The organism is Actinoplanes regularis (assembly GCF_900188005.1).
GTDB lineage: Bacteria > Actinomycetota > Actinomycetes > Mycobacteriales > Micromonosporaceae > Actinoplanes > Actinoplanes regularis.
Window position 1 is genome coordinate 168,408 of sequence record NZ_FZNR01000009.1, and the last position, 115,343, is coordinate 283,750.

General features: G+C 70.3%; 99 protein-coding genes, 4 tRNA genes and 1 pseudogene (2 of these 104 cut by a window edge). 47 read left to right on the forward strand and 57 right to left on the reverse strand.

Translation table 11 applies throughout. From position 1 onward, the window contains the following. A protein-coding gene (locus CHC09_RS23910; RefSeq protein ID WP_239138476.1) for an MFS transporter crosses the window boundary here: on the reverse strand, positions 1–903 show its 5' portion. It extends 354 nt beyond the left edge of the window; the window shows 903 of its 1,257 coding nt (coding positions 1–903); the start codon lies at positions 901–903; its stop codon lies beyond the left edge, outside the window. 71 nt (positions 904–974) lie between these two features. Next, positions 975–1,895, reverse strand: a complete 921-nt coding sequence (locus CHC09_RS47765; RefSeq protein WP_239138477.1) for a hypothetical protein — start codon at positions 1,893–1,895, stop codon at positions 975–977. Between the two features lie 455 nt (positions 1,896–2,350). On the opposite strand from CHC09_RS47765, the gene CHC09_RS23920 reads away from it, so the two are divergent. The 3 genes from CHC09_RS23920 (at position 2,351) to CHC09_RS23930 (ending at position 6,680) form a co-directional block, all read left to right on the forward strand. Further along, a complete protein-coding gene (locus tag CHC09_RS23920; protein ID WP_089295414.1) occupies positions 2,351–3,667 on the forward strand; it encodes a phenylacetate--CoA ligase family protein in 1,317 nt (438 codons plus the stop codon). An 89-nt stretch (positions 3,668–3,756) separates the two neighbouring features. After that, positions 3,757–5,004 carry an aminotransferase class I/II-fold pyridoxal phosphate-dependent enzyme gene (locus CHC09_RS23925; RefSeq protein WP_089295415.1) on the forward strand — a complete coding sequence of 416 codons (1,248 nt, stop codon included), beginning with the start codon at positions 3,757–3,759 and terminating at the stop codon, positions 5,002–5,004. Between the two features lie 5 nt (positions 5,005–5,009). After that, positions 5,010–6,680, forward strand: coding sequence for a class I adenylate-forming enzyme family protein (locus CHC09_RS23930; RefSeq protein WP_143232497.1), 1,671 nt, complete (start codon positions 5,010–5,012; stop codon positions 6,678–6,680). Positions 6,681–6,858: 178 nt separating this feature from the next. Here the strand turns inward: CHC09_RS23930 and CHC09_RS23935 are convergent, their stop codons facing one another. Beyond that, positions 6,859–7,833, reverse strand: a complete 975-nt coding sequence (locus tag CHC09_RS23935) for a helix-turn-helix transcriptional regulator (protein ID WP_239138478.1) — start codon at positions 7,831–7,833, stop codon at positions 6,859–6,861. Positions 7,834–7,981: 148 nt separating this feature from the next. On the opposite strand from CHC09_RS23935, the gene CHC09_RS23940 reads away from it, so the two are divergent. Continuing rightward, the gene (locus tag CHC09_RS23940; RefSeq protein ID WP_089295558.1) at positions 7,982–9,193 is read left to right on the forward strand and encodes a magnesium and cobalt transport protein CorA; all 1,212 of its coding nucleotides are present in this window, start codon (positions 7,982–7,984) and stop codon (positions 9,191–9,193) included. A 339-nt stretch (positions 9,194–9,532) separates the two neighbouring features. Beyond that, the gene (locus CHC09_RS23945) at positions 9,533–9,862 is read left to right on the forward strand and encodes a hypothetical protein (protein WP_089295417.1); all 330 of its coding nucleotides are present in this window, start codon (positions 9,533–9,535) and stop codon (positions 9,860–9,862) included. A gap of 14 nt (positions 9,863–9,876) precedes the next feature. Here the strand turns inward: CHC09_RS23945 and CHC09_RS23950 are convergent, their stop codons facing one another. Together CHC09_RS23950 and CHC09_RS23955 are read right to left on the reverse strand one after the other, a co-directional pair. Next, positions 9,877–10,743, reverse strand: coding sequence for an MHYT domain-containing protein (locus tag CHC09_RS23950; protein ID WP_089295418.1), 867 nt, complete (start codon positions 10,741–10,743; stop codon positions 9,877–9,879). A 279-nt stretch (positions 10,744–11,022) separates the two neighbouring features. Further along, positions 11,023–11,577 (reverse strand): PadR family transcriptional regulator, encoded by a 555-nt coding sequence (locus CHC09_RS23955; protein WP_089295419.1) that lies wholly within the window; start codon positions 11,575–11,577, stop codon positions 11,023–11,025. Positions 11,578–11,681: 104 nt separating this feature from the next. Here CHC09_RS23955 and CHC09_RS23960 point away from each other — a divergent pair, with 104 nt between their 5' ends. Further along, positions 11,682–12,911 carry an FAD-binding protein gene (locus tag CHC09_RS23960; protein ID WP_275407886.1) on the forward strand — a complete coding sequence of 410 codons (1,230 nt, stop codon included), beginning with the start codon at positions 11,682–11,684 and terminating at the stop codon, positions 12,909–12,911. Continuing rightward, positions 12,908–13,543 carry a maleylpyruvate isomerase N-terminal domain-containing protein gene (locus CHC09_RS23965; RefSeq protein ID WP_089295421.1) on the forward strand — a complete coding sequence of 212 codons (636 nt, stop codon included), beginning with the start codon at positions 12,908–12,910 and terminating at the stop codon, positions 13,541–13,543. The genes CHC09_RS23960 and CHC09_RS23965 overlap by 4 nt, the downstream gene beginning before the upstream one ends. A gap of 1 nt (position 13,544) precedes the next feature. Here CHC09_RS23965 and CHC09_RS23970 read toward each other — a convergent pair whose 3' ends face one another. Next, on the reverse strand, positions 13,545–13,967 hold the full coding sequence (locus CHC09_RS23970; protein ID WP_239138479.1) for a rhodanese-like domain-containing protein: 423 nt from the start codon (positions 13,965–13,967) through the stop codon (positions 13,545–13,547). 71 nt (positions 13,968–14,038) lie between these two features. Here CHC09_RS23970 and ftrA point away from each other — a divergent pair, with 71 nt between their 5' ends. After that, a complete protein-coding gene (gene ftrA / locus CHC09_RS23975) occupies positions 14,039–15,088 on the forward strand; it encodes a transcriptional regulator FtrA (RefSeq protein ID WP_089295423.1) in 1,050 nt (349 codons plus the stop codon). Here the strand turns inward: ftrA and CHC09_RS23980 are convergent. Beyond that, the gene (locus CHC09_RS23980) at positions 15,018–16,991 is read right to left on the reverse strand and encodes a beta-galactosidase (protein WP_089295424.1); all 1,974 of its coding nucleotides are present in this window, start codon (positions 16,989–16,991) and stop codon (positions 15,018–15,020) included. The genes ftrA and CHC09_RS23980 overlap by 71 nt on opposite strands. Positions 16,992–17,036: 45 nt before the next feature. Here CHC09_RS23980 and CHC09_RS45385 point away from each other — a divergent pair, with 45 nt between their 5' ends. Both CHC09_RS45385 and CHC09_RS23990 read left to right on the forward strand, forming a co-directional pair. Next, complete coding sequence (locus CHC09_RS45385) at positions 17,037–19,172, forward strand: glycosyl hydrolase family 95 catalytic domain-containing protein (protein ID WP_179277254.1); 2,136 nt, start codon at positions 17,037–17,039, stop codon at positions 19,170–19,172. 53 nt (positions 19,173–19,225) lie between these two features. Further along, entirely contained in the window at positions 19,226–20,203 is a 978-nt protein-coding gene (locus tag CHC09_RS23990) for a TY-Chap domain-containing protein (RefSeq protein WP_373871946.1), read from the forward strand. A 298-nt stretch (positions 20,204–20,501) separates the two neighbouring features. Here CHC09_RS23990 and CHC09_RS23995 read toward each other — a convergent pair whose 3' ends face one another. Genes CHC09_RS23995 through CHC09_RS24005 form a run of 3 tightly spaced genes read right to left on the reverse strand, consistent with a single transcriptional unit; the run spans position 20,502 to position 24,069 of the window. Then, positions 20,502–21,443, reverse strand: coding sequence for a carbohydrate ABC transporter permease (locus CHC09_RS23995; protein WP_089295426.1), 942 nt, complete (start codon positions 21,441–21,443; stop codon positions 20,502–20,504). Then, a complete protein-coding gene (locus tag CHC09_RS24000; RefSeq protein WP_244911613.1) occupies positions 21,440–22,396 on the reverse strand; it encodes an ABC transporter permease in 957 nt (318 codons plus the stop codon). The genes CHC09_RS23995 and CHC09_RS24000 overlap by 4 nt, the downstream gene beginning before the upstream one ends. Positions 22,397–22,425: 29 nt before the next feature. Then, positions 22,426–24,069, reverse strand: coding sequence for an extracellular solute-binding protein (locus CHC09_RS24005; protein WP_239138480.1), 1,644 nt, complete (start codon positions 24,067–24,069; stop codon positions 22,426–22,428). A gap of 188 nt (positions 24,070–24,257) precedes the next feature. Between CHC09_RS24005 and CHC09_RS24010 the strand changes: the two genes are divergently transcribed. From CHC09_RS24010 to CHC09_RS24020, 3 genes are all read left to right on the forward strand, one after another. Then, the gene (locus CHC09_RS24010) at positions 24,258–25,352 is read left to right on the forward strand and encodes an ROK family transcriptional regulator (protein WP_089295428.1); all 1,095 of its coding nucleotides are present in this window, start codon (positions 24,258–24,260) and stop codon (positions 25,350–25,352) included. 181 nt (positions 25,353–25,533) lie between these two features. Beyond that, entirely contained in the window at positions 25,534–28,821 is a 3,288-nt protein-coding gene (locus CHC09_RS47770) for a glycoside hydrolase family 3 C-terminal domain-containing protein (protein ID WP_089295429.1), read from the forward strand. A 76-nt stretch (positions 28,822–28,897) separates the two neighbouring features. Continuing rightward, positions 28,898–29,317, forward strand: a complete 420-nt coding sequence (locus CHC09_RS24020) for a hypothetical protein (protein WP_089295430.1) — start codon at positions 28,898–28,900, stop codon at positions 29,315–29,317. Positions 29,318–29,383: 66 nt separating this feature from the next. Here the strand turns inward: CHC09_RS24020 and CHC09_RS24025 are convergent, their stop codons facing one another. Next, a complete protein-coding gene (locus CHC09_RS24025) occupies positions 29,384–31,063 on the reverse strand; it encodes a cellulase family glycosylhydrolase (RefSeq protein WP_143232501.1) in 1,680 nt (559 codons plus the stop codon). A 482-nt stretch (positions 31,064–31,545) separates the two neighbouring features. Here CHC09_RS24025 and CHC09_RS24030 point away from each other — a divergent pair, with 482 nt between their 5' ends. Next, positions 31,546–32,133 carry a hypothetical protein gene (locus CHC09_RS24030; RefSeq protein WP_089295431.1) on the forward strand — a complete coding sequence of 196 codons (588 nt, stop codon included), beginning with the start codon at positions 31,546–31,548 and terminating at the stop codon, positions 32,131–32,133. 3 nt (positions 32,134–32,136) lie between these two features. Here the strand turns inward: CHC09_RS24030 and CHC09_RS24035 are convergent, their stop codons facing one another. Genes CHC09_RS24035 through CHC09_RS24045 form a run of 3 tightly spaced genes read right to left on the reverse strand, consistent with a single transcriptional unit; the run spans position 32,137 to position 35,027 of the window. Then, entirely contained in the window at positions 32,137–32,751 is a 615-nt protein-coding gene (locus tag CHC09_RS24035; RefSeq protein ID WP_089295432.1) for a GNAT family N-acetyltransferase, read from the reverse strand. 24 nt (positions 32,752–32,775) lie between these two features. Next, positions 32,776–34,380, reverse strand: coding sequence for an APC family permease (locus tag CHC09_RS24040; protein WP_089295433.1), 1,605 nt, complete (start codon positions 34,378–34,380; stop codon positions 32,776–32,778). Next, entirely contained in the window at positions 34,377–35,027 is a 651-nt protein-coding gene (locus CHC09_RS24045) for a GOLPH3/VPS74 family protein (protein ID WP_239138486.1), read from the reverse strand. The genes CHC09_RS24040 and CHC09_RS24045 overlap by 4 nt, the downstream gene beginning before the upstream one ends. Before the next feature lie 241 nt (positions 35,028–35,268). Here CHC09_RS24045 and CHC09_RS24050 point away from each other — a divergent pair, with 241 nt between their 5' ends. The 3 genes from CHC09_RS24050 (at position 35,269) to CHC09_RS24060 (ending at position 37,436) form a co-directional block, all read left to right on the forward strand. Continuing rightward, a complete protein-coding gene (locus CHC09_RS24050; protein WP_089295435.1) occupies positions 35,269–36,117 on the forward strand; it encodes a helix-turn-helix domain-containing protein in 849 nt (282 codons plus the stop codon). Between the two features lie 41 nt (positions 36,118–36,158). Further along, on the forward strand, positions 36,159–36,371 hold the full coding sequence (locus CHC09_RS24055) for a DUF397 domain-containing protein (RefSeq protein ID WP_089295561.1): 213 nt from the start codon (positions 36,159–36,161) through the stop codon (positions 36,369–36,371). Positions 36,372–36,611: 240 nt separating this feature from the next. Next, positions 36,612–37,436, forward strand: coding sequence for a S1 family peptidase (locus tag CHC09_RS24060; RefSeq protein WP_089295436.1), 825 nt, complete (start codon positions 36,612–36,614; stop codon positions 37,434–37,436). Positions 37,437–37,506: 70 nt separating this feature from the next. On the opposite strand, the gene CHC09_RS24065 is transcribed toward CHC09_RS24060, so the two are convergent. Next, on the reverse strand, positions 37,507–38,514 hold the full coding sequence (locus CHC09_RS24065; RefSeq protein WP_143232503.1) for a hypothetical protein: 1,008 nt from the start codon (positions 38,512–38,514) through the stop codon (positions 37,507–37,509). A gap of 92 nt (positions 38,515–38,606) precedes the next feature. After that, complete coding sequence (locus tag CHC09_RS24070) at positions 38,607–38,987, reverse strand: hypothetical protein (RefSeq protein WP_089295438.1); 381 nt, start codon at positions 38,985–38,987, stop codon at positions 38,607–38,609. Positions 38,988–39,338: 351 nt separating this feature from the next. On the opposite strand from CHC09_RS24070, the gene CHC09_RS24075 reads away from it, so the two are divergent. Further along, on the forward strand, positions 39,339–40,487 hold the full coding sequence (locus CHC09_RS24075; RefSeq protein WP_089295439.1) for an RsbRD N-terminal domain-containing protein: 1,149 nt from the start codon (positions 39,339–39,341) through the stop codon (positions 40,485–40,487). 12 nt (positions 40,488–40,499) lie between these two features. Here CHC09_RS24075 and CHC09_RS24080 read toward each other — a convergent pair whose 3' ends face one another. Next, a complete protein-coding gene (locus CHC09_RS24080; protein WP_089295440.1) occupies positions 40,500–41,909 on the reverse strand; it encodes an LVIVD repeat-containing protein in 1,410 nt (469 codons plus the stop codon). A gap of 105 nt (positions 41,910–42,014) precedes the next feature. On the opposite strand from CHC09_RS24080, the gene CHC09_RS24085 reads away from it, so the two are divergent. From CHC09_RS24085 to CHC09_RS24100, 4 genes are read left to right on the forward strand one after another with little or no spacing between them, the layout of a single operon-like run. Next, positions 42,015–42,674, forward strand: a complete 660-nt coding sequence (locus tag CHC09_RS24085) for a DUF305 domain-containing protein (RefSeq protein WP_089295441.1) — start codon at positions 42,015–42,017, stop codon at positions 42,672–42,674. A gap of 58 nt (positions 42,675–42,732) precedes the next feature. After that, positions 42,733–43,296, forward strand: coding sequence for an OB-fold-containig protein (locus CHC09_RS24090; protein WP_089295442.1), 564 nt, complete (start codon positions 42,733–42,735; stop codon positions 43,294–43,296). Beyond that, on the forward strand, positions 43,296–45,251 hold the full coding sequence (locus CHC09_RS24095; RefSeq protein ID WP_089295443.1) for a flotillin family protein: 1,956 nt from the start codon (positions 43,296–43,298) through the stop codon (positions 45,249–45,251). Before CHC09_RS24090 ends, CHC09_RS24095 begins: the two co-directional genes overlap by 1 nt. Next, positions 45,248–50,122 carry a DNA repair ATPase gene (locus CHC09_RS24100; protein ID WP_089295444.1) on the forward strand — a complete coding sequence of 1,625 codons (4,875 nt, stop codon included), beginning with the start codon at positions 45,248–45,250 and terminating at the stop codon, positions 50,120–50,122. Before CHC09_RS24095 ends, CHC09_RS24100 begins: the two co-directional genes overlap by 4 nt. 1 nt (position 50,123) lies before the next feature. On the opposite strand, the gene CHC09_RS24105 is transcribed toward CHC09_RS24100, so the two are convergent. The 7 genes from CHC09_RS24105 to CHC09_RS48470 all read right to left on the reverse strand — a co-directional run bounded on the left by CHC09_RS24105 (position 50,124) and on the right by CHC09_RS48470 (position 56,614). Then, a complete protein-coding gene (locus tag CHC09_RS24105; protein WP_373871950.1) occupies positions 50,124–50,720 on the reverse strand; it encodes an FIMAH domain-containing protein in 597 nt (198 codons plus the stop codon). A gap of 63 nt (positions 50,721–50,783) precedes the next feature. Beyond that, positions 50,784–52,016, reverse strand: a complete 1,233-nt coding sequence (locus tag CHC09_RS24110; protein WP_179277255.1) for a cytochrome P450 family protein — start codon at positions 52,014–52,016, stop codon at positions 50,784–50,786. Positions 52,017–52,112: 96 nt separating this feature from the next. Next, positions 52,113–52,967: an ABC transporter permease gene (locus CHC09_RS24115; protein WP_089295446.1), complete on the reverse strand. Its 855-nt coding sequence runs from the start codon at positions 52,965–52,967 to the stop codon at positions 52,113–52,115. Next, positions 52,964–53,722, reverse strand: coding sequence for an ABC transporter permease (locus CHC09_RS24120; RefSeq protein WP_089295447.1), 759 nt, complete (start codon positions 53,720–53,722; stop codon positions 52,964–52,966). Before CHC09_RS24120 ends, CHC09_RS24115 begins: the two co-directional genes overlap by 4 nt. Continuing rightward, the gene (locus CHC09_RS24125; RefSeq protein WP_089295448.1) at positions 53,722–54,486 is read right to left on the reverse strand and encodes an ABC transporter ATP-binding protein; all 765 of its coding nucleotides are present in this window, start codon (positions 54,484–54,486) and stop codon (positions 53,722–53,724) included. Before CHC09_RS24125 ends, CHC09_RS24120 begins: the two co-directional genes overlap by 1 nt. 23 nt (positions 54,487–54,509) lie before the next feature. Next, a complete protein-coding gene (locus tag CHC09_RS24130) occupies positions 54,510–55,565 on the reverse strand; it encodes an ABC transporter substrate-binding protein (protein ID WP_089295449.1) in 1,056 nt (351 codons plus the stop codon). A gap of 407 nt (positions 55,566–55,972) precedes the next feature. Further along, the gene (locus CHC09_RS48470) at positions 55,973–56,614 is read right to left on the reverse strand and encodes an NADPH-dependent FMN reductase (protein WP_089295450.1); all 642 of its coding nucleotides are present in this window, start codon (positions 56,612–56,614) and stop codon (positions 55,973–55,975) included. A 112-nt stretch (positions 56,615–56,726) separates the two neighbouring features. Between CHC09_RS48470 and CHC09_RS24140 the strand changes: the two genes are divergently transcribed. Together CHC09_RS24140 and CHC09_RS24145 are read left to right on the forward strand one after the other, a co-directional pair. After that, entirely contained in the window at positions 56,727–58,547 is a 1,821-nt protein-coding gene (locus CHC09_RS24140; protein WP_203833188.1) for a glycoside hydrolase family 9 protein, read from the forward strand. A gap of 160 nt (positions 58,548–58,707) precedes the next feature. Beyond that, on the forward strand, positions 58,708–58,914 hold the full coding sequence (locus CHC09_RS24145) for a hypothetical protein (protein ID WP_089295451.1): 207 nt from the start codon (positions 58,708–58,710) through the stop codon (positions 58,912–58,914). A 64-nt stretch (positions 58,915–58,978) separates the two neighbouring features. Here CHC09_RS24145 and CHC09_RS24150 read toward each other — a convergent pair. The 3 genes from CHC09_RS24150 to CHC09_RS24160 all read right to left on the reverse strand — a co-directional run bounded on the left by CHC09_RS24150 (position 58,979) and on the right by CHC09_RS24160 (position 60,242). Beyond that, positions 58,979–59,051, reverse strand: a tRNA-Lys gene (locus CHC09_RS24150). Between the two features lie 66 nt (positions 59,052–59,117). Beyond that, entirely contained in the window at positions 59,118–60,098 is a 981-nt protein-coding gene (locus CHC09_RS24155) for an SEC-C metal-binding domain-containing protein (protein WP_089295452.1), read from the reverse strand. A 68-nt stretch (positions 60,099–60,166) separates the two neighbouring features. After that, positions 60,167–60,242, reverse strand: a tRNA-Lys gene (locus CHC09_RS24160). A 135-nt stretch (positions 60,243–60,377) separates the two neighbouring features. Here CHC09_RS24160 and CHC09_RS24165 point away from each other — a divergent pair. From CHC09_RS24165 to CHC09_RS24175, 3 genes are all read left to right on the forward strand, one after another. Next, complete coding sequence (locus CHC09_RS24165; protein WP_089295453.1) at positions 60,378–61,610, forward strand: L,D-transpeptidase; 1,233 nt, start codon at positions 60,378–60,380, stop codon at positions 61,608–61,610. Between the two features lie 153 nt (positions 61,611–61,763). Continuing rightward, on the forward strand, positions 61,764–63,014 hold the full coding sequence (locus CHC09_RS24170) for a L,D-transpeptidase (RefSeq protein ID WP_089295454.1): 1,251 nt from the start codon (positions 61,764–61,766) through the stop codon (positions 63,012–63,014). 138 nt (positions 63,015–63,152) lie between these two features. Beyond that, on the forward strand, positions 63,153–63,551 hold the full coding sequence (locus tag CHC09_RS24175) for a hypothetical protein (protein ID WP_089295455.1): 399 nt from the start codon (positions 63,153–63,155) through the stop codon (positions 63,549–63,551). A gap of 50 nt (positions 63,552–63,601) precedes the next feature. Here the strand turns inward: CHC09_RS24175 and CHC09_RS24180 are convergent, their stop codons facing one another. After that, positions 63,602–63,922, reverse strand: coding sequence for a putative quinol monooxygenase (locus CHC09_RS24180; protein WP_089295456.1), 321 nt, complete (start codon positions 63,920–63,922; stop codon positions 63,602–63,604). 122 nt (positions 63,923–64,044) lie between these two features. Between CHC09_RS24180 and CHC09_RS24185 the strand changes: the two genes are divergently transcribed. Further along, positions 64,045–64,293, forward strand: coding sequence for a hypothetical protein (locus CHC09_RS24185; RefSeq protein ID WP_089295457.1), 249 nt, complete (start codon positions 64,045–64,047; stop codon positions 64,291–64,293). Between the two features lie 123 nt (positions 64,294–64,416). Here CHC09_RS24185 and CHC09_RS24190 read toward each other — a convergent pair whose 3' ends face one another. The 6 genes from CHC09_RS24190 to CHC09_RS24215 all read right to left on the reverse strand — a co-directional run bounded on the left by CHC09_RS24190 (position 64,417) and on the right by CHC09_RS24215 (position 72,558). Then, entirely contained in the window at positions 64,417–65,502 is a 1,086-nt protein-coding gene (locus CHC09_RS24190) for a hypothetical protein (protein WP_089295458.1), read from the reverse strand. 314 nt (positions 65,503–65,816) lie between these two features. Next, a tRNA-His gene (locus CHC09_RS24195) sits at positions 65,817–65,892 on the reverse strand. A gap of 87 nt (positions 65,893–65,979) precedes the next feature. Then, the gene (gene orn, locus CHC09_RS24200) at positions 65,980–66,570 is read right to left on the reverse strand and encodes an oligoribonuclease (protein WP_089295459.1); all 591 of its coding nucleotides are present in this window, start codon (positions 66,568–66,570) and stop codon (positions 65,980–65,982) included. A 219-nt stretch (positions 66,571–66,789) separates the two neighbouring features. Next, complete coding sequence (locus CHC09_RS24205; RefSeq protein ID WP_089295460.1) at positions 66,790–67,869, reverse strand: winged helix DNA-binding domain-containing protein; 1,080 nt, start codon at positions 67,867–67,869, stop codon at positions 66,790–66,792. Between the two features lie 120 nt (positions 67,870–67,989). After that, entirely contained in the window at positions 67,990–70,755 is a 2,766-nt protein-coding gene (locus CHC09_RS24210; protein WP_089295461.1) for a hypothetical protein, read from the reverse strand. 141 nt (positions 70,756–70,896) lie between these two features. Then, a complete protein-coding gene (locus CHC09_RS24215) occupies positions 70,897–72,558 on the reverse strand; it encodes a copper resistance CopC/CopD family protein (RefSeq protein ID WP_089295462.1) in 1,662 nt (553 codons plus the stop codon). A gap of 95 nt (positions 72,559–72,653) precedes the next feature. Between CHC09_RS24215 and CHC09_RS24220 the strand changes: the two genes are divergently transcribed. The 4 genes from CHC09_RS24220 (at position 72,654) to CHC09_RS24235 (ending at position 75,564) form a co-directional block, all read left to right on the forward strand. Next, a complete protein-coding gene (locus CHC09_RS24220; protein ID WP_089295463.1) occupies positions 72,654–73,202 on the forward strand; it encodes a sigma-70 family RNA polymerase sigma factor in 549 nt (182 codons plus the stop codon). 144 nt (positions 73,203–73,346) lie between these two features. Continuing rightward, positions 73,347–73,832, forward strand: a complete 486-nt coding sequence (locus CHC09_RS24225; protein WP_089295564.1) for a MauE/DoxX family redox-associated membrane protein — start codon at positions 73,347–73,349, stop codon at positions 73,830–73,832. Then, positions 73,829–74,569 carry a DsbA family protein gene (locus CHC09_RS24230; protein WP_089295464.1) on the forward strand — a complete coding sequence of 247 codons (741 nt, stop codon included), beginning with the start codon at positions 73,829–73,831 and terminating at the stop codon, positions 74,567–74,569. Before CHC09_RS24225 ends, CHC09_RS24230 begins: the two co-directional genes overlap by 4 nt. Then, positions 74,566–75,564, forward strand: coding sequence for a hypothetical protein (locus tag CHC09_RS24235; RefSeq protein WP_089295465.1), 999 nt, complete (start codon positions 74,566–74,568; stop codon positions 75,562–75,564). The genes CHC09_RS24230 and CHC09_RS24235 overlap by 4 nt, the downstream gene beginning before the upstream one ends. Before the next feature lie 11 nt (positions 75,565–75,575). On the opposite strand, the gene CHC09_RS24240 is transcribed toward CHC09_RS24235, so the two are convergent. Beyond that, complete coding sequence (locus CHC09_RS24240) at positions 75,576–75,950, reverse strand: Asp23/Gls24 family envelope stress response protein (protein WP_089295565.1); 375 nt, start codon at positions 75,948–75,950, stop codon at positions 75,576–75,578. Between the two features lie 255 nt (positions 75,951–76,205). Here CHC09_RS24240 and CHC09_RS24245 point away from each other — a divergent pair, with 255 nt between their 5' ends. The 3 genes from CHC09_RS24245 (at position 76,206) to CHC09_RS24255 (ending at position 77,488) form a co-directional block, all read left to right on the forward strand. Further along, positions 76,206–76,643, forward strand: coding sequence for an S-adenosylmethionine decarboxylase family protein (locus tag CHC09_RS24245; RefSeq protein ID WP_089295466.1), 438 nt, complete (start codon positions 76,206–76,208; stop codon positions 76,641–76,643). Positions 76,644–76,664: 21 nt separating this feature from the next. Further along, positions 76,665–77,141 carry a thioredoxin-dependent thiol peroxidase gene (gene bcp, locus CHC09_RS24250; RefSeq protein ID WP_089295467.1) on the forward strand — a complete coding sequence of 159 codons (477 nt, stop codon included), beginning with the start codon at positions 76,665–76,667 and terminating at the stop codon, positions 77,139–77,141. Between the two features lie 260 nt (positions 77,142–77,401). After that, positions 77,402–77,488 (forward strand) — tRNA-Leu (locus CHC09_RS24255). Between the two features lie 175 nt (positions 77,489–77,663). Here the strand turns inward: CHC09_RS24255 and CHC09_RS24260 are convergent. The 3 genes from CHC09_RS24260 to CHC09_RS24270 form a co-directional block, all read right to left on the reverse strand. Next, positions 77,664–78,587, reverse strand: a complete 924-nt coding sequence (locus CHC09_RS24260) for an expansin EXLX1 family cellulose-binding protein (protein ID WP_089295468.1) — start codon at positions 78,585–78,587, stop codon at positions 77,664–77,666. Between the two features lie 85 nt (positions 78,588–78,672). Beyond that, complete coding sequence (locus CHC09_RS24265; RefSeq protein WP_089295469.1) at positions 78,673–79,479, reverse strand: MOSC domain-containing protein; 807 nt, start codon at positions 79,477–79,479, stop codon at positions 78,673–78,675. A 47-nt stretch (positions 79,480–79,526) separates the two neighbouring features. Then, positions 79,527–80,153: a hypothetical protein gene (locus CHC09_RS24270; protein WP_089295470.1), complete on the reverse strand. Its 627-nt coding sequence runs from the start codon at positions 80,151–80,153 to the stop codon at positions 79,527–79,529. Between the two features lie 118 nt (positions 80,154–80,271). Between CHC09_RS24270 and CHC09_RS24275 the strand changes: the two genes are divergently transcribed. The 6 genes from CHC09_RS24275 to hutH all read left to right on the forward strand — a co-directional run bounded on the left by CHC09_RS24275 (position 80,272) and on the right by hutH (position 88,025). Next, a complete protein-coding gene (locus CHC09_RS24275) occupies positions 80,272–81,117 on the forward strand; it encodes a MurR/RpiR family transcriptional regulator (protein ID WP_089295471.1) in 846 nt (281 codons plus the stop codon). A gap of 21 nt (positions 81,118–81,138) precedes the next feature. Continuing rightward, positions 81,139–82,776 carry a urocanate hydratase gene (gene hutU, locus CHC09_RS24280; RefSeq protein WP_089295566.1) on the forward strand — a complete coding sequence of 546 codons (1,638 nt, stop codon included), beginning with the start codon at positions 81,139–81,141 and terminating at the stop codon, positions 82,774–82,776. After that, positions 82,769–83,923 carry an allantoate amidohydrolase gene (locus CHC09_RS24285; RefSeq protein ID WP_089295472.1) on the forward strand — a complete coding sequence of 385 codons (1,155 nt, stop codon included), beginning with the start codon at positions 82,769–82,771 and terminating at the stop codon, positions 83,921–83,923. The genes hutU and CHC09_RS24285 overlap by 8 nt, the downstream gene beginning before the upstream one ends. Beyond that, positions 83,920–85,221, forward strand: a complete 1,302-nt coding sequence (locus CHC09_RS24290) for a formimidoylglutamate deiminase (RefSeq protein WP_089295473.1) — start codon at positions 83,920–83,922, stop codon at positions 85,219–85,221. The genes CHC09_RS24285 and CHC09_RS24290 overlap by 4 nt, the downstream gene beginning before the upstream one ends. Positions 85,222–85,344: 123 nt before the next feature. Next, complete coding sequence (gene hutI, locus CHC09_RS24295; RefSeq protein WP_089295474.1) at positions 85,345–86,493, forward strand: imidazolonepropionase; 1,149 nt, start codon at positions 85,345–85,347, stop codon at positions 86,491–86,493. Next, the gene (gene hutH, locus CHC09_RS24300; RefSeq protein WP_089295475.1) at positions 86,490–88,025 is read left to right on the forward strand and encodes a histidine ammonia-lyase; all 1,536 of its coding nucleotides are present in this window, start codon (positions 86,490–86,492) and stop codon (positions 88,023–88,025) included. Before hutI ends, hutH begins: the two co-directional genes overlap by 4 nt. Positions 88,026–88,069: 44 nt before the next feature. Here hutH and rdgB read toward each other — a convergent pair whose 3' ends face one another. The 4 genes from rdgB to CHC09_RS24320 all read right to left on the reverse strand — a co-directional run bounded on the left by rdgB (position 88,070) and on the right by CHC09_RS24320 (position 91,431). Beyond that, positions 88,070–88,684, reverse strand: coding sequence for an RdgB/HAM1 family non-canonical purine NTP pyrophosphatase (gene rdgB / locus CHC09_RS24305; protein ID WP_089295476.1), 615 nt, complete (start codon positions 88,682–88,684; stop codon positions 88,070–88,072). Continuing rightward, entirely contained in the window at positions 88,681–89,409 is a 729-nt protein-coding gene (gene rph, locus CHC09_RS24310) for a ribonuclease PH (RefSeq protein WP_089295477.1), read from the reverse strand. Before rph ends, rdgB begins: the two co-directional genes overlap by 4 nt. A 9-nt stretch (positions 89,410–89,418) precedes the next feature. Beyond that, entirely contained in the window at positions 89,419–90,621 is a 1,203-nt protein-coding gene (locus CHC09_RS24315) for a glycosyltransferase (RefSeq protein ID WP_089295478.1), read from the reverse strand. Between the two features lie 63 nt (positions 90,622–90,684). After that, a complete protein-coding gene (locus CHC09_RS24320; protein WP_089295479.1) occupies positions 90,685–91,431 on the reverse strand; it encodes an MBL fold metallo-hydrolase in 747 nt (248 codons plus the stop codon). A gap of 417 nt (positions 91,432–91,848) precedes the next feature. Between CHC09_RS24320 and CHC09_RS47780 the strand changes: the two genes are divergently transcribed. Beyond that, on the forward strand, positions 91,849–92,091 hold the full coding sequence (locus CHC09_RS47780) for a hypothetical protein (RefSeq protein WP_239138490.1): 243 nt from the start codon (positions 91,849–91,851) through the stop codon (positions 92,089–92,091). Between the two features lie 9 nt (positions 92,092–92,100). On the opposite strand, the gene CHC09_RS24330 is transcribed toward CHC09_RS47780, so the two are convergent. The 5 genes and pseudogenes from CHC09_RS24330 to clpS all read right to left on the reverse strand — a co-directional run bounded on the left by CHC09_RS24330 (position 92,101) and on the right by clpS (position 94,833). After that, positions 92,101–93,066: a PLP-dependent cysteine synthase family protein gene (locus CHC09_RS24330; protein WP_089295481.1), complete on the reverse strand. Its 966-nt coding sequence runs from the start codon at positions 93,064–93,066 to the stop codon at positions 92,101–92,103. Between the two features lie 23 nt (positions 93,067–93,089). After that, a complete protein-coding gene (locus tag CHC09_RS24335) occupies positions 93,090–93,404 on the reverse strand; it encodes a MoaD family protein (RefSeq protein ID WP_089295482.1) in 315 nt (104 codons plus the stop codon). Positions 93,405–93,467: 63 nt separating this feature from the next. After that, positions 93,468–93,958 (reverse strand): annotated as a pseudogene (locus CHC09_RS24340) (M67 family metallopeptidase). Between the two features lie 63 nt (positions 93,959–94,021). Continuing rightward, the gene (locus tag CHC09_RS24345) at positions 94,022–94,522 is read right to left on the reverse strand and encodes a DUF2017 domain-containing protein (RefSeq protein WP_089295483.1); all 501 of its coding nucleotides are present in this window, start codon (positions 94,520–94,522) and stop codon (positions 94,022–94,024) included. Positions 94,523–94,542: 20 nt separating this feature from the next. After that, positions 94,543–94,833, reverse strand: coding sequence for an ATP-dependent Clp protease adapter ClpS (clpS, locus tag CHC09_RS24350; protein WP_089295568.1), 291 nt, complete (start codon positions 94,831–94,833; stop codon positions 94,543–94,545). 152 nt (positions 94,834–94,985) lie between these two features. Here clpS and CHC09_RS24355 point away from each other — a divergent pair, with 152 nt between their 5' ends. The 3 genes from CHC09_RS24355 to CHC09_RS24365 are packed head-to-tail and all read left to right on the forward strand — an operon-like array spanning position 94,986 to position 97,401. Beyond that, positions 94,986–96,272 (forward strand): nicotinate phosphoribosyltransferase, encoded by a 1,287-nt coding sequence (locus CHC09_RS24355; RefSeq protein ID WP_089295484.1) that lies wholly within the window; start codon positions 94,986–94,988, stop codon positions 96,270–96,272. Positions 96,273–96,281: 9 nt separating this feature from the next. Next, complete coding sequence (locus CHC09_RS24360; protein ID WP_089295485.1) at positions 96,282–96,863, forward strand: isochorismatase family protein; 582 nt, start codon at positions 96,282–96,284, stop codon at positions 96,861–96,863. After that, positions 96,847–97,401 (forward strand): GNAT family N-acetyltransferase, encoded by a 555-nt coding sequence (locus CHC09_RS24365; RefSeq protein ID WP_373871952.1) that lies wholly within the window; start codon positions 96,847–96,849, stop codon positions 97,399–97,401. Before CHC09_RS24360 ends, CHC09_RS24365 begins: the two co-directional genes overlap by 17 nt. Positions 97,402–97,830: 429 nt before the next feature. Here the strand turns inward: CHC09_RS24365 and CHC09_RS47785 are convergent, their stop codons facing one another. The 4 genes from CHC09_RS47785 to CHC09_RS24385 form a co-directional block, all read right to left on the reverse strand. Then, positions 97,831–98,958 carry an LLM class flavin-dependent oxidoreductase gene (locus tag CHC09_RS47785; protein WP_089295486.1) on the reverse strand — a complete coding sequence of 376 codons (1,128 nt, stop codon included), beginning with the start codon at positions 98,956–98,958 and terminating at the stop codon, positions 97,831–97,833. Positions 98,959–99,504: 546 nt separating this feature from the next. Then, positions 99,505–100,824: an MFS transporter gene (locus tag CHC09_RS24375; protein ID WP_089295487.1), complete on the reverse strand. Its 1,320-nt coding sequence runs from the start codon at positions 100,822–100,824 to the stop codon at positions 99,505–99,507. A gap of 215 nt (positions 100,825–101,039) precedes the next feature. After that, on the reverse strand, positions 101,040–102,797 hold the full coding sequence (ctaD, locus tag CHC09_RS24380; protein WP_089295488.1) for an aa3-type cytochrome oxidase subunit I: 1,758 nt from the start codon (positions 102,795–102,797) through the stop codon (positions 101,040–101,042). A gap of 137 nt (positions 102,798–102,934) precedes the next feature. After that, on the reverse strand, positions 102,935–104,041 hold the full coding sequence (locus tag CHC09_RS24385) for an FAD-dependent monooxygenase (protein ID WP_089295489.1): 1,107 nt from the start codon (positions 104,039–104,041) through the stop codon (positions 102,935–102,937). A gap of 497 nt (positions 104,042–104,538) precedes the next feature. Here CHC09_RS24385 and CHC09_RS24390 point away from each other — a divergent pair, with 497 nt between their 5' ends. Continuing rightward, the gene (locus CHC09_RS24390; protein ID WP_089295490.1) at positions 104,539–105,912 is read left to right on the forward strand and encodes an MGH1-like glycoside hydrolase domain-containing protein; all 1,374 of its coding nucleotides are present in this window, start codon (positions 104,539–104,541) and stop codon (positions 105,910–105,912) included. Here CHC09_RS24390 and CHC09_RS24395 read toward each other — a convergent pair. From CHC09_RS24395 to CHC09_RS24420, 6 genes are all read right to left on the reverse strand, one after another. Beyond that, positions 105,909–106,994: an S-(hydroxymethyl)mycothiol dehydrogenase gene (locus CHC09_RS24395; RefSeq protein ID WP_089295570.1), complete on the reverse strand. Its 1,086-nt coding sequence runs from the start codon at positions 106,992–106,994 to the stop codon at positions 105,909–105,911. The two genes, CHC09_RS24390 and CHC09_RS24395, sit on opposite strands and share 4 nt — an antisense overlap. A gap of 31 nt (positions 106,995–107,025) precedes the next feature. Further along, positions 107,026–107,481: a MarR family winged helix-turn-helix transcriptional regulator gene (locus CHC09_RS24400; protein WP_089295491.1), complete on the reverse strand. Its 456-nt coding sequence runs from the start codon at positions 107,479–107,481 to the stop codon at positions 107,026–107,028. A gap of 190 nt (positions 107,482–107,671) precedes the next feature. Continuing rightward, on the reverse strand, positions 107,672–108,061 hold the full coding sequence (locus tag CHC09_RS24405) for a cupin domain-containing protein (protein ID WP_089295492.1): 390 nt from the start codon (positions 108,059–108,061) through the stop codon (positions 107,672–107,674). Between the two features lie 19 nt (positions 108,062–108,080). Then, complete coding sequence (locus CHC09_RS24410; protein WP_089295493.1) at positions 108,081–109,766, reverse strand: EAL domain-containing protein; 1,686 nt, start codon at positions 109,764–109,766, stop codon at positions 108,081–108,083. Between the two features lie 338 nt (positions 109,767–110,104). Further along, complete coding sequence (locus CHC09_RS48475) at positions 110,105–114,361, reverse strand: AAA domain-containing protein (protein WP_089295494.1); 4,257 nt, start codon at positions 114,359–114,361, stop codon at positions 110,105–110,107. A gap of 108 nt (positions 114,362–114,469) precedes the next feature. After that, on the reverse strand, positions 114,470–115,138 hold the full coding sequence (locus CHC09_RS24420; RefSeq protein ID WP_089295495.1) for a hypothetical protein: 669 nt from the start codon (positions 115,136–115,138) through the stop codon (positions 114,470–114,472). Between the two features lie 103 nt (positions 115,139–115,241). On the opposite strand from CHC09_RS24420, the gene CHC09_RS45395 reads away from it, so the two are divergent. Then, a protein-coding gene (locus tag CHC09_RS45395) for a hypothetical protein (RefSeq protein ID WP_143232507.1) crosses the window boundary here: on the forward strand, positions 115,242–115,343 show its 5' portion. The gene runs 99 nt beyond the window's last position; only the first 102 of its 201 coding nucleotides appear in the window; it begins with the start codon at positions 115,242–115,244; the stop codon falls past the right edge of the window.

Sequence of the window (115,343 nt, forward strand, 5' to 3'; positions counted from 1 at the left end):
CAGCGGCACCGTGCCCACGCCCAGCACGGCCGAGGTGATCAGCAGCCGGCGGATCAGCGGCAGCTTCCACGCGATACCGCCGTAGAGCAGCCCGGCGATCATGCCACCGAGAATGGTCAGGCCGATCAGGATACCGCCGACACTCCGGTTGCCCTCCTCGTCGGCGAAGGCGACCAGGGACACGTTGCTGCTGCCGAACCAGGCACCGAGCGCCACGCAGACCAGCAGCAGAGCGCGCAGTCCGGGCTCCGCGATCGCACCGCGCCGCGGACCCTGCCCGGGTGCCGCGACCGGTGGCTGCGTCGATTTCTGCAGGGCCAGGCCGCCCCAGCCGGCGACCACCATGACGAGGATGATCATCATTGCGGCGACCGGTGCGACGTACCCGGCCAGCAGCGTGACGATCACCGGACCGCTCAGGTAGATGATGTCGTCGATGAAGGCCTCCAGCGCGTACGCCGTCGCTTGTCGCGGCGTGCCGCCGACCAGCGTCGCCCAGCGTGCCCGCACCAGGGAGCCGATGGGCATACCGGAGCCACCGAAAGCGGCGGCGGCGACGAACAGCGTCCACAGCGGCGCGTCCCACTCCGTCAACGCGACCATGGCGATCAGGCTGCCGGTGTGCACCACCAGCGTGGTGAGAATCAGCCAGCGCTGGCCGCGCCGGTCGGAGAGTCTGCCCAGCGCCGGAACGGTCGCCGCGTTGGCGAGCGTGACGACGGAGCTGACCGCGCCCGCGATGGCGTACGAGCCGGTTGTGGCCAGGGCCATCAGCATGGCGGCCAGCGCGCGCATCGAGATGGGGAAGCGACCGATCAGGCCCGCTATGACGAATCCGGGCGCCCCCGGTGTCCGCAACAGGTCTCGATAGGCGCGTAGGGACTTACCGATGCCGCTCTGCACTGATCTTGCTCCGTTCCTTGCCGCGTGCACCGCACGCGCGCTGACTCTCTTCCGTGGCTGTGTCGCACGCTCTAGTCGGTGACCGGCTGCCTCAGCGCGGCCACCGCCGCGTGAGCCGCCTCTTCCAGGACCTCGCCGGTACGCGCCTCGATACCGGCCACCGTCGCATCCCACAGCTTGCCCGGACGCTCGTGCGCACTGTCCGATCCGGTCGGGTAGAGGCCGTTGACGCGCAGGTCCCGGCGAATCGCCCGGACACGTAGCAGCAGTTGCTCGACGACCCGCTGCCGGGACGTCACCTCGCGGGCCGTGCTGTAGAAGGCGTCGTAGAGAGCCACGTTCTCCCGGGTGGTCTTGCCGAGCGCGAGCCCGTCGTTCGCTCGCAGCAGCGAGTCGTCGCTGGGCACCAGCTTCGCCGCGACGGCGACATGCACTCGCTGGTTGACCCGGCTGGCCTCGATCACCCGGGCGACGTCCGCGGGCGCGGTCCGCCCCCGGTAGGCGCCTCGCAGCGCGTGCAGCTTCGCCATCACCGGCACGTAGTCCACCGCCCACCGGCCGGAGAACGACCGGTGCTGCATCGCCATCACCGGGCGGATCAGCCGGGCATACGCCTCGCGCGTCGGCACCCCGGCGTAGATCAGCAGCGCCGAGTAGCCGTCGAGCAGCGCGGCGGCGTTGCGAGCCGCGGTCGGCAACGCCTCGCTGAGCACCAGCCCGAGTTCGTCGTCGAGCACCTGCCAGAGCGCGGACGCGGCCTGATTGCCGATGATCCAGCGGAACCACAGCAGCTGGTCGATCGAGTCGGGCTCCGGGTCCGCCGACACTTCGGCGTCGGCGCTCAGCAGGGCACGCTGGCGAAGCACTCCAGCCAGGTCCCCGTCGAGCCATCGCATGCCCGGCTCCGGGAGGGTGAGCGGCATCAGACCGTAGGGGTAGCCGCCGAATTCCCAGTCGGGCAGCCGTCGTTCGGTGGTGTCGGACAGCGTCACGGCGATCGTTCCTCTTTGGCGGGCGACAGTCTTACATTCACGGCACTTCGATTATCGACAACCGGATGGCATTAACGACAGACGATAGATCGACGCACGGAGATTATCATGCCACGAGACCGTGCAATTGACTCACGCCACCATCAGAGGTCCACGATATGGACCAGCAAGATCCATCTCTGGCGATTGATGTAGCCGGCAGTCGCACAAGAAGTGCTGGCCAGGCGCTTGAGCGTGCGCGACCGTTTGATTGTCCGAAAACCAATCAACTGCGTTTTCGCTGGCACCAACCCGGCCATCCTGACAACGGGTTGACCAGCTGCCAACGGCCCGCTATACAAACATCGGCCCGCCCATGGCGTCATTTCGCCTGTGTACCGACACGCAAACAGGCCGGGCGACCATCGATCTGATGAATTCATCGGACACCGAACCAGAAATTGCGGGGAGACTGCATGAGCCGGACGACGCACCGGGCCGGGCCCGACCTGGCGGCCGATCTTGACGCGCTGCCGGCAGCGGAGATCGCCGCCCTGCGCACCGCCAACTTCGCCCGCACCGTGGCTGCCGCCCGCTCGATCGAGGCGGTGAACGCGCGCTACCCCGGACTCGCCGACGTGTACACCCCGGACGATCTCCGCGCGCTGCCGATCCTCACCCCTGCGGCACTGGCGGCCGGCTCCCCACCGCGCTCGGCGGAGTTCGTCCTCGGCCCGTCCGGCGGCCTGGTGCTGCGCTCCAGCGGCACGTCCGGTGAGGCGAAGACCATGTTCCACTCGTGGGAGTTCAAACAGCAGGTCGACGCACTCGGCGCCCGCGGGCTGCGAGCGCTGTTGCCGGATCCGCCGCGGCGGATCGCCGACTGCATGTTCCCGGGTGGCCTGAACGGCGCGTTCCTTTTCGTGCTGGGCCTCGCCGAGAATCTGGGCGCACTCGCGTTCCCGCTGGGCAGCACCACGCCGGTGGCCGAGACCGCCGCCGCGATCGCCGCGCACGACATCGACACGATCATCGCGGGTCCGGCGTACGGCACCGAGCTGATCACGGAGACCCCGGCTGAGCAGCTGCGCTCACTACGGCACTTCCTCTACCTCGGCGAGGCGATCGGCGCGGAGCGAGAGCGGCTGGTCACCGAGGCTCTGCCGGGGGTGTCGGTCCGTTCCATCGCATATTCCACCAACGAGACCGGCCCGATCGGCTACCAGTGCACGCACCAGTCCGGCGGCACCCATCATCTGCACGACGACGTCATGATCGTCGAGGTCGTGGACCAGGAGACCGGCGACCCGGTCCCGCCCGGCACCGAAGGTGAGCTGCTGGTCACGCCGCTGAAGGACACCGGTATGGCGCTGTTCCGCTACCGGATCGGCGACCGGGGGCGGATCGAGACCACGCCGTGCCCGTGCGGCAGCTCCGCCCAGGTCCTGACCCTGCTCGGCAGGGCCGGGGAGTCGATGACGGTGGACGTCTGGACCACCTCCGCCGACCAGCTGCTCGCCACGCTGCGCCCGTTCGGGGTCAGCGACGTCACGCAGTGCCAGTTGCAGGTGCTGTGGGACTTTCCCCAGTACACCGTCCGGGTCCTGCTCGCACCGTCCGTGCCGGACGCTCCGTCGGCGGAGGCCCTGCTGCGCGAGGCCAAGGCGCAGTGGCAGCTTCACACGATCCTGACCAGCCGGCGGTGCGCCGAGATCACCGTCGAGCGCGCGCCCCTCGGGTCGTTCGCGCAGAACGAGCGGGGCAAGGTCCCCACCCTCTACCAACGGTTCTGACAGGCCCATCCGCACAGGCGGACGGTTTCCCTGGGTTCCCCGGGTCTCCTCCACGGCTGAAGCCGTAGATCTCCACAGAAGGAAATGTGATGACGCAGAAAACGGTGGCCCCGCCGAGCAACTGGGTGGCCGCGCGCATCAGCAAGACGTCCGACATGCTGGACCGGGCCTTCGATCGAGGGCTCACCGGCCACGTGATCACCGAGCGCAACGGCAAGCAGGTCCGGCTCGCCGACGACAGCACCGCGATCGAGTTCGTCTCCTGCTCCTACCTCGGGCTGGAGCAGCACCCGGAGCTGGTCGAGGCGGCGCACGACGCGCTGCGCCGGTTCGGCGTGCACTTCTCGATCGCACGCAACCGCGCGCGTCCGGCATACCTGCCGGAGCTGGAGGATCTGCTCGGAGAGATCTACCCCGGGACCCGGGCGGTCGTCTTCGGCACCGTCAGCAGCGCCCACCTCGGAACGTTGCCGCTGCTCGGCGCGGGTGCCCTCCCCAGCTACCCGATCGCGGCGGGGGGTGTGACATTCCTGGTGGAGAAGACCGCGCACGCCTCCATGCAGGTTCTGCGGGGTGTGCTCGAACAGCTCGGTCCGGTACGCCGCTTCGAGCTCAACAACCCGGACGGGCTGACCGCCGAGCTGCGCGCGGCGGCAGCGGCGAACCGGACGCCGGTGTTGCTGGTCGACGGTGTCGGGTCGATGGGCGGGCTGGTCGACGTGCGCGCGCTGCACGACACCGTCACCCCGTACGGCGGACTGCTCTACGTGGATGACGCGCACGGCACCTCGATCACCGGCAAGCACGGCGCCGGATACGCGTTCGAGGCCTTCGGTGGCGAGTTGCCACCCGGTGTACTCATCACCGGCTCGCTCTCCAAGGCGTTCGGCGGCATCGGCGGCGTGGCCCTGGTCCGCGACGAGGCCGATCTGCTCGTGCTGCGCAAGTTCGCCAACCCCCTGGTCTTCGGCCAGTCCGTGCCGGTGCCGATGCTCGCGGCGACAGTCGCCGCCGCTCGGCTGCACCTCAACGGCGAGGTCGCGCGCCGGCAGGAACTGCTGTGGAGCAACGCCGCCGTTTTCGACGAGCTGACCAACGGCGCGCTGGTCAACGCCGATCTGCGCTGCCCGATCCGGGGCGCCCACTTCGACGACGAGGAACGGGCGTTCGCCGCCGGTGAGCGGCTGCGTGACGCCGGCGTCCTCATCCTCCCGGCGTTCTACCCGACCGTCGCCGAGGGCACCGGACTACTGCGCTTCGCACTCTCCTCCCTGCACACCCGCGACCAGTTGGCGGCTGCGGCCGCGGCCCTGGCGCCCGCCCTCGACGGGAAGTGAGCACCATGTCGGCGCTCGACAAAGCCCTTCTCCCAACCGACCTGCGTCTGATGCTGGCCCGCGACGACCGTCTCGGCGGCGGCAATGTCCTGCCCACCGCCATGGCCACGCATCCCGACCCCGACGTGCCGTTCCTGTTGCTCGGCCGGCCGGTGACCGATGTCACCGGCGAGCCGCTGCACGAGCTGAGCCTGCGCACCCTCGACCGGCTGGCCCAGAGCTGGTCAGCCTGGTACCTGGCCAAGGGCGTGGGCCCTCGGGACCGGGTCGCCGTCTTCATCGCCGACACCTACGCCTACTCGGTGCATTTCTTCGCGCTCTCGCAGATCGGTGCCATTCCGGTTCTGCTCAACAGCCGGATGGCCGGCCCGGTCGCCGTCGAGCACCTGCGCCGCACCGGCCCGGTCGGCCTCTACACCGACGCGTCCCGTGCCGCCCGGATCGGCGAGGCGCTGACCGAGCTGCCCGGCCTCGACTGGGTACAGCTCGCCGACGAGCTGCCCGCCCCGCCCGAGGCCTGGCTGAAGCAGGAGGACTACTTCACGCACGCGCCGGACGACCCGGTGGTCATCCTGCACTCCTCCGGCACCACCGGGCAGCCGAAACCTGTCATCCAGTCGCACGCGGGCAGCTTCGCCGGACCGCGCTACCGGCTGGAGCACTTCACCGAGAAGCCGGGCTCGCTGATGATGGCCGCGCAGCCGCAGTCGCACACCGGGTGCATCGGCTACGGCATGTACGCGGTGCTGGCCGGCACTCCGATGGTCCCGCTGTTCGACCCGACCGGTCCTGAGCTGACCGCCGCGATCGCCGAGTTCCAGCCCACCCTGGTGCTGGCCTTCGCGCACGTCTACGCGGATCTGGTCGCCGAGCACCTCGCGCCCGGCTCCGTCGACTCGGTCGAGGGCTGGATCAGCATGGCCGACGCCGTGCACGACGCGCACATGCGCCACATCCTCAGCCTGCGCGACCCGGCCCTGCCGGCGGCCGCGTTCTACGACCGGTTCGGCAGCACCGAGCTGGGCTGGGGCCTGATGGTCCAGGTCCGCACGCTGGACACCCCGCGCCGCGACCGGTGCATCGGCCGGCCCGACCCGCTCGCGGAGTTCGCGGTCCTGCGCCCCGACGGCACCCGGGCCGACCTCGGCGAGTACGGACGTCTCGGCGTACGCAGCCCGAGCCTGACACCCGGCTACTGGAACGATTCGGATACCACCGTCCGCAGCTGGCTCGGCGGTTACTGGTTGACCGGCGACATCGCCATGCAGGACGAGGAGGGTCTCTTCTACCAGGTCGACCGTTTGGTCGACGTGGTGCCGACCGGGACCGGCACCGGCTATTCGGTGCTGATGGAGGAGATCATCCTCGCGGGCCTGCCCGAGATCTCGGAGTGTGCGGTGGTGGCCGCCCGGTTCGACGGCCGGCCGGTCGGCGTCGCCGTCGTCCGCCTCGACGACCCGGATGCCGAGGTGCCGGCGAGCGCGCTGCTGGAGCGGGTCAACGGTGCCTTGGCCGACGCCGGACAGCCGGTGGTGACCCTGCTGGAGATCGCTCGCACGGATGACGCCCTGCCGGTCGGCTACACCGGCAAGGTGCTCAAGCGGCGGCTGCGGGAGAAGTACGCCGAGCCGGCCGCCTGGCAGGGCGAGAACAACCACCTCGCGCTCACGTCCTGATCCGCCCTCGGTGGGTTCCGTCCCGGCGGGGCCCACCGAGGACCACTTATGCCCCCATCGGGCCCGAATCTCACAAAACTTATATAAGCCAACTCTTATAAGGCCCCCGAAAATGTCGCACCCGATCGATACCTTTATCGACACGGACCGACGCCACGGGGGCGTCGGTCCGTCCATTTCAGACGATCATCTCGCGCAGCAGGTTCTCGCCCGTGGTGCGGACACGTTCACGCAACTCGGCCGGTGCTTCGATGGTGAACCTCGCGCCCAGCACGCCCAGCACCATCACCGGCCAGCCGAGGTCTTCGACGTTCATCCGCAACCGGCAGACTCCGTCACCCACCACCTCGCAGCTTCCCCAGTGGCCGACCGTCGCGCGGACCGGCTCGGGATCGCTCTCGATCAGCACCGAGACGTCGTAACGGTTGGGTATGGCGCGGATCCGCGACCGCAACCAGGCCACCGGATCCCCGCCCGGTATCTCCCGGGGCCGGAACCGCGCGCCGGTCAGTGCCGGACCGGCGATCCGGTCCACCCGGAAGCTGCGCCAGTCGGCCCGGTCCAGATCCCACGCCAGCAGATACCACCTCCGGCCGAGCGGGACCAGGCGGTGCGGCTCCACGTGCCGCCGGGAGACCGCACCCTCGCGCGGGACGTAGTCGGAGCGTGGGGTGTAGTCGAAGCGCAGCCGCTCCTCGGCCCGGGTCGCCAGCGCGATCGTGGTCAGCACCCCGGCGTCCAGCACCGGGCCACCGCCGAAGAAGCCCGGGCTGGTCACCGCCTGCAGCGCGTCGATGCGCCGGCGCAGGCGCGGCGGGAGCAGCTGGATCACCTTGGCCAGCGCCCGCACCGAGGTCTCCTCGAAACCGGCGACCGCCCCGGCGGCGGCGCTGCGCAGCCCGACCGCGATGGCCACCGCCTCCTCGTCGTCGAGCAGCAGCGGCGGCACGGCCGCGCCGGCCTGCAACTGGTAGCCACCGGCCACGCCACGCGCGGCGTCCACCGGATAGCCCAGCTCGCGCAGCCGGTCCACGTCCCGTCGCAGGGTGCGCGGGGAGACCTCGAGGCGGTCGGCCAGCTCGGCACCGGGCCAGTAGCGATGGGTCTGCAGCAGCGACAGCAGCCGCAGCATCCGCGCACTCGTGTTCGCCATGACTTCAGGGTCCCTCATATTGCGGCCAGGAACTGACCGCGACGAACCCGCGCCGGCACCATCTCGCTGTTCTGGACCGTGCCCCTGCCCGCTACCTTCTACCTCGCGACTTCAACGACGCGTGGACGGGAAGGTGGCGGGCGGACGGATGCTCGGTCGAGAGCTTGGGGAGGAGTTCCGGCCACCCGACTTCGAGGACGAGGCGGCGCCGGGCTGGCATCGCGAATCACCGGACGACCCCGGCCGGGTCGGATTCCGCCGGCGGGCGCGACGCCGGAGCGGGGCGTTCCGCCAGCTGCTGGAGGGGCTGCTCCGGCCACCGGCGGCCATCCCGGCCCCGCGCCGCGGTAACCCGGACGCGGTGGTGGACTGCGCTGTCTACACCGGTGGCGCGCGGCGCTCCGATCCGGGGCAGCCGCGCCAGCTGCCGTACCAGGAGGCTGCCCGGCTCGCCAGACGCCGCCGCAACGCGTTCGTCTGGCTCGGCCTGCACGAGCCGGACCAGGCCACCATGAATCAGATCGCCGAGGTCTTCGGCCTGCACGAGCTGATCGCCGAACGGGCCGTCAGCAGTGGGCACCGGCCCGGCGTGGAGACCGTCGGCGAGGTGACCCGGCTGGTGCTGCGGGCCGCGCGCTACGTCGAGCACGACCGGCTCACCGACACCTCCGAGGTGGTGGAGACCGGCGACATCACCGTGCTGGTCGGCCCCTGGTTCGCGATCACGGTCCGGCACGGCGCGGTCGGGCCGCTCTGGGCGGTCCGCCAGGAGCTGGAGAAGCGGCCGGACGTGCTGCGGCACGGCCCGTGGGCGGTGGCGTACGCGGTCGGCAGCCGCCTGGTCGACAGTTACCTGGACGTGGCGGGCCACGTCGAGCGCGACCTGGAGCGCTTGGAGGAGGAGTCCTTCGCCGTCACGCGGAGCACCGGGATCGCCCACATCTATCAGTTGAAGCGGGAGATGGTGGAGTTCAAGCGGGCGGTGCTGCCGCTGGCCGACCCGCTGGCCCGACTGCTGGAGGGCCGGGAGTTACCGGCCGCGCTGCGCCCCTACCTGGTCGATGTGCGCGGGCGGTTGAGCCGGGCGGTGGACCGGGTGGCCGGCTTCGACGACCTGCTCAACTCGATCCTGCAGGCCCGGCTGGCACAGATCTCCATCGACCAGAACGACGACATGCGCAAGATCGCCGCGTGGGCCGCGATCGCCGCGGTGCCCACGGTGATCGCCGGTATCTACGGGATGAACTTCGCGGTGATTCCGGGGCTGGATTCGCCGTACGGCTTCCCCGGCGCGGTCGCCGCCATGTTCCTGATCGGCGGCGGCCTCTACTGGCGACTCAAACGGTCCGGCTGGCTCTGAGGGAGCGCCGGTCGGCCCCGCCGGGGTGGTCGGCCCCGGGATCGCCCGGACCACGTTGACCTCCCCGGCGAGGTGCGCACCACCGGCAGCAGAGCGCCGTGGTGAGCGTCTGGGCGCGAGCGCCCAGCCCCGCACTCGTCGTACGAGACGGTGGCCCGGAGCTTCGCCATGCCGCCGGCCACGTAGAGGGACAATATGGGAATTGAGTAGTGCGCTGTCCAGATTTCACGGCTTTTTACGGACAGGAAGCGCAATTTAGACAAGACGGCAATATGTAGTCATACGAAAAGACGATGCCGCACACGACTGAAACTCGGCCAACCGGGGTAACGCGCAAGCATGACGGAGAAGGCGGAAGACCTCGGCGAACCGGTCGCCTACCTGGTCCTTCGGGAAGGGGTACCGGTCTACGCACCCAGCGGAGACCCGGTCGGCACGGTGGAACACGTCCTCGCCGACGAGCATCAGGACGTCTTCCACGGACTGTTGATCAACACGCCGGACGGGCACCGCTTCGCCGCCGGCGCGCAGGTCGCGGGCCTCTACGAGCGCGGCGTGATCCTCACCGAACCGGCCGAGGCCCTGGCCCGGCCGAGCACCGAACTGCCCGGCCGCCGCCAGGAAAGCGGCCTGAAACGGGCGTGGGACTGGTTGGTCCAGCCCCGCTGACCTGTTCGGAAGCGTTACCGGGAGGCGCGGTCCCGGTAGCTCCAGGAGCCGTTGCCGAGGGTGCCGCGGCCGGTCGGATCCGGCTGTGACTGCGGCTGCCGCTCGGTCCGGGCCTGCAGACGCGAGTCGAGGTACTCCGCGGCCGCGCGATCCTCCTCGTTCGGGGCGGAGATCAGCGCGTACACCATGCCGAGAAGCCCGAACACCACAGCGAGGCCGATCGGGACGAGCAGCGATCCGGCGGTGGCGCCCTCGATCGGGTCGGACCCGTGCTTGCTCAGCACCGACATCGCGGACATGCCGGTGAAGTGCATGCCGTTCACCGCGATCCCCATCACCAGGGCGGAGGCGAAGATGACCGCCGGCTTCCGGACCACCAGGGTGAGCCAGAGCGCGACCGAGGCGGCGACCACGGCGATCACCACCGAGAGCGCGACCCGCGAGGCGGAGTAGTGGATGTCGCCGTTCAGCCGCATCGCGGCCATGCCCGTGTAGTGCATCGCGGCCACACCGAGACCGGCCAGGACACCGCCGAGGACGATCCGGATCTGCCGGGCACCGTTGCCGAGCAGCGCGATGGCCAGACCCGCCCCGACCGCCACGAACGCGATCAGGACGCTGGCCGCGGTGAGGCCGACGTCGTAACGGATCTGCGTACCGACCACCTCGAAGCCGAGCATCGCCACGAAGTGCATGCTCCAGATGCCGGTGGCGCCGATCGCCAGTGCCGCGAGCACCAGCCACCAGTTCCGCTCGGTACCGGTCCGGGCCGTACGCAGGCGCACCGCGCACGTGAGCCCGAGCAACGAGCCGAGGACGGACAGCAGATAGCTGAAGGCTGGTGTCACCCATCCGTAGTCGAAGTGATGGATTTCCGCCATGCCACCGCGCTCCCTGTTCCCAAGAGTCTTGCCGCGATGAATACTGCCGCAACCCTCAGCGTGGCCGTCACTGATTGTGATCCACGTTTCGTCATGGGCACACGAGAAGATGAGCGCCATTGGGGTCGCGGTTGACGGCGGGTCGGCTGAACGGCTACCCGTTTGTCCTTGTAGACGGGACATTCGCTAAATAAGTGAGCAAGCGATTCCCAATAGGGCGAGCAATCCCGGCATTGTGGCGCCGATAACTTTCTGTAACTCGACGGAAATGCGCGGCGCTCAGGCGGCGACCGCCCAGGCCAGCTCGGCCGAACGGATCCGCACCACCAGGGTGGCGATCCAGGCCAGCTCGGCCACCACCAGCCCGTGCCGGTAATCGCGTTCCAGGGTGTGCAGCTCGGCCGTCCCGGCGGGGTCGGCCGCCAGCGCGGCCAGCTCGCCGGTCAGTCGCTCGGCCCGGGCGGAGAGCAGGGCCACCGCCCGATCGGCGGGCAGATGTCCCAGGAAAGCCACCGCGAGAGCGAAGTCCATCGAGGCGACCGGGGTGTCCCGCAGGCCGGACTCGATCTTCGCCCGGAGGCGTGTGATGCCCGCCTCGGTCAGCTCGTACTCCGTGCGCAGCGGCCGGTTGCCGACCCGGCCCGGCTCGCGCGCCTCCATCAGGCCGGCCCGGTGCATCGACTTGACCAGGGTCGTTACCGTGCTGCGGGTCGCCGTGAGGTGCGCATACCGCTTCCGGAGACGGGTCGCCAGATCGTATGCGTGCGCCGGCCGCTCCTCGAGGAGTCCGAGGAGCGGCAGCACCAGACTGTTCCGTGAGGCATCCAGCGGCATGAGCCAACGGTATGGGCGTATACACCTAGCGACAACCCAATATCGACCTTGATCTCCCGAACACCTGGTCAGTGCCCTAGATGTACACCCGTAGGGTGGCTGAGGTGGAACCACTGACGAACTGGGCCGGCAACATCGCCTTCCGGGCACGGCAGGTGCTCCGGCCACACTCGATCGACGAGGTACGCGACCTGGTCGCGAAAGCCCCGAAGCTGCGCGTGCTGGGCAGCGGGCACTCGTTCAACCGGCTCGCCGACACCGAGGGCGACCTGCTGTCCCTGGCCGGCCTGCCGCGCATCGTGGAGATCGGACCGGACCGGCGCACGGTCCGGGTCGACGGCGGCATCCGGTACGGCGAACTCGCCGCCCGCCTGCACGCCGAGGGCCTGGCCCTGCACAACATGGCGTCGCTGCCGCACATCTCGGTGGCCGGCGCGGTCGCCACCGCCACCCACGGGTCCGGGGTCCGGCACGGCAACCTGGCCACCGCGGTCGCCGGCGTCGAGCTCGTCCGCGCCGACGGTGAGCTGGTCAGCCTGGCCCGCGGCGACGCCGGCTTCCCCGGCTCGGTGGCCGCGCTCGGCGCGCTGGGCGCGGTGGTCGCCCTGACCCTGGACGTCCAGCCGACGTTCGAGCTGCGGCAGTACGTCTACGAGAACCTGCCCGCCACCTCGGTCCGGGACCACCTCGACGAGCTGCTCGCCGACGGCTACAGCGTCAGTCTCTTCACCCGCTGGACAAGTGCGGACGTCGACCAGGTCTGGCTGAAGCGGACCGAGCCGAGGACGGGCGCCACCCTCTTCGGCGCGACGCTCGCCGACGGGCCGCGCCACCCGGTGCCCGGGATGCCCGCCGAGAACTGCACCCGGCAGGGCGGCGTCCCCGGCCCGTGGCACGAGCGGCTGCCGCACTTCCGGATGGAGTTCACCCCGAGCAGCGGCGAGGAGTTGCAGTCCGAGTGGCACGTGCCGCGGGTGCACGCACGGGACGCGCTGGCGGCGGTGGCCAAGATCCGCGAGCGCGTCGCGGCCGTGTTGCAGGTCTGCGAGGTACGTACGATCGCCGCCGACGACCTGTGGCTCTCCCCCAACTTCGAGCGGGACAGCCTGGCCCTGCACTTCACCTGGATCGCCGACACCGAGGCGGTGCTGCCGGTCGTCGCCGACCTGGAGCAGCTGCTCGGGCCGTTCGGCGCCCGCCCGCACCTCGGCAAGATCTTCACTACCGCGCCGGTCGACGGCTACCCCCGCCTCGCCGACTTCACGGCACTGGTCGACCGCTTCGACCCGGCCGGAAAGTTCCGCAACGAGTTCCTCGATCGGCTCCTGGGATGACGGCTCTGCACGCCTTCCGCGACGAGGCGGACGTTCTCGGGCACGTCGCCTCCCGCTGGACCGAGGAGCAGTGGACCCGCCCGACGCGGTGCGCGCCCTGGTCCGTGCGGGAACTGTTCGCCCACGTCCGGGTCGCGCTCGCCTGGCTGCCGGGAATGCTCGACGCCCCGGCACCGGCGGTGGCGGACATCTCCGCCGCCGCGTACTACCGCCCGGACCACCGATTCTCCCCCGCGGCCGACGTCGCCCGGATCCGGCGCGCCCAGGAGCACGCGCGGGGCCTGGACGTCCGGGACTTCCGAGGTTTCACCGCCGGGCTGGCCGACCGGTGCGCGGCGGAGCCGCCGGGCCGGATGGTCCGCACCCGGCACGGCGACGCCATGCTGCTCGACGATTTCCTCGCCACCCGGGTGGTCGAGTTGGCGGTGCACGGTCTTGACCTGGCCGACGCGGTGGACCAGCCGGCCTGGCTCACCCCGTCGGCCGCCGACGTGGTGCTGCGCCTGCTCTTCGGCAGGCCGGCGGCCGAGCTGCCCGGCCCACCCGATCAGCTGCTGCGCCAGGCCACCGGTCGCGCCCCGCGCGGCACCGAACTGGACCGTCTCGGGTTGACCCCGTTGACGCTCAGCTGACTCAGCAGCCGCAGGCGGCGCCCGCCGGGGCGGTCAGCTCGTCGGCCGGGCGGGACCACTCGCCCTTCTCGTCGCGGACCGGGAAGCCCTCGCGGACCCAGTACTCGTATCCGCCGATCATCTCCTTGACCTCGTAGCCGAGCTTGGCGAACTCCAGCGCCGCCCGGGTGGCCCCGTTGCACCCCGGCCCCCAGCAGTAGGTGACCACCCTGCTGCCGGCCGGGATCAGCTCGGCCGCGCGGGCGGCGATCTCCCGGGTGGGCAGGTGCACCGCGGCGGGCAGGTGGCCCTGCCGCCACGACTCGTCGTTGCGGGAGTCGACCACCACCAGGCCGGGCGTGCCGGCCTCCACGTCACTGTGGACGTCGCTCACGTCGGTCTCGAAGCGGAGCCGGTTGCTGAAGTGTTCGATCGCGCTTGTCATGTTGTTGATCATGCCGGGGCCCGGACGGCCGGCCCAGTGGCGCTGATGACACCGACCGCTAATATTCCGCCATGCTTCAGGTGCACAGCCGCGGTCCGTCGGTCACGGTGCTGGCGTTCGACGGGATGGCCATCTTCGAGCTCGGCATCGTCACCGAGATCTTCGGCCTGCCGCGCCCGGAGTTCGACCGCCCCTGGTACGACCTGACCATCTGCGCCGAGACCCCCGGCCCGGTCCGGGTGATCGGTGGCGCGTCCCTGCACACCGGACACGGCCTGGACACCTTCGCGGCCGGCGAGACGGTGATCGTCCCCGGGGTTCCGGACGTCCGCGCCGACCCGTCCCCCGCCCTGATCGCCGCGCTGCGCTCGGCCCACGCCCGGGGCGCCCGGCTGATGTCCATCTGCTCGGGCGCGTTCGCGCTGGCCGGAGCCGGGCTGCTGGACGGCCGCCGGGTCACCACCCACTGGCGGTACGCGGAGATCCTGCGCGCCCGCTACCCGGCCGTGCACGTCGACGCGGACGTCCTCTACCTCGACGACGGCGACGTGCTGACCAGCGCGGGCAGCGCCGCCGGCCTGGATCTCTGCCTGCACGTGGTGCGCCGCGACCACGGCCCGGCGATCGCGAACGCGGTGGCCCGCCGCCTGGTCGTGCAGCCGCACCGGGACGGCGGACAGGCGCAGTTCATCGAGGCCCCGGTGACCGAGGACCCGGAGGACGACCGGCTGGCCGGGAGCATGGCGTGGGCGCTCGGCCACCTGGCCGAACCGATCACCGTCGAGGTGCTGGCCCGGCGGGCGCACATGTCGGCCCGCACCTACCTGCGGCACTTCGCCCGGGCCACCGGCACCACGCCGATCCGCTGGCTGATCGACCAGCGGGTGCACGCCAGCCTGGCCCTGCTGGAGCGGACCGGGTCACCGGTCGAGGAGGTGGCGGCCGCGGTCGGCTTCGACTCGGCGGTCACCTTCCGGCACCACTTCTCCCGGGCGATGCGGACGTCGCCGTCGGCCTACCGCAAGGCGTTCTCCTCCTCGGCCGCCGATGTCACTCGAGCCGGATCGCCGTCGCGCCCCCCGGTTGCACCGTCAGCGAGCCGGACACCTCACGGCCGCTGACCACCACCCGGGCCGGGCCGGGCAGCGGGACCGTGCCGGGCACGTCGCCGTGGTTGAAGAGGAACAGCAGCTCACCCCGGCGAACCGCCTCGAACCGCGGTGGCAGGCCGGGCAGCACCGGCGCCACCCCGGCCTCGGCGGCCACCCGGTCCAGCAGCCGGCGCAGGGCGTCGTCGTCCAGGCCGGGTGAGACGTACCAGGCGGATCCGGACCCGTACCGGTTGCGGGTGATCGCGGGCGCGCCGGCCAGCACGTCCCCGGCGTACCGGACCAGGGTCGCAGCACCCGCCGTCTCCACCCGCTCGCTCCAGCGGACGCCCTGCTCGCCGTCGTCGAGGGCGATGGTCGCACCGGGGGCGAGGGGTCGCCACTCGACCACCCGGACGCCGAGGAGATCCCGGAAGGCGCCGGGATATCCGCCGAGCCGGATCCGGCCCGCCGGGTCGGCGATGCCGCTGAGATGACCGACCACCAGGTGGCCGCCGCCCGCGACGAAGTCGCGGAGCGCTGCCGCGCTCGCATCCGAGACCAGGTAGAGAAAGGGCAGCACCACGATTCGGTACGACCTGAGCCGCGCGCCGATCTCGTCGAGCCCCGGGAACACGAAGTCCGTCGCGAACCCCGATCGGTACAGCGCCCGGTGCACCTGCCGAACCCCCGCCAGGTAGTCGATCTCCGCCGCCGGCAACCCGCCGGCCTGCAACGCCCACCACGACGGTGCGTCCCACCCCACCGCGACGTCCGCGACGACCGGCCCGGCCACCTTCCCGGTCAGCGCCTTCAACGTCCGCCCGAGCCCGATCGCCTCCCGGAACACCGGACTGTCCGGCCCGGCGTGCGGCACCAGCGCCGAGTGGAACAGTTCGGCCCCGCCGCGCGGCTGCCGCCACTGGAAGTACATCGCCCCGCGCGAACCCCGGGCCAGGTAGTTCAGGCTGTGCCGGGTGAGCCGCCCGGGCTCCTTGGCGTGCATCCGCCCGGGCGTGTAGATCAGGTTCGGCGCGGTCTCCATCAGCAGCCACTCGCCGCCGTCCCGATGGGCCCAGCCGCGTGCCAGGTCCCCGCCGAACGCGGTCTCCGCCTCGGCCTCGTCATCAGCCGCCGCCGGATAGTGATCGACCGCGACCACGTCCAGCTCGGCCGCCCAGCGCGCGTGATCGACGCTGACCCAGCCGCCCTGCACGAAGTTCGTGGTGATCGGGACGTCCGGGTTGGCGGCGCGGAGCAGGTCCCGCTGCTCGACGAAGGCGCCCAGCAGCTCGTCCGAGAGGAACCGGCGGAAGTCCAGCACGTGCGCCGGGTTCGGCAGGTACTGGGTGGCGCGCGGCGGCGTGATCTGCGCCCAGTCCGAGTAGCGCTGGCTCCAGAACGTCGTGGTCCAGGCCTCGTTCAAGGCGTCGAGGCTGCCGTGCCTCTTCTCCAGCCAGCCCCGGAAGGACGCGGCGGTCAGGTCGCAGCGGCAGTCGGTGCCGTACTCGTTGTGCACGTGCCAGAGCGCCAGCGCCGGGTGCCGGGCGTAGCGTCCGGCCAGTTCGGCGGCGATGCGCCGGGCGGCGGCGCGGTAGGCCGGCGCGGAGACGCAGTACGTGTCCCGGCTTCCGTGGGTGAGCCGCACCCCGTCCGTGGTGACCGGCAGTCCCTCGGGGTGCGCGAGGGTGAACCAGGGCGGCGGCGAGGCGGTCGGGGTGGCCAGCACGACCTTGATTCCGCCGGCGTGCAGCCGGTCCATGATCCGGTCGAGCCAGCCGAACTCGAAGCGCCCCTCCTCCGGCTCCAGCTGGGACCAGGCGAAGACGCCGAGCGAGACGGCCGTGACGCCGGCCTGCCTCATCAGGGCGACGTCCTCGACCCAGACCTCCTCCGGCCACTGCTCTGGGTTGTAGTCGCCGCCGAAGAACAGCATCACACCACCTTGACTTTAGTTTGGACGATAAACAAAGTAGGTGGCGTGAACAGCTCCGTCAATCCGGCCTTCCGCTCGGCGATCACCACCGGGGACTGGGAGCACGCCCTGATCACCGGGAACGGGCGGCAGGGCGCGCTCTGCTACGGCTCGCCCGCGGCGCTGCACTTCACGCTCGCGCACGAGGACGTCTTCCAGCCGGTCACCGAACCGTTGCCGGCTCCGGGGACGGCCGCGGCGCTGCCCCGCCTGCGGGAACTGCTCGCGGCGGGACGGTTCGCCGACGCCGCCGGCGAGGTCTGTGACCTCGCGGTCGCGGAACATCCCGGGTACGCCGAGGCGCGCTGGATCGATCCGCTGATCGGGACGGCGACGCTGACGTTCGTCGCGGACCGTCCGGGCGGCGGGTGGTCGCGCGGGACCGATTTCCGGACCGGGGTGGTGGTCCAGGAGTGGGACGGCGTTACCTGCGAGGCGTTCGTCTCGCGGCCGGCCGACGCCCTGATCGTGCGGATCACCGGGTGCGGCGGGACGCTGTCGCTCGGTCCGGTCGACGGTGATCCGGAGCGTCCGATCGACTACACCGTCGACGACCTGGTGCTGACCGCGCGATTCCCGGGCGCCGACTGGCCCGGGGCGCTCGCCGGCTACACCGTCACGGCGCTCACCCGGCGTACCGGAGACGAGATCCTGATCCTGGTCCGCACCACGCCCGGACCGCGCCCATCGGATTTCGACGCCCCGCCCGGACTTCGCCTTTCGGAGCTCGGCGACCCGCCGGATTTCGATGCTCTGCTCGCCGAGCACGTCGCGGTGCACGGGGAGCTGTTCGATCGCACCCGGCTGTCCCTTCCCGACCCGCGCACGCGGCAACTGTTCGACGCCGGCCGGTACGCGATCATCAGCAGCACCGGCGCCCGGCCGCCGACGCTGCAAGGCGTCTGGAGCGGGACCTACGCACCGCCGTGGCGCAGCGGCTGGACCATCGACGGCAATCTGCAGGCCGCGCTGCTCGCGGTGCACACCACCGGCACGCCCGAGCTGATGCCGCCCCTCTTCGACCTGCTCGACTCGCTCCGCGACGACCTGCGCGAGAACGCCCGCCGGCTCTACGGGGTGCCCGGCCTCTACGCCCCCGCCCACCTCGGCACACACGGCCGGCAGAACCACTTCGGGCCGGTCTGGTGCCTGACCTTCTGGACCGCCGGTGCCGCCTGGCTCGGGCGGCTCTACCTGGAGCACTGGCAGCACACCGGCGATGCGCGGTTCCTCACCGAACGGGCCCTGCCCTACCTGCGTGAGGTCGCCGACTTCCACCTGGCGTTCGCCGAGATCAGCGACGGCCGGGCCCGGTTCAGCCCGTCGTACTCGCCGGAGAACCGGCCGTCGAACACGAACTCGCAGGCCACCGTGGACGCGGCACTCGACGTGCAGGCGGTCGGGGACGTGTTGCGCGCCCTTCTCCTGCACCTGCCCGGCGATCCGGCCGCGCCGCGCTGGCGGGAACTGCTGGACACGTTGCCGCCCTATCGCATCGCCGCGAGCGGCGAACTGGCCGAGTGGCTGGATCCGCGCTTCGACGACAACCATGGGCATCGGCACTGCAGCCACCTCTATCCGTTCTACTACTCCGGCGATCCGGTGGTCCTCGAGGATCCGGCGCTGCGTGCGGCGGCGGTCAAGGCGGTCGAGGAGCGGTTGCGGTGGTGGCTGAGCGAGGCTTCCGACGAGATGGGGTACGGCCTGGCCCTGCTCGGGGTGGCCGCCACCCGCCTCGGGCTGGCGTCCGCGGCGTACGCGGCGCTGACCCGCTTGTCGTCCGCCTACTGGCGGCCCAATCTGGTCCCGACCCACAACCGGGACCACATGTTCAACGTGGACCTGGCCGGCGCCTACCCGGCCCTGGTCGCGGCGATGCTTCTGGCCAGCAGGGACGTCGATCTCGACGGGGTGGCCCGGGTGCACCTGCTCCCCGCGCTCCCGGAGCAGTGGCCGACGGGCAGTGTGCACGGCCTGATCGCCCGTGGTCCGGTTCGGGTCGACCTCTCCTGGCGTCCGGGCCACCTCGACGCGACGCTGACGTCGGTGATCGGGCGCTGTGTCATCGTCGACTGGCCGAGAGGCAGCGTCTCGCTCTCGCTGGCTGCGGGCACGCCGCACGAGCTGCACCTGCCGCTGTGACCCCGGTCGATCTCAGCCGCCCGGCGATCTCGGCCTCGTGAAAAGATCAAGATATGGAAATTGCGAGCCGCTCGCCGAGTTGGGAAACGTTCAGGCGAGGCCTCGCCGCCGGGATCGGTCGAGGTTGCATCGACGATGCGGTGATCCTCGCCTGGGACGAGCTGGGCTTCGTGCAGTTCATTCAGGGCGATGACACGATCGACATCCAGGTGAGCGACAACAAGGCCCTCCCGCTGGACGCGCGCCAACGTGCGGCCCTGGTCGCCGCCGGGTGGGACCCGCCCGGCGGAGGCTTCGGTCCGCTGTGGAGCCGAGAGGTCCGCTGGCGGCCGGATCACCAGATGTTCGACGAGGTCGCCCAGCTGATCACCGCGACGTTGCAGGAGGCGATCGGCCTGCGATCCCCGGCCGATCTCGACATCAAGGCGTTCAGCACCTACAGCGGCGATGACTTCGAACTGCCGGTCACCCCTGGGGAATACGAACGAGCGGCCTCCGATGTCGAACTGCGCCTGGCTGATGTGCGCCTTCACGACGCGACCGCCGCCTTCCTGATCGACAAGGAAGGTCTGTCCGCCCGTACAGTCGCGGTGCCGGCCCGAGCCGCCGACCGCAGGCCGACTCACGCCGACGCCGGCGAGTACTTCCTCGACCGGGTGCTCTACGTCGACGGCGACGATCCACACATTCTCGTCTTGTCGCATGTCGGGCCGAGCGGGCTCACCGGCAGTCGTCTCGTGCCGCCGCGTCCGGGGGTCGACGGGCCGTTCATCCGCGCCGAACAGGGTAGTGCCCCGTATTTGCGTTACCTGCTGCAGCGGAACGTGACCGTCGCCGCCGCGCTGGCCGCAGACCCTGAGCTGTGTGAACGGATGAGCGCGCTGCTCCGCACCGGCCGCGCCGACGTGATACGGGCGCGACGTGTCGCGGTCGATTCCTCAGGCAGCGTCACCGTCACCACCATGCGGCTCGCTCCGCAGGACGTGGACGTGCCCACGCTCCGGCTGCCGGTATCAAGCGTTCCGTCGTAGCCACCGCCGAATGGGAGACAGGTATGACCTTCGCCGCGCGGATCCCCGTCCTCGGGTGATCTCGTGCATACCGGTGAGCGCTGTGACCGCGCCGGCGCCGAGATGGTGGGGTCCGGGGGCGCGTTGCGGTCCGGGGTCTCACGGGCATCGCGGCCGGTGGACGCGGGGCTTGGGCCGGGAGGCCTGGAGACTGGAGGCGTAGGTCGTACCGGCGGATGGTTTGGGGTTGAGAACCGCCGAGCGGGACCGGAGCTGGGATCCGGGCCCACCCGGCGGTGGTCTTCGGCGCCGAGAGTGGTCAGCCCTTGACGGCGCCGACGATGACGCCCTTGGTGAAGTGGCGTTGGATGAACGGGTAGACGATCAGGGCCGGGACCAGGGTGACCACCACGACGGCCATCTTGATCGCCAGGTTGGGTGGGGCGGTGTAGCCGATGCCCGGGAGGTGCACCACCGAGCCGGCGCCGGCGTTCGTCGGAGACTGGCCGGCCAGGATGAACATCTGCAGGACGCGCTGGACCGGCTGGAGATCGTTGCGGTCCAGGTAGAGGACCGCGTTGAAGAACGTGTTCCAGTAGCCGACCGCGTAGAAGAGGCCGACCACCGCGGTGACCGCCCGGGAGAGCGGCAGCACGATCCGGAACAGGATGCGGAACTCGCCGGCGCCGTCGATCCGGGCGCTGTCCAGCAGTTCGGACGGGATGCCCATGAAGAACGCCCGGAGCACCACCAGGTTGAACGCGCTCACCGCGGCCGGCACGACCAGCGCCAGCAGGTTGTCCTTCAGGCCGAGGCCGGTGACCACCAGGTAGCTCGGGATCATGCCCGGATAGATCAGGAAGGTGAGCAGGAAGTAGAAGAGGATCGGGCGGTGCAGCACGGTGCCGGGGCGGGACAGGCCGTACGCCGCGAGCACCGTGACGGTCAGGCTGAGCGCCGTGCCGATCACCGTGACCAGCGTGCTGACCAGCACCGCGTCGGTGACCTGACCACCCGAGAAGATCACCACGTACGCGGACGGGTTGAACTCGCGCGGCAGGAAGACGTAGCCGCCGGCCGCGTCGATCGTCTCGGTCGACGAGAGGCTGGTGACCACGACGACCCAGAGCGGCACCAGCACGAGCAGGACGACCAGGGTGAGGATCGTGCCCTTGCCGAACCGGCCGAGCAGGGTCGGCTTCTCCTCCCACACCGGTCTGCCATCGGGGCGGCGTGGCTTGAGAGCAGCGAGTGTGGTCATGACTTCGAATAGATCCCTTGCTCGCCGAGCCGGTGGGCGATCTTGTTGGCACCGAGGATGAGCAGCAGCCCGACCAGGGCCTTGAACAGGCCGGCCGCGGCGCCGACGCCCCACTGCTGGACCCCGATGCCCTGGAAGTAGACGTACGTGTCGAGCACCTCGGCGGCGTCCCGCCCGACCGCCTCGCGTTGCAGGTAGAACTGCTCGAAGCCGACGTTGAGCGCGTCACCCAGGCGCAGGATCAGCAGCAGCACGATCACCGGGCGCAGGCCGGGCAGGGTGATGTGCCAGAACCGCCGCATGCGGCCGGCGCCGTCGGCCGCGGCCGCCTCGTAGAGGTTCGGGTCGATCGCGGCCAGCGCGGCCAGGAAGACGATCATGCCCCAGCCGGCGTCCTTCCAGATCGCCTGCGAGGTGATCAGGAAGTAGAAGGTGTCCGGGTTGGTCATGAAGTCGGGCGCGGTGAACCCGGCGTCGCGCGCGGTCTGCGCGATCAGGCCGGCACCGCCGAGCATCATCTGGAACAGCGAGACCACCAGCACCCAGCTGAAGAAGTGCGGCAGGTAGACGACGCTCTGCACGAACGATCGCAGCCGGGGCGACATGATGCTGTTGAGCAGCAACGCCAGCGCGATCGGGACGGGGAAGTAGAAGATCAGCTGGAACGCGGTGATGCCGAGCGTGTTGCGCACCGACTCCCAGAACGCCGGGGTCTCGAACAGGTACTGGAAGTTGCCGAACCCGATCCACTCGCTCTGCAGGAACGCCTGCAACGGGCTGTCCCCGGCGAACGGGTTGTAGTCCTGGAACGCGATGACGTTGCCGAGCGCCGGCAGGTAGTGGAAGACCGCCAGCAGCAGCATCGCCGGGACGCACATCAGGATCAGCGGCCAGTCCCGCCGCAGGCGCGCCCCGAACGTCAGCGGTTTGGCCGGAGACCGTGTGACGGGCACGGCCTCCGGCTTCACCAGGGATGGAGCACTCATCGGCCGTTGTCCGCCAGGACCTTGGCATAGAAGTCGCGAGCCTGGTCACCGCCGCCGGCCCGCCACTCCTGGACCACCTTGTCGAAGTCGGAGAGCGGACGCCGGCCCCGCAGGATGTCGGTCACCTTGTCGTCGGTCGGCTGCTGGATCGCCGCCTGCGAGCTGGGCGTCTCGACCTTGATGCCGGCCCACGGGTCCTTCTCCAGGTACTTGGTGGCGTCGTTGCCCCAGCCGACCAGGTCCTGGGCGTAGGTCGGCAGGTCCGGGTCGCTGACCACCACGGCGGGGCGGCCGCCGAGGAAGATGAACTGGTTGGCGAATTCCTTGGTGAAGGTCTCGTTCGTCTTCGGAGCGCCGTTCGCGTCCCGGGTGAAGTGGGTGCCCTCGACGCCGTAGTTCTGCAGCTCGTACTCCTTGGTGCCGAACGGCGCCGCGGTGTAGTTGAGCACCCGGAGCAGTTCCTGGGTCCGGTCCTGGCCGAGCCCCTTCTTCACGAAGGTCCACATGATCGACGGGGTGCCGCCCCAGCGCACCGGCGGCGTGCTCGCGTCCGCCCCGAAGACCTTGACGGCCTGCATGTTGAAGCCCTTGCCCTCCCGGGTCTTCTCCCGCTGGGTCTCCTTCCAGGAGCCCAGACCGGTGGCGTACGAGAAGATCTTCCCGCCCTTGAACAGCGTCGTGACGTCCCCGCCCTTGCTGCTCGCCAGGTCGGGGTGGATCAGCTTCTCCTTGTAGACGCGCGCCATCCACTCCAGGGCACGCTTGTACTGCTCGGTCTCGTACCGGTGGATGACCTTGCCGTCGGCCGCCTTGGTCCAGCCGTTCTGCGAGCCGGGAGCGCCGCAGATCTGCAGCACCTCGAGGAAGATGTCGCCGAAGGCCCACTCGCCCTTGTCCGGGTTGGTGAACTTCTTGCCGAACTCGTAGAGCGAGTCGAGCGAGGTGGGCGTGGCGATGCCGCGCTGATCGGCGACGTCCTTGCGGATGAAGAGCGCGGTCGGGTACGGCGAGTCGGTCGGGAACGGGACGCCCATCAGCTTGCCGCCCCAGACCGAGTCCTTCCAGGCGGCGGTGTCCAGCCCGGCCAGCAGCGGGTACGCACTCGCCTTGTCCCCGGCCAGGTACGGCGTCAGGTCCTCGAAGAGCACGTGCACGCCGTCGGAGAAGCGCGCCAGCTTGTTGATCTCCCAGCCCGGGATGCAGGTCAGCTCCGGCACGTCCCGGGCGCCCAGCATGGTGTTGAGCTTGTCGCCGTAGGTGTTGCCGTCCTGGACGCTGAAGGTGATCGTGCCGCCCATGTCGGCGCCGACCGCCTCGACGTACTTGTTCGAGGTCGGCGGTGCCGGGCCCCACCACGGCGTGGTCGCGGTGACCGGCTTGCCGCTGGTGATCGCCTTCTCGGTGATCGCGTCGACGAGGTTGGCCGGGTACTTCACGTAGCCGTCGGCCATCGGGCGGATGCCCTTGACGTCCGGTGTGATCAGGTTGGAGTCCTTGAACGTCGGCACGACACCGGCGGCCTGCTCCGCATTGGTGGCGGTCCCGGTGGAGCCGGGCTTCTTGCTGCAACCCATGGCGACGGAGGCCACACCGAGGCCGGCCAGGCCCAGGAAAGTACGCCTGCTCGTAGACGCGCTCACGGCGCACCCGCCTTTCTATGTGACTTGGTAGTGTTTCTAGGCTTTAGTTTGTCTAGGCTCTAAACTAAGTGCATCGATGACAAGCTAACTGAAGCCGCGCTACCCGACAAGACCGCATGGGAGCGCGCCCAACCGGTGATGCGGCAAGATGACCCACAGATACGGCCGGGCGAGAGCGGAGCTTGACGGTGACCACCACACGGGCCGAACCCCAACCGGCCGACTTCGCCGACGTGCGCACCACGAACCTCGCCGTGGTGCTGCGCCACCTGCGCGCGCACGGCCCCAGCTCGCGGGCCGCGATCGCGGCGTCCACCGGGCTGACCAAGGCGACCGTCTCCAGCCTCACCGCCGACCTGATCGACCATCGGCTGCTCCGCGAGAGCGGGCCGAGCGGCAACCGGATCGGGCGGCCGGCGACCGTGCTGGCACTGGACGGGTCGGCGTACGCGTCGATCGGCCTCCAGATCTTCGCCGGCCAGGTCACCGCGCTGGCCGTCGACTACTCCGGCGACCAGTTGCTGCTCTGGCACCGCGCCCTCTCCGCGAAGCGGCCGACGAGCGAGATCATCTCGCTGGCCCAGCGGGCCGCCTCGCGCGTGCGCCAGCAGGGGCGGCACGTCCTCGGCCTGACCGTCGCCCTGCCCAACACCTTCCCCCGGACCGGCCTGCGGGAGCAGGTGAGCGGTTCGCTCCGGCAGAAGGACCTGGTCGTCTCGGTGGCCGAGCACGCCGCGCTGGCCGCCGTCGCCGAGCAGCGGCACGGCGGGCACGCCGGAGCGGACCTGGCCTACGTCTCCGGGGCCGCCGGACTCGAAGCGGGCCTGATCATCGACGGGCACCTGCTGCGCGGCGGGCGGCTCGGGCGCTTCAAGCTCGGCCCGGCCGGCACCCCGACGCTGGAGGACCAGGCCGGCATCGAACCGCTGCTCCGACGGGCGCTACCCGATTTCGATCCGGAGGCGCTGGCCGACGCGGGCCCAGCCGTCGAGCAGGTCGCCATCCGGGCGCGAGTTGGTGACACGGTGACCCTTGCCGCGCTGAAGCACACCGGCGGCTATCTCGGCCAGGGCCTGGCGGTGCTGACAGATCTGGTCGGACCCGAGGTGATCGTGCTCGGCGACCACTTCGCGACGCTCGCCCCCTGGCTGATCCCGGCCCTGAACCTCAGCGGTCCCCCGGTGACAGCGTCCACACTGGGCCTTCACGCGGCCGCTCTCGGTGGCGCGCTGTCACATCTCGATCAGGTCGACACCGGCCGGATCCCCCGGCCGGTCGGGTAGTTCATCGATATCGAAACATGTCGCTCGCACCTTGACCTAGCTGCGACGAGGGTGCGAGCCTCATTGGACTCCGTCCGAAACATTCGCGAAACCACTCGCGTGGATTTCTTCGCCCGTTAGTCGAAGCGCTTCGACAGGCCATTCGACCCCGACGGGCTCGGCCCCGAAGGAACACGTTGTGATGACCGAATCCCCCTCTCGCGTCGTCTTTCGCGACCCGCGGCAGAAGCTCGCCACCCGTGTCTCCGACCTGCTCGCCCGGCTCAGCCCGGCCGAGAAGATCGCCCTGCTCCACCAGCACCAGGCGCCCGTGCCCGCGCTCGGCCTGGCCGGCTTCCGGACCGGCACCGAGGCCCTGCACGGCGTCGCCTGGCTCGGCACCGCCACCGTCTTCCCCCAGGTGGTCGGCCTCGCCAGCAGCTGGAACCCGGACCTGCTGCGCCGCGTCGGCGAGGCGGTCGGCGCCGAAGTGCGCGCCATGCATCACGCGAACCCCGAACAGGTCGGCCTGAACGTCTGGGCACCGGTGGTGAACCTGCTGCGCGACCCGCGGTGGGGACGCAACGAGGAGGGCTACTCCGAGGACCCTTGGCTGACCGGAGTGCTGAGCACCGCGTACGCCACCGGCCTGCGCGGCGACCACCCTCAGTGGCTGCGCACCGCGCCCACGCTCAAGCACTTCCTGGCCTACAACAACGAGACCGACCGCTGCCTGACCAGCAGCAACCTGCCGCCGAGGGTGCTGCACGAGTACGAACTGCCGGCGTTCCGCCCGGCGATCGAGGCCGGTGCCGCGGTCGCGGTGATGGCGTCCTACAACCTGATCAACGGACGGCCCACGCACGTCAGCCCGCTGATCAACGAGGTGCTGCGCGGCTGGTCGGTCGAGGACGTCATGGTCGTCGGCGATGCGTACGCCGTCCACAACATCGCCGGTGACCAGCACTGGGAGGACGACCACGTGGCCGGTTTCGCGGCCGCGCTGCGGGCCGGCGTCGACTGCGTCACCGAGGAGGGCGACGATCCCGCGCCGACGATCGCCCGGTTCACCTCGGCGCTGGAACGCGGCCTGATCACCGAGTCCGACGTGGACGCCGCGGTGCGGCACATCCTGTCGGTGCGGATCCGGCTCGGCGAGTTCAACCCCGCGGAGGACCCGTACCGGACGGCCCCTCCCGAGGTGATCGACCGCGTGGCCCACCGGGAGCTGGCCCGGGAGGCGGCGCGCGCCTCGATCGTCCTGCTCAGCAACGACGGGATCCTGCCCCTGAACCGGTCGGCGGCCGAGCGGGTCGCGGTGATCGGCCCGCTCGCCGACGCGGTCTTCGAGGACTGGTACAGCGGAACCCCGCCGTATCGCCGAACCCTGCGCTCCGCTCTGGACGACGCCGTCTTCCACGAGGGCGTCGACCGGGTGTCGCTGCGCGGCGCGGGCGGCACGCTCGCCGTCGTCGACGGCATTCTGCAGATCAGAAGCCTCTCCGGTACGCCGGACAACGCCCTCTTCGACATCCTCGACTGGGGCCAGGAGACGATCTCGCTGCGCGCCGTGACGAACGGCCTGTTCGTCGGCTTCGACGGAAGGCTGCTGCGCAACGACCAGCCCGGGCCGAACGGGTGGGAGGTCAAGGAGACGTTCGAACTCGTGCCGTCCGGGGACGGGACGGCGCTGCGACACCCGCAGTCCGGGTTCTTCCTGCGGGCCGGTGCGGACGGGCTGGTCCGGCCCGACGCCCCGGATCTCACCGACGCCACCGTCTTCACCGTCGACGTGCTGGTGGACGGAGTCGCGGCGGCCGCGGCGGTGGCCGCGGACGCCGACGTCGTGGTGCTGGCGCTGGGCAACCACCCGATGGTCTGCGGACGGGAGACGATCGACCGGCGGGACCTGGACCTGCCGGGCACGCAGGACGAACTGATGCGGGCGGTACGGGCGGTCAACCCCCGTACCGTCCTCGCGTTGACCAGCAGTTACCCCTACGCGATCGGCTGGGCGAAGGAGCACCTGCCGGCCGTGCTGTGGTCCGCGCACGGCGGCCAGGAGCACGGCACGGCCCTCGCCGACGTACTCTTCGGCGCCGAACCGTCGGGCCGGCTGACCCAGACCTGGTACACCGACGACAGCGAACTGCCGGACCTGCTCGACTACGACATCATCGCCACGGACGCGACCTATCAGTACTACCGCGGGACGCCACTCTTCCCGTTCGGTCACGGGCTCGGCTACACCCGCTTCCGGTACGACGACCTCCGCCTCACACTCTCTTCCAACGCCGAGACGCCCTCCAGCGACCGCCTCGCGCCCTCGCCCAACCGCGAGACGCCCTTTTCCAGCGGCCGCATCGCGCCCACTTCCAACAGCGAGACGCCCTCTCCCAGCAGCCGCACCGCGCCCACTTCCAACAGCGAGACGCCCACTCCCAGCAGCCACATCGCGCCCACTTCCAACAGCGAGACGCCCTCTCCCAGCGGTGAGACGCCCAGTTCCAGCAGCCGCACCGCGCCCACTTCCAGCGGCCAGGTTCGCGCCGACAGCGTGCTCGCCGTCGGTCCCTCCGGCACGGTCACGGTCAGCGTCGACGTGACGAACGTCGGCGACCGCCCGGGCGACGAGGTCGTCCAGTTCTACACCCGGCAGCAGCGCTCCCGGGTCAAGCAGCCGCTCCGCCGCCTGCGTGGTCACCAGCGGGTACGCCTCGCCCCCGGCGAGCGGGCCCGTGTCGCCTTCGTCCTGGACGTCGCCGAGCTTGCGTTCTGGGACGTCACCCGATCCCGCTGGGTGGTCGAGCAGTCCATGCACACCATCGCGGTGGGCAGCTCCAGCCTCGACTGGGCGCTGACCGCGACGCTGCGCGTCCGCGGCGAGGTGATCCCGCCCCGCGCCGCCCGCTCCGGCCTGCGAATGATCGACAACGACGGCTACGCCGGCACGACGCCCGTGGCAATCACCGCCGACCCCGGCGAGGCGCTGCGCAGCGTCGCCCCCGACGCCTGGACCGTCTTCGCCGACGTCGACCTGAACGGCGGCCTCCAACACCTCTCCATGCTCGCTTCCAGCAGCCTTCCCTCCTCCTCCGCCTCCTCCGTCGCCTCGCTCGAGATCGCCACTTCCGCCGACACGTCTGCTTTCCCCGGCGACGCCGGCACGTCCATCTCCCCCGGCGACGCCGGCAGGCCCGCTTCCTCCGGCGACGCCGGCAGGCCCGCTTCCTCCGGCGACGCCGGCAGGCCCGCTTCCTCCGGCAACGCCGATACTTCCGGCGCCTCCGGCGACGTCGGCACCGTCATCGTGCGCCTGGACGACCCGTTCATCGGTCCTGTCCTGGCCACCCTCACGGTCCCGCCGGCCACCGGCCGTCTCGACGTCGCTTCCGTGCAGGCGATGATCGGCCCGGTGAGCGGCCTGCACGATGTCTTCGTCTGCTTCGATCGGCCCGGCATCGTGGTAGCCAATCTAGCCTTTTCCTGACCCGTCGCCGGAGTTGTCCACAGCCCCGAACCGGCGGTCTTCGACTCATCCGCATCGTGACCCTAAGGTCTCGTTCATGAGCGGATCCCGGGCATCACTCCAGATCGGCGGCACGATCACGGTCGCCGTCCTCGCGGCACTCAGCTGGTTCGGCTGGATGGGCTGGGACAACGAGTACACGACGGATCCGGTCACCGGGGCCACCAGCGGTCCGTACGCGGCCTGGCAGGTGATCGGCTGCGCGCTGACCCTGCTGACGGTCTTCGCCGGCGCGGTGACGGTCGGCGTCCGGCCGGTGTTCGTCTCGCTCGCCATCACCCTGGCCTTCACCGCCGCGTGGACCCTGACCGCGTCCGGCGACGACAGCACCGGGCTCTACCTCGTCGGCACCGTCCTGGTGTTCGGCGGCCTCGCTGTGGCCACGCTCCTCGCGTCCGTGGTCGCCACAGCGATCCAGCACCGCCGTGGCCACGCCGGGGTCGGTGGCCACCAGTGATCCGGATGGGACCCAGCCGTGGCCGCACCGGCCCCGATGCCGCCACGGCTGGGCGTTCCACCCCGGTCAGCCGGCCGTGCCGGTGACCGCGTTCCCGGCGCGGGTCACCTGGTAGGTGACCGTGGCGCCGCTCCAGAAGATGAAGGTCAAGGTAACCGGGGAACCGTCGTTGACCTCGGCGAAGAAGCCCGGGGTGAGTTTGATGCCGTTCGCGGCGTAGTCCGGCGAGAAGGCGGCGTCGTACTCCTTGTAGGGCGTCCAGCCGTGGGGACCGGCGTTCGACCCGTCGGCGTAGGTGGCCGTCATCGTGGCCAGGCGGTCACCGTTGAAGGCGGCCGGCAGGCTGAACGCGTCCGTGGTGCCGGTGGCGGCGGAGAGCACGGGCGTGTCGTAGCTGATGACGTCCAGGCGCCACGGCACACCACGGTTGAAGCGGACGGACAGGGTGCTCTTCACCCCGTACGCCCGGTCCTTGAGCAATCGGGTCAGCAACCCACCGGTGAGCGTGAGTTGATCGCCCGACAGTGAGTAGTCGACGCCTCGCCGCAGCGCGGCGCGGCCGAGGTACAGGCCGGCGAAGCCGGTGCCGTTGAGGTTCAGCGTGATCGTCTTGGCGGTGACCGGCGCGGCGGCGGCGTTGAAGACCAGGTCACTCGCCGCAGTGCCGGAACGGGTTCGCCAACCGGAGCTGAGCTGGCCGTAAAGCTCCGGATCGCGCCAGGTCAACGCGGTGCGGTCGAGGTGCTGGCCGTTGTCCCAGAGCATGGTGGTGACCCGGTTGAGCCGGGCCTGGTAGCCGAACAGTTCGAAGAACTTGAGCTTCTCCCCCTGTTCGATGGTGCCGGTGCTGCGGTCGAAGCCGAGCAGGCCGTACTCCCCGATGATCACCGGGATGCCGCGCGCGACGAACGTGTCGCGCACCCGCTGGAACGTGCCGAGCAGATCCTGCTGCGCGGTGGCGTCGAAGCGGTAACCGCCGGCGACGTTCACGCTGAACGGCCAGTAGCCGTAGTAGTGCACGGTGGCGATCAGGTTCGGGTCGCTCAGCGCGGTGAAGGTGCCGGAGAGCTGGTCGAGGTACGCCTGGTCGGCCGAGGTATGCAGGGTGGGGAGCACGAGGAGGCGCTTGGCGTTGCCGCCACCGCTGCCGCGCACGATGCCGTGGAACGACGTGTTCAGCTCGTTCAGCAGAGCCGCGTCGTCCCCGCCGGCCGCGAACTGCGGCTCGTTGACGCTTTCGAGGACCAGTCGCGGCGAGGCGGCGCGGAACTTCGCGGCGACCTGTCGCCAGATCGCGTTGTACCTGGCCAGCACGGTGTCGTGGTCGGCCGGCATGGAGTTGATCCACAGCCAGGAGTCGTGATGAATATTGATCATCACATAGAGGCCGTCATCGAGCGCCCAGCCGACCACCTCCGCGAGCCGGGCCAGCGCCGCCGGGTCGATGGTGTAGTCCGGCGCGGGGCCCAGGTGCTGACTCCAGGTCACCGGGATCCGGATACTGCGGAAACCCTGGGCGCGCAGGCCGGCGAGCAGCTCCGGGGTCACCCGCGGGTTACCCCAGGAGGTCTCGTCGGCGCCGGTGGCGTCGAAGGTGTTGCCGAGGTTCCAGCCGGGCTGCATGGCGGCCACGGCCGCTTCCGCGCTTTTCGGGGCGGCCTGGCTTTTCGGGGCGGCTTGGACACCAGCGGGCACGGCCAGCGCGAAAGCGGCGGCCAGGGCCAGGCTTAGTAACCTGCCGAGCATGGCGCTCCTTCGAGGGGATGGAGGCTTGGTCTCGGAAGATTATGTTCGGTCGCTGAACTATGTCAATCGGCAGACATGGATGCGGGCCACCTCCGGGGGCGGGGGGACAATCGCCTCACCGAGATGGCCCGCAGTGTCCGGCCACATCGCACCCGCTCCGTCGTCGAAGGGATCCCGCCAGCTCGCACATAGGCGAACACTCCGTGTTCAACGCACGGAGTCCAGTACTCGGTGCATTCCGCAAAAAGGCCGACTCGTGGAATGCTGCACCTTTCCCGGAAGCAATTCCGGCGGGCCTCGAGCAGGTCCGGCATGGCTCACTACCTGCAACTTTGCAAGTTGCATGCAGTTTCGCTAACGACCCTCCTTTCTGGAATTGGCACACCGAAATCCCGGGTACGCATTGTCCCGGAGCTATTACAGTTCGTACTCTGTTGGTCAACTGTCATCGATCGACTTGAGTGCGATGAAGCGGGGCAGCCATGCTGATCAAAGTCACTGGCCAGATCACCGACGCGGAGATGCTGGAGGCCGCCTGGGGTCTTTACCTCGAGGCATTCGAGGAGCTCAACTCCCGCGCGGTGCAGCGGCACCTGATGTACCGCTCAGAGTTCGACGAGGTTATGCAGGACCCCCGGGTCGACAAGTACCTGGCCCTGGAGATCGACGGCACACTCGTCGGGCTCTCCTGCTACACCAACAACCTGGACGCCATCCCGTTGATCGCGCCGGCGTACTTTGAACGGCACTATCCCGAGCACTACCACGCCAAACGGATCTGGTACATCGTCTTCGTCGCGGTGAAGCCAGCAGCTCAGGGCCGGGATGCGTTCGCGCAGATGTCCGAGCAGATGTACCTCGTCGCGGCCACCCAGAACGGTCTGGTCGGCCTGGATGTCTGCTCCTACAACGACGACGTACGGCACATGTCCCGGGTGTTCCGGCTGCTGATCGGCCGGCTTTGCAATTTCAACATGACCTTCGAACAGATCGACCAGCAGTCGTTCTGGCTCTACAACTTCCCGGCGGTCGGCGCGGAACATGCCGCCGACCTACCGCGCGCGGCCTGACGCTCAGACCATAGGCATCCTCCACATAGACCACAGCGGAGGCCCGTCGGGCAGATTGATGACGGTGCGGATCCGGTAGCCGTGGCGCAGGTAAAGGTCTCGGTTACGCGGATCGTTGGCCTCCAGGTAAGCCGGGAGACCGGCTTGATCGAGCCGGGCATGGTGGCGCTCGAGCAGAGCGCTGCCGATGCCGCGGTTCTGCGACTCCGGGCGGACCGCCAGGAACGCAAGATAGTGGTGCGGCTCGATCGGATGGTTCTCGTCCAGCGCTAGGTCGAGCTGGCAGGCCCGGTCGAACGCGTCGCCGGCCGCTTCCTTGAGCCGTCGTTCGTAATCCACCGGCGGCGGGATCAGCGACGTGAGCGGGAACCAGAGCGCCACACCATCCAGCCGGCCGGTGTCCGGATCCGCGGTGGCGTAGACCTCGCCGTGTCGGGTCGCGTGCTCCACGAAGATCTCGAAGTATCGGGGAGCCTCCTGACGGCGCACCTCCGGGTCGGCGTGCAGCCAGGTAGCCACCGGGCCGTTACGCATCGCCTCAGCGACAAGATCCGTGATCTCGTCGGTGTCAACCGGGGTGACGTCCCGGATGACCAGTTCCTGGATGGCGTACGTCATCAGATTCCTTTCTCGGTCAAACCCTCACCAGGAGGGGTAGCCACGCGACCCCACCGGTGCCGGCGGCAGCGCGTGCGTAGGGAAGTCGCTCTCGATGGGCTGGAAGTTGACCCGAGTGTCGGCGCCACGGCCGATCGCCGCGTACACCTCGGGACGGATCTTGCGCATGATCAACGCCCAGCAGAAGCCGATCACCGCGATGGCCGCATAGGCCACCGGGACGATCCAGTTGAATATCGATCCGCTGGACACCTGCAGCAGTTGACCGAAACCGATGATGGTCGCGGCCAGCACGATGGAGAGCAGGAGGAAGGCGATGAACGGCGCGACGTATGCCCGCCAGTAGCTCTCCCCCTTCCGCCCACGCTGGAAGAACGCGATGACCGCGGCCGAGGCGGCCCACATCAGGATCAGCACGCCCAGGCCGCCGATGGTGGTCAGCCAGGCGAACAGGTACAGCAGGGGCTCGAGTTTGAGGACGGCGTACACACTGATCACGACGAGCGCGAGCAGGCTCTGGGTGATCGAGCCGAGCAGCGGAGCGCCGGTGCGCGGGTGGGTGTAGCCCCAGGCCGACGGCAGCACACCCTCACGGCCAAGAGCGAACTGGTATCGGGCCACCGCCGCGTGGAACGCCAGCAACGCGGCGAACACGCTGGTCATGAAGAGCACGTAGCCGATGTCCACCAGGGCGCCCGGCAGATGCGGCGCGACGAGCCGGAAGACGAGATCGGTCTGGTGCTCGGCGGCTACCGCGGTGATCCGGTCCGGCCCGGTGCTCACCGACATGGCCCAGGCGGAAAGGCCGCACAGCAGGCCGGCGAGCAACACGGCCAGGTGGGTGGCCCGGGCGATGGTTCGCTTCGGGTCCTTCGCCTCCTCGGAGAGAACCACGGTCGCCTCGAAGCCGACGAACCCGGCGATCGCCAGCACCAGCAGTGAGCCCACCACCGGGGTGAGCATCGGCGCGGGTGACAGCGTCGCGAAGCTGACGTGACCATCGGCCGGATGCGACACCATAACCAGGTCGTAGAGGAGCACGATGGTGATCTCGGCGACCAGTAGCGCGGCCAGCACCTTGCCGCTCAGGTCGACCCAGAGCATGCCGAGCACGGTCACCAGCACCCAGGCGCCGATCGCGCAGGCGTACCAGGACAGGTTGAGCCCGAGTTCGGCGAAGATGCCCGAGGCCGCGGTACCGAAGAGCCCGAACAGACCGATCTGCATCAGCGAGTACGCCGGCAGGGCCACGAACGCGGCGCCGACGCCGACCACTCGCCCCAGCCCATGGCTGATGTACGAGTAGAACGCGCCGGAGTTGACAATGTGCCGGCTCATGGCCACGAATCCGACCGTGAACAGGGCGAGGATGCCGGCCACCACCAGGTAGGCCACCGGAACCGCGGTGCTGCCCTGGATCGCGTAGATCGCCGAGATGGAACCGATGATCACGGTGAGCGGCGCTGCTCCGGCGACTCCGAAGAAGACCACCGAAGCGGTGCCGAGCCGGTTCTGCGCCAGCGCCCGGCTGATGATGTCCGGCTCGCTGGCAGCTTTGCGTTGGATCAGCAACCGGCCGGCCCACTGGTCGGTGTTGTTGTGCCTGAGTTGGTGCCGCCCGACGCTCATCGGCGGCCCACGGTCAGCACCGAGCCGATCGAGGCCTCGGTGTACTCGATGATCTCCCGCAGGTCGCTCGGCAGGCCGAAAGCGGCGTTCGGCAGATACTGGAACGCGTGCGGGTACTGCTCGAAGCCGTAGAGCACATGCCGGGTCAGGCCGGTCGCCGAAACCAGGCTCACCAGTAGTTGATCCACGACGCTCAGCTCCATGCCCCGGACCAGTAGGTTGGCCAGTCGGGTGGAGGCCCAGGCGGCGGCATTGCGTTGCTGCGCGCTGTTCGGCATGTAGGTGATCTGCGGCGAGCTCAGCATCCGGCGGCGCACGATCGGTTCGACCGCGCCGAGGCGCATCAGCCGCTCCCCCACTCGCAATCCCGCGTCCTGGGAGAGAAAAGCAAGCCAGGTACGCACATCACGATGCTGTGGCTGGGCGATAAGAAGATCAAGAATGTCATGTTCGAGCGCGTCCGCCGGCGGGTGGCGATCAAGAACGAATAGGTCGCCGTCGGTTACGCCGATGCGGCCCTCGAGCACCAGTTCTGACAGTAAGGCGGCGGCCAACCCGAGGCCGGTCGCACGAGGATGGAGCCTGGACCGTCCGGTGCGGTCCTCGTGTGCGATCAGGTAGTACTGGTCAGCCAACACTTGCGCCACGCCCCTTAGACGCCAGTTCCAATGATCATTTCGCCTATGTAGCAAACAAGACAGAACTCGATGTCCGTCGCATCATGTCCCCTACATCAAGGTCAATGCAAGAAGTACTAGACTTCTTATTCAGGCCCCGCCGCTCACACCCCTCTTGAGAGATCATCAATTGTCGATCATGAATGGGGGTACCTTGATCATGAGGAACACTCGTAATATCAGCCTCCTCAGCACCTTTAGGGAGTCTTAGGTGTCCGATATCGAGGGTCCGACACTGCGCCGCCGCCGGCTCGGGGTGGAACTCAAACGCTGCCGCGAGGCGGCCCATTTGACCCAGCAGGACGTGTCGCGGCATTTCGAGTGGCACTCCGCGAAGGTGACCCGGATCGAGACGGCGCGGGTGGCCGTGACGCCGCGCGATGTCCGAGATCTACTGACCCTCTACCTGGTCGAGGACGAGGAGTACCGGGAGGCTCTGATAGAGCTGGCCCGCTCCTCGCGTGAGCGCAGCTGGTGGACCGACTACAAGGACATCATGCGGCCGGGGAACTTCGTCGGGATGGAGGCCGCCGCGACGTCCATGCGGTGCTGGGAGCCGATCCTCATTCCCGGCCTGCTCCAGACCGAGGCGTACATGCGAGCTCTGATCAGTACCGGACGATCAGCCGATCCGCCGCAGCGCATCGACCGGCGTATCTCGCTTCGGCTGACCCGGCAGAGCCGGCTGCAGGGCGAGCACCCGCTGGAGCTCGCCCTGATCGTCGACGAATCGGCGATCCGCCGCAGGATCGGTGGCGAGGACGTGATGACAGCGCAGCTCGAGCATTTGATTGAAACAGCTAAATTGCCAAATATTTCGCTGCAGGTCTTGCCGTTCAGCGCTGGTGAACATTCGTTCCTGGGCGGCCCTTGCACCCTTTTGGAATACCGGGATACCACCCATTTGGATGTTGTCTATCTCGAAGGTCTTGCGGGAGACTACTACGAGGAGCAGCCGACTGAGGTTGCCCGGTACAGGCAGGAGTTCGAGCGATTGAGCACGAGGGCGCTCGACCATCGCACCACCATAAAGATGATCGAGAGTCTGCTCGGCGCTTAGCGACTCCCGAAACAATCTCATGATGGAGGGAGGTGCACGAGTTGCTCGCGCACCAGCTCAACGGTGCCGTCTGGAGAAAAGGCAGTCGCAGCAACGGCAACGGTGGTAACAACTGCGTCGAGGTCGCGTTCATCGACGAGGGAATCGCCGTCCGTGACAGCAAGAACCAGACAGGCCCAGCTCTATTGTTCACGTCGGCGGAGTGGACCGCCTTCGTGGACTCTGCCAAGGACGGCGAGTTCGATATCGCTTAGTGAGCCTACCGACAGGCTCGCACCGATGGGAAGAGCCCGATTGAACTTCTTCGGCTCTTAATCCAGGGAAGCCGCAGCACCCGAGGGGTGTTGCGGCTTTCTGCATGGTCGTTACCAGTCACGATCAGGCGCCGTTGACATAGAAGTTGGCCGATGCGAGGGTACGTGCACCGTAGATCGATCGGTGACGATCCCGCCCATCCGCCGGGCTCCGTCGCCCGACAGAAGGGACGACCCCCCATGCGCCTACGTCGCGTAGTCGCCGCCGTGGCCACCACCCTCGCGGCCACCACCGCAGTCCTCGCCGGCCCCACCCCCGCACAGGCGGTCGCCGCGGTGACGCTGGCCAACACCATCTCCCTGAGCAACTGCTCCGCCTCGCTGGTCCGCTACCCGACCTCGGTCAGCACCGACCGCGCGATGATGCTCACCAACGGACACTGCTACGAGGGCGGCCTGATCCCCGCCGGCACCGTCTTGCAGAACCGCACCAGCAGCCGTACCGGCTCCCTGTTGAACAGCAGCGGCCGGGCCGTCGCCACGGTCCGCGCGGACCGGATCCTGTACGCCACGATGACCCGCACCGACGTCACCCTGTACCGGCTCACCAGCACGTACGCGACCCTCTCCAGCAACTACGGCGCGACCGCGCTGACCATCTCGGCCAGTCACCCCACCGCGGGCTCGAGCATCACCATCCCGTCCAGCTACTGGAAGCGGATCTGGAACTGCAAGATCGACAGCTTCGTCTCCACCCTCCGCGAGGACGAGTGGACCTGGCGTGACTCGATCCGGTACGACACGAACTGCGACACCATCCACGGCACCTCCGGCTCCCCGATCGTCGACGCCACCAGTGGTCAGATCGTCGGCATCAACAACACCGGTAACGACGACGGCGAGATGTGCACCCTGAACAACCCGTGCGAGGTCGACGCCAACGGCACCACGCACGCATACCAGGGGCAGAGCTACGGCGAGCAGACGTACTGGTTCAACACCTGCCTGACCAGCACCCGGACCATCGACCTGACCATCTCCGGCTGCCTGCTGGCCAAGCCGTAGCCGTCCGCGCCCGGCCGGCGGTCCCCCGGCCGGGCGCGGCCAGGTCGTCCCCCGATCGCCGCCGGACGGATCAGGCGACCCGGGCGACGGGATGAGCCGCCTGGGCGAGCTTGACCGGCTCGGCGGGGAGCAGGTGCCGGACAGCGGTGGCGTAGGCGGACGCGAGGATCGCCTCCTGGCAGAGGCGTTGCCAGTCCCGGCGGGCGACCTGGGCGTCCCGCCAGGCGAGCTTCTCGGCCTCGAGCGCTTGCTTCCAGACGGCCTCCAGATGGGCGGCGGCCGCGCCCTGGATGACCAGCTCCTGGTCGACCGGGTGCAGCCGGGCGTCCCAGCCGCCGCGCCCGGTGAGGGCATCCGCGACAGCGCTGGTCGGCAGCTCGCCGCGCTCGGCGGCGGCGCGGACCGCGAGGTGCAGGAAGCGCTCGCGGTCGGCGTACTCGGCGGGGCTCTGCCCGGTCGCCGGGGTACCGAAGACCGCCGCCGCCCGGCTGCGCCGCATCCGCGAGTCGGCCGCCTGCCAGGCCCGGAACGTGGCATCGACGCGAACGCCCGCCGCCTCCCAGTGCTCCTGCCAGTGATCCGCGACGTACCCGGCCTGATCCGCGGCGACCCGTACCTCCTCGGCGTAACGGACTCCTCGTACCGCCTCGATCTCGCGCCGGAGGCGCTCTTCGCGCCGCTTCGCGGCCCGGCGGAAGAAACGGCCGGGTGCGGAGCCGGCAGCCGGACCCATCGGCGCGGAAACCCGCTCGGAAACCGCGGCGACGTCCGCGGAAATGGGATCGGTCGCGTCGGGGACGGCATTCCCGAAAGGCTCGTCCTCGGCCGGGAATCCGGCCGGAAACTCGGCGCCGAACGCGGCGTAGGCCAGGGTCTCATCGCCGGCGGACGCCGCGAAGAGCCCGTCCGCCGGCCGGCCGATCAAAAACGCACATGCGTCGATCAGTGCCCGGCCCAGATTGTGCACGCTTGCCGGGCTGGCGAGGACCAGCACGGCCGGGATGGTGGCTAGCCACAGGGCGCCCCAGATCGCCACCGGGGCCGGCTCGTGCAGCAGCATTTCGGCAACCATGCTCATGAGTTCTTCCGTTTTCGCTCGTCTGGGGATTCCGCTGGCCGGGCACGTGCGCGAGACCTCGAGACGACCGGTGGACGGCCGTTCTCCTCGGTTCAGGCAGCGGTGCGAGGCGGCGCCCGGGAGCCCGTGGCCCCGGCCGAGCGCTGTACGAACAGGACGCTCGTGCGGTCCGCGACCACAGGGCCCGCGACCGGCTCGGCGAGCGGAGCGACTTCCTCGGCCGGCGCGGCTGAGGCCGGGCTGGCCGCGGCCGGCGCGACGGAGGCCGGCGCGGCTGAGGCCGAAACGGCGGCGGCCGGCGCGACGGAAGTGGTGGAGGCGGAGGAGACGGTGACCGTAGCGGGAGCGGAGGTACCGGAGGCGACCGGGGCGAAGGTGGCCGGGCTCGCAGGAGCCGCGAAAAGGGCCAGCAGCAGCGCCAGCAGCGCGGGCAACGACCGGAGCACCGAGGTGCGTCCCACGGTCGTCATCATGGTTGTCAAGGTAACGGTCCGCCCTGGCCGGCCCGGGGATGCGGGGCGCGCCGGGCCGCCGGTTTCACCCGCACGTGGCGCGTGGCGCGCCGACTCCGGCCCGCCGGGATGGGGACCCGAGCCGGCCCCTTCGCCCGCAGGGGACCGGCCCGGGCCGTCAGCGCCGGGCAGCGGCACGGTTCGAGACAGTATGGGGGATTTCCGGGCGGATCAGAATAGGTATCACCGCTACGCGGGGCGAACGCCGCGTATTACACCAGCGCGAGCACTGTCGTAAGGCATAGTGGCACTAATTCACATCGATGCCGACAACTGTTACTTTGCGGTAACCAAGCGAGGAACAGGTGTCGGATGACCGCTGACGTGCTCACCACCCTGGTCCACGCGCTGGCCGCCGATTCCCGGCTGGTGGACGACGTGATGGCCTCGGCGCGGGCGCAGTCCCCCGAGTCGGCCCGCCTGCCTCCGGCGGAGAGCCGCCGGCACGTGGCCGCGCTGATCACCGCAGGTTGCCACGCGTTCCCGCGCGCCGGCGAGCCGGGTGACGCGGACTTCGCGGACGCGCGGCGGTTCGGGGCGGAAGGGGCGGCGCTCGGCGTGCCGGTGGGCGCGCTGCTCTCCGCGGTCCATGGTGGACGCAGCCGGATCCTGGAGATCGCCATCACCCGGGGCCGGGCCGCCGGACTGCCGGATGACGTGCTGCTGCAAGGCCTGTTGCGGCTGGACCGGTACGGCAACGCCCTGGAACGGCACGTGCTGGACGGATACCGGACGGCCGAGCGGCAACTGGACCTCGATCGGCGGGCCGGCCGGATCCGGCTGCTGCGGCACCTGTTGCTCGGGCCGGACGGGAACGAGACCGGCGCGGAGCTGGGGCGGTTCGGACTGACCGCCGAGGGGCGTTACCACTGTGTGGTGTCGGATGCGGCGGATCCCGCCCGGGTGCGGGGGCTGGAGCAGGCGTTCGCCCGCTGCGGTGGCGTGCTGGCACCGGTCGGCGGGCGGCTGAGCGGGCTGACGCCACGGCTGCCCACGCTCTCCGGCACCTCTTCGCTGATCGTGAGCACTCCGCCCGTACCGGTGAAGAACGCCGCGGCCGCGTACCGCCTCGCCCTCGCCGCGTTGCAGGCGGCTCGCGCCCGCCGGGAGACCGGCCCGCACGCGGTGACCGAACTGGCCGGGGAGACGGCCCTGGCCGAGCAGCCGATGCTCGCCGGTTTCCTTCGGGACGAGCTGCTCGGGGCGCTGGACCCGGCCGACGACTTTCATCGGGATCTCGCCGGGACGGCGCTCGCCTATCTGGATCGTGGGCAGCGGCTGGACCTGACCGCCGGATCGATGCATCTGCATCCGAACACGGTCCGGTACCGGCTGCGGCGGTTGCACGAGCTGACCGGGTTCGGGGCGGTGGGTGAGCAGCTCACGGTGCTGGAGACGGTGCGCTGGTGGTGGGCGTTGTGGGCCTGGCGCGAGGCCGGCCCGGAGGCCGGCCTCGGCTGAGACCACCAGCTGTCACCAGGTACGGAAGTCGGCCTGGGTCTGCGCGTTGAACTGCCGGGTGCGGAACCATGCCGCGCCACGGAGCCTGCGGTCGTCGACCTTCAGCACGTCCAGGCCCTTCTGGATGTCACTGGAGTAGACGAAGCCGTTGTACCAGTACGCCGACCAGGAACCGCCGAGAACCAGGCGCTCGGTGCTGAGCGGCCCACGCTCCCAGTAGGCGATCTCCACCGGCTTGCGGGAGTCGGTGAAGTCCCAGATCGAGATGCCGCCCTGATACCAGGCCTGCACCATGACGTCCCGCCCGGGGACCGGGATCAGCGAGCCGTTGTGCGCCACGCAGTTCTCGGTCGCGGCGTTCTCCCGCGGGATCTTGAAGTAGCTGCGGAACTCCAGCTTGCGGTGCTTTCCCCGGCCGACGATGTCGTAGATCGCGTCAGCGCCGCGCTCCGGACCGACCGTGGGGTTGCAGGTCGCGCCGCCGCCGCCGCCCAGCTCGTCGGTGAAGACCACTTTGGAGCCCGAGTTGTTGAACGTCGCCGAGTGCCAGAACGCGAAGTTCGTGGTGTCCCGGACCTTGGCGATCACCTTGGGCGCCACCGGGTTCGAGATGTCGAAGAGCGCGCCGTCGCCCATGCAGGCGCCGGCCGCGATGTCCCGCTGCGGGTACGCCGTGATGTCGTGGCACCCGGTGGTCGCCGAGCTGTCCTCGTCACCCTCGTAACCACCGTCCGGGAAGAGCACCGGCGTCGCCACCACGGCCGCGGCGGCCGGGTTCCGCAGCGGCACCTTGACGATCGAGATCTTGTCGTGCGGCAGCGCGCAGTTCGGCACGCTCGCGCGCGACAGGTTGTACGACGAGACGTACAGGTAGACCGACCGGTCCCGGCCCTTGCCCGGCACCAGCGTCTGGGTGTGCGAACCGCAGTCGGTCTTGACCGCGGCGAGGTACCGCGGGTTCAGCGGGTCCTTGACGTCGAAGACCTTGATGCCCTCCCAGCGCGGGGTCTCCGCCGGCGCGCTGCCGGGCACCGCGGTGCTGTTGCACGAGTCGTCGGTGCGCTGCGAGTCGGTGGCGACGAAGAGCAGGTCGCCGTAGATCGACAGGTCGTTCTGCGAGCCCGGGCAGACCACCTGGGCGGCGACCTTCGGGCTGCGCGGGTTCCGGATGTCGTAGACGGTGAAGCCGTTGTAGTTACCGCCGAACGCGTACGTCCCGCGGAAGGCCCAGTCGGTGTTGTAGGAGGTCTCGGTGGCGAACGGGCCGGTCTTGTCCAGGTGGCCGACCTGGGCGATGTTCGGGCTGCTGACGATCTCGTCCACCGCGGGCACGGCGGTCGTGTCGGCCCGGGCGACGTCGGGGATCACCAGGGCAAGCATGATCCCGATCGCGGCCAGCCCTCGTGAGGCCAGGTGCTTCATGGAGCTCCTTCCGGCTGCGAGTCACCGGCAGGCACCACATGTGAGCGTGCACGCACCACCAGCGACATCGATGATGTTGGTTACCATACCGCCGGGGAGGAATTCATGAACCGTCACCATTGGACAGTCCTGGCCACCGCGGGGGTCGCGCTGCTCAGCGCGGGCGCGATCGCGTTCGTGGCCTGGGCGCCGGGCGACACCCCCGACAGCACGCCGACCACGCCACCGGTCCGAGTGGTCCTACCGGGACGCCCCGGCGAGTCGGCCGCGGTGTCGGATTCCGATCAGGTGCGGGCGCCGGACGGATCGGCGTACAACTCCATCGATGTGGCGTTCGCGCAGATGATGATCGCCCATCACGCGCAGGCGATCGAGATGGCCGGGCTGGCCACCGGCCGGGCCGGCGCCGCCGAGGTGCGCAACCTGGCCGGGCGGATCAGCGCCGCCCAGCAGCCGGAGATCGACGTACTCCGGTCGTGGCTGCGCGATCGAGGGAAGCCGGAGAGTGATCCCGGCCACGATCACGCCGGGATGCCCGGAATGCAGACCGCGTCCGCGATCGGCGAGTTGACCGCGGCCCGGGGCGCCGACTTCGACCGGCGGTTCGTGACCATGATGATCGCCCACCATCGCGGCGCTCAGCAGATGGCCGGCGATCTGCTCCGCGGCGGCACAGATCAGAGATTGTCGGAAATAGCCAATGAAATGGCGGTCGAACAGGGCAGCGAGATCCGCCGATTGGACGATCTGTCACTCAACGGATAGACCCGTTTGACGTCGCCTGCCACCCTGTGATCCGCCGACTGAAGAACAGGAAAAATTCATGGGGAACGGGTTCATCGAAGCGACGCTGAGCTTCCCCACCGTTCTCCTCACACCATTGCTGGTTCTCGTCATCGGTTACTGGATCGTGGTGATCGCCGGCGGCGCCGACCCGGAGGCCGGGCACGGTCACGGGGAGTTGCTCGGGCTCCCGGTTCCGATCTTCGTCTCACTGCTGGCGGCGCTCGCCTGGTTCGGGACGCTCGCCGGCAGCCAGTGGCACGGTTTCCTGCCGCTGTGGGTCGTGCCGGTCGCCGCCCTGATCGTCGCCGCGATCGTCACCCGGCTGGCCGCGATCCCGCTGCGCAGGCTGCTGCCGGACGGGCCGGACGCGTCCCGCGCCGACTTCGTCGGCCGCACCTGCGTCATCCGTACCGGGCGGGTGACCGAGACCTTCGGCCAGGCCGAGGTCCACGCCGCCGACGGATCGTCGGCGATCGTCCAGGTCCGCCAGACCGGCGCGGACGAACTGACCGCCGGCACCCTCGCCCTCATCTACGACGCCGACCCCGAAGGCGAGTTCTTCTGGGTCGTTCCCGCTGATATCGCCAAGAAAGGCCTTTGATGGACGTTGTCTCCACCGGATTCGGTGTGCTCCTCGCCGTTGTCGTGCTCATCGCGATCGGCGTGCTGTTCTTCCTCAGCCGGATGTTCCGGAAGGTGGAGCAGGGCAAGGCTCTGATCGTCTCCAAGGTGCGCCGGGTCGACGTCACCTTCACCGGCGCGGTGGTGCTTCCCGTTCTGCACAAGGCCGAGATCATGGACATCTCGGTGAAGACGATCGAGATCTCCCGCACCGGCCGGGAGGGACTGATCTGCCGGGACAACATCCGCGCCGACATCCGGATCACCTTCTTCGTCCGGGTCAACAAGACCACCGAAGACGTGATCAAGGTGGCACAGGCGATCGGCACCGGCCGGGCCAGCAACGAGGCGACGCTGCAGGAGCTGTTCAGCGCGAAGTTCTCCGAGGCGCTGAAGACCGTGGGCAAGCAGCTCGACTTCATCGACCTCTACACCAAGCGCCACGACTTCCGGGACCAGATCATCGAGGTGATCGGCACCGACCTGAACGGGTACAGCCTGGAGGACGCGGCCATCGACTTCCTCGAGCAGACCCCGGTCACCTCGCTCGACCCGAAGAACATCCTGGACGCCCAGGGCATCCGGAAGATCACCGAACTGACCGCGATCGAGGCGGTACGCACCAACGACTTCCGGCGCAACGAGGAGAAGGAGATCACCCGGCAGGACGTGGACGCCCGCGAGGCGATCCTCGAACTGGAGCGCCGCAAGGCGGACGCGGAGATCAAGCAGCGCCGGGAGATCGAGACCATCCGGGCCCGTGAGGAGGCCGAGATCGCGCTGGCCCGGGCCGAGGAGACGCTTCGCTCCGAGTCCGCCCGGATCAAGACCGAGCAGCAGCTCGGCGTCCAGTCGGAGAACAAGTCCCGGGAGATCGCGGTCGCCGAGAAGAACCGCGAGCGGGTCATCGCGATCGAGAGCGAGCGCATCGAGAAGGACCGGATGCTCGAGGTGATCAGCCGCCAGCGGGAGACCGAGCTCTCCACGATCTCCAAGGACAAGGAGGTCGAGACCGAGCGGCGGACCATGGCCGAGGTGATCCGGGAGCGGATCGCGGTCGAGAAGACCGTGGCCGAGCAGGAGGAGAACATCAAGCGCCTGCGGGTCGTCGAGGAGGCCGAGCGGACCCGTCAGGCCGTGGTCATCAACGCCGAGGCCGAGGCGCAGGAGGCCCTGGTCAAGGACATCAAGGCGGCCGAGGCGGCGGAGGCCGCGGCCAAGTTCAAGGCCCGTGAGCTGCTGCTGCTGGCCGAGTCCCGGCAGCAGGCTGCCGAGCTGGACGCCCGCGCCAAGATCCGGCTGGCCGAGGGCACCCAGGCCGAGGCGGCCGCGGCCGGCCTGGCCGACGTCCAGGTCCGCGAGCGCAACGCCGAGGTGATCGAGAAGACCGGTCGCGCCGAGGCCGAGGTCATCGAGAAGACCGGCCTGGCCGAGGCCGCCGTCGAGCGCCAGAAGGCCCTGGTCGCCGCCGAGGCGATCAAGGAGAAGCTGAAGGGCGAGGCCGAGGGTCTCGAGCAGAAGGCCGGTGCGATGGCCACGCTCGACGACGTCACCCGGGCGCACGAGGAGTACCGACTGCGACTGGAGATGGAGAAGGAGATCCGGCTGGCCGGCATCAACGTGCACAAGGAGATCGCCGAGGCGCAGGCCATGGTGGTCGCGGCCGGGCTGGAGAAGGCCGACATCGACATCGTCGGCGGCGACTCGGTCTTCTTCGACAAGCTGGTCGGCTCGATCACGCTGGGCAAGAGCATCGACGGGTTCGTCGAGCACAGCTCGGTGGTGCAGGGCCTCGGCGCCCGCTACCTGAACGGTGACGGCGACCTGGCCGAGGACCTGCACAAGCTCGCCAGCTCGGTGTCCACCGCGGATGTGGCCAACCTGAGCGTGGCGGCGGCCGTCGCCAACCAGCTCAAGAAGGACCAGGCTGAGTGACCGAGGCGAACATCGACGCGGGCACCTACGAGGTGCTCCGGGCCCGGCTCGGCGCCAAGGCCCGGGAACTGGCCGAACGGGCCGAAGCGCTGAACGCCCGCCGGGTCGAGGTCTTCGGTGCCCAGCAGACCGAACTGCTGGGCGCCGAGCGGATCCGGACCGGTAACAACTGCGTGCCGGTCGACGTCGCGCCGGCCGGGGAGGCGCTGCTGTTCGGCGCGAACGCGTTCCTCGGGATGAAGGCCGAGACCTCGGTGGACGACGTGTTCGCCGTGCTGGATCGGCAGTTCCAGCCGGTCCAGCAGCCCGGGTTGCTGGACGACCCGAATTTCCGGCGGGACTTCGCCGAGCTGTACCGGTACTACAAGGAGACCCGGCTGCGGCAGTTGCGCCGGGTCGAGGGACTGCTGCTCGCTGTCTTCCAGACCGGGGCGCGGGCGGACGACCTGAAGGTGCTGCGCTGGCGGGTCGGGGTCGACGGGTCGGTGACGTACCAGGACGCGCGCGGTGAACGGGACCACGTGCTGCCGCCCACGCACGACTTCACCTGGACGGTCACCACTCGCGAGCAGCACGTTCTCGGCCGGCACCCACACGTTTCGATCGAGGACGAGGTCTTCGTCGAGGCGGTCGGCGGCACGCTGACCGTCAAGGTGGAGAACAACACCGAGGACGGCGAGGGCGTCTACTCCGAGCCGGTGGACGAGCCGCTGCAGAGCCTGGCGGACGCGGAGATCGCGTACGCCCGGGTCGGGCCGTTGATCCTGCTGCGGGTGCTGCCCTACCAGGAGACCGTGCACCGGCACCTGGTGTTCAACACCCGCACCCGGGACGTGCGGCGCCTCGACGGGATCGGGCAGGCGTGCCGGCGGCTGCCGGAGGACCAGGGCGTCATCTTCCCGGGCGGGTACTACCTGGCCACCGGGATGGCGAAGACGTTCGACCAGGACACCGCCGGGCTGGCCTTCGAGCGGGTGATCCGGTCGGTCAACGGCGAGGACGTGCTGCACGTCTTCCACGACGCCGGGTCCGGGCGGTACCTGCTGCTGCCGTACAACGTGATCCGCAAAGAGGTGGCGACGCCGATCCCGGGCCACGGCTACGCGATCTTCGACGACGGCACGCTGGTGGTGCTGCGCAGCCCCGGCGACGAGCCGTCCCGCGTGCACCCGGTGCAGGTGTGGCAGACGCCGTACGTCTCGGACGCCCACGCCGCGGCCCAGCCGCCCGGCACCGGGCCGCTCGACCGGATCGGCAACGCGGATCTGGTCCGAGGCATCGCGGACGCGCTCTCGGTGACCCGGATGGTCGACGAGATGTCCGCCGCCGGGCCGGTCTTCGAGGCGATCATCGCGGCTTGCACCCGAGCCTTCGACACCTACCACTGGCTCGCCGACCCGGAGCTGGAGAACCTCGCCGAGCCGCTGGCCGAGGCGCGCGCCGCGGCCACCCAGGTGCTCGACGAGTTCGCCTCGGTGCAGGCCCTGACCGCGCAGGCGGCGCAGGCCCTGGCCGAGGCCGAGGCGACCGCGGACGCCCTGATCCGGCGGGCCGCGTCGGAGGCGCCGACCACGACCGGCGGCTGGGTGAGCCGGCTCGCCGAGCTGCGCCGGGAACGCGGCAGGCTGGCCGGGCTGCGGGAGCTGCGCTACGCGGACGTCGCCCGGCTCGACGAGATCGCCGCGTCGCTGGTCACCGCCACCGACGAGACCGCCCGGCGGGCCGTGGAGTTCCTGCGCCGGCCGGACGCGTTCGCCGACTACCAGGCCGGCGTCGAGGAGCTGGCCACCCAGGCGGCGAACATCAGCACGGTGGCCGAGGCGGAGCCGATCGGCGAACGGATCACCGAGCAGTCCGACGGGCTTCAGGTGGTGACCGATGTCGTCGGCGGGCTGGAGATCGCCGACGCGACCGTGCGGGTGTCGATCCTGGAACGCATCGGCACAGTGCTGGGCGGGCTCAACCGGGCACGAGCCACACTGGACGGTCGTCGCCGCGAGCTGGCCGCGATCGAGGGCCGGGCCGCGTTCGCCGCCGAGTTCGCGCTCTTCGGCCAGTCGGTGTCCGCCGCGCTCGCCGCCGCGGACACCCCGGAACGCTGTGACGAGCACCTGGCCCGGCTGATGGCCCAGGTGGAGACGCTGGAAACCCGGTTCGGCGAGGTCGACGACTTCGGCGAGCGGCTGGGCGGCAAGCGCACCGAGGTGTACGAGGCGATCGCCGGCCGCCGTCAGGCGCTGCTCGACGAGCGGGCCCGCCGCGCCGACCGGCTGGCCGAGTCGGCCCGCCGGATCCTGGACGCGGTCCACCGCCGGATCACCACGCTCAATGACCCGGACGAGGTCAACACGTACTTCGCCACCGACCCGATGGTCGCGAAGGTCCGGACGGTCGCGGACGAGCTGCGCGCGGCCGGTGACACGGTCCGCGCCGAGGAGCTGGAGGGCCGGCTCAAGGCGTCCCGGCAGGAGGCCGGGCGGGCGCTGCGCGACCGGCTCGACCTGTTCGACGGGGACGGGATCCGGCTGGGACGGCACACGTTCGCGGTGAACAGCCAGGCGATCGACCTCACCCTGGTCCCGCAGGACGACGGGCTGGCGTACGCGATCACCGGCACCGACTACCGCGCGCCGATCGACGACCCGGCCTTCGCGCTGACCAGGGATTTCTGGGACCAGCCGCTGATCTCCGAATACCGGCACCTCTACCGGGCCGAACATCTGGCCGCGGCGATCCTCGCCGCGGATCCGCCGGCCGCGGCCACCGCGCTGACCGAGGGCACGTTGCGGAATCTGGTGCGCCGGGCCGCCGAGGAGAGATACGACGAGGGGTACGAACGTGGCGTGCACGACGCCGACGCCACGGTGATCCTGGACTCGTTGCTGCGGATGTACGCCACGGCCGGCCTGCTTCGCTACCCGCCCCGGCAGCGGGTCGCCGCCCAGCTCTTCTGGGCCTACGGCGCGACCGCCGAGCAACGCCACTCCTGGCAGCTGCGGGCGTCGTCGCTGATCCGGGTCCGCGCCATGTTCGGCTCCGCCGGCCCGGCACTGGACGAGCTGTGCGCGGAGCTGACCGCGGCCGCCTCGGCCCATCTCGGCGCGGCGGGACTGGCCGGCGCCGGGGTCGCCACCGGCGAGAACGGGATCGGCGAATACCTGGTCGAGGAGCTCGCCGCCGACCCGGCCGGATTCGTCACCAGCGCCGGTGCGCGCACCTTCCTGGACCGCTTCCACCGGGAGCTGGGTGGCGCGCAGGCGCCCGCCGCCCGGCAGTACTCCGACGACCTGCACGCCCTGGCCGGTGACCCGGCCGCCCGGCGGCAGCTGGTGCACGCCTGGCTCGAGGCGTTCCGGGCGGCCAAACCGGATGCCGGTGACGTCGCCGACGTGCTGGAGGCGGTCGGGGTCGAGGTCATCGGCACCGCGCTGACCCGGTACGACGTCGCCGCCGCCACCAGCGAGACGGTCGGTGGGCTGCTCGGCGTGCACCCGCGGATCACCGACGGCCGGCTGGAGGTGCGCCTGGACGCGCTGCTGGACCGGGCACGGCACTTCCGGGAGAACCGGATGCCGGCCTACCGGGCGTACCAGAAGCAGCGTGCGGCGCTGGCCGCCGCCGAGCGGGACCGGCTCCGGCTCGACGAGTTCAAGCCGCGGGTGATGACCACGTTCGTCCGCAACCGGCTGCTCGACGACGTCTACCTGCCGCTGATCGGCGACAACCTGGCCCGTCAGCTCGGCGCGGCCGGGGACGACAAGCGGACCGACCGGTCGGGCCTGCTGCTGCTGATCTCCCCGCCCGGCTACGGCAAGACCACCCTGATGGAGTACGTCGCCGACCGTCTCGGGCTGGTCTTCGTCAAGGTGAACGGGCCGGCGCTGGGGCACGGCGTGACCTCCCTGGACCCGGCCGACGCACCGGACGCCACCGCGCGGCAGGAGGTCGAGAAGATCTCGCTGGCCCTGGAGATGGGCAACAACGTGTTGCTCTACCTGGACGACATCCAGCACACCAATCCGGAGCTGTTGCAGAAGTTCATCTCGCTCTGCGACGCGCAGCGCCGGATGGAGGGTGTCTGGAACGGCCGGACCAGGACGTACGACCTGCGGGGCAAGCGCTTCGCGGTGTGCATGGCGGGCAACCCGTACACGGAGAGCGGCCGCCGTTTCCGGATCCCGGACATGCTCGCCAACCGGGCCGACGTCTGGAACCTGGGCGACGTGCTGGCCGGCCGGGAGGACCTGTTCGAGCTCTCCTACCTGGAGAACGCGCTGACCGCGAACACCGTCCTGGCACCGCTCGCCGCGCGGGACGGGAACGACCTGCCGCTGCTGATGCGGCTGGCCGAGGGCGACGAGACGGCACGGGCGGACCGGCTGTCGTACCCGTACTCGGCGACCGAGCTGGACCAGATCCTGGCCGTGCTGCGCGGGATGAAGCGGGCGCGACGGGTCGTGCTGCGGGTCAACCAGGCGTACATCGCCTCGGCCGCGCAGGCCGACGCGAGTCGCACCGAGCCGCCGTTCAAGCTGCAGGGGTCGTATCGCAACATGAACAAGCTGGCCGAGCGGATCGTTCCGGCGATGAACGACGACGAGCTTGAGCAGGTGCTCGACGACCACTACCTGGGCGAGGCGCAGACCCTGACCGGTGCGGCCGAGGCCAACCTGCTGAAACTGGCCGAGCTCCGCGACCGGCTGGACCCGGCGCGGGCCCAGCGGTGGGCCGAGGTCAAGGCCGGGTTCCTGCGGGAGCAGGCGCTCGGCGGAAGCGACGCGGATCCGATGGTCCGGGCCGCCGGCGCGGTGGCGCTGGTGGCCGACCGGGTCGCGGGGGTGGAGGCCGCGATCGGCCGGCTCAGCGGCTGACTCAGCTCGCGGAGATTCCGGCGGCCAGCTGGGCGGCCTGCCCGGCCAGCGCGTTGAACCCGGCTTCGCTGATGTCACCGTCGTCGTGCAGGTCGGCCAGCTTCTCCGCGAAGTCCTCGAGGCGGTCGGCGGCCTTCTCCTTGTCGTTCTCGCGCAGCGACGAGGAGACCCGCCGGAGCCGCCCGGAAAGTGCCCGGGCATCGCCCCGGTCCAGCTGGTCGGCCCGGACCAGGACACCGATCTCCCGCTGCATCTGGCCGAGCACCGTCCCGACCCGGACCTGCTGGGTGGCGACCGGCTTGGCGGTGGTCGGCCGGGTGCTCGGCGGCTTCGTGGTCGCCTCGCTGGTCGCCTCGGTCAGCGGCTCGGTGGTCTCCGTCCGGAGCACCTGCGCCGAGGTGGCCGGGGCGGCCGCCGGGGTCTGATCGTCGTCCGAGCCGGACATGGCCCAGTAGCCGATCGCGAACAGCAGGAACGCGCCGGCCGAGCCGAGCACGATCAGGCGGCGGCGGTTGGCGGTCGCGTACTTGTCGCGCGGGGTCACCGTCGGCAGCGCGGCCGTCTGCCAGTCCGGCGCGGACGGGCGGGGGTCATACATGTCGGGCACGGCCGACATCATGCCCAGCCCGTGCCGGACTCGCAAGATTCGCTCACCCGGCCGTCACCAACGGACCGGCAGTCCCTCCAGTCCGCGCAGCAGCAGACCGGGCCGCCAGCTCAGCTCCTCGGGCGGCACGGCGAGCCGCAGTCCGGGGTAGCGGTCGAGCAGCGCGGTGAACGCGATCTGCCCCTCCAGCCGGGCCAGCGGGGCGCCCAGGCAGTAGTGGATGCCGTGCCCGAAGGCCAGGTGGCCGGGGCTCTGCACCCGGTCCAGGCGCAGTTCGTCAGCGGCCAGGAACTGCTCGGCGTCCCGGTTCGCCGAGAGCAGGCCGATGATCACGGGGTCACCGGCCGGGATGGTCACCCCGCCGATCTCCAGCTCCTCGTTCGCGATCCGGAACGTAGAGGTCTTGAGGGGTCCGTCGTACCGGAGGAATTCCTCGATGGCGCTCGGCAGCAACTCACGGTCGGCCCGCAGCCGGTCCCACTCCCCCGGATGGGTCAGCAGCGAGTAGACGCCGTTGCCGATCAGGTTGACGGTGGTCTCGTGACCGGCGACCAACAGCAGGAAGACCATCGAGGAGAGCTCGTCCTCGGTCAGCCGGTCCTCGGCGTCGCGCACCTGGATGAGCCCGGAGAGCAGGTCGTCGCCGGGGGTCCGGCGGCGCTCGGCGAGCAGGGCGTGGATGTACTTCACCATCGACTCGATGGCCGAGGCCAGGTTCGGACCGGCCTCCGAGCCGGCAACCACCGCGTTCGACCACTCGCGGAAGTCGTCGCGGTCCTCCATCGGGAGGCCGAGCAGCTCACAGATGACCTGGATGGGCAGGGGGAACGCGAAGTCGTCGATCAGGTCGGCCCGGTCCTGGCCGTCCAGCCGGTCCAGCAGGTCGGTGGCGATCCGCTCGATCCGTGGGCGCAGCGCCTCGATCCGGCGGGTGGTGAAGGCGGCCGAGACCAGGCGGCGCAGCCGCGTGTGGTCCGGCGGGTCGACGGCGAGCATGTGCTGGGAGATCGCGGCGCCGATCCCCTCCGACATCGCCGAGGCCGGGGCGGCGCCGGCCGTCCGGGAGCCGCCGACAGGCTGGTCGGAGACCATCGAGGAGGAACGCTTGGAGAGTCTCGGGTCGGCCAGCGCGCGGCGGGCGTCCTCGTAGCGGGTCACCACCCAGGCGTGCACGCCGGACGGTAGCTTGGCGCGACGGACCGGGCCGGTGCGGCGTAGCTCCGCGTACGCCTCGTGCGGGTCGCCATGGAAAGCCGACGTACTCATGTCGACGAGTTCCTGCGTCATCGCTTCCTCCCCCGAATGCCGGAATCGAATACTGACGATACCGGGATTCGGGGGAACGAATCCCCCCATCCGGGGTCCGATCTCGCCGCGTCGTCGTCAGAGCGGGCGGGCCTGCTGTTCCGGGGCGTAACGGGCGAGCGTGAGCTGCTCGCAGAGACTGATCAGGGTGTAGAGCGCGATCGACGCGACGGTCACGATGGTCACCGCGGTCCACATACGATCGAGTTCGAACGTGGTGACCGAGGCGAGCATGAGATAGCCGAGCCCGCTGCCGGTCGCCAGCCACTCGGCGAGCAGCGCGCCGATCAACGCCAGCGGCGCGGCGACCCGGAGCGCGGCGAAGAGCGCCGGTAGGGCCCCGGGCAACTGGACCCGGAGCAGGGTGACGAACGGCGCGGCGCCGTAGGCCCGCATCAGGTCCAAGGCCGATTTCGGTACGGCCCGCAGCGCCAGTGACACGTTGACCAGCACCGGGAAGAACGTGACGATCCCGGCGATCACCGTGACCGCGAGCAGTCCCCGGCCGAAGATCAGGGCGATCAGCGGGGTCATCGCGACCAGAGGCACCGCCCGCAACGCCATCGCGATCGGCAGCAGGGTCTGCTCGACGCCGCGCCAGAGCGTGAAGGCGACCGCGGTGACCAGCGCGGCGACCGTCCCGCCGACCAGACCGAGGATCGCGTCGACGGCGGTGACCCGGCTCGCCTCGCGGAGCAGATCACGTTCCGCGGAGTTGGCCGGGTCGGTGAGGTAGCGCCAGACGTCGAGCGGGCCGCGGGTCAGGAACGGGTCCAGCCGCAGGCCCTTGACCAGCAGTTGCCAGACGGCACAGATCACGACGGCGGAGAGCAGGGCCCCGCCGAAGCCTCTGGCGGCTCTGCCGGCGACCCGGCGGGCCACGTGCCGCTCCAGCCCGGCCCGCACGGTGGCCGGGGTCGGGCCGGCGCTCATCGGGCCGCCCTCGGGGCCCAGGGCGTGAGCAGCCGGCCGATCAGGGCGGTCAGGCCGTACGCGGCGCCGGAGAGGGCGGTCGCGACCAGGGCGATTCCCCAGGTCCGTTCGACCGCGAGGCTCTGCTGCGAGTTGATCATCGCGACTCCGAGTCCGGATTCGGCGCCCAGGTACTCGCCGATGATCGCGCCGAGCATGGCGGCCGGGGCGGCGATCCGTAGCCCGGCGAAGAGGCTGGGCAGGCAGGCCCGCAGGCGTACCCGCCACAGCTGGGTCCACTTGCCGCCGCCGTACGCACGGATCAGGTCGAGGCTGGTCCGGTCCGCGCCGCGCAGCCCGACCAGCGCACCGACCAGCGTGGTGAAGATGACCGACAGCGCCGCCAGAATGACCTTGGGAGTGTCGTCGCTGAAGAGCACCGCCAGCACCGGCCCGATCGCGATCACCGGCAGGCAGTAGCTGACCAGCGCGAGCCGCAGCAGCGCCTGCTCCAGCAGCGGGACCTGCACCAGCGCCACGGCCAGCACGATCGCGATCGCGTTGCCCCAGAGCCAGCCCAGCCCCGCCTCGCGCAGCGTGGTCTCGACGTTGGGCAGGTAGAAGCCGAATCCGTCGTCGTGGAGTTGCCCGAGGACCGCGGTCGGCGGCGGCACCGCACGGCTGTCGGCGAAGGCCGTCCGGCCCAGAAGCTCCCAGGCGGCCAGGAGCGTGAGCAGCCCGGCGGTGCCGAACGCCCACTGCGGCGGCCTTCTCATCAGACCGGCTCCTCGGCCGGAGCCCTGCCGAAGAGCAGCGCGCTCAATTCGTCCTCCAACTCGTGGAACCGGGCCGTGCGCATCATCTCCGGGGTGCGCGGCCGCGGCAGGTCGATCTCCACCTGGGCGACGATCCGGCCGGGGCGGGCGCTCATCACCGCGACCGTGTCGGCCAGGAAGACCGCCTCGGCGATCGAGTGGGTGACCAGCAACGTGGTGGTGGCCCGCTCCGTCCAGATCCGCTGCAGTTCCAGGTTGAGCCGCTGGCGGGTCATCTCGTCGAGCGCTCCGAACGGTTCGTCCAGCAGCAGGATCCGCGGCTCGACGACCAGCGCACGGGCGATCGCCACGCGTTGCCGCATGCCGCCGGAGAGCTGGGCCGGCCGGGCCTGCTCGAAGCCCTCCAGGCCGACCAGTTCGATCAGGTCGGCGATCGTCCGGTCGTCCACCTTGACCCCGCTCACCTCCAGCGGCAGCCGGATGTTGGCCGCCACCGAACGCCACGGCAGCAGCGCCGCGTCCTGGAAGGCGATCCCGAGGTGGTGCTCGCGCCGGGTCGTGGCCGGCGCCTCGCCATGCACGAACACCTCGCCCGAGGTGGGCTTCTCCAGGTCGGCGAGGATGCGCAGGATCGTCGACTTGCCGCAGCCGGACGGCCCGAGCAGCGCGACGAACGCACCGGCCGGGGTGTCCAGGTCGACGTCGTCGAGCGCGGTGACGGTCGACCGGCGGATCGTGAACTGCTTGGTCAGGCCGCGCAGCACGATCCCCCGGTCGGTCCTGCCGGTCAGGACGCCGCTTTCAGCGTGGGGCTCCCGGCGTACAGCTCCTTGATCAGGGAGAGGTCGAAGAGCTGCTCCCTGGTGATGACCACGCCGCCGAGCGCGAGGGTCCGGAGGGTCTCCTCGATCTTCTCGTCGGTGATCGTGAAGAGACCGTTGGCCTTGGTGTCGTCGGTCTGCACGACGGTGTTCTGGGCGGCCGACTCGAGCGCCTGCTCGGCCTCGTCCAGGCCGAGATCCTTGCCGTACCTGGTGGCGGCCAGGTTGGCGCCCAGCTTCGGGTCGGCGAGCGAATCGGTCCAGCCCCGGATGTCGCCGGTGAGGACCGCCTTGAGCTTGTCCCGATCGGCGGTGAGGCTGGACCTCTTCACCACGTAGACCTCGGAGACCATCGGGTAACCGTGGTCGTTGAGCAGCATCGTCTCGGTCTCGACGCCCTTCACCTTGAGCAGGTTGGGCTCGTTGGTGAAGAACGAGAACCAGCCGTCGACCTCCTTGGACACCAGCGGCGACGGGTCGAACTGGGCCGGCACCTTGGTGATCTTGCTGGGGTCGAGGTCGTTGGCCTTGAGGAAGGCGTTCCAGACCGGCTCGTTGGTGGCCTGCACACCGATCTTCCTGCCGATCAGGTCCTGCGGCGTCCTGATCGGGGTCCCGGCGAGGCTGACGATCGCGAACGGGTTCTTCTGGTACTGCGCGCCGATCACCACCAGGTCGGCGCCCTTGAGGATGGCGGCCGCGGTGATGTCCGGCGAGGAGATGCCGATCAACGCCTTGCCGGAGGCGACCACCGCGTCCTGGCTGACGTTCGGACCGCCGGACATCAGGTTGACCGAGCTGAATCCGGCGTCCGTGTAGTACCCCTTGGTGTCGGCGATGTAGGCGCCGGCGAACTCGACGTTCTTCACCCAGGAGAGCTGGTAGTTCAGTACGCCCAGGCTCTTGGCGCCGCCGGAGGTCTCCTTCGCGGTGTCGTCGCCGCAGGCGGCGAGGAGCGCCGAGGAGAAGGCCAGGCCGGCGCCGCCGCGCAGCAGGGCGCGCCGATTGATGTTCGCAGTCACGCGGTGCTCACTTTCCCTCAGGGAGGGCCCGACGCTAACCAGGGGCTGTTTCGCCGCAGTTTCGGCGATCAGACCGGGGTGTAGCGCTCTACACCTGCATGTTTCGCAAGGTGTCGAATCGGTCGTGAGCGATTGGCGGTCAACCGCCGAGACGGCGCGCCGAGCGGGCCCAACGGGGCGGGCGGACCGGCAGGCGACGGCGGCGCGCCGCGAGACGAATCGGGCGACCTGGATGATCGAAGTCACAATTGGTAATCGCGACGATACGGGGGTGCAAAGGGTCTGCGCTGGCCACGTCGATGACTTCCCTTCCGGGAGCGGCTCGGGTGTCCACTATGCGTCACCATCAACGGGCTCACTCACCACTTGAGACTCTCTTAAAGATCATCTCAACGGGAGCTAACCTCCTAAAGGGACTCTTCGCAACTCGGGAAGTCCGGCCGCCGGCCGAAGGCCGGGGTCTCGGAGCGGGTGATCATCGGGTAGAGACTGGACCGCACCTGCCAGGAGGGCTCGGGGCGGGGCGCCGCCGGCGAGCGGCCCAGCGCCCGCAACACGTCCTGCAACGCCTGGCGCAGCCGTGGATCGGGGACCAACCCGTGCTCGTCGACGGCGCGGGCGTCCAGCGGGATCCGCACACAGGCCGCCCGGAGCAGGCGCGCGCCGCCGTGCTCGAGCACCGACTCCAGCCCGGCCCGGGCGCCCTCGTCCCGGCCCGGCGTGACCACCGACAGCCAGGCCGCCGCCTTGCCGTTCAGCAGGCCGCCGTCGACCAGCCACTCGAGCAGGTTCTTCAGGCTGCCGGGCAGTGATCCGGCGTACTCCGGGGTGCTGAACAGCACCGCGTCGGTCTCGGCCACCCGGCGACGCAGGTCGGTCACCGCGGCCGGCGGCTCCGGATCACCCGGCAGGAACGCCGGCAGGCCGGACAGCCCCGGGTAGAGCGTGGCCTCGACCTCCGGCGGGGCGAACCGGGCCGCGGTGCGCAGGGCGGCGCTGTGCAGCGAGCCGTCGCGAATGCTCCCCGAGATCAGCAGGACGCGGGTCATGGCGCAGACGATACGACCTGGACGCCGTCCGACAGCTCACAGCGAATTGTCAGATCTTTGCCGCACACCGGGTACGTTTCCCCTCTGCCACTCTCCGTGAGGCTTGCGCCTCGTGAAGCTCCGCCCGTACCACGTGTCGCTGGTTCTGCCGGTCCTCCTCGCCGCGTCATGCTCCGCCCCGCGGCCCGCGCCGCGGCCGGTGCCGGGCCCGACACCGCGACCCACGCTGGCCGCCGCCCAGATCCGGGTCGACCAGGTGGGCTGGAGCACCGGCGAGACCAAGATCGCGATGCTGCTGGCCCCCGTCGACGCCGCCGGGGCCAAGGCCGCCGTGCTCGACGAGGACGGCGATCCGGTGCTGACCGTCACGGCGGGGCCCAGCCGGGGCGCCTGGAATCCGCGCTATCGCGCGGTCAATCCGTTGAACCTCACCGCGTTGCGGACGCCGGGCACCTATCACGTACGCCTGAACGACCACTTCAGCGCGGAATCGCCGGCCTTCCGGATCGACACCGCCGGGAAGCTCTACACCCCGCTCGTGGCCGACTCGGTGAAGTACTTCCAAGCCCATCGGGACGGGTACGACCAGGTCGCCGGCCCGTGGCGGCGAGCCGCGGCCCACCTGGAGGACAAGGCGGCGACCGTCTACGAGACACCGGGGGACGAGGACTCCCTCACCCCCACCGACACGAAGGTCGACGTGGCGGGCGGCTGGTACGACGCCGGCGACTACCTCAAGTTCACCCACACCACGGCGTACGCCCTGATCGCCATGCAGTTGGTGCAGCGGGACGGCCCGGCACCCGCGTCACTGACCGCGGAGATCCGGCACGGCCTGGACTGGCTCACCCGGATGTACCACGGCGGCGTGCTCTACACCCAGGTCGGCGTGGGCGGGAACGATCAGTACCTGGGCGACCACGACACCTGGCGACTGCCCCAGGACGACGACAGGCTGGACGTACGCCCCGGCGGCCGGCGTTACTACCAGCGTTACCGGCCGGTGTTCCGGGCGGCCGCGCCCGGCGATCCGATCAGCCCGAACCTGGCCGGCCGGGTGGCCGCCGCGTTCGCCCTGGCCGCACAGCTGGAACCCGACCCCGTCCGGGCCCGGATCCGGCTGGACACCGCCGCGAGGCTCTACGCCCAGGCCGGCACCGGCGCCGGTGACCTGGTCACGACCGTGCCGCGGGACTTCTACCCGGAGGAGAGCTTCACCGACGACCTCGCGCTGGGCGCCGCCGAACTCGCCCTGGCCGCGCGAAAGCTCGGCGACGAGCGCGCCGCGACCTGGGCCGGCCTGGCGAGCCGCTGGGCGGACCGGACCAGCGGCGGCGACGACGGGCTGACCGTGTACGACGTCGACGCGCTCGCCGACGCCGAGGTGTACCGCCTGTCACCGGACCCCACGCTCGCCGCCGACCTGCGCGGCCGCCTGGACGGGGCGGTCAAGGCGGCGGCCGCCGACCCGATGGGCGCGACCTCCGGTGGCGGCGGCGCCGACTACGCGGCCCGGCAACTGGGCTGGGCCGCGTCCGCCGCCCTCTACCAGCGGATGACCGGCGACAACCGGTACGCGGCCTTCGCCACCGCCCAGCGCGGAGTCGCCCTCGGCGCCAACGGCTGGGGCATGTCCCTGGTGATCGGCGCGGGAGACGACTACCCGAAGTGCCCGCACGATCAGATCGGGACCCTGACGCGTACGTCGCTGACCGGCGCCGTGGTCAACGGCCCGAACGCGGCCGGCCGGGTGGACTTCCTCGAGTTGCAGACCCCGAAATCGCTCTGCTCCGAAGGGTCCTTTGCGGAATTCGACCGCAAGGACGCCCAGTACGTGGACGACATGCGCGTCTCCGCGACGAACGAGCCGGCGCTCGACTTCACCGCGACCGGGATGCTGGCCTTCGCCCTCACCGCCGCACCCCCGCGCTGAGCCTCGCCGATCACCACTGTGGCCGGACCGGTGAACTGATTACCGACCGTAGGCGTATCTCGGAGTAGTCGCATCGGGCAGCGAAGCCGGAACGGTGGCGGCCGTCCCGCTTCCGCCCGATGCGGCCGGCAGTCGACGACGATCGGGAGCGTGATCCGCAATGGCGCACTCAGACCTCACCGTGGAGATCGACAGACTCGGTGAGCCAGCCCACACGATCGATTACACCGCGGCGATGTGCGGTGAGACCCTGGCCGGTGCGGCCTGGCTCACCCGGCACGACGCCGGGTGCGAGGACTACTGCAGCCGGGTGGCGGTGGTCTGCCTGAACTCGCTCGAGCACGCCGCTCGCTCGATCGCGCCCTGAGCAACGGCCGCGCCGGCTGGGAAAAGCGAAAGGGCCCCGGTATCGGGGCCCTTTCGGGATGTTGTGCGCCGCGTAGGACTTGAACCTACAACCCGCGGATTAAGAGTCCGCTGCTCTGCCAGTTGAGCTAGCGGCGCCGGCCAACGAGGGAGAACGTTAGCACAGCCCCTGGCCAGCCCAAAGACACCCCCTCCCGAGCGGGGTCAGTCCCGGGAACGGGGCAGGCAGCACTTCTTGTACTTGGCGCCGGAGCCGCACCAGCAGGGGGCGTTGCGCTGCGGGGGCCACTCGGTGATCCCGGACAGCTCGTCGGCGTAGTCGGCGTGGGTCTCCGGGACCGCGGGATCGACGCCGCCGGCGGTGGCGAAGGCGATCAGGTCGTCCAGCGAGCCGGCGATGAGACCGAGGTGCACCGTGCCCGAGGCCGACCAGCCGGCCAGGTTCCCTTCGACACCGGCCCGGTGCTCGTCCCAGTCCCGGCCGTAGATGGTGGCCCGCTCGGGCCAGCGGGCGAGCAGCTTCACGAACTCCGGCTCCGGCCAGAACAGCATCGCCTGGCCACTCTGCGGGGCCGGCCCCTCGGCGGCCGCCTCCAACTCGTGGAAGAGGCCGTCCAGCTCGTCGTGCGGCAGCTCCAGGCCCTCACGCACCCGGTGCCGCTCCGTCAGCAGCGCGTACAGCAGCTCGACCGCGTCGAAGTCGGGCAGTTCGTCACGGTCGCGGAGGTCGAGGTCGTTCTCCTCGATCACGGCGCGCGTGGCGTCGGACAGCCACTCCTCCGCCACCGCGGCCAGGCCGCACGCTTCGAGGGCCGCACCGACGTACGACGGCGCGAGCACGTCTTCCAACAGCTCGGGCCGCACCGCGGCGAACTCGGCGAGACCGTCCTCCGCGCGTCCCGACTTGACCAGAAGCTCCGCGTAGCAGGCACGGGCGAAGCCGTCCTCGGCCGGAAGCCCCGCGGCCCGCTCGGCGAGGCCGAGGGCGGCCGTCAGGTCGCCGGACCGCTCGACGATCTCGGACGCCAGCAGGAGCGCGTGCACGGCGGCGAAGTCGTCTTCGACCAGGCCCTGGTCGACGGCCGCGACCAACTCGGCGGCGACCGGTGACGGGTCGTCCAGGTCGTGCGCCCGGTGCGCGATGGCGTCGAGGTCGTCGATGGTGAGGGTGGTGTGAGAAGGCACGCGTCACCCTATCCCGGGCAAAACGATCAAGGCCGCGACACCGTATGGCGTCGCGGCCTTGAACCGTTTGGTGCGTCGCGTAGGACTTGAACCTACAACCCGCGGATTAAGAGTCCGCTGCTCTGCCAGTTGAGCTAGCGACGCCTGGCAACGAGGAAAACGGTAGCACGACCTCCAGACTTCCTCGAAATCGCCTGCTTCCATCCTCAAGGGGGACCCGGGATTTGCGCCCATGAGTCAGGATGTCTGCGCTGAGAACTCCAGAACGGGGCACCGACGATGGCTGACATCCGCCGCTGCGTGGCGACACTGCTGACCCTGGCGGTGACCGTGCCGCTGGCCGCTTGCGGCGACGACAAGCCGGCCTTCACCGACCCGGCCGTGGCGGCGAGCGCCGGTCCGGCGACGTCGGCTCTCCCGGAGAGCACGACCGCCGCCCTCCCCGCGACCCTGAGCGTCACCCCGGCGGCCGGCAAGAAGAACGTGCCGGTCAGCGCCGAGATCGGGCTGAAGGTGAGCAACGGCGAGGTCACCTCGGTCAAGCTCACCGACTCCAGCGGGAAGGCCGTCGCCGGCACCCTCCGGGACGACAAGTCGTCGTGGGTCCCGAGCAAGCCCCTCAAGACCAAGCAGACGTACGCGGCCGAGGTGACCGCGACCGCCGCGGACGGCTCCGCCACGACGGCGAAGACGACGTTCACCACGATGGGCGCGCCCGGCAAGCGGACCGGCACCGGCCTCTACCTCTTCAACGACCACACATACGGCGTCGCGATGCCGGTCGTCGTCGAGTTCAACCCGGGCATCAAGAAGGCCGACCGGGCGGCGGTGCAGAAGCGGATGTTCGTCGAGACCACGCCGGCCCAGCCGGGCACCTGGTCCTGGACGTCCAGCGGCACCGCGGCGTACTACCGCGCCCCGGAGTACTGGCAGACCGGCACCAAGATCAAGGTGCGGATCGCGGTCGGCGGCCTGCCCACCGGCAACGGCTACTACGGCGACAAGGACCGGGCGGCCACCTCGACGATCGGGCGCAAGCTCGAGATGAAGGTGGACAACAAGACCAAGAAGATGACGGTCCTGCGCGACGGCAAGGTGATCAAGACGCTGCCGGTGAGCCTCGGCAAGTCGAGCACGCCGTCGTCCAGCGGGACCATGGTGGTGATCGAGAAGATGGCGCAGACCGTCTTCGACACCACCGACACCGACCCGAGCAACGGCTACAAGGTCGATATCCAGTACGCCCAGCGACTCACCTGGAGTGGCCAGTACATCCATTCCGCCCCGTGGTCCACCTATGCGCAGGGCCGCCAGAACGTGTCGCACGGTTGTGTCAACGTCTCGCCCTCGAACGCGAAGTGGCTGTTCGACAAGACGCTGGTCGGCGACCCGGTCACGGTGAAGGGCACCGGCGACAAACTGGACTACGGCAACGGCTGGACGCCCTGGGACGTGAGCTGGGAGAAGTTCGCCCAGGGCAGCGCCCTGCCGGTGCCCGCGGAGCTCGGCTGACCCGGTCCCCCGGCGCACCCGGGCCAGGTGTTCGCAGAAACACACCGATGGGGCACAGTGACGGTCACGGCACGAATCCGGGATTGGTCAACCCACGTTTTTGGAGCACTATTGGGCGCCGGGGAGAAACGACGCCGTGAGGGGACCAAGAACATGGATGGAGTTCGGTCGGCGAGGCTGAGTCAGCCGGCCGGCGGCAATCGCCGCCGGGTGCGCGTGACTCTGGCCGCACTGCTGGCGGGCAGCCTGCTGTTCACCGCCGCGTGCAGCGGCGGCAAGTCACCGACCTGGCAGGGTGGGAACGGCGCCGCCGGCACCGCCGAGTCCGGCTCCCCCGCGCCCGAGCCGACGCTGAGCACCGTCGCCGTGACCTCGCCCAAGGCCGCCGCCACCGGCGTCGAGGCCTGGTCGGACGTGAAGTACACCACCGAGGACCCGGAGAACACCACCGTCAAGGTGACCGACTCCAAGGGCACCGAGGTCAAGGGCACCGTCGACAAGGACGAGAGCGTCTGGCACCCCACCGAGTCGATGGACTGGGCCGGGAAGTACACCGTCACCGTCAGCAGCCCGCCGGCCGAGGGCAAGAACACCACGGTCACCAGCACGTTCACCACCATGAAGAAGCCGGCGAACCTGGTGCGCGTCACCAGCTTCCTCGGCGACGGGAACAAGGTCGGCGTCGGCATGCCGCTGATCATCAAGTTCGGCCGCTCCATCCCGGAGAAGTACCGGGCGAACGTCGAGCGCAAGATGGTGGTCACCGCCACGCCCGCGCAGGAGGGCACCTGGAGCTGGATCAGCTCCACCGAGGTGCACTACCGGCCGAAGGTGTACTGGAAGGCCTACTCGAAGGTCTTCTACAAGGTGCAGCTCAAGGGCGTGAAGATGGGTGACGGGTGGTACGGCCGCTCGGACCTCACCGTCGACCTGAAGATCGGCCGTTCGCTGATCATGACCGTCTCCAACAAGACCAAGAAGATGACGGTCAAGCAGGACGGCAAGACGATCAAGACGCTGCCGGTGAGCCTCGGCAAGTCGAGCACGCCGTCGTCCAGCGGGACCATGGTGGTGATCGAGAAGAAGGCGCACACCGTCTTCGACACGACCGACACCGACCCGGCGAACGGCTACAAGGTCGAGATCGACTACGCCCAGCGGATCACCTGGAGCGGCCAGTACATCCACGCCGCCCCGTGGTCGGAGGGCCAGCAGGGCCGGCGCAACGTCTCGCACGGCTGCGTCAACGTCTCCGAGGCGATGGGCGCCTGGCTCTTCAAGCAGACCCTGATGGGCGACGTGATCACCGTCTCCGGCACCGAGGAGAAGCTGAAGAACGGCAACGGCTGGACCGACTGGAACATGAGCTACGCCGAATTCAAGAAGGGCAGCGCCCTGGCCTGATCGGTCGCATCCCCGCTCGGCGCGGGCCCGGTCCTCATCGACCGGGCCCGCGTTTCTCTTTCGGTACGAGACTCAGGTCGCAACGCCGGCCGGGCGAGCTGAACGGGTTTCCGGGACAGCTGGCCCTAGCGTTGGACCATGCCACGATTAGCGCCTTTTGTCGTACTCGCCCTGATCGTCGGGATGACCGGCTGCGCCGACGAGAAGTCGCCCGGGCCGTCGCCCTCCGGCCCGAGCGCGATCGTCAGCCCCGCACCGGTCGACGACCCGCCCGGCCTGCTCACCTGCCGGCACCTGGCCATGGCGGTCCGAAACGCGTCCCTGATGGAGCCGGGCGTGGTCCAGGACATCGTGGCGACCAGCACCACCGCTGACGCCCCGGTCGCGGACGCGGCCACGGCGCTCGGCCGGGCGTACGCCAACGCTCTGGTCTCGCGTGACACGCGGGGCGAACCGGACGCGATCGCGGCGGTCAGCGCCGCGGCCGCCGACATGTCCCAGGTCTGCGCCGACAGCGGCCTCGACTCGGCGAACTGACCGCACGACCTGACGGCGGACCGGGCCACCCGGGCCCGAAGGGCCGGTGCTCACCCGGGCAACGGCCCTTTCCCGGATTCGGCCTGCAAGAACGTGACCTCGAGTCCGCTGAGGAACTGCTCCCGCTCGGCAAGGAACCGCCTGGTATGCGGCTGCTCTTCGTGGAAGTCGAACGCCGCCCGGTCCGCGTACAGCTCGTAGAAGACCCGGACCAGCGGTTCTGCGGGCACGGAGTGAACCACGTACGCGAGCGTGCCGGACTCCAGCCGTTCGATCTCCGGCGTCGTCCTCGCCACGAGGTCGTCGAACCCCGTGACGGCCACGTCATCTCGCAACTCGAAGCGGACGACCAGTCCAAAACCTCTGCCCATGTTGGCTCCTCGCAGTCGCAGTGGGCGTTCTCGCAGCCCATGCCCGTGACCAGGGTTCTACAGCTCTGTAGATTGGCCCGACAAGTTCGATCTTGAGGCCAGATACCCACGGAGGGATGCGAGTGGCTGAGTTCCACGACGCGGATGACGCGCTTGAACACCTGCTTCTCAGCGCTGAGAAAGGGCAGAGCGAGCAGATAATCGACCAATTGATCGAGGAGGGGTTGGCTCGGGACGTTCTTCGCCGTCTTGCCGCCTCCGCCGGCGGGCTGCTGCTCTTCCAGAGCATGCGGGTCGGTACGAGCTATGCCGAGGTGGTTCGGATGACGGTCGACGAGGTCCGGAAGACACCACTCTCGTCCGGCGGGTAGCCGACCATCGCATGATGTCCGACCCCTGCCTCGCGGTTTCGATCGCGGGATCCTTCGGGGCTTGCTGACGTGCCGGTTGGCGCCGCAGGTCTCGGCCCCGAAGGACTCCGGATCGACAGGAACCTACCCGCCTGTCTGCCCAGCCTCGTACTCGGTCTCATACTCGGACCGGATCCGTTCGACCTCTTCCATCATGTCGTCGTATCCGGCCTGCAGCTCGGCCAGTTCCTGCTCGGCCTCTTCAACCGCTTCCTGTGATTCGCGGTATTCGCGAGCCGCGCGGGCCGCCTCTTCCATCGCCGCCCTCTGCTCCGCGGCAGCGAGATCATCGGCGGCCTTCCGCTCCGCGGCGGCCTTCTCCGCCGCAGCACGATCATCAGCGGCCTTCTGCTCCGCAACGGCCTTCCGCTCCGCGGCACGATCTTCGCGAGCGGATACGAGGGTGATGCCCGCAACCACGACGATCGCCGTCGCGGCAGCTGAGACAACAGCAGCGGTCAACCAGGTCGGCACGTTGTTCGATATCCACGACGGCCTGCGCCGGGTCGCTGCCTCGAAGCCGGGCACGGCGGCCCCCGAGGCAGTCTCAGCCATAGGTGCCCACGACGGCACAGGCTGCGTTACCGGCATCGTCTGTGGGATGTTCACGGCGCTGTCGCCGCGGGACACCCAGGCCCGGCCCCAAGCCACCGCCGCGACCACACCGGCCACCAGGATCAGCCACAGTCCGACACCGACACTCGCCTGAACAGCCGAGCTCAGAGCGGCACTCAGCCCGAACGGATCGTTGTGATCGGCGAGGCTCGCGGACAGCTCCGCTTTGCGAACTTCGAGGTCGAAAATCTTCCACGCCCCGATGCCGGCCAGCGCTGTGGCGCCGGCTACGGCAAGGAGGGAGAGCAGCAGTGACAGCTGGGAGGACAGGCGAGCACTTCGCAAGCGCACAACGGCGCAACCCGCAATTACAGCACCCAGCGCCGCCGTGACCCATCCGTCGGATCCGTCGACCCCGGACACCGTCATCGTGCCGAGGAAAGGAGCGTTGACCTTCGCCCAAGGCAGAAAGGACCCGAGGACTCCAGCCGCACCCGCACCGAAAGCCAGCCACATCGGGTTCAGCCGAGAGGACGCTGACGTCGGCAGGGTGATGGATGAACCCTGGGCAACCGGCTGCGGGAAGTGGCTCTGGCCGGGAACCTGCTCAGCCATCGACGCTTGCGGGTCGCTCTCTGCCGGCGGTTCGGGCTGCGACGGGTGTGACACTGTTACTCCTCGACGGGATTGTCTGTCCTGACCGCTGTCTGCTTGACGAAATACGCCAGGAACAGATCGGTGCCGCGCAGCCCGACTTGAGTCGCGGTGTCCGCACCGGTGACCCTCCGCCCGGCAGCTCGGGCACGAGGTCCCGGGCCGACGACGGACCTAAGGCCACGTCACGGACCGGATGCTGGGCGGGACTCGGCCTTCAACAGGAAGAGGGCCTGACCGCTTTCGCGATCAGGCCCTCTGACCTGGACTTACCTTGGGGTGATCGACGGGACTTGAACCCGCGACCCCCGGGACCACAACCCGGTGCTCTACCAGCTGAGCTACGACCACCATTACCGCGAGGGGCTAACCCCGTGGTGCGGGACAATCATAGCCACACCCGACCCGGGCCCGTCGACCGGGTTACCGCCTGGCGCGTCAGAGCTCCGCGGCGATCGCCTTGGCCGCCTCCACGTCCGGGCCCGGCTGCGGGACGAAGATGGTGCGGCGGTAGTACTCCAGCTCGCGGATGCTCTCCCTGATGTCGGCGAGCGCGCGGTGCGAGAGGCCCTTGGCGGGCTGCCCGAAATACACCCGCGGGTACCACCGGCGGCAGAGTTCCTTGATCGAGGAGACGTCGATCATGCGATAGTGCAGGTGGGCGTCGAGCGCCGGCATGTCGCGGGCCAGGAATCCCCGGTCGGTGGCGATGGAGTTGCCACAGAGCGGGGCGGTGCGCGGGTTGGGGACGAACTCCTTGACGTACGCCAGGATGATCTCCTCGGCCTCACTCATGGTGATGACCGAGCGGCGCACCTCCTCGGTCAGCCCCGATTTCGCGTGCATGTCGCGCACCACCGGCGGCATCGCGTCGAGCGCCGCGTCGTCGGCGTGAATGACCAGGTCGACGCCCTCACCCAGGACATTGAGCTCGGGATCGGTGACCAGAGCCGCGACCTCGATGAGCTTGTCCTTGCCCAGGTCGAGACCGGTCATCTCACAGTCGATCCACACCAGAAGATCCGCCACCCGGACAGCCTACGCCGGGACCGACACGGTTACTCGACGCGAGTGTCACCACAGCTAGCATTCGGGTTGTTTGTCCGCTTTAGTGGGGTGACTTCCCGCTTGGCCGATTACCGGGTAAACTGGATTTAACGGACGAAGCCCCCCTTCGGTTACTCCGTTTCCCCCGGTAAAGGGGCCCTTCGTGTCGGCAGCGCGGAGGGCCCCTTTCAGGTTTCCCGATCAGTGAAGTGCTTGCTGATCGGTGAAGATCAGCCGTGATTCGCACCCCGGCGACGCGAACCGGAGCAGCCGATCGCCTTCCTCGGCCACCTCGTCCCGCACCCTCGAGGACCATGCCCGGAACGGATTGATCCGCATCTCGCCCCCGGCCCGCTCCCAGGTCGCCGCGACGAAGCCGTCGACCAGCACGGTCGGGCGCACGATCGACCAGCCCGGGGTGACCAGCGCCCGGTCGCCCGGGTGGATGATCCGGGCCCGGTCGGCGTGACCCAGCATGGCGTTGTCGAACTCGGGCAGGAAGACGACCCGGGCCGGCTCGTCCGGGTCGGCCAGCGCGGCGTCCGGAAGGTCGTACAGCTCAATGCCGTTGTCGTCGCGGAAGATCCGCAGCTGTCCGCGGAGGTCTTGGAGCACGGACCCCATCCGGGTCAGGCCCGACCAGACCTGCACGTCCTTGACGCTCGCCGGGCCGTAGGCCGCCAGATAGCGCAGGACCAGCGTCGTCAGCTCCGCGGCGGCCATCGGGCGGCCCAGCCAGGCCTCCGCGGCGACGCAGCGGATCCGGCCGCGGTGACCCCAGAACCCGGACGGCGGCGGATGCAGCAGCGGCGTCGTGAGGTGCGCGGCCAGGGCCAGATCGCTCGGCGTGTGGCCGGGGAAATCGGCCGCCAGGCGGCGGCCGAGCTCGGAGCGCTGCAACGGCTCCGCCACCAGAATCCTGCCGACCGAGGTGAGCAGGGCGGTCCGGTCCGGTCCAGCGGTGAGGCGTTTCGCGAACTTCTCCAGTACGGGCTGAACGGTGGGCCGCAACCACGGATAGTCGGCGCCGGAGCAGAGGTGCTGGGTGCCCCGGAGCAGCGGACCGCGGACCACCTGGCGGCTCTCCAGCAGGCCGGTGAGCTCCTCGTGGCGGAAACCCTCGAGGCGCGTCCAGAGGCCGAGATAGGGGGCGTCATTCTCCTGACCTTGAAGCGCGACCAAGTGGGTGACGACGTCCAGCGCCGCTCTCCCGGACCTGGCGTCGAGGAGCTGCCGGCGCAGGTAGGTGCGGTTGAGCACACGGTTGGAGAGGGTCGGCATGCCCCGACGATAGGTCCGATTACGGCCAGTTTCCGGCCGCAATCCGCGCGGCTGTTCCGGGTACCGGACGACGAAGGCTGCCCGTGCGGGGCGGCCTTCGTCGTCATCGTTCGGATCCGGTCAGCTCTCGTCCGGGGTCTCCTTCGAGCGGGTGCGGGCGGTGGTGCGGGAGGCGGGAGCCCGGCGGCGCTTCGGCTCCGCGGCGGCGGCCAGGAGTTCGGCGGCCTCCTCGCGATAGCTGGGCGACGGCTGGGCGGGCTTCGCGTCCTTGGTCGCCGCCAGGGCGGCCTCGTCCTTCTCCCCGGCCGGGCGGGCGGTGGTGGCCCGGGAGCCCGGCACCCGCGGGCGCAGCTTGCGCGCCGTCTTGTCGTCCGCCGCGTCCGGCTCGGACCCGGCCGACTTCGAGGCGGCCTTGGCGGCCGTGGACTGGCTGGTCAGGGCTGCCGCTGTCTCGGCCACTCGGCGCCAGGCGGCGGGGATCTTGCGACCGACGGTCGTCGCCGGCTGGCTCTCCGGCGTGGTCCCGCTGAGCCGGTCCTTGGCGCGCGACAGCGGGCTGTCGGCTTCGGCCGCCCGCTTCGTGGCCGCCTTCCTGGTCCGCTTCCCGGTCTCGGCCGGAGCCTCGGCCTGGGCCCCCACCTCGTCGAGCGACGGCGGCTGTCCCGGGGACGACTCGACCTCGTGGATCGACGGGCGGCTCGATTCGGCGGTCTCAGCCGCGGGCGCGGCCTTGGACCGGGCCGCGGGCCGGCGGCTGGGGAGCGGAACGATCGGCGGCTTGGCGTCCTCGTGCCGCTCAGGCTCGGTCACCGTGCTCGCGGTCTCGGACTTCCCGATCGGCTGCGCGGCCGCGTCGGCGACCTCGAACTCGCCGGCCCGCTGCCGGATCGCCGAAGCCGGCTGCGTCTCGGGTGCCGGGACGGTCTCCGGCAGGGTGGTGGCGGTCAGCACGCCGGGCTCCGCGGCGACCGAAGCCTCCACGGCCGGAGCGGGCTCCGCCTTCCGGGGCGTCTTGGCTGACGGGCTGCCGGTGATCCTGGTCAGGCCGGTAGCCGCCCAGTCCGTAGCGTCCGGTCCGGTGAGCAGCGCGACCCGCCGGGGCGCCGGCGCGGGCCAGACGGCACCGGGCCGGGCCGGATCACCCTCCGGCAGGTCCGCGGGCTCCGCGATGGTTCCCGGCTCCACGGCACCCGGTTTCGCCTCGACGAACTCCCCACCGAGCTCGGTTCCGGCCGGGACGGCGCGCACCGGCTCGTCGACGGACTCGGGCCGGTCGGTGGTCTCGATCTCGGGCGCCTTCTCGACGGCCGGCTCGGCACTCGCGGTCGCGGGCTCGACTTCCGGGACCACCGACGCCTCCGAAGCCGCCGACACCTCCGAGGCCACCGACACCTCCGGGATCACTGACGCCTCTGAGGCCACCGATGCCTCTGAGACCGCCAACGCCTCTGAGACCGCCAACGCCTCTGAGACCGCCAACGCCTCTGAGGCCACCGACGCTTCCGAGGTCACCGACGCTTCCGGGGCCGCCGACTCGACGTCCGCGTGCGCCGACCCGGTCTCCGGGGCTGCGGAGACAGCGTCCTCCGAGGCTGACCCGACGCGGTTGCGAGCGACCTCGCTCAGGGCAGCGGCGGCGCGGGCCTCGGTCAGGCGAGCGCGTTCCGCGGTGGTCTCGGCGACCCAGGCGCCGACCGCGGTCGCGTGGAACTCCGGCAGGTCGGCCGAGGCCGCGGGGCGGCGGCGGCCGGGCCGCTCCGGGCGCTGGCCCGCCGACAGACCTCCGCTCACCGGAGCGTCAGAGATCAGGTCCAGCGGCTCGCCCGGAGCGGGCTTCCGCGCACCGGCGACCGGCGTGGACACGGAGCCGGCCGATGCGGCGGGCGGGGTGATCGGGAGGTCGCCGGGGACGACCGGCGTGATGCCGCCGGGAAGGATGCCGGTGGCCGGTTCGGAGGTGGCCGGGACCGGCTCGGCCGCCGTGCCGCGCTGGGCCTTCGGCGGCCAGGCGAACTGCGGCAGCGCCGGCGGGCGGGCCGGCGCGGCGTCGGCAAGGGTGCGCGGCCGGTTCGCCTTTCCCCGCCCCGGGATGAGCCGCTGACCGAGTCGCTGACCCAGGCCGCCGGGCGTGGATTCGCGATCGGAGTCGGGCGACGGGAGGCCCTGGAGCGGGGAGGGGGCGCCGATGGCCAGCATCAGCTCGGGAACCTGGCTGGGGTCGACGACGTATACGACATCGCGGCGGCGGCCCGGTACGGCGAGGACCACCACGCCGGCCATCAGCAGGATCGCGCCGAGCGAGAGCAGGCCCCAGGCGAGCGGGTCGAGCCAGCCGGGGCGGGCCTCGACGGTGCCGCTGAGGTGGATTCCGGGGCCACCGGCCGGGTTCATGATCACCAGGCTGGAGCCACCGGCGTTGCCGTCGGGGGTCCAGCGGAAGGTGCCGTCGCCGGTTCGCAGCCAGAAGTTCTGGCGCCCGGGTGCGGCGTCCGGGGCCCGCACGCCGGGGACGGCGATGGAGGTGATCGGCAGTTCGCCGGTGCCCACCTGGACGCCGCGGACCTCGGTGTGCGGCACGCCACGCAGGTAGCCGGCGACGTCGCCGGCCGGGGCCACCCCGATGAACGCCGGGCCGCCGGAGGCCAGCACCGTGATCCGCAGCTCGGTTTCGCCGAAGCGGGCGAAGGGGGCGTCGTCGCGCAGCAGGCGATCGATGTCGGGGACCACCACCGCGTACCCGGGTGAGTTCAGTCTTTGCAGTTCCGCGCTGAAGGCGCCACCGGCGTCGCGGTGCCGCAGGGCGGCCCACACGCATCCGCCCGCCAGCAGTGCGGGCAGTCCGATCGTCAATAGCAGCATGCCGAGGACCGGCCGAATCAGCCGCATCTTTCATTCCCCCTTCTCGGGCCCCACTGCGCGCACCATAACGCGGCAAATTGCCACAAACAGGTCAAACGAGCAGGCAGCCCACAATAGATACGGCGAAGGCCCGATCCCGTACGGAATCGGGCCCTCCTGCCGCCGGGGTCAGCGGATCTTCACGGCCATGGTGAACGTGCTCTGATCGATGTCGGACGTCCGGGCGGTGAACTTGAAAGTCCACTCCCCCGCCTGCGGCAGCGCGATGTCGCCGATCGCGTGGAAGTCGGTGATCCGCAGCAGCGGGATCTCGATCGGCTCGATGCCCTGGGCCGGCAGCGCCGCGGTCGCCTTCCACTCGACCACCGGCTGCGGCTTGTTGTCCGGGGTGTACGCGTACAGGTGCATCGAGTTGTTCCCGACCGTGGCCGGATAGACGTCCACCTGCAGGGACATGGACTTGTCGGTGAGCGTCCGGGTGACCGTGGTGTCGGTCTGGGTGGTCTGCGACGCCTCGGCGGATCGCGGCGGGGAGATCTGCACCAGCGCCGCGGTCACACCGAGCACCACTGCGGTGATTCCGAGCTCGGCCAGCACCACCCGGCGCAGCACGCGCGGCGACTCCTCGGCGGACATGTCCTTGACCAGCTTCCGGGAGAACGCGGCCACCGCAATCACGATCGCGGCCAGCCCCACCTTGACCAGGATCAGCCGCCCGTACGCGCTGTTGAACAGCCCGCTCAGCGACGAGACCTCGATCAGCGCCTGCACCACGCCGGCGAAGATCAGCGCGCTGACCGCGGTGGCCGCCCAGCGGGACCAGATCGGCAGGATCGCGCCCAGCTCCCGGGCGTTCGCCCGCGGCAGCAGGAACGCGAAGAGCATGACCAGGCCGCCCAGCCAGACCGACATGGCGGCCAGGTGCAGCGCGTCCAGCACGACCGAGACCCCGGCCACCGGCGAGGCGGTCGGGTGCCCGGTCAGCGGCCAGGTGGCGAGCGCGGCCACGCCGAGGACCCCGAGCAGGGCCAGGTCCAGCCTCGACTCGCTGCCCGAGCCGACCAGCAGCGGCCGGAGCAGGAACGCGGCGGCCACCACCACGGCCAGCCGGACCAGCATCACCGCCCCGAACGTGCTGCCCAGCACGTCCCGCAGGTCACCGACACGGACGTCGAGCAGGCCGGTACCGAGCGTGTACGGCGCCTGCAGCCAGATGGCGAGCACGGTGCTGCCGACGACCAGGCCGATGCCGGTCCAGATCAGCCGGCCGGGGCCGCGGCGGGACAGCCGCTGCGGCCAGAGCAGTGCCAGCACGAGCACCGGGCCGACCAGGAGCACCAGGCCCGCGTACCCCAGGTACTTGCCGATCGGGATGATCGCCCGGACCACCGGGTCGACCCTGGTCTCCGCGGCGACGTCCGCCGACGGCGGCGTCGAGGCCGCGCCCACGGAATAGGTGATCGTGCCGGCCACCGGATGGCTGTCGGCGGAGACCACTCGATAGGTGACCAGGTACGTTCCTCGCGCGCCCCCGGAGCGCAGCGGGATCGTCACCTGGGTCCCGTCCACCGTGGGCTCACCGGCGTCGGCGCGGGAGCTGTCCGGCCCGAGCACCTTGATCTTGCCGGGGATCAGCTGCACCGACTCGCTGAAGGTCAGGGTCACCTTGTTGGGGGCGTCCGGCACGATGTTGCCGTTGTTCGGGTCGCTGCTGACCAGCGCCGCGTGCGCGCTGGCCGGGCCGGCCGAGAACAGCACTCCGATCATGCCGATCAGCAGCCCTAGTAGAACTGTCGCGCTCCGGCGCCGGTCAACGGTCATGACGGCCATGCTCTCTGATCACCATCCGTTCGGCCACGTGCGGGTAGTCGCGTGCGGCGTACGCATGGTTCCAGATGAAGCTGGGACGCGTACCATGACCGCTCGTGACGGCTGGTGAGCAGGAGACGGACGAGACCACCGCGCTGGCCCTGGCCGCCCGCGACGGCGACCCGGCCGCCCAGGCCGCGTTCGTGCGCGCCACCCAGGCCGAGGTCTGGCGGTTCACCGCCGCGCTCGTCGATCCGGGCGTCGCGGAGGACCTCACCCAGGAGACGTACCTCCGGGCGTTCCGGGCCCTGGACACGTTCGCCGGCCGCTCGACGGTGCGGACCTGGCTGCTCGGGATCGCCCGGCGCACCTGCGCGGACCATCTGCGCGCCGTGGTGCGGCGACGGCGGCTCGACATCCGGCTGGCGGCGCAGGCCGCGACGGACGCACCGGCCCCGGATCCGGCGCATCGGATGAGCGGTGCGGACCTGCTGAACCGGCTCAGCGAGGAGCGACGGACGGCGTTCGTGCTGACGCAGGTGCTCGGCTTGTCGTACGCGGAGGCGGCCGACGTCGAGGCGGTGCCGGTCGGGACGATCCGGTCACGGGTGGCCCGGGCCCGCGACGAGCTGGTCACCGCGGTCGCCAAGGCTCAGGCGAGCTGAGAATCTCTCCGCCGAGCCAAAGCTCGGGTGAGCTGAGAACTCCTCTGACAAACTGAAAGTTTCCTCCGTCAAGCTGAGAGTTCCCTCCGACACGCTCGATCACCGGAACCAACACTGGATCATCTTCGTCTAACAGGCGTGACCATGGAAACCACGTCACGGCCGGCACTCTGGCCGTGGATCTCCACACTGGCCCGGCTCGGGCTGGCCGCCGTCTGGCTGGTCTCGGGCGCCGGCAAGGTCGGTGACCTGGCTGCGTCAGCGCGCGCGGTGGCCGCGTACCAGCTGATGTCGTACGACCTGGCGAAGGTGGTCGGCGCCGTCCAGCCGTTCCTGGAGATCGCGCTCGGCCTGCTGCTGCTGATCGGCCTGTCGACCCGGCTCACCGCCGCGATCTCCGCGATACTCCTGTTGGTCTTCATCGCCGGGATCAGCTGGGCCTGGGCCAAGGGGCTCCGGATCGACTGCGGGTGCTTCAGCTTGGGTGGCGAACTGGGCGCCGGGCAGGACACCGCGTACGGCCTGGACATCCTGCGCGACCTCGGTTTCCTGGCACTCGCCGGGATCTTGCTGTGGCGGCCGCGAACCCGGTTCTCGATCGATGGCGCGCTGATGGGGGAGTCGTCTTGAGCAAGGGCAAGCAGGACCGGGCGGAGAAGGCCCGGCGGATCGTCGAGCAGCAGCGTGCCGCGGACCGGCGCCGCCAGATCACCCTCTGGACCTCGGTGACGGTGGTCCTGGTGCTGGCCATCGCCGGCTTCATCGGGTACGCCACGATGTCCGGCCAGGACAAGGGCAAGCTGGTCACGCCGAGCGTGGCGGTCGACGAGGGCACCGCGTTCGCGGTCGGCTCCGGGCCGGTCACCGTCGACGTGTACGAGGACTTCATGTGCCCGGTCTGCCAGCACTTCCAGCAGCAGAGCGGCGCCACCCTCAGCCGGCTCGCCGCGTCGAACAAGATCACCCTGCGGTACCACCCGGTAGCGATCCTGGACCGTTTCTCGAGCGGCACCGAGTACTCGACCCGTGCGGCCGGTGCCGCCGCGGCCGCCGCCGAGGGGGGCAAGTTCACCGAGTTCTACGACGTCCTCTTCGCCAACCAGCCCGAGGAGAACAGCGAGGGCCTCTCCAACGCCAAGATCATCGAGCTGGCGAAGTCGGTAGGATTGACCAGTGACAAGTTCGCTGACGCGGTCGACGCTGGTACGTACAAGCCATGGGCGACGAAGGTGACCGAGACGTTCTCCGCGCGCGGCTACAACAGCACCCCGACGATCGTGGTCAACGGGACCAAGGTGACCGGGCCGGACGAGACGCTGCCCACCGACGAGCTGCTCACCCAGACGATCGACAAGGCGGCCGGGTGAGGCGACTCCTGGTGATCCTGGCCGTGGCCGGCGCGACGATCGCGCCGGCCACGGCCGCGTTCGCCCACGGTGGCGAGGGGGCGAACGTCACGTCGTACCGCACCACCGTCACCGGCGTCAGCAGTCCGATGGACGGCCTCACGGTCCGCGTCGTCGAGGGCGGTGCGCGGCTCGAGGTGACCAACGACACCGGCCGGTCGATCGAGGTGCTCGGCTACTCCGGCGAGCCTTACCTGGAGCTCCGCCCGGACGGCGTCTACCAGAACGTGTCGTCGCCCGCGTCGTACCTCAACCAGACCCTCGCCGGCGACACCCCGGTGCCGGCCACCGCCGACCCCACCGCCGCGCCCACCTGGCAGCGGATCTCCTTCGGCACCACGGTGCGCTGGCACGACCAGCGCGCCCACTGGCTGGGCACGGCCCGCCCGCCGCAGGCGGTGGCCGACCCTGATCACGTGCACCGGCTGCGGGACTGGACTGTGCCGCTGCGCGACCAGACCCGGCTCTTCGAGATCCGGGGCACTCTGGACTACGAGCCACCGCCGGTGACCTGGGCCTGGTGGGCCGGTGCGGCGCTGCTGGGCCTGCTCCTCACGGCCCTGGTCCGCTCCTGGTCGCGGCTGGTGGCGCCGCTCGCGGTCAGCGCGGGTCTCGCCGTTCTCGGGTACGCCCTGATGCGCGGCCTCGACGGCGCCGGCTGGTCCGGAGTCCTCCTGCTGGCAGGCGCCCTCGCTCTGGGCGCGGCCTGGAAGCATCCGCCGTTCTACCTGGCGCTGTCCGGTTTCGTGGTGGCGGCGTTCGCCGGTTTCGGCAGCTCCGACGTCTTCCTGGCGGCCGTCGTCCCGGCCGCGGGCCCGGGTTGGCCGGCCCGCGCCTGCGTCGCGGTCACGATCGCCACCGGCGCGGCCCTGGCGCTGACCGGACTGCTCCGCATGCGGGCCGCCGTCCCCGCCACCGCGCAGCCGTCGCCCGCGGAGACGGTGGCGGGCGACTAGGTGGGCTGGGCTCAGCCCTGGATCGCGATGTCGTCCACGTTCACGTTGACGGCGAGGACGCGCAGGCCGTAGCTCTGCACCGCCTCGGTCACCTTCTGCTGGACGGCGCTGGTCACCTCGGCGACCACGGTCCCGGCGGCGAGGACGACCACCACGTTGACGATCACCGTGCCGTCCTTGACCTCGGCCGAGACGCCCCGGCTGGCGTCACCGACGTTGTCCAGGCCGACCTTGTCCAGCACGCTGTTGAAGAAACGCGCCACGTCGCCACCCAGGTCCGCGACACCGGGGACGGTGCGCGCCGCGGCGGCGGCGATCTTCTCCACCACCTCGCCCGAGACGGTGGTGTTGCCGTTGGCCGTGGTTTCGCCAGTGGGTTCCGTCATGACCCTGTTCTCCACTCTCGACGCAGCTTCGCGGGGAGCCTACTGAAGATCCGCCACACCCCGCCAGACCGGTATCCGACTGTCCGTAGTGGAACACCGGAAATCGCATCGTCCACGGTGGCCATAATACGGAAAACAGCGCGACCCAGCCCTGCCGAAACGGATTCCGAGGTCCGCTCCGACCTGCGAAAACGTGGCACATTTCAATCTGTCGAAGACCGGTAACGTACGTTTGGAGAGGCTTGGAGGTGCGTCATGATCTCAGCAGAAAATGACCACTACGGCGACGAATTGACCCTCCGGTTGTCCGGCATCGCCGACGTCAGCGCGCTCAACGACGATCAGACCTTGACAACGTTCATGCGCGACCTCGTCGCCCGGATCGGCATGACGGTGATCGCCGGCCCGACGGTCGCCACCGAGAGCGGGCCGCCCGAGAAGGCCGGCAAGTCGGCCGTGGTGATCCTCGCCGAGTCGCACGCCGCCGTGCACACCTACCCACACCTGCGGGAGATCTTCGTCAATGTCTTCTCCTGCAAGCCGTTCCGGGAGGCCGACGTGCTCGCCGAGTTCCACCGGCTGGTCGGCGACTACGAGATCACCGAGTACACGCTGCGACGGCGGGGCGAGGACTGGCCACGCGACCTGGCCGCCGCCGAGCGGCTCTGGAGCGGGCGCCGGGTGGGCGCCTGACCCGGCACTAGTCTCGGTTCCATGACTGACAACGTGCGTCTCAGCGCCGGCGACGCCGCGCCCGACTTCACCCTTCCCACCGATACCGGCGAGAGCCTCTCGCTCAAGGACCTGCGCGGGCGCAAGGTCGTGCTGTACGCGTACCCGGCCGCCATGACGCCCGGCTGCACCAAGCAGGCCTGCGACTTCCGGGACTCGCTCGCCTCGCTCCAGGCCGCGGGTTACGAGGTGGTCGGCATCTCCCCGGACAAGCCGGCCAAGCTGGCCAAGTTCCGGGAGCACGACGCGATCACCTTCCCGCTGGTCAGCGACGAGGACAAGAGCGTGCTGACGGCGTACGGCGCGTTCGGCGAGAAGCAGCTGTACGGCAAGACGGTGACCGGCGTGATCCGCTCCACGTTCGTGATCGACGAGAACGGCGCGATCGAGCGGGCGCTCTACAACGTCAAGGCGACCGGTCACGTCGCCAAGCTGCGCCGCGATCTCGGCCTGGACTGAGCCTCGCCGACTGCGCCTGGTTCGGATCACAGTTCGGACTGGAATGGGTCGAATTTCGGAAAACTCCGCAAGTCCGGGACATCCCCGCCGATCAGAAGGGCACTCCACAGGACCCGTGCAGATGCGGGGCCGTCCCGGGCTCACGGCGGCCGTCATGCGGTACCAACCCGCAAGGTGGCCGCCGTGCCCGGTCCCAGTGCCGCGAAGTGGCCCGAACGTTTAGACTCCTCCCCAACGCTTTGCCCTCGATGGCAAAACGGGCGGAAGTGGCGAAATCGGCAGCCGCGCGGGTTTTAGGTGCCCGTGCCCGAGAGGGCGTGAGGGTTCGAGTCCCTTCTTCCGCACCACGATGGCCGGGCCGCGCCGACTCACAGCGCGGTTTTCCACAGGTTGTACACACCCCCGCCGGGTGCTTTTTCCCGTGCCGAAGACTCCAAACTCCGAGGCTACGACAGCCCGTCACAGCCGGCAGCCCCACCGGGCGGATCCGGGTGGGGCTGCCGACTGGGGGGACGGGGAAAGCTAGCCGCAGTTCGCCGGCTGGGCATCGCCGGCCAGGTTGAGCAGGGCGCCCTCGGTGGTGCCCGGCACGGCCGCGGCCGATTCGGACAGCGGGGCCACCGAGGACACCGACGGGGAGACAGCGGCGGACGGGGACTTCTTCGGGGCGGGCGTCGGCGAGGACTTGGCCGCGGTCGTCTTCTCGGCCACCGTGCTGGAGCCGCCGGAGAGCGACACGGACGTCTTCTGCACCACCCCGGGCTTCATCTGGATGCCCGGCACGGTGGTGGTGTTGCCGTACACATCAGTAATTTTGATCTTGTAAGGGCCGGACCCGGCGCCACTGTCGATCAACCAGTAGTTGAAATCGGTCCGGTGCGCGGTCTTGAAGCTCCCGCCCGGGCCGGCGACCTTGACCGAGGAGAGCAGGTTGGCGTGGTTGTCGATGCGCGCCGCGAACCAGTACTGCGACGCGCCCTCCTTGATCCGGACACTGATCGGACCCGGCACGGACGGGTTGGTCACCAGCTTGTACTTGATCGAGATGATGCCGGAGACCTCGGCGCCGATCTTCTTGAACGCGGTCCGGCTCAAATCCAGATGGCCGGCGTCGCACTCGGGGCAGGAGTCGAAGACCTTGACCCGGACCTTGCCCTTGGGGCCGGTGACGTCGAGGTACGCCCCACAGGACGCGCCGTCGGCGTACTGGTCCGGACCGAGCGCCACGTAGAGGTCGTCGGCGGGCACCTCGAACGAGCAGTTCCCGGACGTGCCGGCCAGGTCGTAGAAGGTGGCCTTGCCGGTCTTGGTGGTGGTGCTCGGCGGCACGGCACACGCCGGCCCTCCGCTCTGCAGCAGCAGCGCCACGCCGATGACGCCGGCGAGGACCGCGGCGCCGCCTGCGGCGAACCAACGGGTGGGGAACGGTCGTCGATGAGCACTCACGCTCAGCGATACTCGTGCGGCGGGGCGCTCGCGGCAAACCTTCTAAGACACTCCTAAGACACATGTACCGCTATTGAGTGCCGCGTCACTCCAGCGGGGTCACCTCGTCACCGATCCGCAACACCCCGGTGGCCCCGGCGGCGAGTTCCGGGAGCAGGTTGACCGCGAACATCAGCCCGCCGCCGAACCGGCGGTGCTTGCCGAGCACGTGCAGCGGCTGCCGCCCGGTCTCCCCGCTCTCCTGGTCGATCGTGGTGACCCGGCATCGGGCGCAGTGCGAGGCGACCTGGAAGGTCAGCTCACCGATCCGCAGCCCCTTCCCCAGCCACCCGTCCTCGGCCCAGGCCGGCGCGCCCTCGACCACCAGGTTCGGGCGGAACCGATGGATCGGCACGGGCTCATCCCCACCCTCGACCAGCCAGTCGTTGACCGCGTCCAGCGAGGCGAGGTTGGCCAGCAGCACCGGATAGCCGTCGGCCAGGCTGACCTGGCTCCCGGGCGACTCCGGAATGGTCCGGCCGACCGGGTCGGCCTGCCAGACCAGCCGCACGTCCCGCCCGAGGAACGCGCTGCTCCATTCGCTCTCCGCGAACCGCGCCGGAACCTCGGGTTTGTTACTGAAGATCCGCACGCCGACCTTCGGCCCGTCGGCGGGCTCGTCCAGGTCGAGATCGGGCAGGCCGGGGGCGCTGAGCCGGAGTCCGCCGGGGCGGCGGTGCACGGTGAGCCGGGTCAGCAGCGCGGTTTCCCGCTGAGTGATGCCGACGCCGTCGGCATCGATCATCATCCACCGGCGGTCACCGGCGAGGCCACACGGTTCGACCAGGGCTTCGTCGTGGTCCAGGCGGTGGCAACCCTTGACCGGGTACGTGTGCAGCTCGGCGATCCGCATCTACCCACCCTAGGCCGCGACGGTGATCGCGCGGATCCGCCGGGTTCTCACCGAAGGCCGATCTCGTGCGGCGGCCGGCTCCGCAACTCGCGGTCACGGCGGCCCGGCCACACCGCGACGAGGCAGAGGACGGCCAGGATGGCGATGGTCGGCAGGATCAGGATCGTGCCGTCGGCCGCCACGTCCTCCGCCATCTGCTCCGGGAGGCGTGGATCAAGCAGCCCCTCCTCGTCCTGCGCCACCAGGACCTTGTCGCCGATCGCTCCGATGCCGTCGCCGGGCCAGTCCGCCAGCCGGCCCGGGATCGGGACCCCGTCGACGGCGAGGGTGTAGGTGGCCGGACCCTTGTGCCCGTCGTACACCTCGACGACCGTGGCGCGGAACTGCTCGGCCTGCCCGCCGTTCAGCACCCACGCCGGCATGGACATCGCCACGACAGCCATCAGGAAGCTGTTGAGGAGGATGGCGACGATCAGCGGGGCGATCCGGGGCGCGCGCGCCGTGTGCGCCGCGACGAAATAGATCCCGATGAGCTGCCCGGCCCACGCGAGGGTGCCGGGGATCGCGTCGGCGTCGGAGCGGACCCAGGTCGTCGCGATCGGCAGGATCGCGGCGGTGCAGGCCAGGAGGATGAGCAGGTAGACGAGGGCGATCCCGAGATCCCGCGGACGCATGCGGACACCGTATCGAGGCATCTCAAGTGCGATGACCATCGATCCGGCCGCACCCTCTTTCCGGTGAGAGGGCGACCCACGTCTAGCTTGTGAAAGTTTTTATGCATAGTCTGACGCTGTGAATGACGGAGTTGTCAGGACGGCGGAGCGCGTGCTCGACCTCTTTCAGGGGGCGCGCCTCACACCGACCCAGCGGCGGATCGCGCACAGCCTGGTCGAGCACGCCGCGACGGCGGCCTACCTGTCCGCGGCCGAGGTGGCCGAGCTTGCCGGGGTGAGCCAGCCGTCGGTGACCCGGTTCGCCATGGCGCTGGGCTACTCCGGTTATCCGGCGCTGCGCCGCGAGCTTCGAGCATTCGCCTCGGACACCCCGAGCGAGCCGGCCGGGCAGAACGCGATGCAGCGCGCGGTGCTGGCGGAGACCGAGCACCTCCGGCGGCTCTCGGAGGATCTGCACCGGCTGGAGGACGTGCGCCGGGCCGCCGCGCTGCTCGCCGGCAGCCGGCCGCTGCCGATCCTCGGGCTCCGGGCGGCCGCGCCGCTCGCGGCGTACTTCGGGTATTTCGCCGCCAAGGTCTTCCCGGACGTACGAGTGCTGGACAGCGGGGGGACCGGCCTGCACGACCGGCTGGATCAGGCCCGCGCCGCCGGTGCCGGTGCAATGCTGGCAATCGTGCTCCCGCGTTACCCGCGCGAGTCGGTCGAGGCGGTCCGCGAGGCCAAGGCCGCCGGTTACGCCGTGGTCGCGATCACCGACTCGGCGGTCAGCCCGGTCTCCGAGACAGCTGACGTGGTGCTGCCCGCCGCGGTCGGCACCCAACTCGTGTTCGACCTGCACACCGGACCGATGGCGATGGCCATGGTGCTGCTCGAGGCGATGTGTGACGCCACTCCCGAGCCGGTGCAGCGGCGCCTGGAGGAGTTCGAGGCGTCCGCCGCCCACCGGAACATCTTCGTGGCCTAGGAACTGCAGAGGGAGATGACGATGATGGATGAGATCCGTGCCCCGCGCGGTTCCGCGTACACCGCGATGGGCTGGCCGCAAGAGGCCGCCAAGCGCATGCTGCTCAACAACCTCGACCCGGACGTGGCCGAGAGGCCCGAAGATCTCGTGGTGTACGGCGGGACCGGGCGCGCCGCCCGGGACTGGCGCTCCTTCCACGCGATCGTCCGCGAACTCGATCAGCTGCGGGGCGACGAGACGCTGCTGGTGCAGTCCGGCAAGCCGGTCGGGGTGCTGCGCACGCACGAGTGGGCCCCGCGGGTGCTGATCGCCAACTCGAACCTGGTCGGCGACTGGGCGACCTGGCCGGAGTTCCGCCGGCTGGAGCGGCTCGGGCTGACCATGTACGGACAGATGACCGCCGGCTCGTGGATCTACATCGGCACGCAGGGCATCCTGCAGGGCACCTACGAGACGTTCGCCGCGGTGGCGAGGAAGCGGTTCGGCGGTGACCTCGCCGGAACGCTGACCCTGACCGGCGGCTGCGGCGGGATGGGCGGCGCGCAGCCCCTGTCGGTCACCATGAACGGTGGCGTCTGCCTGATCGTCGACGTGGACCGCACCCGCTTGCAGCGCCGGGTCGACACCCGGTACCTGGACGTCATCGCCGACGATCTCGACGATGCGGTGAATCAGGCCACGGCGGCCAGGTCGGCGCGGAAGGCCGTCTCCATCGGCGTCGTGGGCAACGCGGCCGAGGTCTTCCCCGAACTGTTGCGCCGCGGCGTGGCGATCGACATCGTCACCGACCAGACCAGTGCCCACGATCCGCTCAGCTACGTGCCGATCGGCGTCGACGTCGCCGAGGCCGCCGCCTACGCCCACGCCAAGCCGGAGGAGTTCACCGACCGGTCCCGAGCGAGCATGGCCAAGCACGTCGAGGCGATGGTCGGCTTCCTCGACGCCGGCGCCGAGGTCTTCGACTACGGGAACTCCATCCGCGGCGAGGCCCAACTGGCCGGCTACGCCCGGGCGTTCGACTTCCCCGGCTTCGTGCCGGCCTACATCCGGCCGCTCTTCGCCGAGGGCAAGGGGCCGTTCCGGTGGGCGGCGCTCTCCGGCGACCCGGCCGACATCGCCGCCACCGACCGGGCCGTGCTCGACCTCTTCCCGGAGAACGAGCCGCTCGCCCGGTGGATCCGGATGGCCGGGGAGCGGGTCGCCTTCCAGGGCCTGCCGGCCCGGATCTGCTGGCTCGGGTACGGCGAGCGCGACAAGGCGGGCGTCCGGTTCAACGACATGGTGGCGCGCGGCGAGGTTTCCGCGCCGATCGTGATCGGTCGTGATCACCTGGACTCCGGCTCGGTGGCCTCGCCGTACCGGGAGACCGAGGCGATGCTGGACGGATCGGATGCGATCGCCGACTGGCCGCTGCTGAACGCACTGGTCAACACGGCTTCGGGGGCGAGCTGGGTGTCGATCCACCACGGCGGTGGGGTCGGCATCGGCCGCAGCATCCACGCCGGCCAGGTCTGCGTGGCCGACGGGACCGAGCTGGCCGGGCAGAAGATCGAGCGGGTGCTGACCAACGACCCGGCGATGGGCGTGCTCCGGCACGTGGACGCCGGGTACGAGTCCACGGTCGCGGGCGACGTGCGGATCCCGATGCGCGATGAGTGACTTCGCGGCCCTCTGGGCCGAGATCGCGGCGGTCGGCCGGGCCTCCAGCGGGGGCTATCTCCGGTACGCCCTGACCCCGCCCGAACTCACGCTGCGCGAATGGTTCCGCGGTCAGGCGGACCGGCGCGGGATGACCGTGACCGAGGACGGGAACGGGAACCTGTTCGCCTGGTGCGACGAGCCGTGGGCGCCGGGGACCGTGCTGACCGGCTCGCACTTCGACTCGGTCCCGCACGGCGGCGGCTACGACGGGCCGCTCGGGATCGTGAGCGCGTTCCTGGCGCTGGATCGGATCGGCTCCGGCCGGAAGATCGCGGTCGGGGCGTTCGTCGAGGAGGAGGGCGGGCGTTTCGGCGTACCGTGCCTGGGCTCCCGGCTCCTGACCGGCGCGATCGACCCGGCCCGCGCGGCCGGTCTGCGGGACCGCGACGGCGTCACCTTCGGTGCGGCGCTCGGTGCGACGCCGGCCGGGCCGGATTCGCGGCTGGCCAACCTCTCGGCCTTCGTCGAGCTGCACATCGAGCAGGGCCGGGCCCTGGAGACCCCGGTCGGGGTGGGCAGCGCGATCTGGCCGCACGGGCGGTGGCGGATGGAGTTCGCCGGGGCCGGTGACCACGCCGGCACCACCCGGATGACCGACCGGCGCGACCCGATGCTGACCTTCGCGGACACCGTGCTGGCCGCGAACGAGGAGGCCCGGCTGATCGGGGCGCACGCCACCGTGGGCCGGGTCGAGGCCGAGCCGAACGCCACCAACGCCATCCCGTCGATGGTCCGCGGCTGGCTGGACGCCCGGGCCGCGGACACCGCGACGCTGGACCGGCTGCTGGAGGCGGTGATCAAGCGGGCCACCGAGCGGGCCGGCCGGGACGGCACCGAGCTGTCGGTCGTCGCCGAGTCGGTCACCGACGAGGTCGCCTTCGACACCGGGCTGGCCCGGCGGCTCTCCGAGCTGCTCGGCGACGCGCCGATCCTGCCGACCGGGGCCGGGCACGACGCCGGGGTGCTCTCCGCGCACCTGCCGACCGCGATGCTCTTCGTCCGAAATCCGACCGGGGTGTCGCACGCGCCCGCCGAAGGCGCCACCGACGCGGACTGCGAGGCGGGCGTCGAGGCGCTGGCCCGGGTGCTGGAGTCGTTGACGTGACCACCTACCTGGCCGAGCGGGCCTGGGTCGACGGGCGCGTCGAGCGCGACGTCCGCCTCGAGGTGGCGGACGGGCGATTCCTCAGCGTCAGCACCGATTCTCCGGACGATTCGGGTGTACGGCTGGCCGGTCTCGTGCTGCCCGGGATGGCCAACGCCCACTCGCACGCCTTCCACCGCGCCCTGCGCGGCCGCACCCACCACGACCGCGGCAGCTTCTGGACCTGGCGCGACCTGATGTACCAGGTGGCCGGCCGGCTCGACCCGGACAGCTACTTCGAGCTGGCCAAGGCGGTCTACGCCGAGATGGCGCTGGCCGGGATCACCTGCGTCGGCGAGTTCCACTACCTGCATCACGGGCCGGACGGCAGGCCGTACGCCGACCCGAACGCGATGGGCAACGCGTTGATCGCGGCGGCACGGGCGGCGGGGATCCGGATCACGCTCCTCGACACGGTCTACCTGACCTCGAGCGTGGACGGAAAGCCGCTCGAAGGCGTGCAGCGCCGCTTCGGCGACGGTGACTACGACGGCTGGTACGAGCGGTTCGGCCAACTGCGCGGCGACGACGGGGCCCGGATCGGCGCGGCCCTGCACTCGGTGCGCGCCGCCCCGGTCGACGGCATGGCGACGTTCGCGCGGCGCACCGCCGGAATGCCGGTCCACGTGCACCTCTCCGAGCAACCGGCCGAGAACGAGCAGTGCCGGGCCGTACACGGCTGCTCCCCCGCCGAACTGCTCGAGTCCGCGGGGGTCTGGCAGCCGACGACCACCGCGGTGCACGCCACCCACCTGACCGGAACGGATCGTGAGCTGCTGGCCGGGCGGTACGTCTGCTTCTGCCCGACCACCGAGCGGGACCTGGCCGACGGCATCGGGCCGGCCCGGGCGCTGGCCGACGCGGGCGCCGTGCTCACCCTGGGCAGCGACAGCCACGCGGTGATCGATCTCTTCGAGGAGGCCCGTGGCCTGGAGCTCGACGAGCGGCTCGCCACCCGGCAACGCGGGCACTTCGGTACCGCCGAGCTGATCACCGCGGCCACCCGGGACGGGCACGCGTCGCTCGGCTGGGCCGACGCCGGCGAGATCGCCGTGGGGCAGCGGGCCGACCTGGTCGCGGTGTCGCTCTCCAGCGCCCGGACCGCGGGGATCGACCCCAGCGGCCTGATCTTCGCGGCGACGGCGGCCGACGTGACCGACGTGATCGTCGACGGACGGCCGGTGGTGACCGGCGGGCGGCACCGATCGATGGACGTGCCCGCCGCGCTGCGTGACTCCATCAAGGCGGTGCTCACATGAGATCAGTTGGCTCAGTTGTCTGCTCAGGTCGGCGCCGGAGCGAAGCGGAGGTGACGGCATGAGCGAGCTTGCGAGCGAATCGGTTGGCTCAGGTCGGCGCCGGAGCGAAGCGGAGGTGACGGCATGAGTCTGCTGATCACCAATATCGGTGAGCTGTTCACCAACGACGACCTCCAGCCGGCGAGCGACGCGGCGGTGGTGGTGGACGGGGAACGGATCGCCTGGGTCGGCCCGGCCACCGAGGCGCCGGCCGCCGACGAGCGGATCGACGCGGAGGGTCGCGCCGTGCTGCCCGGCTTCGTGGACAGCCACGCGCACCTGATGTTCGCCGGCGACCGGGCGAGCGAGTTCGCCGCGCGGATGGCCGGCGAGCCGTACACCGGGGGCGGCATCCGGACCACGGTCGGCGCCACCCGCTCCGCGAGCGACGAGGAGCTGCGCCGCAACGCGCGGCGCCTGGTCGGCGAGGCGCTGCGGCAGGGCACCACCACCCTGGAGATCAAGTCGGGGTACGGCCTGAACGTCCCGGACGAGGCCCGCTCGCTCCGGATCGCCGCGGAGTTCACCGGCGAGACGACGTTCCTCGGGGCCCACGTGGTGCCGGCCGAGTTCGCCGACCGGCCGGACGAGTACGTCGCCCTGGTCAGCGGGCCGATGCTCGCCGCCGCCGCCCCGCACGCCAAGTGGGTGGACGTGTTCGTCGAGCGCGGCGCCTTCGACGAGGACCAGGCCCGCACCATCCTGACCGCCGGCATCCGGGCCGGCCTGGGCGTGCGGGTGCACGGCAACCAGCTCGGCCCCGGACCCGGAGTCCAGCTGGCGGTCGAGCTGGGGGCCGCCAGCGTGGACCACTGCACACATCTGAGCGATGTGGACGTGGCGGCGCTGGCGGGACAGGGCGGGACGGTGGCGACCCTGCTGCCGGGCGCCGAGTTCTCCACCCGATCGCCCTATCCGGACGCCCGGCGGCTGCTCGACGCGGGCGTGACCGTCGCGCTGGCCACCGACTGCAACCCCGGGTCGTCGTACACGTCATCGATGGCCTTCTGCATCGCCCTCGCGGTCCGCGAGATGCGGATGACCCCGTCCGAAGCGGTCCGGGCCGCCACCCTCGGCGGCGCGCGGGCGCTGCGCCGCGACGACCTCGGCCGGATCGGCGTCGGCGCCCGCGCCGACCTGCTGATCCTGGACGCCCCTTCCCACCTGCACCTGGCCTACCGGCCGGGCGTACCACTGATCCGCACCGTGATCTCCAACGGAGTCCCACAATGACCGTTATCGTCCAACCCACCGGAATCGATCCCGCCGACGTCCTCGCCGTCGCGCGCGGCAACGTCCGGGTCGAGCTCTCCCCCGCCGCCATCGAGGCGATGGCCACCAGCCGCGCCATCGTGGACGGCATCGAAGCCTCCGGCCGCCCGGTCTACGGCGTCTCCACCGGCTTCGGCGCCCTCGCCAGCACGTCGATCGAGCCGGAGCGCCGCGCCGAACTGCAGCACGCGCTGATCCGCTCGCACGCCGCCGGGATCGGCGCGCCGATGCCCGTCGAGGTGGTCCGGGCGATGATGCTGCTGCGGGTGCGCTCGCTGGCCATGGGCCGCTCCGGGGTCCGGCCGCTGCTCGCCCAGGGCCTGGTCGACCTGCTGAACCACGACATCACCCCGTGGGTTCCGGAGCACGGCTCGCTGGGCGCCTCGGGTGACCTGGCCCCGCTCGCACACTGCGCGATCGTGCTGCTCGGCGAGGGCTGGGTGATCGGCAAGGACGGCGAGCGGGTGGACGCCGCCGAGGCCCTGCACGCTGCCGGGCTGCGCCCGCTGGAGCTGGCCGCCAAGGAGGGGCTGGCGCTGATCAACGGCACCGACGGCATGCTCGCCATGCTGCTGCTGGCGATCAACGACGCGGCGCACCTGTTCACCATGGCCGACGTGACCGCGGCCCTGGCCACCGAGGCGATGCTCGGCTCGGAGCGGCCGTTCCTGCCCGAGCTGCACTCGATCCGGCCGCACCCGGGCCAGGCGGCTTCCGCCGCCAACATCCACCGCCTGCTGCAGAACTCCGCGATCATGGATTCGCACCGGGACGACCTGGCGCACGCGGTGCAGGACGCCTATTCGATCCGCTGCGCGCCGCAGGTCGCCGGTGCGGCCCGGGACACCCTCGATTTCGTACGGGTGACCGCCGACCGCGAGCTCATCTCGGTGGTCGACAACCCGGTGGTGCTGCTGGACGGCCGGGTCGAGTCGACCGGCAACTTCCACGGCGCCCCGCTCGGCTTCGCCGCCGACTTCCTGGCCATCGCCGCCGCCGAGGTCGGTGCGATCGCCGAGCGCCGGGTGGACCGCCTGCTGGACGTGACCCGCAGCCGGGACCTGCCGCCGTTCCTCTCCCCCGACGCCGGTGTCAACTCGGGTCTGATGATCGCCCAGTACACCGCCGCCGGCATCGTCGCCGAGAACCGCCGGCTGGCGTCCCCCGCCTCGGTCGACTCACTGCCGACCAGCGGCATGCAGGAGGACCACGTCTCGATGGGCTGGGCCGCCGCCAAGAAGCTGCGTACCGTCCTGGACAACCTCACCAGCCTGCTCGCCGTCGAGCTGCTCGCCGCCGTCCGCGGTCTGCAGCTGCGCGCCCCGATCACGCCGTCACCGGCAGGCCGGGCGGCGATGGCCGCGCTGGAGCCGTTCGCCGGCCGTCCCGGACCGGACGTCTTCCTCGCGCCGGTGCTGGAACAGGCCCGCGCGGTGATCACCGGCTCGGACCTGCGTGGCGCCATCGAGGCGGCCACCGCACCCCTGCACTGACCGAGGGCGCCGCGGCTCTGCACAGAGCCGCGGCGCCGGTCACATCAGCGGGGCAGTTCCTTGGCGATGACCTTGGCCAGCTCCCGGAACGCCTTGCCCCGGTGGCTGATCGCGTCCTTCTCCGCCGGCTTCAGCTCGGCGTTGGTCCGGTCCTGGCCGTCCCCGAGGAAGATCGGGTCATACCCGAAGCCGCCCTCGCCGCGCCGCGCGCGCAGCAGCTGCCCGGTCTGCCGGCCCTCAACCAGGTGCTCCCGGCCGTTCGGCAGGACCAGCGCGGCCGCGCAGACGAACGCCGCGCCACGCTGCTCGTCCGCGACGTCGCCGACCTGGGCCAGCACCAGGTCCAGATTGGCCGCGTCGTCACCGTGGGTGCCGGACCAGCGGGCACTGAACACGCCGGGCATCCCGTTGAGCGCGTTCACCGCGAGGCCGGAGTCGTCGGCGACGGTCGGCAGGCCGGTCCGCTTCGCGCCCTCCCGCGCTTTGATCAGCGCGTTCTCGCCGAAGGTCAGACCGGTCTCGGGGACGTCCGGGTAATCCGGGAAGTCGCCCAGGCCGACCAGCTCGATCTGGCTCAGGCCGAGCGCGTTGTCGAGGATCCGCTGCAGCTCGACGAGCTTCTTCTTGTTCCCGGTGGCAAGCAGAAGCCGGGCGCTCATGCCGTCAGCGCCTTCTGCTGTGCGACCGCCAGCTCGGCGCAGCCGCGCAGGCCGAGGTCGAGCATCGCGTCCAGCTGGGCCCGGTGGAACACGCCGTTCTCCCCGGTGCCCTGCACCTCGACGAAGTCGCCCGCGCCGGTGCACACCACGTTCATGTCGACCTCGGCGGCGACGTCCTCCTCGTACGGAAGGTCCAGTCGCGCCTCGCCGTCGATGATCCCGACGCTGACCGCCTGGATCGAGGTGTGCAGCACCTTGTCCACCTTGCCGGCCAGCGACTTGCGCCCCGCCAGCCAGGTCACCGCGTCGTGCAGGGCCACATAGGCGCCCGTGATCGCCGCCGTCCGGGTGCCGCCGTCGGCCTGCAGCACGTCACAGTCCAGCACGATCGAGTTCTCACCGAGCGCCTTGAGGTCGATGCAGGCCCGCAGGCTGCGGCCGATCAGGCGGGAGATCTCCTGCGTACGCCCGCCGACCTTGCCCTTGACGCTCTCCCGGTCACCGCGGGTGTTGGTGGCCCGCGGCAGCATCGCGTACTCCGCGGTCAGCCAGCCCAGGCCGGAACCCTTGCGCCAGCGTGGCACCCCCTCGGTGACGCTGGCGGTGCAGAGCACTCGCGTGTTGCCGAACTCCACCAGCACCGATCCCTCGGGGTGGATGCTCCAATGCCGGGTCAGTGTCACCGGTCGCAGCTGGTCGGCCGCTCGGCCGTCGGGTCGCGCCATGACCCAACCCTATGCGTAGCGTGTCGCGCCCGCTTCGTCCGCCCCGGGCTCGCGTGTCGGTCGGACGACCGGGCGCGGGCGCGGGACCGCCGGACGGATCAGCGCGGGAGCCGGCTGCGCGCCGTGCGCGTTCAGGAAGCCCTCGACCGCGCGGGACCAGCCGTACCGTTCGGCCCGGGCACGGGCCATCGCGCGCCGCTCCTCGCGGGGACGCTCCATCAGCTGGGAGACCGCGTCGGCGAACGCCTCCGCGGTGCCCGGCACCGCGATCCCGGCGTCACCGATCACCTCGGGCAGCGCGCTCTGCTCGTCGACCACGACCGGGGTGCCGCAGGCCAGCGCCTCCAGCGCGGAGAGACCGAAGGTCTCCACCGGACCGGGTGCGACCACGACGTCGGCCGAGGCGAGCAGAGCGGCGACCGCCTTCCGGTCGGCGATGTGACCCGCGAACCGTACGGGCAGTCGCGCGGCCCGGTACGCCAGCGAGGTCCGCCGGGTGCCGTCCCCGGCCACCACCAGCACCGCGGGCACCTTGTTGTTGCGCAGCACGGCCACCGTGTCGACGGCCAGCTCGGGCCGCTTCGCGGCGGAGAGCCGGCTGGCGAAGACGACCAGCAGTTCGTCGGCGCGGGCATAACGGGAGCGGACCGAGGCGTCCTCCCGCCCGGGATGGAACACCTCCAGGTCGACGCCGAGCGGCACCTCGACCAGGTTCGGCACGCCCAGCCGGCGGAACTCGGCGGCGGCGAACCCGGTCGTGGAGACGATCGTGTCGAACGCCTCCGCGGTCCGCCTGTTCAGCCGGTCGGCCAGGGCGTCACGTTTCGGCATGCCCCAGACGCCGAGCAGACCGGCCAGGCTCTCGTGGGAGACCATCATCGACCGGACCCCGCGCTGCCGGGCCCAGTTGCCGGTCCAGCGCAGCGTGGTGCGGTCGGAGACCTCGATCCGGTCCGGTTCCAGGCTGTCCAGCAGCTTGATCAGCTCACGCCGCCCGGCCAGCACCCGGTAGCCACCGGTCCGTGGGATGGGCGCGCTGGGCAGCGTAATCACTCGGCCCTGGCTCGTCTGCTGGTCCTTGAAGCCACGGCCGGGAACGATCAGGACCGCCTCGTGGCCCGCGTCCTGATAGCCCTTGCCGAGCTCACGCAGGGTGGTTCGCAGACCGCCTGTATGGACCGTGACGAAGTTGGCCAGGCGAACGATGCGCATCCAACAACTCCAAGGTCACGGCACGTGATGCACCGGTGCAAGCCGATCCACCTCCGTACCGGCTCAGAGATCGTATCTGGCCCCCGGACGGACGACTTCGACCGGTCCCGCGTAAGCGGCTCCAGCCGCGTCAACGATAGACGCCTCGCTCGCCCACGCCGGAACGAGATGGGTCAGCAGCAGCCGGGCGACGTCCGCCTTGGTGGCCGCCTCCCCCGCCTCTCCGCCGGTCAGGTGCAGGTCGGGTGGGTTGTCCACACCGTCCATGTAGCTCGCCTCACAGAGGAACAGATCCGCCCCGGCGGCCAGTCGCAACAACGCCTCGCAGGGCGCGGTGTCCGAGGAGTAGGCCAGCACCCGGCCCTCGTGCTCGATCCGGACGCCGTACGTCTCGACCGGGTGGTTCACCTGATCGACCGTGACGGTCAGCGGGCCGATCGGGAACGTGCCGGGCTGCAGGCCGTAGAACGTGTAGACGTCGTCCACCGGCTCACCCTCGGCGCTGTACGCCGCAGCGATCCGCTCGGCGGCGCCGAGCGGCGCATACACCGGGAGCGGCGGCAGCGGGCCGGCCGGATCGTATCGCCGGACCACGACGTAGGTGCACGCGTCCAGCATGTGATCGCAGTGCAGGTGAGTTAGGAGGATCGCGTCGACAGCCCGCATGTCCGAGTACCGCTGCAGCGCGGAGAGTGAACCTGATCCGAAGTCGATCAGGAGCCGGAATCCCTCGGCTTCGACGAGATAGGCCGAACAAGCCGACTCGGGGCCGGGGAAACTGCCGGCACAACCGAGAACGGTTAGTCGCATGCGGGTCCCTCTGACTCACACTGGGTCGGCCACGATTGGATCGTCCACGCCCAGCCCGACCGGTCCGCGCTGGACTTGTCAGACCAGTCAATCACGGAGCGAAGCGTACGCGCTGACCACTGCCTGACGTAAACAACTGATCGATTTGTCGCCAAATCGACAACGGCCATCACAGTGGCCGTGACCTCGGTCGTCACCATTTCCACCGTCACGTCCGGTAAGCCCTCCGCGTTGCTTTGTGTGAAGCCCTGAGAGCGATCCGATGGAGGCGACGTGACGGCGGTCGAGCCTACCCACATCTACCGCGCCGCAGTACCCGAAATCGTGGCGCGCGAACCGGCATGGGAGCCCGAACCCGCGATATTCCGGTTCCCCGCGGAAGACGATCCGGCGCCGGGTCCGACCCAGGTGCTGGCGATGGCGGGGTATTCCGCGATGCTCGGTCTGACCGGCGTGGGGGTCGGCTTCCACGCCCTGGCGGCGGTCTTCGGCCAGGCACCCGGCTGGTACCTGCCGTCCCTGGCGCTGCTGACCCTGCTCAGCGTGGGGCTGGCGGCGAGCGCGTTCCTCGCCGTCCACCGCCGCTTCCTGCCGTGGCTCCTGCTGCTGGCCGCCGCGCCGCCGATGGTCGGCGCGCTGCTCATCGCGGTCGGCCACTGAGGCGGTCGATCAGGCCCAGAGCTGGCCTTCGAGCGCCTCCTCGGCGTCGTTCAGCGTTCCGCCGTACGCCCCGGTGGAGAGGTACTTCCACCCGCCGTCGGCGATCACGAACGCCACGTCGGCCCGCCGGCCGGCCTTGACCGCCTCATGCGCCACCGCCAGCGCGGCGTGCAGGATCGCGCCGCTGGAGAAGCCGGAGAAGATGCCCTCCACCTCGACCAGCTGGCGGGTCCGCAGCACCGCGTCCCGGGTACCGACCGAGAACCGGCGGTCCAGCACGGTGGCGTCGTACAGCTCGGGGACGTAGCCCTCGTCGATGTTGCGCAGGCCGTAGACCAGTTCGCCGTACCGTGGCTCGGCGGCGATGATCTGGATGCCCTCGACCTTCTCCTTGAGGAACCGGCCGGTGCCCATCAGCGTGCCGGTGGTGCCCAGCCCGGCCACGAAGTGAGTGATCGTGGGCAGGTCGTGCAGCAGCTCGGGACCGGTCGTCTCGTAGTGCGCGCGGGCGTTCGCCGGATTGCCGTACTGGTAGAGCATCTTCCAGTCGGGATGCTCGGCGGCGATCTGCTTCGCGGTGGCCACCGCCTGGTTCGAACCGCCGGCGGCGGGCGAGAAGATGACCTCCGCGCCGTACATCCGGAGGAGCTGGATCCGCTCGCCGGAGACGTTCTCCGGCATCACACAGACCAGCCGGTAACCGCGCAGCTTGGCCACCATGGCCAGGGCGATGCCGGTGTTCCCGCTGGTCGGCTCCAGGATGGTGTCGCCCGGGCGGAGATGCCCGGACTCCTCGGCCTCGCGCACCATGAAGAGCGCGGCACGGTCTTTGATGCTGCCGGTCGGGTTGCGATCCTCGAGCTTGGCCCAGAGCCGCACCGGCGGTGCCCCTTCGGGCACCACCGGGGAGAGGCGGGGCAGGCCGACGAGCGGCGTGCCCCCGCACGCGTCCAGCAGGCTCTCGTAGCGAGCCATCAGATGAAAGCCTTCGGTCCGGATTAACGCCCGAGCAGGGCGGCGGCCGCGGCGAAACCGAGCGCGCCACCGGCGACGGCCGGAAGGATGGTGATCGAGTCGCCGTCCTTCAGTTTCGCGTCGAGCGCGCCGAGGAAGCGGACGTCCTCGTCGTTGACGTAGATGTTGACGAACCGGTGCAGGCCGCCCTCGGCGGTGATCAGCCGGCCCTTGATGCCGTTGTGCTTGGCGTCCAGGTCGTCGATCAGGGCGGAAAGGCTCTCGCCGGCGCCCTCCACGACCTTCGAACCACCGGTGTAGCTGCGCAGGATGGTGGGGACGCGAACTTCGATAGCCACGATGTCATGCTCCTAGGAAAGGCAGAAAATCGAACGTGCGGGCAGGTCGAATGGAACGAGCGCTCAGCGACACTCGTAAACGACCGACACCGGGCTCTGCCCGAACATGTACGACTGCACGGCACACACCTTCACGACTTCACCGTCGCATCCACGATGTTGACCTCTTCTTCGGTCACCACACCGTCCACGATACGGAACGACCGGATCTCCTCGGAGTCCGGCTCACGGGTCGAGACGAGTAGATAGTGCGCATCTGGCCAACCGGCTATCGCCGCATCGGTCCGAGAGGGGTACGCCTCGGTCGCGGTGTGCGAGTGGTAGATCACGACGGCTTCCTCGTCGCGGTCGTCCATCTCCCGCCAGACCCGGAGGTACTCCATGGAGTCGAACTCGTAGAACGTCATCGACCGCGCCGCGTTGTCCATCGGGATGTGCCGGGTCGGCACGTCACTGCCGAGCGGCCCGGCGACAACGCCGCAAGCCTCGTCCGGGTGGTCCCGGCGGGCGTGGGCGACGATCGCGCGCACGATCGAACTGTCGATGGTCAGCACGGCGTTCACATTACCGAAGGAGTTGACCAACCCGCGCGTGGCGAGGCACACACCTGCGGTGCGCTACTTGATCTCCGGGAGTGCGTTGAGCAGGGACTCCTGGAGGTAGCCGAGGTAGGCGTAGACCGAGAGCTGGAACACCCGGCTGGAACCGGGGTCCTTCAGGACCGCGTCGTCCAACTCCTCGGCCAGATCGGTGTCGGCGTGGATGTCGAGACGGGTCCCCATCGCCAGCCGGGCGTCGTTGATCGCCCGTAGCCAGGCCTCCGCGGCCTCGCCGTCCAGGCGCACCTCGCCCTCGCCCTCGTCGGGCAGGGCGGCCAGGATCGCGCCCGCCTGGTCGATCTTGGCGGTCTTCAGGTCACCCTCGGTGTACAGCCGGAACTCGTTCGAGTCGTCCGGCCGGTCCGGATAGATGTCCGGAAAGAGTCGGCCCACCACCGGATCGGTGTGATCCATCCCGTCGGTCAGCAGGCCCACCACCTCGGCGGCCACCTTCCGCAGGACACGCACCTCGTCGTGGGCGAACGTGGCCACACACTGACCGCCGCTGCGTCGGAACATGCTCTTCCCCACCCGCTTTGTCAGGCTCGGTCCACAGTTGCCCAAAGACCGTATCCGTGCAGTTGGTTGGCGTCCATCTCCATACGCTCCCGGGCACCGGTGGATACCACCGCCTTGCCCTTGGTGTGCACGTCCATCATCAGCCGCTCGGCTCTTTCCTTGCTGTACCCGAAGAGCTTCTGGAAGACCCAGGTCACGTACGACATGAGGTTGACCGGATCGTCCCAGACGATGGTCACCCAAGGCCGGTCCTCGGCCGGTACTTCCTCGATCTCCGGCGTTTCGACGGGAGCAACCTGAGGCAACGCCATGCCCCCCATGGTGCCACCGGTTCCGCCGTACCTGTGAACCGGAGCGCCGAACCGCGGGTCACCACCGCTGCACGGACCCTCGGATCGCAGGTCCCCGACCGCTTGGCGGGACCACGGACCGCCTTTCGACACGGGCGCAATAGGGTAGGACCGTGGAGAGCATCGCGCCGGCACTGATGACCGACCATTACGAGCTGACCATGATCAGCGCGGCGCTCAAGGACGGCACCGCGGATCGGCAGTGCGTCTTCGAGGTCTTCGCCCGCAGGCTGCCCACCGGGCGCCGTTACGGGGTGATGGCCGGCACCGACCGGCTGATCGAGATGATCGCCGAGTTCCGGTTCGACCAGGGCGAGATCGACTACCTGCGCTCCTCCGGCGTGGTCGACCAGCCGACCGCCAACTGGCTGGCCGGCTACCGCTTCACCGGCGACGTCGAGGGGTACGCGGAGGGCGAGCTGTTCTTCCCCGGCTCGCCGATCCTCACCGTCACCGGCAAGTTCGCCGAGTGCGTGGTGCTGGAGACGCTGATCCTGTCGGTGCTCAACCACGACTGCGCCATCGCGGCCGCCGCCGCCCGGATGGTCACCGCCGCCCGGGGCCGCCCGATCATCGAGATGGGCTCCCGGCGCACCCACGAGCAGGCCGCGGTCGCCGCCGCCCGGGCGGCCTACCTGGCCGGGTTCGCCTCGACGTCGAACCTCGCGGCCGGCCGGAAGTACGGCATCCCGACCACCGGCACCTCGGCGCACGCGTTCACGCTGCTGCACGACGACGAGCCGACGGCGTTCGGCTCGCAGGTGGCGGCGCTCGGCAAGAGCACCACGCTGCTGGTCGACACCTACGACATCAGCCAGGGCATCCGGAACGCGATCGCGGTCGCCGGCCCCGACCTCCGCGCCGTCCGGATCGACTCCGGCGACCTGTCCGTGCTCGCCCAGCAGTCCCGTGAGCTGCTCGACTCGCTCGGCGCCACGGAAACCAAAATCATCGTCTCCGGCGACATGGACGAGTACTCGATCGCCACGCTCGCCGCCGAGCCGGTCGACATGTACGGCGCCGGCACCGCGGTCGTCACCGGCTCCGGCGCGCCCACCGCCGGCCTGGTCTACAAGCTGGTCGAGGTGGCCGGCCGTCCGGTCGTCAAGCGCTCGGAGAACAAGGCGACCGTCGGCGGCCGCAAGACCGCGGTGCGCCGGCACAAGCCCACCGGCACCGCCACCGAGGAGATCATCGTCTCCCAGGGGGTCCCCGACCACAAAGCCAACGACCGGCTGCTCCAGCACGCCTACATCCTCGGCGGTGAGGCGCAGCCGCGGCCCACCCTGCAGGAATCCCGGGAACACCTGCGCCAGTGCCTGATCTCCATCCCGTGGGAGGGGCTCAAGCTCTCCGCGGGTGACCCGGCCATCCCGGTCATCATCGTTCCCACCGTTTAGGGGCTCGCCATGTCACGCGCGCTGATCATCGTGGACGTGCAGAACGACTTCTGCGAGGGCGGCTCGCTGCCGGTCACCGGCGGCGCCGCGGTCGCCAAGGGAATCACGCTGGTGCTCGACAAGGCCGGCGGACGCTGGGACCACGTGGTCGCCACCAAGGACTACCACGTCGACCCGGGCGCGCACTTCAGCGACCACCCCGACTACGTCGACAGCTGGCCGGAACACTGCGTGGTCGGATCCTCCGGCGCCGACTTCCACTCCGAGCTGGTCACCGACCGGATCGAGGCGGTCTTCCACAAGGGCGCGCACCAGGCCGCGTACTCGGGCTTCGAGGGGCGGACCGAGGACGGTGAGACCCTCGCCGGGTGGCTGCGCGGCAAAGGCGTCACCGACGTCGAGGTCGTCGGGATCGCGACGGACCATTGCGTACGGGCGACCGCGCTGGACGCGGCGGCCGAGGGCTTCGCGACGACGGTGCTGCTGGAGCTCACCGCCGGCGTGGCGAAGGCGACCACGGAGGCGGCGCTCGAGCAGTTCCGCGCGGCGTCCGTCGCCATGACTGGGACGCCGGTTGTCGACCCCGCCTGAGCTGTCCAGCCGGCCCGCGCCGGTGATCCGGCCGATCGTGGCGACGGACTGGGGGCGGGTGTGGCCGATCGTGCGCGAGGTGGTCCGGGCCGCCGACACCTACACCTACGACCCGGCGATGACCGAGGAGCAGGCACGGGCGATCTGGCTGGAACAGCCGCCGGGGCTGACCGTGGTCGCCGCCGGGGCGGCCGTGGTCGTACCCGGGGATGAAACGTCGCCCGAGCGCATTGCCGGCACCGCGAAGATGGGTCCGAACCGGGCCGGGCCCGGCGCGCACGTCGCCACCGCCAGCTTCATGGTCGCGGCAGAGGGCCGTGGCCGGGGTGTCGGCACGGCCCTCTGCCGCTTCGCGATCGACTGGGCGAAGGCCCAGGGGTACGCCGGGATCCAGTTCAACGCCGTCGCGGCTTCGAACACGGCCGCGGTGGCCGTCTACCGCCGTCTGGGTTTCGAGATCGTCGGAACGGTTCCGCGTGCTTTCCAGCACCCCACGCTCGGGCGCGTCGGCCTACACGTGATGTACCTGGAGTTCTGACGGCGGTACCCCCGGCTTCAGGTACCTGGAATTCTGACGGCAGCGCCCCGGCTCCAGGTACGTGGAAATCCGACGGCCGCGCCCCCGGCTTCACGTACCTGGAAATCCGACGGCAACGCCCCGGCCCCAGGTACGTAGAAATCCAACGACCGCGCCCCCGGCTTCACGTACCTGGAAATCCGACGGCAACGCCCCGGCCCCAGGTACGTAGAAATCCAACGACCGCGCCCCCGGCTTCACGTACCTGGAAATCCGACGGCAACGCCCCGGCCCCAGGTACGTAGAAATCCAACGACCGCGCCCCCGGCTTCACGTACCTGGAAATCCGACGGCAACGCCCCTGGGTTTCATGCACCTGGAGTTCCCACGGCGGTACCCGTGGTCTTTCCGCGGCGAGGCGGGTGGGGACAGCTCGGGCCCGGACCGAGATCAGTGGACGAATTCGGCCAAGAGCTCGACCTGGTGCGGGTCGTCGGCGTAGCAGTACATGATCAGTTCGTCGGCACCGAACTCCCGGTAGGCCGCGACCGTGTCGGCGATCTGGACCGGATCGGTCAGCGGGGCACCCCAGCCTGGCCGGCCGGTGAAGGCGTAGTAGTCGGCGACCGCCCGGCGCCCACGCTCGATCGTCCCGGGGCTGCCGACCGCGACGTTGATCTGGCAGACCAGGCGGGGACGGCCGGTCCGGCCGGCTTCGTCCCACTGCTCGTTCACAGTACGGACCAAGCCGCCCGCCCAGGCTAGCGGTGCCGCGCAGATGAACCCGTCGGCGAAACGGGCGATCCGCCGCAACGCCTCTGGAGCGAACCCGCCGATCAGGATGGGCGGGCCGCCTGCCGTGATCGGTTTCGGTCCGATGCACGCCTCTGAAGCGATCACACCCGGCGTCATCTTCGACGGCCTCTCCGCGTCGACCTCGCCCGGCGTCGTCGTTGACGGCGTCACCCCGTCAATCACGCTCGAGGCCGTCATCGACGGCGTCACCCCGTCAACCACGCCAGAGGCCGTCGTCAACGACGTCACCCCGTCGACCACACCCGAGACCGTCGTCAACGGCGTCACCCCATCGACCACGCCCGAGGCCATCGTCAACGACGTCACCCCGTCAATCGCCCCCGGGGCCGTCATCGACGGCGTCATCCCGGCCGGGTGTGCCTCGCGGTAGGGCTCGCCGTTCCAGATCTTCCGCAGGTCGGCCAGTTGCGCGTCGAGGATGCGTCCCCGTCGCGTGATCGGCACTCCGGCCGCCGCGTGGTCATCCTCCCGGCCGCCGATGCCGATGCCGAGTACGAACCGGCCCGCCGACATCCGGTCCAGGGTGGCGACCTGTTTGGCCAGCAGCGCCGTCGACCGCAGCGGTCCGAGCAGCACCTCGGTCTGCAGCCGGATCCGGCTGGTCACGCCGGCCAGCACGGCGAGGGCGGTCAGCGGTTCGGGATTGTCGTAGGCGAGGCGATCCAGCAGGGCCAGCGTGGCGAACCGGTGTTCCTCGGCGAGCCGGGCCCACTCCGGCAGGCGGGCGGGGTCACTGATGGGCAGCCCAAGGCCGATTTCCATGAAACTCTCCTCGAAAGGCAGGTAGCAACAACTAACGTCGCCACCTCCTCCCCGCTCATGGCGAGGTCACGGGCCCATCTGCGACATGTATCCAAGGCCCGAAGATTCGGAGTTCCTCACCGAACTTACACACCACACCGATCCCCACCAACCCCGTTTTCGCCGTGGTGGCGACCAACCCGGCGCCAGGCGCTGGGCAACAGGCAGCGGCAGGGACAGCGGGCAGCGACAGCGGGCAGCGACAGCGGGCAGCGACAGCGGGCAGCGGGCAGCGACAGCGGGCAGCGACAGCGGGCAGCGAGAAACAGCCCGGGTGATCCGGAGGAATCCGGAGGCGGGCATAGGGAAGCGCGGAAGGCTAGCACCCGAAAGCAGCGGGCCCAGCGGCAAGTTCAACTCCGCCTGGCGGCCAGCTCAACGCCGCCGGACCACCGACTCAAGCCGCCCGACGGCCTACTCAGCGCTGCCTGACAACCAACTCAACCGCCGCACAACGACCGACTCAACGCCGCGTGGTGGCCGACTCAGCGCCGCGTGGTGGCCGACTCAGCGCCGCGTGGTGGCCGACTCAGCTTCGGCTCGGGCTGCGGACAGTTCGGCGTCGTGGAGCGCGGCGGCGGCGGCCTGCTCGGCGTCCGCAGGCGACGGCGCCACCGGCGGGTCGAGCTCGGGGACGGTGGCCGACTCGGACGAGGTCGCGCGGCGCCGGCGGAGCTCGGCGGGAAGAACGAGCAGGGCGACCAGCACGCCGACCGCACCGACCGCGACGAAGCCCCACTTCGGGCCCCAGGTGTCGATGGCCAGACCCGCCACCGGACCGCCCAGGGCGACACCGACGGTGAGTGCCGAGTTGTGCAGGCCCATCGCCTCACCGCGGGCCGCCGCCGGGATCATCCGGCTGATCGCGTCGGAGCTGGCGGTGATCGTCGGGGCGCAGAGGGCACCGGCCGGGATCAGCAGGGCGGCCAGCAGCCACCAGTGCGAGCCGCCGAAACCGACCGGGATGGTCAGTAACGCCATCGGAGCGAGGAGTGCCAAGGCTGGCAGGCCGCGGCGAACCGTTCCGTACGCGAAGCCGCCGATCAGGGAGAACAGCGCCCAGAGTGACATCACCAGACCGATCCAGTGGACCTCGTCGGCGGCGTACAGCACGGCCACCACTGAGATGTCCGTGCCGGCGAGCACCACCGTGGCGGCCATCGTGACGGCCAGCACGGCGACGAACCTGGGCTTGAGCCACTCCCGCCGATCAACCCGCTCACCGGCCGAGACCGGGGCCTCATGGTCGGCCCGGATGGGCGGGTTGAGCAGCCACAGGCCGATCCCGGCCAGCAGGATGCCGACGCCCAGGGCCAGCATCGCGACGCGGGGACCGGCGCTGGCGGCGACCAGCGCACCGAGGGCCGGACCGGCCATGAACGACAGCTCGGTGGTCATCGAGTCAAGGGCGAAGGCGGGTAGCCGGTGTGACTCGGGGGTGAGCGCGGCGATCGACTGCCGGGCCACCGAGAACGCCGGCAGGGCCAGGAAACCACCGACCACGGCTGCCGGGACCAGCGCCCAGTACGGCAACGCCTGCGCCACCAGCCAATAGATCACCTCGGCGACGGTCGTCAGCACCAGCACCGGGCGCAGCCCACGTCGATCGATGAGCCGGCCCATCACCGGGGCGCCGAACGCACCGCCGATGGTGGCGGCCGCACCCACCAGGCCGGCCTCTACGTAGTCGAGGTTGAGGTCAAGCTTGACGTGCAGCGTCAGCACCACCGCGGCGGCCGCGATCGGGATCCGGGCGAGCGTGGCGACCACGAGAACGGATATGACCTTAGGCAGAGCGAGGGTTTCCCGGTAAGGCTTGAGCAGCATGACGATCCTGACCTCCGCCGCCGATACTGCCGCAGGGGTACGACAGAAACCAAGGGCTTTAGTGCAGCTCACGCCCGCAATCGGGCATCACGTGGAAAACCGTCGCAACACTCCGGAAACGAAACGGCCCGCTCGCCGGGGGTGGCTACCAGGCCGTTCATCGAAGGGAACGAAACAGCCCGCTCTCCGGACGGAGGGCGGGCTGTTCAGGGAGGTCAGTGACCCCGGCTCGACTCGACGTCTTCCTGGTAGGTCGCGCCGCCGTCGGACTCGTGGGTCAGCGGGCGGGCGCCGCCTTCCGGCGGGCCGGCGATCGACTGCTCACCGGCCGCGAGCTCCGGGAACTTCAGGTCGAAGGCGGGCCGCTCGGAGCGGATCCGCGGCATCCGGTCGAAGTTGCGCAGCGGCGGCGGGGTGCTGGTCGCCCACTCCAGGGAGTTGCCGTAGCCCCACGGGTCGTCGGCGACCGCGATCCGGCCGACCTTGTAGGACTTCCACACGTTGTAGAGGAACGGCAGGGTGGCCAGGCCCAGGATGAACGAGCCGATCGTGGAGATCGTGTTCAGCGTGGTGAAGCCGTCGCCGGGCAGGTAGTCGGCGTACCGCCGGGGCATGCCCTCGGTGCCGAGCCAGTGCTGCACCAGGAACGTGGTGTGGAACCCGATCATGGTGAGCCAGAAGTGCACCTTGCCGAGGCGGTCGTCCAGGAACCGGCCGAACATCTTCGGGAACCAGAAGTAGATGCCGGAGAAGACCGCGAACACGATCGTGCCGAAGAGCACGTAGTGGAAGTGCGCGATCACGAAGTACGAGTCGGAGACGTGGAAGTCGATCGGCGGGGAGGCCAGCAGCACGCCGGAGAGGCCACCGAAGAGGAACGTCACCAGGAAGCCGATCGCGAAGAGCATCGGCGGATCGAAGCTGATCTGGCCGCGCCACATGCTGCCGATCCAGACGAAGAACTTCATGCCGGTCGGGACCGCGATCAGGAAGCTCAGGAAGCTGAAGAACGGCAGCAGCACCTGGCCGGTGACGAACATGTGGTGCGCCCACACCGACATCGACAGGGCACCGATCAGCAGGGTCGCCGCGACCAGGCCCTTGTAACCGAAGACCGGCTTACGGCTGAAGACCGGGATGACTTCGGTGATGATGCCGAAGAACGGCAGGGCGATGATGTACACCTCGGGGTGGCCGAAGAACCAGAAGAGGTGCTGCCAGAGCATCGGGCCGCCGGTCTCCACGTCGAAGACGTGCGCGCCGAGGACACGGTCCGCCGCCAGCGCGAAGAGCGCGGCCGCCAGGAACGGGAAGACCATCACCGCGAGCAGCGCCGTGACCAGCATGTTCCAGGTCATGATCGGCATCCGGAACATGGTCATACCGGGCGCGCGCAGCGTTAGGATCGTGGTGATCAGGTTCACCGAGCCGAGGATCGTGCCCAGACCCGAGATCGCGAGGCCGACCACCCACATGTTGCCGCCGACGCCCGGCGAGTGCAGCGAGTCGCTCAGCGGGGTGTAGGCGAACCAGCCGAAGTCCGCGGCGCCACCGGGGGTGAGGAACCCGCCGATGGTGATCAGGCCGCCGAAGAGGTACAGCCAGTAGGCGAAGGCGTTCAGCCGGGGGAAGGACACGTCCGGCGCACCGATCTGGATCGGTACGACATAGTTGCCGAACGCGAACACGATCGGCGTCGCGAAGAACAGCAGCATGATCGTGCCGTGCATGGTGAACAGCTGGTTGAACTGCTCGGGCGACAGCACCTGCATGCCGGGCCGGGCCAGCTCGGCGCGCATCAGCAGCGCCATGAGGCCGCCCAGAAGGAAGAACACGAAGGCGGTGATCATGTACATGATCCCGATCTGCTTCGCGTCCGTCGTGCGCAGGATCCGGGCAAATGCCGAACCCTTGACCGTCCGCCGCACCGGATATGGACGGGTCGCGATCGGCGACGGCGCAACGGTCGTCACGAATTGCCTCCGTTGTCTCGTTCGTCCCACTCAGCACGCTCCGAAGATCGGGGCGTACCTCGCTGGCAGAATAGTCCCCCACCGACCTCCGGCCGTCGCGGGGTGACCAAAGGGCCACCCAGGACGAACATGACCGGTTAGACGGGTGGAGTCAGACCGCGGTAGTGGTCGGTGAAGATCCGGCGGCCGCGGCGGCGCAGCATCGGGTCGCGGAGGGACGGTGGCACGTCCCGGGCCCGGTCCCGCTCGCGGGTGCGGTCGCGCACCTCGCCGCAGCGCGGCCGGCGCCGCTGCTCGTAGGCCCGGAGGGTGGCCGGGATGTCCCCCTGCGCTGCCTTCAACTCCTGACCGAGCACCCAGCCGTCCTCGAAGGACATCGCCGCGCCCTGGGCCAGGGTCGGCGCGGTGGCGTGCGCCGCGTCGCCGACCAGCAGCACCGGCCCGCGTGACCAGGACGGCAGGACGACCTCGTCGGTGCGGGCGACCGACACCTTCTCGATCCGCTCCAGGATCGCCGGAACCGGGCCGCCGAAGGACCCGAAGATCTCGCGCAGCCGCTCGCACGGGTCGGTCGGGTCCGGTGCTTCCGGCGCGGTCTCGTCGGCGTAGCAGTAGATCTTGCGACCGCCCATCGGCATCGCGACGAACTGTGCCCGCCGGCCCAGCACCGCCGTCCAGTCGGTGAGCGGCGGGCCGCCGGAGACCACCGAGCGATAGACGATCTGGCCGGTCGGGGTGGCCGGGCCGCCCAGCCCGATCCGGTCGCGGATCGTCGAGCGGCGGCCGTCGGCGCCGACCACCAGGTCGTACTCCGCGATGGCGCCGGTGGAGAACTCGACCTTGGCGGCGCCCTCGATGATCTGCACGTCGCGCACCTCGGTCTCGTAGCGGACCTCGCCGCCGACACCGGTGAGCAGCACCTGTTGCAGGTCGGACCGGGAGAGCGCACGCGACTCACCGACGCCGGCCCAGAGCGCGGCCACGTCCATCTCGAACAGGTCGCGGCCGCGGGTGTCCAAGAAGACCTGCCGGAAGATCAGGTCACCCAGCGGGCGCAGCGGGACATCCAGGCCGAGCAGGCGCAGCGCGCGGGAGGCGTTGCCGGGCAGATAGATCCCGGCGCTGGGGCTCATGGTGGCGGGCAGCGCCTCCACCACATCCGGCCGGAAGCCCGCGACCCGCAAGCCTCTTGCCGCGGCCAGGCCGGCGATGCCGGCGCCCACCACGAGGATGCGCAAGGTCATCAGCCAACGCCTTCCTGTCGATGGACACGCGTCGGAGCCAGAACACTACCGCGTGCCACCGTCGCGGGAAACCCACGATCAACATCGAGTCCGGTTTGCACTGGGCATGGCCCTCCCGCCCATCTCGGCGTCACGCCGACGGGTGGCTCCACAGTGGCGAAGGCGCGACCGGCCCGGGCCAACGCGACCGCCCGGCGCGCCCGGATGACCCGACGCAGTTCGGCCGGCGGAGCGGCGGCGGGCAGTCCCGAAAAACGCGGCAGAGCAACCGACGAGAGCATGTGGACACTCAACCACCGGGGTATGACATTTAGCGGCCGCCGCGAGCGGAGCCCGGTCTGTGCCCCGGGCCGGCACGGCGAATCGGGAGCACCCCGGTTGCACGCCCCGCGACGGCGGTACCGAAGATGCAACCGGCACTCCGTTCAGAAACACCGCGGCTCGTCCGATGGCGGGGGAAAGCCTGCGACCGCGGTGGAAAGGGCCCCGACCTCAGCATGCATCCACAACCCTCCGCCCCCGTCGCCGTCCCCGACCCCTCCGCCGAGCTGTGGCAGTCCGCGGTACGCGTGCTGGACACCAACTGGTCCGGCGACCACACGGTGCCGTCCCGCCGCCTCTATCCGCACCAGTGGAGCTGGGACACCGCGTTCATCGCGGTCGGCCTGGCCTACGTCAACCCCACCCGAGCCTGGCGCGACCTGCGCGGCCTGTTCGAGGCGCAGTGGCCGGACGGCCGGGTCCCGCACATCGTCTTCGACCCGGCCACCGCCGAGGACGACTACTTCCCCGGCCCGGGCTTCTGGAACGTGCCCGTCCTGGCCGGCCGCCCGGCGCGGCGGAGCACCGGCATCGTCCAGCCGCCGCTGCACGCGCTCGCCGCCTGGGAGGTCTACCGGCACGCCGCGGCGCACGGCGCGGCCTGCGCGAGCGAGGCCCGCACCGAGCTGGCCTGGCTGTATCCGCGCCTGGTGGCCCAGCAGGAGTACCTCACCGAGCGGCGGGACGCCGGTGGCGGCGGGCTGGCCTCGATCGTGCACCCGTGGGAGTCCGGCCTGGACAACAGCCCGGCCTGGGACCAGGCGCTGGCCGAGGTGCCGGCCGACCTGACGCTGCTGGAGCACTACCGGCGGCGGGACCTGGCCGTGGCGGACGCCGCACACCGACCCACCGACCAGGACTACGCCCGCTACGTCGGGCTGGTCCTCAACTACCGGGACGGCGGGTACTCGGACACCGAACTGGTGCAGCGGCACCCGTTCGCCGTCGAGTGCCCCGCGTTCAACAGCATCCTGGGCGTCGCCGAGCTGGCTCTCACCCAGATCGCCGGGGTGCTCGGGCGGACCGCCGACGCCCGGCGGCACCGGGACCGGGCGCGGGAGATCACCGCGGCCCTCTCCCGGCGGCTCTGGGATCCGGTCAGCCGCACGTTCCGGGTCCGGGACGCCCGCACCGGCCGGCTCGGGCCGGCCCGCTGCGTCAACGGCCTGCTCCCGCTGATGCTGCCGGACCTGCCCGCCGATCAGGTCGAGGCGATCATGACGGAGGCCCGCTCGGAGCGGTTCGGGCTGCCGGCGCCGAGCACGGACCGGACCGCCGCGTTCTTCGACGCTCACCGCTACTGGCGCGGCCCGGTCTGGATCAATGTGAACTGGCTGCTGCGCCGGGGCATGCAGGTGCACGGCTTCCGTGGCGAGGCGGAGCAGCTGCGCCGGGCCCTGCTGCGTCTGGTGCACGAGCACGGGCACTACGAGTACTTCCACCCGGAGACCGGGGTGGGGCTCGGGGCGCCGACCTTCAGCTGGACCGCGGCGCTCTGCCTGGACCTGCTGGCCGACCGGTCGGCGCCCGCCTATTCGAGGACCGGCTAGAAGACCACGACCGAGCGCAGGACGTCACCGGTGTGCATCTTGGCGAAGGCCCGCTCGACCCCGTCGAGCGGGATCTCCTCGGTGACGAAGGCGTCCAGGTCGAGGCGGCCCTGCAGGTAGAGCTCGGTCAGCATGGGGAAGTCCCGGCTGGGCAGGCAGTCGCCGTACCAGCTGGACTTGAGGGCGCCGCCCCTGCCGAAGACGTCGAGCAGCGGCAGCTCGATCTTCATGTCCGGGGTGGGTACGCCGACCAGGACCACGGTGCCGGCCAGGTCCCGGGCGTAGAAGGCCTGCCGGTACGTCTCCGGCCGGCCCACCGCCTCGACCACCACGTCGGCGCCGAAGCCCCCGGTCAGCTCCCGCACCCGCTCGACGACATCGTGCTCGCGCGCGTTGATCGTATGAGTGGCGCCGAAGCCCCGGGCCCACTCCAGTTTCCGGTCGTCGGTGTCGATCGCGATGATCGTGGTGGCCCCGGCCAGCGCCGCGCCGGCCACCGCGCCGTCGCCGACCCCACCGCAGCCGATCACCGCGACCGAGTCGCCGCGGCTCACACCCCCGGTGTTGATCGCCGCGCCCAGGCCGGCCATCACGCCGCACCCGAGCAGGCCGACCGCGGCCGCCCGGGCCCGCGGGTCCACCTTCGTGCACTGGCCGGCGTGCACCAGGGTCTTCTCCGCGAACGCGCCGATGCCCAGGGCCGGGGCGAGCTCGGTGCCATCCTCCAGCCGCATCTTCTGCGCGGCGTTGTGGGTGGCGAAGCAGTACCACGGCTTGCCCTTGTCGCAGGCGCGGCAGTTGCCGCAGACGGCCCGCCAGTTGAGCACCACGAAGTCGCCGGGCGCCACGTCGGTCACGCCGGCGCCGACCGACTCGACGACACCGGCCGCCTCGTGTCCGAGCAGGAACGGGAAGTCGTCGTTGATCCCGCCCTCGCGGTAGTGCAGGTCGGTGTGGCACACCCCGCACGTCTTGACCCGCACCACGGCCTCGCCCGGCCCCGGGTCGGGCACCACGATCGTGGTCACCTCGACCGGCTTGCCCTTCCCCCTGGCGACAACGCCCCGAACCAGCTGGCTCATGCCGAACACCCTCCTAGTCGACGACACCTTCTCACTCCGGCGGCTGGTCCAGCAGCGCTTCGGTCAGCTTGCCCAGCTGACGTACCTGCGCGGGGGTCAACCGGTCGAAGATCAGCTGTTGGACGGCCTCGGCGTGACCCGGCGCGGTCGACACCACCTTGGCGTAACCCTCGTCGGTGAGCGCCGCGATCTGCACCCGGCCGTCACCCCGGTCGCGCTCGCGCCGGATCCAGCCCTTCTCCTCCAGCCGGGCCACCACGTGGGAGAGCCGGGAGAGCGAGGCGCAGGCGCGTTTCGCCAGGTGGCTCATCGGCAGGCGGCGTTCCGGATGCTCGGAGAGGGTCATCATGACCAGGTAGCCCATGTGGGTGAGACCGGCGTCCCGCTGCAGTTGGGTCTCCAGCGCGGCGGGCACCTTGACCAGCACCTCGACCAGCCGTCGCCAGGCCGCCTGCTGCTCCGGGGTCAACCAGCGGGGCTTGTCCATGCTGGCACATTAGTAGCGTTCGGACAGTCCCGGATGGGCCGGGCGGACAGCAATCCACGGCGAGTCACCGAATCGATCGACTTACGTGAACCTCAGCGAGTACGCTGTCCGAGGACTTTCCACCTCGACACGACGCCGGAACCGGCTGGCTGGGGGGCCTCGGCCGGTTCCGGCGTCGTGCGCCTCAGGCTCAGGATGTGGGCGGCTCGTCCTTACCGGCCTCCTCGGCCGCCTCCGCTTCCTCCTTCGTCTTGTGCACCGCGCCGTCGGCGTGCTCCGGCGGGCCGTAAACGGTGTAGAGGACCAGTGGGTTCGGCCCCTCGTTGAGGAAGTTGTGCTTGTGGCCGGCCGGCACGACGACCAGGTCGCCCTGGGCCACCGCCCGGGTCGCACCGGAGACGACGGCCTTACCGACCCCGCTGACGAAGGTGAGGATCTGGTCCACTTCGTGGACCTCCTCGCCGATCTCGCCGCCCGGCGGGATGGTCATGACGACAAGCTGGGTGTGCTTTCCGGTCCACAGAACGCGACGGAAGTCCGGGCTCTGCTCCGCGACAGTGGCGATCGTGAAGTGCTCCATGCGAGGACGCTTACCCACCTCAGGCGTTGTGCAACCCGCCCGGGACGACGGGTGAGGGGCGACCGATCAGATAGCCCTGTACGTAGTCGACGCCCAGCTCACGCAACATCCGCAGGGTCGGCTCGTCCTGCACGAACTCGGCGACGGTGTGAATCCCGTAGGCCTGGCACACCTGCACCAGGGCCCGCACGAGCACCTGGTCCTGCGGGTTGTCGACCAGATCGACGACGTACTCCCCGTCGATCTTGACGAGGTCGATCGGGAAGAGCCGGAGGTAGCGGAACGACGCGTAGCCCGAGCCGAAGTCGTCCAGCGCCAGCGAGCAGCCCAGATCACGGATCCGGTCGGCGAATCGGCGGGCCTCGCTCAGGTTGCCGATCAGCGCGGTCTCGGTGATCTCGAAGGTGAGCTGCTCCGGGTTCACCCGGTACTGCGTGAGCAGGCGCTCCACCTCGGCGGTCAGCCGTGGATCGCCGACCGAGCGGCCGGAGAGATTGATCTGCAGGCCCATCCCGGGCTGCTCGGCGGCGAGCCGCATGGCCCGCTCCACCACCCACAGGTCGATGTCGAAGACCGCGTCCAGCCGCTCGGCGGTGTCCAGCACGTGGATCGGGGACTGCGGGCCGTCCGTCTCGTCCAGCACTCGCAGCAGCAGCTCGTGCCGGGTCACCCGGTTGGTCTGCAACTCCAGGATCGGCTGGGAGTAGAGCGTGAAGCGGTCGGTGTCGAGCGCGTTGGCAACCCGGCTGCGGTACGACCCCTGCCGGTCCCGAGCCGGCACCGGATGCGCGACCAGGGTGATCGGGCAGTCCGCCTCCCGTGACTGCCGCCAGGCCTGCTCGGCGTCGATCAGCAGGTCGTGACTGCCCGCCTCGGCGTCCGGCCGGAACCGCACCAGGCCGCCCCAGACCCGCGCCCCGTCCTCCCCGCGCAGCGACTTGACCAGCGCGTTCCCCTGCTTGCGGGCGGTCGCCCAGCTGGTCGCGTCGAGCAGCACCGCGATCTCGTTCGTCCCGACCCGGCCGAGCAGGCGATCCGGGCCGACCCGGTCCTCCAGCAGCCGGGCGGTCCGGTGCAGCAGCTCGGCGTTGCGCTCGGGGCGTACCCCCTCGCCGCCGTCGCCGGCCTCCTCGGCCTGGATCCGCAGCACCAGCACCGCGCCGGCGGCCCGGCGCAGCGCCCGGTCGATCTCGTCGGCGAACCGGGCCCGGGTCAGCAGGCCGGTGGCCGGGTCCGGCTCGATCAGCGAGGACTGCACGGTCTCGCCGCGGCGGGTGAGCCGGGCGTCCTCACGTCGGGCTCGTTCCCGGGCGGAGACGTCGCGGAGCGTGCCGCGGATGCCCCGGACGGTGCCGTCCGGGCTGGTCATCGGCTCCAGCCGGCAGTCGACGTCGAACCAGCTGCCGTCGTCGCGCATCAGCCGGACCGTGACCCGCACGGCGGCCCGGCTGGTCCAGGTCTCGGTGATCGCGCCGAGCACGGTGGCCAGGTCGTCGCGGTGCACGTAGCGGGCCAGGACCTGACGGGTCGCCTCGGTGCTCGTGGGCAGCCGGCCGAGCATCGCGGAGAGCGCCGCGGACCAGACGATCCGGTCGTTGTCGGTCGTGTAGGTGAACCAGGCGGCGCGGTCCTCGGCCGGCAGGCGCGGCTCGGGCAGCGAGGCCGTCGACGACACCGATCGCTCCCGTTCTTCGGGCACGGTCATCCGACGCCACCTCCCCCCTCGCGCACGACTGCTTCCCCAGCCAATAAAGACCCCTCACCTATTACGACCTGTCACCGGGCCGCAGTAACAGTGGACGCCAGAGTCAAAGTTTTGACGTATCCGCCAGCAAGCCCAGGAGCAGGGAATTATCGCCCATCCAGAGTAGCGAAACAACCAAACGGTGGACCGCTTTACCGTCCAATTCCACCGAAAAGCGTCGCGCTGTCCATGACGGACAGTCACTGCAAGTGTTCACTGGAGAACCTTCAGCGATTTCGCGTTCACAAGTTGCCGCCGATATGTACACCAAGTCCCGAAACAATTGCAATCCGTGAGCGTCATTCGACGCCGGGAGTGATCTCCAGCTCGGCGATCCGCTGCCAGACCGGCCGCATCGCCGCCTCCGGCTCGCGAGCGAAGACGCTACCCCGGATCCGGACGAAGACGCAGTTGCCGACCCGCTCCAGCACCGCCTGCCGGCGCATGTCGCTCTCCCACTGCTCCAGCCCCTGATAGGCCTCGCCGTCGCACTCGATCGCGAGCCGTCGGCCGTCCGGCGCGTTGAGCACGAAGTCGATCCGGTAACCGCCGATCCGGAACTGCGGGACCGGCCGGTAACCCCGGATCGCGAGCAGGCGCAGCACGTCGTGCTCGAAATCGCTTTCGCACCGGGCCGCTGGATCGGCCGCGGCGGCCTCACCCGGCGACTCCATCGCGTACGACAGAAGCAGCGCCCGCGCGTCATCCGCGAGCAGCGCCCCCGGCCGCACCGAGTGGTAGATCCACAACTGGTCCCGGGCCCGGGACGCGGCCACATTGATCCGCCGGTGATAGTCGCGCTTGGTGAACGCCGCGATCCGCGGATCATTCTCGGACACCACCATGGACACCAGCACCACATCGCGCTCGTCGCCCTGGAACGTGTACGCGTCACCGACCCGCAGCCGGCGCGCCTGGATCTCGTCCTCACCGATCGCCTCGCGGATCCGGGTGAGCAGGTGACTCGCCTGCCCGCTGCGGCTCAGCAGGCTGATCACACCGAGCGTCCGTCCGTCGTACCGGGGATCCGCAATGATCTTGGTGATCCGGTCCACCAGCGCGTCCGCCTCCGCCGGGTTGACGTCGCCGACGCCGGACAGGTTCTGCCGTACCCCCGCGGCGCAGTATTCGGCGCGGATCGGCGGCAGCGCCGGCCGGTCCGCCCGCAGCGGCCTGATCTTGCCGTCGTAGTAGTGCCGCGAGGAGAAGTCGATGATCTGCGGCACGCAGCGGAAGTGCTCGGTGAGCAGGATCCGCTCCGGCGAGCGGCGCACGGCGTGATCGTAGAGCGACGACTCCGGATCGAAATGCTCAGCCGACGGCACATCGGCCAGATGCCGCCGGATCAGCCCGTGCACCGGCCCGACGAAACTCAACTGCGGACCGATCTGCTGGTCGTCGCCGACCACCACGGCCCGTTCGGCCAGCGACAGCACCGGCAGCGCGAAGAGGTCGGCCTGGGACGCCTCGTCGACGATCACCACGTCGAACTTCGCGCCGCCGGCGAACTGCTCGATCGCCCGGTCCACCGACATCACCCAGACCGGCACGGCGGTCACCGCGGACTCCATCGCCCGCTGCGCGTACGCCTGCCAGAGCGCGGCGCCGCGCCCCGTCCCCTTACCGATCTTGCGAAGTGCGGTGGTCCAGTCGGCCAGCGCGGCCCGCCGCCGGTCGTCCAGCGCCCGCGCCACCTCCAGCCAGGCCGAAGCGACCACCAGGTCACCGGTCAGCCGCCGGATCCTCGACCGGGCCCGCTCGACCCGGCGGCTGAGCACCGCCGGATCGATGTCACCGACCACGTTGTCGAACCAGGTCTGCGCGCGCCGCCACTCCCACGCCTCGAGGCAGGCCTGCCCGGAGACCACCGGGTGCTCGCCCGTTGCGATCTTGGCGGCCCACTCCGGGGCGACGGCCACCAGCCGGTCGTACATGGCGTGAAAACGCAGCACGTCCGGTTGCAGCAGAGCCACCCGCCGGACCTCCGCGACCGCCTCGTCCCACCCCGCCAGGCTCTCCCACGCCTCGGCCAGCTCCGGCCACGGCGCCAGCCGCTCGGCCACCGCCCGCTCCTCGGCCAGCGCCTGGTCGAAGGCGAAGACCTCGCCGGCGCCGTCGACCAACTCGGCGACCGCCGAGAGGCGCCCGGCATCCAGTTCGAGATCGATCCCGGGTACGTACGCGGTCACCCGCTCCACCAGCGGAGACCACCGCCGCAGATCGAACTCGAGCGACTGCGCCGCCTCGGCGAGCAGCGCGCCGGCCCACACCTCCGGGTCGGTCCAGCCGCCGGTCGGCTCGTCGATCCGCAGCCGCTCCACCCAGTCCATCCAGACGTCACCGAGCCGGCGGTGCGCCTGCCTGCGACGCACCCGGGCGGTCACCCGGTCGACGTCGTCGGCCGTGCGCATCGGCTCGCCGTCCACCCGGATCTCCTCGGCGACCCGGAACAGCCCGGCCTGCAGCAGCCGGTTCAGGCCCTTGCCCGCGGCGAACCGCACGCGGATCTCGGCGAGTCTGCTGAGCAGCAGCTTCGGCTCGGCGAGCAGCGACTCGCCGATCACCACGGGGTGTCCGGCCTGCTCCCGGGCGCTGGACGCCAGCTCGTCCAGCAGCGCCGCCACGGTGGCCACGTGATCCGCCCAGAGGGTGCGCCAGTGCTGGTCGTCCATCAACCGGCCGAGCCGGTCGGTCCAGGTGCCCTCGCGGCGGCGCAGCCAGGACACCGCCTCGCGGAGATCGTTCGTCAGCTCGGCGTGGGCGGTGCGCTGCTCCGCACGTACGAAAGCCAGATCGACGCCCTGGTCCGCCAACCGGGACAGCCGCTCCCGCGCCGCGGCGATCTCGGCCCGGTGGGCCGCCGCCGCGGCGGCGTCCGGAAGATCCATGATCTCCGGCAGCGGCCGCATCGACGCGGCGCGATCGTCCGGCGTCAGCCGGGCGGCCAGCTTGAGCAGCGTGGCGAAGTCCTCGATGGTCAGCGGGGGCGGGCCCGCGACCGGGTCCGGGATGCCGCCGTGCGCGGCGGCACGCTCCCGCAGCCAGGCGCCGACCTCGGCGGGGAGCAGATTCACCCCACCGATCTGGTACGTCACCGCCTCGCTCTCGGCGATCAGCCGCAGCCCCGCCGTCGCCGCGGCCAGCTCGCGCTCCGCCTCCTCCAGCGAGGCGGTGAGGTGTGCCACCCGGCGCGCCTCGGCGTCCTGGTCCAGGGTCGCGGCCCGGTCGGAGAGCTCCCGCGCGGCCAGCTGCAACTGAACCAGTTGGTCGGTGGTTCGGCCGAGAACCGCCAGGCAGAGCGCCCGCACCTCCTCGGGGAGGCCGTCGCGGAGCACCCGGAGTGGTTCCTCCTTCTGCGCGACGACCAGGACCCGTTTGCCGTTCGCCATCAGATGGCAGATCAGGTTGCGGATGGTGTGGGTCTTCCCGGTGCCGGGCGGGCCCTGGACGGCCACGTTGCGGTGGTGGGCGAGGCGGCGGGCGATCGACTCCTGGGCCTCGTTCGTGGGGAGCGGCATGAGCAGGCGGCCGCCGACGCGCTCCCAGCTCTCCGGGTGATCGTCGGGCATGGTGAGGCGGCTCGGCTCGTGGGCGAGGATCGCGGCCAGCGAACCGACCCCGTCGGTCGCGTGCTCGGCGGTGAGCCGGTTGCGGAGGTTCTCCAGGAAGCCGCGGAGGTGGCGCTGGCGGGGACGGGCGAAGAGGACGGCGGTGTCGCGCACGAAAGTGGACGCCCCCTCCCCTTCGCTCTTCTCGCTCCAGTACCTCTCCCCCGGTTTGAGCACCACCCGGTCGTGGCCGAGGCGGGTCATGGCGCGCTCGAAGAACTCGCCGCGTTCGAAGTCGTTCCAGAGGTCCGCCTCGACCACGCCACCTGGGCCGGCCAGGCCCTGCAGCTGGGCGACGTGGCGCTCGTCGAGGCCGTGCAGGGCGTCGATCTGCAGGCGGGACGGGCCGGCCGGGGAGATCGTGATCAGTGCGAGGTCCGGGTCGTACTCGATCAGGACCGGGGTGGCGACCAGGGGATAGCGGACCCGGGCGCCGTCGATCGTGATCTCCAGGATGCCGTGGCCCCAGACCAGCTCGGTGGTCGCGGTGGCCATGTCGAGCTGGTGCATCCGGTCGAAGAGTCTTCGATGCAGCTCACGGGTCTGCTCAGCGGCCGCGGTCTGCAGCGACCAGGGCCGCCAGGTCCCGTCGCGCCAGGTCTCGAAGTCATCCGCGGGCGCCTCTCCCGACTCTGCTCCGGAGGTCTCGGCGGTCGGCGTCCCGGTTTCGGCGGCGGGTTCGACGTTCGCGGTGACGTCGCCGCGCAGCCGGCGGCGGAGGGCGGCGGGGACGGGCACCGGGGGCGGCAGCTCGGGACGGCCGACCCGCAGCCAGGAGGCACCGTCGGCGCCGGGACCGGCCTGGCAGTCCGGATGCGTCGGCAGAGTGTCCAACCAGAACGCGTCGGACGGCACCGTACGGGCGGGGCGGTCCATCAGGGCACGCACCGCGAGAAGGTAGTCGGCGACCGCGACAGCCCGGTCGCGGATCGTCGTGGACGACTCCATCCCGTGGAGTCTAGAGGCGGAACCGGTGGGCGCCGCCCAGGGCGGGAGGGCGGCGTCCACCGGGCGGCTCCGGCCAGCCGCGAGCGGAGGCTTCAGGGCGCCTGCCGCTCAGGGGAACTGCATGCGCCGGGGACGCGGGATGACCGGGGGCGGGAGCGGCAGGTCGTCAAGGTGGCTCCAGTTGAGCGTGCCGTTGTCGGTGGACTTGACCTCGCCCAGGCAGGCGCGGAGCAGGCCGAGGTTCGGCGCTCCGGCGTAACCGGCGATGACCACCTCCGGTTTCGGCTCGATCTGGGCGATGGCCGCGCAGATCTTGGCGACCTCGCGCTCGTCGACCGCGTCCAGCGGGAGCGGCGCCTCCACCGGGGAGCGACGCCACGGCGGCCCGAACCGGCCGAGCAACTCGCGGGCGAGCCGGCCGAACGAGCGGCCGACCTCGGCGTCGGCCATCGAGAGGCGCGCGGACTGGCCATAGCACCACGGGACGACGATGTGGCCGTTGATCAGGACCAGCTGATAGACGGACTTGGGAACGCTGATGATCTCGGCGCCCGGCAGCGTGCCGAGGAAGAGCACCAGCTCCTCGTAGGGCAGTGGCCAGCGAGGATTGCCCAGCACGCGCTCCGCAGTCTGGGTCATGGCCGGATGCGCGTGCACCTCACGGTCGATCGCTGTGCTCAGTGCCTCGGGGACCCGGGTCCACAGCTCGTCGGCGACCTTGTCACCGAACTGCTCGACCAGCCAATCGCTCGGACCGATAAGAACGTCTGGACGCATTCCCCACCACCACCGTCCGTGATGTCGACGTCACCGCTGGCTAGAAGAGTTGCACTTCCAATGATCGACTGGAAGGGGCCGCGGCGAGATCATAAAAACAAGCATGAATGAAATCGCGCAGGTCGACCAAAGGATAGCCACCACGACGGGGCATCAAGCTGAGAAACAACGAAACCTGCAACTTGCGCAGCGAACCGCACGCGCA

Bases quoted from the DNA above. Each gene is read 5' to 3' on its own strand.
- CHC09_RS24165 (WP_089295453.1), top strand. From the start codon at position 60,378: ATGGCTGACATCCGCCGCTGCGTGGCGACACTGCTGACCCTGGCGGTG.
- CHC09_RS24315 (WP_089295478.1), bottom strand. From the start codon at position 90,621: ATGCGCATCGTTCGCCTGGCCAACTTCGTCACGGTCCATACAGGCGGT.
- CHC09_RS24285 (WP_089295472.1), top strand. From the start codon at position 82,769: ATGAGTGACTTCGCGGCCCTCTGGGCCGAGATCGCGGCGGTCGGCCGG.
- CHC09_RS24075 (WP_089295439.1), top strand. From the start codon at position 39,339: ATGACCGCTGACGTGCTCACCACCCTGGTCCACGCGCTGGCCGCCGAT.
- CHC09_RS24405 (WP_089295492.1), bottom strand. From the start codon at position 108,061: ATGGAGCACTTCACGATCGCCACTGTCGCGGAGCAGAGCCCGGACTTC.
- CHC09_RS24170 (WP_089295454.1), top strand. From the start codon at position 61,764: ATGGATGGAGTTCGGTCGGCGAGGCTGAGTCAGCCGGCCGGCGGCAAT.
- CHC09_RS24145 (WP_089295451.1), top strand. From the start codon at position 58,708: ATGGCGCACTCAGACCTCACCGTGGAGATCGACAGACTCGGTGAGCCA.
- CHC09_RS23920 (WP_089295414.1), top strand. From the start codon at position 2,351: ATGAGCCGGACGACGCACCGGGCCGGGCCCGACCTGGCGGCCGATCTT.
- CHC09_RS23950 (WP_089295418.1), bottom strand. From the start codon at position 10,743: ATGGCGGAAATCCATCACTTCGACTACGGATGGGTGACACCAGCCTTC.
- CHC09_RS24330 (WP_089295481.1), bottom strand. From the start codon at position 93,066: ATGGCTCGCTACGAGAGCCTGCTGGACGCGTGCGGGGGCACGCCGCTC.
- CHC09_RS24215 (WP_089295462.1), bottom strand. From the start codon at position 72,558: ATGGCCGTCATGACCGTTGACCGGCGCCGGAGCGCGACAGTTCTACTA.
- CHC09_RS24115 (WP_089295446.1), bottom strand. From the start codon at position 52,967: ATGAGCGCCGGCCCGACCCCGGCCACCGTGCGGGCCGGGCTGGAGCGG.
- CHC09_RS24085 (WP_089295441.1), top strand. From the start codon at position 42,015: ATGAACCGTCACCATTGGACAGTCCTGGCCACCGCGGGGGTCGCGCTG.
- CHC09_RS24030 (WP_089295431.1), top strand. From the start codon at position 31,546: ATGCTGATCAAAGTCACTGGCCAGATCACCGACGCGGAGATGCTGGAG.
- CHC09_RS24060 (WP_089295436.1), top strand. From the start codon at position 36,612: ATGCGCCTACGTCGCGTAGTCGCCGCCGTGGCCACCACCCTCGCGGCC.
- CHC09_RS24205 (WP_089295460.1), bottom strand. From the start codon at position 67,869: ATGCCGACCCTCTCCAACCGTGTGCTCAACCGCACCTACCTGCGCCGG.
- CHC09_RS24025 (WP_143232501.1), bottom strand. From the start codon at position 31,063: ATGCTCGGCAGGTTACTAAGCCTGGCCCTGGCCGCCGCTTTCGCGCTG.
- CHC09_RS24190 (WP_089295458.1), bottom strand. From the start codon at position 65,502: ATGGCTGAGCAGGTTCCCGGCCAGAGCCACTTCCCGCAGCCGGTTGCC.
- CHC09_RS48470 (WP_089295450.1), bottom strand. From the start codon at position 56,614: ATGACCCGCGTCCTGCTGATCTCGGGGAGCATTCGCGACGGCTCGCTG.
- CHC09_RS24095 (WP_089295443.1), top strand. From the start codon at position 43,296: ATGGACGTTGTCTCCACCGGATTCGGTGTGCTCCTCGCCGTTGTCGTG.
- CHC09_RS47785 (WP_089295486.1), bottom strand. From the start codon at position 98,958: ATGGAAATCGGCCTTGGGCTGCCCATCAGTGACCCCGCCCGCCTGCCG.
- CHC09_RS24175 (WP_089295455.1), top strand. From the start codon at position 63,153: ATGCCACGATTAGCGCCTTTTGTCGTACTCGCCCTGATCGTCGGGATG.
- CHC09_RS48475 (WP_089295494.1), bottom strand. From the start codon at position 114,361: ATGGAGTCGTCCACGACGATCCGCGACCGGGCTGTCGCGGTCGCCGAC.
- CHC09_RS23945 (WP_089295417.1), top strand. From the start codon at position 9,533: ATGACGGAGAAGGCGGAAGACCTCGGCGAACCGGTCGCCTACCTGGTC.
- CHC09_RS24210 (WP_089295461.1), bottom strand. From the start codon at position 70,755: ATGCGGCTGATTCGGCCGGTCCTCGGCATGCTGCTATTGACGATCGGA.
- CHC09_RS24040 (WP_089295433.1), bottom strand. From the start codon at position 34,380: ATGAGCGTCGGGCGGCACCAACTCAGGCACAACAACACCGACCAGTGG.
- CHC09_RS24360 (WP_089295485.1), top strand. From the start codon at position 96,282: ATGTCACGCGCGCTGATCATCGTGGACGTGCAGAACGACTTCTGCGAG.
- CHC09_RS24390 (WP_089295490.1), top strand. From the start codon at position 104,539: ATGCATCCACAACCCTCCGCCCCCGTCGCCGTCCCCGACCCCTCCGCC.
- CHC09_RS24410 (WP_089295493.1), bottom strand. From the start codon at position 109,766: ATGACCGTGCCCGAAGAACGGGAGCGATCGGTGTCGTCGACGGCCTCG.
- CHC09_RS24110 (WP_179277255.1), bottom strand. From the start codon at position 52,016: ATGACGCAGGAACTCGTCGACATGAGTACGTCGGCTTTCCATGGCGAC.
- CHC09_RS47780 (WP_239138490.1), top strand. From the start codon at position 91,849: ATGGCGGGGTATTCCGCGATGCTCGGTCTGACCGGCGTGGGGGTCGGC.
- CHC09_RS23935 (WP_239138478.1), bottom strand. From the start codon at position 7,833: ATGGCGAACACGAGTGCGCGGATGCTGCGGCTGCTGTCGCTGCTGCAG.
- CHC09_RS47770 (WP_089295429.1), top strand. From the start codon at position 25,534: ATGACCGAATCCCCCTCTCGCGTCGTCTTTCGCGACCCGCGGCAGAAG.
- CHC09_RS24270 (WP_089295470.1), bottom strand. From the start codon at position 80,153: ATGCGTCCGCGGGATCTCGGGATCGCCCTCGTCTACCTGCTCATCCTC.
- CHC09_RS24420 (WP_089295495.1), bottom strand. From the start codon at position 115,138: ATGCGTCCAGACGTTCTTATCGGTCCGAGCGATTGGCTGGTCGAGCAG.
- CHC09_RS23990 (WP_373871946.1), top strand. From the start codon at position 19,226: ATGGAAATTGCGAGCCGCTCGCCGAGTTGGGAAACGTTCAGGCGAGGC.
- CHC09_RS24265 (WP_089295469.1), bottom strand. From the start codon at position 79,479: ATGCGGATCGCCGAGCTGCACACGTACCCGGTCAAGGGTTGCCACCGC.
- CHC09_RS24375 (WP_089295487.1), bottom strand. From the start codon at position 100,824: ATGCTGCTCAAGCCTTACCGGGAAACCCTCGCTCTGCCTAAGGTCATA.
- ftrA (WP_089295423.1), top strand. From the start codon at position 14,039: ATGCTTCAGGTGCACAGCCGCGGTCCGTCGGTCACGGTGCTGGCGTTC.
- CHC09_RS24035 (WP_089295432.1), bottom strand. From the start codon at position 32,751: ATGACGTACGCCATCCAGGAACTGGTCATCCGGGACGTCACCCCGGTT.
- hutI (WP_089295474.1), top strand. From the start codon at position 85,345: ATGAGTCTGCTGATCACCAATATCGGTGAGCTGTTCACCAACGACGAC.
- CHC09_RS24400 (WP_089295491.1), bottom strand. From the start codon at position 107,481: ATGGACAAGCCCCGCTGGTTGACCCCGGAGCAGCAGGCGGCCTGGCGA.
- hutH (WP_089295475.1), top strand. From the start codon at position 86,490: ATGACCGTTATCGTCCAACCCACCGGAATCGATCCCGCCGACGTCCTC.
- CHC09_RS23955 (WP_089295419.1), bottom strand. From the start codon at position 11,577: ATGCCGCTGGATGCCTCACGGAACAGTCTGGTGCTGCCGCTCCTCGGA.
- bcp (WP_089295467.1), top strand. From the start codon at position 76,665: ATGACTGACAACGTGCGTCTCAGCGCCGGCGACGCCGCGCCCGACTTC.
- CHC09_RS24065 (WP_143232503.1), bottom strand. From the start codon at position 38,514: ATGAGCATGGTTGCCGAAATGCTGCTGCACGAGCCGGCCCCGGTGGCG.
- CHC09_RS24180 (WP_089295456.1), bottom strand. From the start codon at position 63,922: ATGGGCAGAGGTTTTGGACTGGTCGTCCGCTTCGAGTTGCGAGATGAC.
- CHC09_RS24395 (WP_089295570.1), bottom strand. From the start codon at position 106,994: ATGAGCCAGCTGGTTCGGGGCGTTGTCGCCAGGGGGAAGGGCAAGCCG.
- clpS (WP_089295568.1), bottom strand. From the start codon at position 94,833: ATGGCGTTGCCTCAGGTTGCTCCCGTCGAAACGCCGGAGATCGAGGAA.
- CHC09_RS24245 (WP_089295466.1), top strand. From the start codon at position 76,206: ATGATCTCAGCAGAAAATGACCACTACGGCGACGAATTGACCCTCCGG.
- CHC09_RS24320 (WP_089295479.1), bottom strand. From the start codon at position 91,431: ATGCGACTAACCGTTCTCGGTTGTGCCGGCAGTTTCCCCGGCCCCGAG.
- hutU (WP_089295566.1), top strand. From the start codon at position 81,139: ATGATGGATGAGATCCGTGCCCCGCGCGGTTCCGCGTACACCGCGATG.
- CHC09_RS24105 (WP_373871950.1), bottom strand. From the start codon at position 50,720: ATGTATGACCCCCGCCCGTCCGCGCCGGACTGGCAGACGGCCGCGCTG.
- rdgB (WP_089295476.1), bottom strand. From the start codon at position 88,684: ATGAGCGCCCGGCTTCTGCTTGCCACCGGGAACAAGAAGAAGCTCGTC.
- CHC09_RS24240 (WP_089295565.1), bottom strand. From the start codon at position 75,950: ATGACGGAACCCACTGGCGAAACCACGGCCAACGGCAACACCACCGTC.
- CHC09_RS23930 (WP_143232497.1), top strand. From the start codon at position 5,010: ATGTCGGCGCTCGACAAAGCCCTTCTCCCAACCGACCTGCGTCTGATG.
- CHC09_RS24120 (WP_089295447.1), bottom strand. From the start codon at position 53,722: ATGAGAAGGCCGCCGCAGTGGGCGTTCGGCACCGCCGGGCTGCTCACG.
- CHC09_RS23940 (WP_089295558.1), top strand. From the start codon at position 7,982: ATGCTCGGTCGAGAGCTTGGGGAGGAGTTCCGGCCACCCGACTTCGAG.
- CHC09_RS23970 (WP_239138479.1), bottom strand. From the start codon at position 13,967: ATGACAAGCGCGATCGAACACTTCAGCAACCGGCTCCGCTTCGAGACC.
- CHC09_RS24070 (WP_089295438.1), bottom strand. From the start codon at position 38,987: ATGATGACGACCGTGGGACGCACCTCGGTGCTCCGGTCGTTGCCCGCG.
- CHC09_RS23965 (WP_089295421.1), top strand. From the start codon at position 12,908: ATGACGGCTCTGCACGCCTTCCGCGACGAGGCGGACGTTCTCGGGCAC.
- CHC09_RS24090 (WP_089295442.1), top strand. From the start codon at position 42,733: ATGGGGAACGGGTTCATCGAAGCGACGCTGAGCTTCCCCACCGTTCTC.
- rph (WP_089295477.1), bottom strand. From the start codon at position 89,409: ATGGCGCGACCCGACGGCCGAGCGGCCGACCAGCTGCGACCGGTGACA.
- CHC09_RS23995 (WP_089295426.1), bottom strand. From the start codon at position 21,443: ATGACCACACTCGCTGCTCTCAAGCCACGCCGCCCCGATGGCAGACCG.
- CHC09_RS23980 (WP_089295424.1), bottom strand. From the start codon at position 16,991: ATGCTGTTCTTCGGCGGCGACTACAACCCAGAGCAGTGGCCGGAGGAG.
- CHC09_RS23925 (WP_089295415.1), top strand. From the start codon at position 3,757: ATGACGCAGAAAACGGTGGCCCCGCCGAGCAACTGGGTGGCCGCGCGC.
- CHC09_RS24345 (WP_089295483.1), bottom strand. From the start codon at position 94,522: ATGTTCCGACGCAGCGGCGGTCAGTGTGTGGCCACGTTCGCCCACGAC.
- CHC09_RS24225 (WP_089295564.1), top strand. From the start codon at position 73,347: ATGGAAACCACGTCACGGCCGGCACTCTGGCCGTGGATCTCCACACTG.
- CHC09_RS24080 (WP_089295440.1), bottom strand. From the start codon at position 41,909: ATGAAGCACCTGGCCTCACGAGGGCTGGCCGCGATCGGGATCATGCTT.
- CHC09_RS24385 (WP_089295489.1), bottom strand. From the start codon at position 104,041: ATGACCTTGCGCATCCTCGTGGTGGGCGCCGGCATCGCCGGCCTGGCC.
- CHC09_RS24020 (WP_089295430.1), top strand. From the start codon at position 28,898: ATGAGCGGATCCCGGGCATCACTCCAGATCGGCGGCACGATCACGGTC.